Source organism: Streptomyces atratus (genome assembly GCF_014648655.1).
GTDB classification, from domain to species: Bacteria; Actinomycetota; Actinomycetes; order Streptomycetales; family Streptomycetaceae; genus Streptomyces; species Streptomyces atratus.
The window spans coordinates 230,687-343,182 of record NZ_BMRN01000001.1; the positions used below are offsets into that span (position 1 = coordinate 230,687).

At 69.9% G+C, this 112,496-nt stretch carries 104 protein-coding genes, 2 tRNA genes, 2 pseudogenes and 1 riboswitch (2 of these 109 running past the window's edge); of the genes and pseudogenes, 47 read left to right on the forward strand and 61 right to left on the reverse strand.

What is annotated here, in order from left to right; genetic code table 11:
• The 6 genes from IEZ15_RS00940 to IEZ15_RS00965 form a co-directional block, all read left to right on the forward strand.
• Positions 1-865, forward strand: the 3' portion of a protein-coding gene (locus IEZ15_RS00940) for an ABC transporter permease (protein WP_189273419.1). Its footprint begins 419 nt before the window's first position; 865 of the gene's 1,284 nt are visible here — the last part of the coding sequence; the start codon falls outside the window, past its left edge; the stop codon is at positions 863-865.
• Positions 862-1,485: a hypothetical protein gene (locus IEZ15_RS00945; RefSeq protein ID WP_189273423.1), complete on the forward strand. Its 624-nt coding sequence runs from the start codon at positions 862-864 to the stop codon at positions 1,483-1,485. The genes IEZ15_RS00940 and IEZ15_RS00945 overlap by 4 nt, the downstream gene beginning before the upstream one ends.
• Before the next feature lie 315 nt (positions 1,486-1,800).
• Entirely contained in the window at positions 1,801-2,493 is a 693-nt protein-coding gene (locus IEZ15_RS00950) for a spermidine synthase family protein (protein WP_189273425.1), read from the forward strand.
• Between the two features lie 223 nt (positions 2,494-2,716).
• A complete protein-coding gene (locus tag IEZ15_RS00955; protein WP_114246611.1) occupies positions 2,717-3,454 on the forward strand; it encodes a response regulator transcription factor in 738 nt (245 codons plus the stop codon).
• Positions 3,451-4,527: a HAMP domain-containing sensor histidine kinase gene (locus IEZ15_RS00960; RefSeq protein WP_114246610.1), complete on the forward strand. Its 1,077-nt coding sequence runs from the start codon at positions 3,451-3,453 to the stop codon at positions 4,525-4,527. Before IEZ15_RS00955 ends, IEZ15_RS00960 begins: the two co-directional genes overlap by 4 nt.
• Before the next feature lie 257 nt (positions 4,528-4,784).
• Positions 4,785-8,624 carry a multifunctional oxoglutarate decarboxylase/oxoglutarate dehydrogenase thiamine pyrophosphate-binding subunit/dihydrolipoyllysine-residue succinyltransferase subunit gene (locus IEZ15_RS00965; RefSeq protein ID WP_189273427.1) on the forward strand — a complete coding sequence of 1,280 codons (3,840 nt, stop codon included), beginning with the start codon at positions 4,785-4,787 and terminating at the stop codon, positions 8,622-8,624.
• Between the two features lie 102 nt (positions 8,625-8,726).
• On the opposite strand, the gene fxsT is transcribed toward IEZ15_RS00965, so the two are convergent.
• From fxsT to IEZ15_RS01005, 8 genes are all read right to left on the reverse strand, one after another.
• Positions 8,727-11,720 (reverse strand): FxSxx-COOH system tetratricopeptide repeat protein, encoded by a 2,994-nt coding sequence (gene fxsT, locus IEZ15_RS00970; protein WP_189273430.1) that lies wholly within the window; start codon positions 11,718-11,720, stop codon positions 8,727-8,729.
• 80 nt (positions 11,721-11,800) lie between these two features.
• Complete coding sequence (locus IEZ15_RS00975) at positions 11,801-13,204, reverse strand: aKG-HExxH-type peptide beta-hydroxylase (protein WP_189273432.1); 1,404 nt, start codon at positions 13,202-13,204, stop codon at positions 11,801-11,803.
• Positions 13,201-14,445, reverse strand: a complete 1,245-nt coding sequence (locus tag IEZ15_RS00980; RefSeq protein WP_189273434.1) for an FxsB family cyclophane-forming radical SAM/SPASM peptide maturase — start codon at positions 14,443-14,445, stop codon at positions 13,201-13,203. Before IEZ15_RS00980 ends, IEZ15_RS00975 begins: the two co-directional genes overlap by 4 nt.
• A 157-nt stretch (positions 14,446-14,602) precedes the next feature.
• Entirely contained in the window at positions 14,603-14,800 is a 198-nt protein-coding gene (gene fxsA / locus IEZ15_RS00985) for an FxSxx-COOH cyclophane-containing RiPP peptide (RefSeq protein WP_114246604.1), read from the reverse strand.
• Between the two features lie 304 nt (positions 14,801-15,104).
• Positions 15,105-18,677, reverse strand: a complete 3,573-nt coding sequence (locus IEZ15_RS00990; RefSeq protein WP_229845675.1) for an SAV_2336 N-terminal domain-related protein — start codon at positions 18,675-18,677, stop codon at positions 15,105-15,107.
• 7 nt (positions 18,678-18,684) lie between these two features.
• Complete coding sequence (locus IEZ15_RS00995) at positions 18,685-19,716, reverse strand: AAA family ATPase (protein WP_189273436.1); 1,032 nt, start codon at positions 19,714-19,716, stop codon at positions 18,685-18,687.
• Between the two features lie 94 nt (positions 19,717-19,810).
• A complete protein-coding gene (locus tag IEZ15_RS01000; protein ID WP_189273438.1) occupies positions 19,811-21,922 on the reverse strand; it encodes a VMAP-C domain-containing protein in 2,112 nt (703 codons plus the stop codon).
• Positions 21,919-22,536: a CU044_2847 family protein gene (locus tag IEZ15_RS01005; protein WP_189273440.1), complete on the reverse strand. Its 618-nt coding sequence runs from the start codon at positions 22,534-22,536 to the stop codon at positions 21,919-21,921. Before IEZ15_RS01005 ends, IEZ15_RS01000 begins: the two co-directional genes overlap by 4 nt.
• Positions 22,537-22,721: 185 nt before the next feature.
• On the opposite strand from IEZ15_RS01005, the gene IEZ15_RS01010 reads away from it, so the two are divergent.
• On the forward strand, positions 22,722-22,904 hold the full coding sequence (locus IEZ15_RS01010; protein WP_014176503.1) for a DUF6104 family protein: 183 nt from the start codon (positions 22,722-22,724) through the stop codon (positions 22,902-22,904).
• 11 nt (positions 22,905-22,915) lie between these two features.
• Here the strand turns inward: IEZ15_RS01010 and IEZ15_RS01015 are convergent.
• Positions 22,916-23,715 (reverse strand): annotated as a pseudogene (locus tag IEZ15_RS01015) (hypothetical protein); the annotation flags it as partial.
• Positions 23,716-23,878: 163 nt separating this feature from the next.
• On the opposite strand from IEZ15_RS01015, the gene IEZ15_RS01020 reads away from it, so the two are divergent.
• Both IEZ15_RS01020 and IEZ15_RS01025 read left to right on the forward strand, forming a co-directional pair.
• Positions 23,879-24,736, forward strand: a complete 858-nt coding sequence (locus IEZ15_RS01020) for a DUF4097 family beta strand repeat-containing protein (RefSeq protein ID WP_189273443.1) — start codon at positions 23,879-23,881, stop codon at positions 24,734-24,736.
• Between the two features lies 1 nt (position 24,737).
• On the forward strand, positions 24,738-25,724 hold the full coding sequence (locus IEZ15_RS01025; RefSeq protein ID WP_189273445.1) for a PadR family transcriptional regulator: 987 nt from the start codon (positions 24,738-24,740) through the stop codon (positions 25,722-25,724).
• A gap of 31 nt (positions 25,725-25,755) precedes the next feature.
• On the opposite strand, the gene IEZ15_RS01030 is transcribed toward IEZ15_RS01025, so the two are convergent.
• From IEZ15_RS01030 to IEZ15_RS01050, 5 genes are all read right to left on the reverse strand, one after another.
• Positions 25,756-26,328, reverse strand: a complete 573-nt coding sequence (locus tag IEZ15_RS01030; RefSeq protein WP_189273447.1) for a Clp protease N-terminal domain-containing protein — start codon at positions 26,326-26,328, stop codon at positions 25,756-25,758.
• Positions 26,328-26,537 carry a sigma factor-like helix-turn-helix DNA-binding protein gene (locus IEZ15_RS01035; RefSeq protein WP_114249297.1) on the reverse strand — a complete coding sequence of 70 codons (210 nt, stop codon included), beginning with the start codon at positions 26,535-26,537 and terminating at the stop codon, positions 26,328-26,330. Before IEZ15_RS01035 ends, IEZ15_RS01030 begins: the two co-directional genes overlap by 1 nt.
• A 130-nt stretch (positions 26,538-26,667) precedes the next feature.
• On the reverse strand, positions 26,668-28,110 hold the full coding sequence (locus tag IEZ15_RS01040) for a cellulase family glycosylhydrolase (protein ID WP_373302470.1): 1,443 nt from the start codon (positions 28,108-28,110) through the stop codon (positions 26,668-26,670).
• A 32-nt stretch (positions 28,111-28,142) separates the two neighbouring features.
• A complete protein-coding gene (locus IEZ15_RS01045) occupies positions 28,143-29,108 on the reverse strand; it encodes a zinc-binding dehydrogenase (protein ID WP_189273450.1) in 966 nt (321 codons plus the stop codon).
• 243 nt (positions 29,109-29,351) lie between these two features.
• Positions 29,352-30,563 (reverse strand): NAD(P)-dependent malic enzyme, encoded by a 1,212-nt coding sequence (locus tag IEZ15_RS01050; RefSeq protein ID WP_114246596.1) that lies wholly within the window; start codon positions 30,561-30,563, stop codon positions 29,352-29,354.
• A 523-nt stretch (positions 30,564-31,086) separates the two neighbouring features.
• Here IEZ15_RS01050 and IEZ15_RS01055 point away from each other — a divergent pair.
• Genes IEZ15_RS01055 through IEZ15_RS01065 form a run of 3 tightly spaced genes read left to right on the forward strand, consistent with a single transcriptional unit; the run spans position 31,087 to position 33,773 of the window.
• Positions 31,087-32,043 carry an ABC transporter substrate-binding protein gene (locus tag IEZ15_RS01055; protein WP_114246595.1) on the forward strand — a complete coding sequence of 319 codons (957 nt, stop codon included), beginning with the start codon at positions 31,087-31,089 and terminating at the stop codon, positions 32,041-32,043.
• 27 nt (positions 32,044-32,070) lie between these two features.
• Positions 32,071-33,009 (forward strand): amino acid ABC transporter permease, encoded by a 939-nt coding sequence (locus IEZ15_RS01060; RefSeq protein WP_189273452.1) that lies wholly within the window; start codon positions 32,071-32,073, stop codon positions 33,007-33,009.
• Positions 33,006-33,773: an amino acid ABC transporter ATP-binding protein gene (locus tag IEZ15_RS01065; protein ID WP_114246593.1), complete on the forward strand. Its 768-nt coding sequence runs from the start codon at positions 33,006-33,008 to the stop codon at positions 33,771-33,773. Before IEZ15_RS01060 ends, IEZ15_RS01065 begins: the two co-directional genes overlap by 4 nt.
• 87 nt (positions 33,774-33,860) lie before the next feature.
• Here the strand turns inward: IEZ15_RS01065 and IEZ15_RS01070 are convergent, their stop codons facing one another.
• The 3 genes from IEZ15_RS01070 to IEZ15_RS01080 form a co-directional block, all read right to left on the reverse strand.
• Complete coding sequence (locus IEZ15_RS01070) at positions 33,861-34,628, reverse strand: hypothetical protein (protein ID WP_189273454.1); 768 nt, start codon at positions 34,626-34,628, stop codon at positions 33,861-33,863.
• Complete coding sequence (locus IEZ15_RS01075; RefSeq protein WP_189273457.1) at positions 34,625-35,113, reverse strand: SigE family RNA polymerase sigma factor; 489 nt, start codon at positions 35,111-35,113, stop codon at positions 34,625-34,627. The genes IEZ15_RS01070 and IEZ15_RS01075 overlap by 4 nt, the downstream gene beginning before the upstream one ends.
• Before the next feature lie 147 nt (positions 35,114-35,260).
• Positions 35,261-36,022 (reverse strand): class I SAM-dependent methyltransferase, encoded by a 762-nt coding sequence (locus IEZ15_RS01080; RefSeq protein WP_229845676.1) that lies wholly within the window; start codon positions 36,020-36,022, stop codon positions 35,261-35,263.
• A 90-nt stretch (positions 36,023-36,112) separates the two neighbouring features.
• Between IEZ15_RS01080 and IEZ15_RS01085 the strand changes: the two genes are divergently transcribed.
• Positions 36,113-36,742, forward strand: a complete 630-nt coding sequence (locus IEZ15_RS01085; protein ID WP_114246589.1) for a CGNR zinc finger domain-containing protein — start codon at positions 36,113-36,115, stop codon at positions 36,740-36,742.
• On the opposite strand, the gene sodX is transcribed toward IEZ15_RS01085, so the two are convergent.
• A complete protein-coding gene (gene sodX / locus IEZ15_RS01090) occupies positions 36,646-37,104 on the reverse strand; it encodes a nickel-type superoxide dismutase maturation protease (protein ID WP_189273929.1) in 459 nt (152 codons plus the stop codon). The two genes, IEZ15_RS01085 and sodX, sit on opposite strands and share 97 nt — an antisense overlap.
• A gap of 180 nt (positions 37,105-37,284) precedes the next feature.
• Between sodX and sodN the strand changes: the two genes are divergently transcribed.
• Positions 37,285-37,680, forward strand: coding sequence for a superoxide dismutase, Ni (gene sodN, locus IEZ15_RS01095; RefSeq protein ID WP_093899557.1), 396 nt, complete (start codon positions 37,285-37,287; stop codon positions 37,678-37,680).
• A gap of 35 nt (positions 37,681-37,715) precedes the next feature.
• Here sodN and IEZ15_RS01100 read toward each other — a convergent pair whose 3' ends face one another.
• Positions 37,716-38,021, reverse strand: coding sequence for a hypothetical protein (locus IEZ15_RS01100; RefSeq protein ID WP_194535958.1), 306 nt, complete (start codon positions 38,019-38,021; stop codon positions 37,716-37,718).
• Positions 38,022-38,228: 207 nt separating this feature from the next.
• Here IEZ15_RS01100 and IEZ15_RS01105 point away from each other — a divergent pair, with 207 nt between their 5' ends.
• Positions 38,229-38,417, forward strand: coding sequence for a hypothetical protein (locus IEZ15_RS01105; RefSeq protein WP_189273463.1), 189 nt, complete (start codon positions 38,229-38,231; stop codon positions 38,415-38,417).
• Positions 38,418-38,598: 181 nt separating this feature from the next.
• On the opposite strand, the gene IEZ15_RS01110 is transcribed toward IEZ15_RS01105, so the two are convergent.
• The 4 genes from IEZ15_RS01110 to IEZ15_RS01125 all read right to left on the reverse strand — a co-directional run bounded on the left by IEZ15_RS01110 (position 38,599) and on the right by IEZ15_RS01125 (position 41,123).
• Positions 38,599-38,898 (reverse strand): hypothetical protein, encoded by a 300-nt coding sequence (locus IEZ15_RS01110; protein WP_189273465.1) that lies wholly within the window; start codon positions 38,896-38,898, stop codon positions 38,599-38,601.
• A gap of 267 nt (positions 38,899-39,165) precedes the next feature.
• Positions 39,166-39,636, reverse strand: coding sequence for an RICIN domain-containing protein (locus IEZ15_RS01115; RefSeq protein ID WP_506353031.1), 471 nt, complete (start codon positions 39,634-39,636; stop codon positions 39,166-39,168).
• On the reverse strand, positions 39,527-40,780 hold the full coding sequence (locus tag IEZ15_RS47775; protein WP_506353033.1) for an NsdA family TPR-like regulatory protein: 1,254 nt from the start codon (positions 40,778-40,780) through the stop codon (positions 39,527-39,529). Before IEZ15_RS47775 ends, IEZ15_RS01115 begins: the two co-directional genes overlap by 110 nt.
• A gap of 109 nt (positions 40,781-40,889) precedes the next feature.
• Entirely contained in the window at positions 40,890-41,123 is a 234-nt protein-coding gene (locus IEZ15_RS01125; protein ID WP_189273469.1) for a helix-turn-helix domain-containing protein, read from the reverse strand.
• Positions 41,124-42,074: 951 nt separating this feature from the next.
• On the opposite strand from IEZ15_RS01125, the gene IEZ15_RS01130 reads away from it, so the two are divergent.
• A complete protein-coding gene (locus IEZ15_RS01130; RefSeq protein ID WP_189273471.1) occupies positions 42,075-42,554 on the forward strand; it encodes a VOC family protein in 480 nt (159 codons plus the stop codon).
• A gap of 69 nt (positions 42,555-42,623) precedes the next feature.
• Here the strand turns inward: IEZ15_RS01130 and IEZ15_RS01135 are convergent, their stop codons facing one another.
• Entirely contained in the window at positions 42,624-44,096 is a 1,473-nt protein-coding gene (locus tag IEZ15_RS01135; RefSeq protein WP_189273472.1) for an MFS transporter, read from the reverse strand.
• A gap of 102 nt (positions 44,097-44,198) precedes the next feature.
• Between IEZ15_RS01135 and IEZ15_RS01140 the strand changes: the two genes are divergently transcribed.
• Positions 44,199-44,810 carry a TetR/AcrR family transcriptional regulator gene (locus IEZ15_RS01140; RefSeq protein WP_189273474.1) on the forward strand — a complete coding sequence of 204 codons (612 nt, stop codon included), beginning with the start codon at positions 44,199-44,201 and terminating at the stop codon, positions 44,808-44,810.
• A 39-nt stretch (positions 44,811-44,849) separates the two neighbouring features.
• Here IEZ15_RS01140 and IEZ15_RS01145 read toward each other — a convergent pair whose 3' ends face one another.
• The 5 genes from IEZ15_RS01145 to IEZ15_RS01165 all read right to left on the reverse strand — a co-directional run bounded on the left by IEZ15_RS01145 (position 44,850) and on the right by IEZ15_RS01165 (position 49,173).
• A complete protein-coding gene (locus tag IEZ15_RS01145; protein WP_189273476.1) occupies positions 44,850-45,473 on the reverse strand; it encodes a nucleotidyltransferase domain-containing protein in 624 nt (207 codons plus the stop codon).
• A gap of 44 nt (positions 45,474-45,517) precedes the next feature.
• Positions 45,518-46,435, reverse strand: a complete 918-nt coding sequence (locus tag IEZ15_RS01150) for an NAD(P)H-binding protein (protein WP_229845677.1) — start codon at positions 46,433-46,435, stop codon at positions 45,518-45,520.
• Positions 46,432-46,791: a DUF952 domain-containing protein gene (locus IEZ15_RS01155; protein ID WP_189273478.1), complete on the reverse strand. Its 360-nt coding sequence runs from the start codon at positions 46,789-46,791 to the stop codon at positions 46,432-46,434. The genes IEZ15_RS01150 and IEZ15_RS01155 overlap by 4 nt, the downstream gene beginning before the upstream one ends.
• Before the next feature lie 335 nt (positions 46,792-47,126).
• Positions 47,127-48,134 (reverse strand): NAD-dependent epimerase/dehydratase family protein, encoded by a 1,008-nt coding sequence (locus IEZ15_RS01160; RefSeq protein ID WP_189273933.1) that lies wholly within the window; start codon positions 48,132-48,134, stop codon positions 47,127-47,129.
• 85 nt (positions 48,135-48,219) lie between these two features.
• A complete protein-coding gene (locus tag IEZ15_RS01165; protein ID WP_114246581.1) occupies positions 48,220-49,173 on the reverse strand; it encodes a LysR family transcriptional regulator in 954 nt (317 codons plus the stop codon).
• A 246-nt stretch (positions 49,174-49,419) separates the two neighbouring features.
• Between IEZ15_RS01165 and snpA the strand changes: the two genes are divergently transcribed.
• Together snpA and IEZ15_RS01175 are read left to right on the forward strand one after the other, a co-directional pair.
• Complete coding sequence (gene snpA, locus IEZ15_RS01170) at positions 49,420-50,106, forward strand: snapalysin (protein WP_229845678.1); 687 nt, start codon at positions 49,420-49,422, stop codon at positions 50,104-50,106.
• Positions 50,107-50,297: 191 nt separating this feature from the next.
• The gene (locus tag IEZ15_RS01175; RefSeq protein ID WP_189273480.1) at positions 50,298-50,753 is read left to right on the forward strand and encodes a group II truncated hemoglobin; all 456 of its coding nucleotides are present in this window, start codon (positions 50,298-50,300) and stop codon (positions 50,751-50,753) included.
• A gap of 1 nt (position 50,754) precedes the next feature.
• Here the strand turns inward: IEZ15_RS01175 and IEZ15_RS01180 are convergent, their stop codons facing one another.
• From IEZ15_RS01180 to IEZ15_RS01200, 5 genes are all read right to left on the reverse strand, one after another.
• Positions 50,755-51,114, reverse strand: a complete 360-nt coding sequence (locus IEZ15_RS01180; protein WP_114246578.1) for a GntR family transcriptional regulator — start codon at positions 51,112-51,114, stop codon at positions 50,755-50,757.
• A gap of 2 nt (positions 51,115-51,116) precedes the next feature.
• A complete protein-coding gene (locus IEZ15_RS01185; protein ID WP_189273483.1) occupies positions 51,117-52,100 on the reverse strand; it encodes an SdpI family protein in 984 nt (327 codons plus the stop codon).
• Positions 52,101-52,287: 187 nt separating this feature from the next.
• A complete protein-coding gene (locus IEZ15_RS01190; protein WP_189273485.1) occupies positions 52,288-52,956 on the reverse strand; it encodes a DUF6304 family protein in 669 nt (222 codons plus the stop codon).
• Positions 52,957-53,144: 188 nt separating this feature from the next.
• Entirely contained in the window at positions 53,145-54,140 is a 996-nt protein-coding gene (locus IEZ15_RS01195) for a family 2 encapsulin nanocompartment cargo protein polyprenyl transferase (RefSeq protein WP_229845704.1), read from the reverse strand.
• 188 nt (positions 54,141-54,328) lie between these two features.
• The gene (locus IEZ15_RS01200) at positions 54,329-55,735 is read right to left on the reverse strand and encodes a family 2B encapsulin nanocompartment shell protein (protein ID WP_189273489.1); all 1,407 of its coding nucleotides are present in this window, start codon (positions 55,733-55,735) and stop codon (positions 54,329-54,331) included.
• A gap of 178 nt (positions 55,736-55,913) precedes the next feature.
• On the opposite strand from IEZ15_RS01200, the gene IEZ15_RS01205 reads away from it, so the two are divergent.
• The 4 genes and pseudogenes from IEZ15_RS01205 (at position 55,914) to IEZ15_RS01220 (ending at position 58,955) form a co-directional block, all read left to right on the forward strand.
• Positions 55,914-56,363 (forward strand): RrF2 family transcriptional regulator, encoded by a 450-nt coding sequence (locus IEZ15_RS01205; RefSeq protein ID WP_114249294.1) that lies wholly within the window; start codon positions 55,914-55,916, stop codon positions 56,361-56,363.
• 95 nt (positions 56,364-56,458) lie between these two features.
• A complete protein-coding gene (locus IEZ15_RS01210; RefSeq protein WP_189273490.1) occupies positions 56,459-57,655 on the forward strand; it encodes a globin domain-containing protein in 1,197 nt (398 codons plus the stop codon).
• Between the two features lie 40 nt (positions 57,656-57,695).
• A pseudogene (locus tag IEZ15_RS01215) lies at positions 57,696-58,018 on the forward strand (N-acetylmuramoyl-L-alanine amidase); the annotation flags it as partial.
• 43 nt (positions 58,019-58,061) lie between these two features.
• Positions 58,062-58,955 (forward strand): 1-aminocyclopropane-1-carboxylate deaminase/D-cysteine desulfhydrase, encoded by an 894-nt coding sequence (locus tag IEZ15_RS01220; protein ID WP_189273491.1) that lies wholly within the window; start codon positions 58,062-58,064, stop codon positions 58,953-58,955.
• Positions 58,956-58,972: 17 nt separating this feature from the next.
• Here IEZ15_RS01220 and IEZ15_RS01225 read toward each other — a convergent pair whose 3' ends face one another.
• A complete protein-coding gene (locus tag IEZ15_RS01225; RefSeq protein WP_189273492.1) occupies positions 58,973-60,577 on the reverse strand; it encodes a Na+/H+ antiporter in 1,605 nt (534 codons plus the stop codon).
• Positions 60,578-60,612: 35 nt separating this feature from the next.
• Between IEZ15_RS01225 and IEZ15_RS01230 the strand changes: the two genes are divergently transcribed.
• The 3 genes from IEZ15_RS01230 to IEZ15_RS01240 all read left to right on the forward strand — a co-directional run bounded on the left by IEZ15_RS01230 (position 60,613) and on the right by IEZ15_RS01240 (position 62,467).
• A complete protein-coding gene (locus tag IEZ15_RS01230; RefSeq protein WP_114246569.1) occupies positions 60,613-60,873 on the forward strand; it encodes a UBP-type zinc finger domain-containing protein in 261 nt (86 codons plus the stop codon).
• Between the two features lie 230 nt (positions 60,874-61,103).
• Complete coding sequence (locus IEZ15_RS01235; RefSeq protein WP_114246568.1) at positions 61,104-61,517, forward strand: ATP-binding protein; 414 nt, start codon at positions 61,104-61,106, stop codon at positions 61,515-61,517.
• Between the two features lie 23 nt (positions 61,518-61,540).
• Positions 61,541-62,467 carry an RNA polymerase sigma factor SigF gene (locus tag IEZ15_RS01240; RefSeq protein ID WP_114249293.1) on the forward strand — a complete coding sequence of 309 codons (927 nt, stop codon included), beginning with the start codon at positions 61,541-61,543 and terminating at the stop codon, positions 62,465-62,467.
• A gap of 150 nt (positions 62,468-62,617) precedes the next feature.
• On the opposite strand, the gene IEZ15_RS01245 is transcribed toward IEZ15_RS01240, so the two are convergent.
• The gene (locus IEZ15_RS01245; protein ID WP_114246567.1) at positions 62,618-62,995 is read right to left on the reverse strand and encodes a hypothetical protein; all 378 of its coding nucleotides are present in this window, start codon (positions 62,993-62,995) and stop codon (positions 62,618-62,620) included.
• Positions 62,996-63,236: 241 nt separating this feature from the next.
• On the opposite strand from IEZ15_RS01245, the gene IEZ15_RS01250 reads away from it, so the two are divergent.
• Together IEZ15_RS01250 and IEZ15_RS01255 are read left to right on the forward strand one after the other, a co-directional pair.
• A complete protein-coding gene (locus IEZ15_RS01250) occupies positions 63,237-64,205 on the forward strand; it encodes a diacylglycerol/lipid kinase family protein (protein ID WP_189273493.1) in 969 nt (322 codons plus the stop codon).
• A gap of 318 nt (positions 64,206-64,523) precedes the next feature.
• Complete coding sequence (locus IEZ15_RS01255) at positions 64,524-64,781, forward strand: WhiB family transcriptional regulator (RefSeq protein WP_003953983.1); 258 nt, start codon at positions 64,524-64,526, stop codon at positions 64,779-64,781.
• Positions 64,782-64,955: 174 nt separating this feature from the next.
• Here the strand turns inward: IEZ15_RS01255 and IEZ15_RS01260 are convergent, their stop codons facing one another.
• Together IEZ15_RS01260 and IEZ15_RS01265 are read right to left on the reverse strand one after the other, a co-directional pair.
• Entirely contained in the window at positions 64,956-66,422 is a 1,467-nt protein-coding gene (locus tag IEZ15_RS01260; protein WP_114246565.1) for a PAS domain-containing sensor histidine kinase, read from the reverse strand.
• 354 nt (positions 66,423-66,776) lie between these two features.
• Positions 66,777-67,847 carry an SIS domain-containing protein gene (locus tag IEZ15_RS01265; protein ID WP_189273494.1) on the reverse strand — a complete coding sequence of 357 codons (1,071 nt, stop codon included), beginning with the start codon at positions 67,845-67,847 and terminating at the stop codon, positions 66,777-66,779.
• Between the two features lie 196 nt (positions 67,848-68,043).
• Here IEZ15_RS01265 and nagB point away from each other — a divergent pair, with 196 nt between their 5' ends.
• Entirely contained in the window at positions 68,044-68,829 is a 786-nt protein-coding gene (gene nagB / locus IEZ15_RS01270; protein WP_189273495.1) for a glucosamine-6-phosphate deaminase, read from the forward strand.
• A 318-nt stretch (positions 68,830-69,147) separates the two neighbouring features.
• Here the strand turns inward: nagB and IEZ15_RS01275 are convergent, their stop codons facing one another.
• The 4 genes from IEZ15_RS01275 to IEZ15_RS01290 form a co-directional block, all read right to left on the reverse strand.
• Positions 69,148-70,689, reverse strand: coding sequence for a glycoside hydrolase family 3 protein (locus IEZ15_RS01275; protein ID WP_189273496.1), 1,542 nt, complete (start codon positions 70,687-70,689; stop codon positions 69,148-69,150).
• 9 nt (positions 70,690-70,698) lie between these two features.
• Positions 70,699-71,529 carry a carbohydrate ABC transporter permease gene (locus IEZ15_RS01280; RefSeq protein ID WP_093900521.1) on the reverse strand — a complete coding sequence of 277 codons (831 nt, stop codon included), beginning with the start codon at positions 71,527-71,529 and terminating at the stop codon, positions 70,699-70,701.
• Complete coding sequence (locus IEZ15_RS01285) at positions 71,526-72,518, reverse strand: carbohydrate ABC transporter permease (protein WP_189273497.1); 993 nt, start codon at positions 72,516-72,518, stop codon at positions 71,526-71,528. The genes IEZ15_RS01280 and IEZ15_RS01285 overlap by 4 nt, the downstream gene beginning before the upstream one ends.
• 99 nt (positions 72,519-72,617) lie before the next feature.
• Positions 72,618-73,898, reverse strand: a complete 1,281-nt coding sequence (locus tag IEZ15_RS01290; RefSeq protein WP_189273498.1) for an extracellular solute-binding protein — start codon at positions 73,896-73,898, stop codon at positions 72,618-72,620.
• A 279-nt stretch (positions 73,899-74,177) separates the two neighbouring features.
• Between IEZ15_RS01290 and IEZ15_RS01295 the strand changes: the two genes are divergently transcribed.
• From IEZ15_RS01295 to IEZ15_RS01315, 5 genes are all read left to right on the forward strand, one after another.
• Positions 74,178-74,942 carry a GntR family transcriptional regulator gene (locus tag IEZ15_RS01295; protein ID WP_189273937.1) on the forward strand — a complete coding sequence of 255 codons (765 nt, stop codon included), beginning with the start codon at positions 74,178-74,180 and terminating at the stop codon, positions 74,940-74,942.
• A 268-nt stretch (positions 74,943-75,210) separates the two neighbouring features.
• Positions 75,211-75,465, forward strand: a complete 255-nt coding sequence (locus IEZ15_RS01300; RefSeq protein WP_114246558.1) for a DUF3311 domain-containing protein — start codon at positions 75,211-75,213, stop codon at positions 75,463-75,465.
• Positions 75,462-77,099: a monocarboxylate uptake permease MctP gene (gene mctP / locus IEZ15_RS01305; protein WP_114246557.1), complete on the forward strand. Its 1,638-nt coding sequence runs from the start codon at positions 75,462-75,464 to the stop codon at positions 77,097-77,099. Before IEZ15_RS01300 ends, mctP begins: the two co-directional genes overlap by 4 nt.
• Positions 77,100-77,264: 165 nt before the next feature.
• Positions 77,265-77,392, forward strand: a riboswitch (cobalamin riboswitch).
• 138 nt (positions 77,393-77,530) lie between these two features.
• Positions 77,531-79,942, forward strand: a complete 2,412-nt coding sequence (locus IEZ15_RS01310; RefSeq protein ID WP_189273499.1) for a ribonucleoside-diphosphate reductase subunit alpha — start codon at positions 77,531-77,533, stop codon at positions 79,940-79,942.
• Positions 79,942-80,961: a ribonucleotide-diphosphate reductase subunit beta gene (locus tag IEZ15_RS01315; RefSeq protein ID WP_189273500.1), complete on the forward strand. Its 1,020-nt coding sequence runs from the start codon at positions 79,942-79,944 to the stop codon at positions 80,959-80,961. Before IEZ15_RS01310 ends, IEZ15_RS01315 begins: the two co-directional genes overlap by 1 nt.
• Here the strand turns inward: IEZ15_RS01315 and IEZ15_RS01320 are convergent.
• The gene (locus IEZ15_RS01320; protein WP_114246554.1) at positions 80,958-81,170 is read right to left on the reverse strand and encodes a hypothetical protein; all 213 of its coding nucleotides are present in this window, start codon (positions 81,168-81,170) and stop codon (positions 80,958-80,960) included. The genes IEZ15_RS01315 and IEZ15_RS01320 overlap by 4 nt on opposite strands.
• An 81-nt stretch (positions 81,171-81,251) precedes the next feature.
• Here IEZ15_RS01320 and IEZ15_RS01325 point away from each other — a divergent pair, with 81 nt between their 5' ends.
• Positions 81,252-82,226: a GlxA family transcriptional regulator gene (locus tag IEZ15_RS01325; protein ID WP_189273501.1), complete on the forward strand. Its 975-nt coding sequence runs from the start codon at positions 81,252-81,254 to the stop codon at positions 82,224-82,226.
• A gap of 222 nt (positions 82,227-82,448) precedes the next feature.
• Here the strand turns inward: IEZ15_RS01325 and IEZ15_RS01330 are convergent, their stop codons facing one another.
• The 9 genes from IEZ15_RS01330 to IEZ15_RS01370 form a co-directional block, all read right to left on the reverse strand.
• Positions 82,449-83,186 carry a D-Ala-D-Ala carboxypeptidase family metallohydrolase gene (locus IEZ15_RS01330; protein WP_189273502.1) on the reverse strand — a complete coding sequence of 246 codons (738 nt, stop codon included), beginning with the start codon at positions 83,184-83,186 and terminating at the stop codon, positions 82,449-82,451.
• A 172-nt stretch (positions 83,187-83,358) separates the two neighbouring features.
• The gene (def, locus tag IEZ15_RS01335) at positions 83,359-83,997 is read right to left on the reverse strand and encodes a peptide deformylase (protein WP_114246551.1); all 639 of its coding nucleotides are present in this window, start codon (positions 83,995-83,997) and stop codon (positions 83,359-83,361) included.
• Positions 83,998-84,102: 105 nt separating this feature from the next.
• Positions 84,103-85,095 carry a tetratricopeptide repeat protein gene (locus tag IEZ15_RS01340; RefSeq protein ID WP_114246550.1) on the reverse strand — a complete coding sequence of 331 codons (993 nt, stop codon included), beginning with the start codon at positions 85,093-85,095 and terminating at the stop codon, positions 84,103-84,105.
• 91 nt (positions 85,096-85,186) lie between these two features.
• Entirely contained in the window at positions 85,187-86,419 is a 1,233-nt protein-coding gene (locus IEZ15_RS01345) for an HD-GYP domain-containing protein (protein ID WP_189273939.1), read from the reverse strand.
• Between the two features lie 56 nt (positions 86,420-86,475).
• The gene (locus IEZ15_RS01350; RefSeq protein WP_189273503.1) at positions 86,476-87,882 is read right to left on the reverse strand and encodes an HD-GYP domain-containing protein; all 1,407 of its coding nucleotides are present in this window, start codon (positions 87,880-87,882) and stop codon (positions 86,476-86,478) included.
• 155 nt (positions 87,883-88,037) lie between these two features.
• On the reverse strand, positions 88,038-88,358 hold the full coding sequence (gene rsrA, locus IEZ15_RS01355) for a mycothiol system anti-sigma-R factor (RefSeq protein WP_114246548.1): 321 nt from the start codon (positions 88,356-88,358) through the stop codon (positions 88,038-88,040).
• A complete protein-coding gene (locus tag IEZ15_RS01360; RefSeq protein WP_189273941.1) occupies positions 88,355-89,011 on the reverse strand; it encodes a sigma-70 family RNA polymerase sigma factor in 657 nt (218 codons plus the stop codon). Before IEZ15_RS01360 ends, rsrA begins: the two co-directional genes overlap by 4 nt.
• 322 nt (positions 89,012-89,333) lie before the next feature.
• A complete protein-coding gene (locus IEZ15_RS01365) occupies positions 89,334-89,993 on the reverse strand; it encodes an alpha/beta hydrolase family protein (RefSeq protein WP_373302471.1) in 660 nt (219 codons plus the stop codon).
• 29 nt (positions 89,994-90,022) lie between these two features.
• Entirely contained in the window at positions 90,023-90,838 is an 816-nt protein-coding gene (locus IEZ15_RS01370; RefSeq protein ID WP_189273507.1) for an SOS response-associated peptidase, read from the reverse strand.
• 65 nt (positions 90,839-90,903) lie between these two features.
• Here IEZ15_RS01370 and IEZ15_RS01375 point away from each other — a divergent pair, with 65 nt between their 5' ends.
• The 4 genes from IEZ15_RS01375 to IEZ15_RS01390 all read left to right on the forward strand — a co-directional run bounded on the left by IEZ15_RS01375 (position 90,904) and on the right by IEZ15_RS01390 (position 94,472).
• Positions 90,904-91,617: a M50 family metallopeptidase gene (locus IEZ15_RS01375; protein ID WP_189273509.1), complete on the forward strand. Its 714-nt coding sequence runs from the start codon at positions 90,904-90,906 to the stop codon at positions 91,615-91,617.
• 103 nt (positions 91,618-91,720) lie between these two features.
• Entirely contained in the window at positions 91,721-93,037 is a 1,317-nt protein-coding gene (gene aroA / locus IEZ15_RS01380) for a 3-phosphoshikimate 1-carboxyvinyltransferase (RefSeq protein WP_189273511.1), read from the forward strand.
• A 3-nt stretch (positions 93,038-93,040) separates the two neighbouring features.
• Positions 93,041-94,057, forward strand: a complete 1,017-nt coding sequence (rsgA, locus tag IEZ15_RS01385; protein ID WP_189273513.1) for a ribosome small subunit-dependent GTPase A — start codon at positions 93,041-93,043, stop codon at positions 94,055-94,057.
• A 91-nt stretch (positions 94,058-94,148) separates the two neighbouring features.
• Positions 94,149-94,472, forward strand: coding sequence for a DMT family transporter (locus tag IEZ15_RS01390; protein WP_114246542.1), 324 nt, complete (start codon positions 94,149-94,151; stop codon positions 94,470-94,472).
• A 120-nt stretch (positions 94,473-94,592) separates the two neighbouring features.
• Here IEZ15_RS01390 and IEZ15_RS01395 read toward each other — a convergent pair whose 3' ends face one another.
• Positions 94,593-95,210 (reverse strand): TetR/AcrR family transcriptional regulator, encoded by a 618-nt coding sequence (locus tag IEZ15_RS01395; protein WP_114246541.1) that lies wholly within the window; start codon positions 95,208-95,210, stop codon positions 94,593-94,595.
• A gap of 118 nt (positions 95,211-95,328) precedes the next feature.
• Here IEZ15_RS01395 and hisN point away from each other — a divergent pair, with 118 nt between their 5' ends.
• Positions 95,329-96,129, forward strand: a complete 801-nt coding sequence (hisN, locus tag IEZ15_RS01400) for a histidinol-phosphatase (RefSeq protein WP_114246540.1) — start codon at positions 95,329-95,331, stop codon at positions 96,127-96,129.
• A 165-nt stretch (positions 96,130-96,294) separates the two neighbouring features.
• Positions 96,295-96,699, forward strand: a complete 405-nt coding sequence (locus tag IEZ15_RS01405) for a CBS domain-containing protein (protein WP_114246539.1) — start codon at positions 96,295-96,297, stop codon at positions 96,697-96,699.
• 74 nt (positions 96,700-96,773) lie between these two features.
• On the opposite strand, the gene IEZ15_RS01410 is transcribed toward IEZ15_RS01405, so the two are convergent.
• Positions 96,774-98,225, reverse strand: a complete 1,452-nt coding sequence (locus IEZ15_RS01410; protein WP_189273515.1) for a catalase — start codon at positions 98,223-98,225, stop codon at positions 96,774-96,776.
• 161 nt (positions 98,226-98,386) lie between these two features.
• Here IEZ15_RS01410 and IEZ15_RS01415 point away from each other — a divergent pair, with 161 nt between their 5' ends.
• The 4 genes from IEZ15_RS01415 (at position 98,387) to IEZ15_RS01430 (ending at position 101,855) form a co-directional block, all read left to right on the forward strand.
• Positions 98,387-98,806, forward strand: coding sequence for a Fur family transcriptional regulator (locus tag IEZ15_RS01415; protein WP_093900545.1), 420 nt, complete (start codon positions 98,387-98,389; stop codon positions 98,804-98,806).
• Positions 98,807-99,004: 198 nt separating this feature from the next.
• Complete coding sequence (locus IEZ15_RS01420; protein ID WP_114246537.1) at positions 99,005-99,814, forward strand: ABC transporter ATP-binding protein; 810 nt, start codon at positions 99,005-99,007, stop codon at positions 99,812-99,814.
• Positions 99,811-100,680 (forward strand): ABC transporter permease, encoded by an 870-nt coding sequence (locus IEZ15_RS01425; protein ID WP_189273517.1) that lies wholly within the window; start codon positions 99,811-99,813, stop codon positions 100,678-100,680. Before IEZ15_RS01420 ends, IEZ15_RS01425 begins: the two co-directional genes overlap by 4 nt.
• A gap of 32 nt (positions 100,681-100,712) precedes the next feature.
• Positions 100,713-101,855, forward strand: coding sequence for an ABC transporter substrate-binding protein (locus IEZ15_RS01430; protein ID WP_189273519.1), 1,143 nt, complete (start codon positions 100,713-100,715; stop codon positions 101,853-101,855).
• 62 nt (positions 101,856-101,917) lie between these two features.
• Here the strand turns inward: IEZ15_RS01430 and IEZ15_RS01435 are convergent.
• The 4 genes from IEZ15_RS01435 to IEZ15_RS01450 form a co-directional block, all read right to left on the reverse strand.
• Positions 101,918-101,991, reverse strand: a tRNA-Met gene (locus IEZ15_RS01435).
• Positions 101,992-102,071: 80 nt separating this feature from the next.
• Complete coding sequence (locus IEZ15_RS01440; RefSeq protein ID WP_189273521.1) at positions 102,072-104,204, reverse strand: tetratricopeptide repeat protein; 2,133 nt, start codon at positions 104,202-104,204, stop codon at positions 102,072-102,074.
• Between the two features lie 213 nt (positions 104,205-104,417).
• Positions 104,418-104,491 (reverse strand) — tRNA-Met (locus tag IEZ15_RS01445).
• A gap of 52 nt (positions 104,492-104,543) precedes the next feature.
• Positions 104,544-107,474 (reverse strand): UPF0182 family membrane protein, encoded by a 2,931-nt coding sequence (locus tag IEZ15_RS01450; RefSeq protein ID WP_189273944.1) that lies wholly within the window; start codon positions 107,472-107,474, stop codon positions 104,544-104,546.
• Positions 107,475-107,602: 128 nt separating this feature from the next.
• On the opposite strand from IEZ15_RS01450, the gene IEZ15_RS01455 reads away from it, so the two are divergent.
• A complete protein-coding gene (locus IEZ15_RS01455) occupies positions 107,603-108,172 on the forward strand; it encodes a PPA1309 family protein (RefSeq protein ID WP_229845679.1) in 570 nt (189 codons plus the stop codon).
• Between the two features lie 30 nt (positions 108,173-108,202).
• Here IEZ15_RS01455 and IEZ15_RS01460 read toward each other — a convergent pair whose 3' ends face one another.
• The 3 genes from IEZ15_RS01460 to IEZ15_RS01470 form a co-directional block, all read right to left on the reverse strand.
• The gene (locus IEZ15_RS01460; protein WP_189273523.1) at positions 108,203-109,291 is read right to left on the reverse strand and encodes a YlbL family protein; all 1,089 of its coding nucleotides are present in this window, start codon (positions 109,289-109,291) and stop codon (positions 108,203-108,205) included.
• Positions 109,292-109,734: 443 nt separating this feature from the next.
• A complete protein-coding gene (locus IEZ15_RS01465; protein ID WP_189273525.1) occupies positions 109,735-110,196 on the reverse strand; it encodes a molybdenum cofactor biosynthesis protein MoaE in 462 nt (153 codons plus the stop codon).
• 100 nt (positions 110,197-110,296) lie between these two features.
• Positions 110,297-111,439: an SDR family oxidoreductase gene (locus IEZ15_RS01470; RefSeq protein WP_114246531.1), complete on the reverse strand. Its 1,143-nt coding sequence runs from the start codon at positions 111,437-111,439 to the stop codon at positions 110,297-110,299.
• 192 nt (positions 111,440-111,631) lie between these two features.
• On the opposite strand from IEZ15_RS01470, the gene IEZ15_RS01475 reads away from it, so the two are divergent.
• Positions 111,632-112,496 carry the 5' portion of a zinc-dependent metalloprotease gene (locus IEZ15_RS01475; protein WP_189273527.1) on the forward strand. The gene runs 587 nt beyond the window's last position, so the window shows 865 of its 1,452 coding nt (coding positions 1-865); the start codon lies at positions 111,632-111,634; the stop codon falls past the right edge of the window.

Genomic DNA, 112,496 nt, shown 5'->3' on the forward strand with positions numbered 1-112,496 from the left:
CCTGCTGTCCGTCGGCTTCGTGGGGTTCGTCGTCGGCCGGTTGGTGCGGTGGCGGCTGATCGCCCCGGTGCTGGCGGTGTGCGCGTACGTCCTCCTGGGGTTCCCGGGCTATCTGAACTCGGAAGCCCGGTTCCTGAGCCCGGCCCAGGCGGTCGCGCTCGAAGTGTCCGTCCCGGTGTGGTGGTTCGCCCCGGTCCTGGTGGCATGGACGGGCGGCATCGCCGTCAGCGTGCTGCTCGCGTACGCGGCCCGGCGGCGCTACCTCGCGGTCGTGCCGCTGGTCCTGGCGATCGCGGCGGGAACGCTGGTCGTGCACACGGGCGCGGACCTGTTCCGGGACGACCCGGCCATGGCCCGCAGGGTCTGCTCCGAGGCCGGCCCCGGCACCCCGCAGATCTGCGTGAACGCATCCGACGCCCCGGTGCTGCCCCAGATGTCCCAGGCATTGGCGGGAATGTTCTCGCGGCTGGAGGGAGTCCCGGGCGCACCCACCAGATACGTGGACACGCAGTCCGGCCCGAAGGACGGCGAAGCCGGACTCGCATACGTGATGCGCGGCTGGGGCATCACACGGAACCGGCTGACCGATCCCCGCGGGTACGCCTCGGACACCGCCTTGACTCTGGTGAACCGCGACTGTCAGGCCGGCCCGCCCGGGAAGGACCGGAAGAAGGAGGCCGAACGCGTGGCACGCACGACCGACGCGGTCATCAGCTGGCTGACCGGCGAAGATTCGAAACGGTATGCGGATTCGCGCTATCTCGCCCACCTCAAGACCATGCCGGACGCCGACCGCAAGGTCTGGCTCGGCCGCTTCCTGGCCACCCCGCAGCGCTGCACGCCCGCGGAGGTCCCGGTCCTGTGAACCACCGGCCGACCTACACCGCACTCCCCCGCCTCTATATCCGCTCCCGCGCCCTCCCCCTCACCGTCGCCACCCTGACCTGCATCGCCCTCGTCGCCGCCTGGGCGGCCCACTGGCTGCAGGACCAGCCGTACTTCGACCACACCGCCCGTGTCCCGGTCATCGTGCTGGCCCCGCTGCTCGCCTCCGCCACGATCGGCACCAGCCTGCACGCGCACAGCGACGAGCTGGACCGAACCGCCGTACGCCGCTGGTGGCCGCGTCGGCTGCTGCATCTGCTGGTCCTGACCGTGCTGACGGCCGGAGCACTCGCGTCGGCGGTCCCGGGGCACCCGGAGGCGTTCGGCGCACCGGGCATGGTGCGCAATGTGCTCGGCGCGACCGGGGTGGCCACGGCCTCCGCCGCCCTGATCGGTGCCAGGCTGAGCTGGCTGCCGATGACGGTCTACGGCGGCGCCGTCTATCTGGCGGCGCCCCACAACCCGGGCGGCGCAGCGGCGGTGTGGGCCTGGCCGATGCAGCCGGGTCCGCAGAGTGCGGCGTGGGCGGTGGCCCTGACGGCATACGTGATCGGGGCGACCCTCCTCGCGGTGCGCGGCGCACGCCCGGAGAGCGCGTGACTCTCAACGGCGCACGCCCGGAGAGCGCGTGACTCTCGACGGCGCACGCCCGGAGAGCGCGTGACTCTCGACGGCGCACGCCCGGAGAACGTGTGACTCTCGACGGCGCAAGCCCGGAGAGCGCGTAGCCCTGGACGCTGCGCGCCCCCAGAGCGCGTAACTCTCGTCCGTCGCACGCCCCGGGTCGCGCAACGGTGGATGCTCCCCCGGACGGATCGAATGGATCGGGCGGATCCGGCAATCCGCTGGCCTTCGGCCGCGTCGAGCGGCCAGGATGGCGGTGACCGTGTCCGCCATCCACCGGAGACCCGCACCATGCCCGACATCCACGGCCCCGACACACTCGCCCCCGTCACACTCGACCGCCGCGAAGGGCCTTACGGCGAGGTCGTTCTGCGGGAGCGGGGGGACGACTTCGAGATCATCGCCAACGGGTGCTTTCTGATGGACACCTCCGACGGGCGTTCCGAGCGGCTGCTGATCGACGCGGCACTGGCCGCGCTGCCCGCCGACCGGGAGGCACCGGCGGTGCTCATCGGGGGTCTCGGGGTGGGGTTCTCGCTCGTCCGGGCCGCCGCCGAGCCGAGGTGGGGGCGGATCACCGTCGTCGAGCGGGAGCAGGCGATCGTGGACTGGCATCTGGAGGGGCCGCTGGCCGGGATCTCCGGTGCGTCGCTCGCCGATCCGCGGACCGCGATCCTGACGACGGATCTCGTCGCGTACCTGCGTACGACTACGGACCGTTACGACGCCCTGTGCCTGGACATCGACAACGGACCGGACTGGACCGTCACCGAGGACAACACGAGCCTGTACTCCCCTGCCGGTCTGGCGGACTGCCGGGAGCGGCTGACACCGGGTGGCGTTCTCGCGGTGTGGTCCGCACAACCGTCCGCGGAGTTCGAACAGGCTTTGCGGAATGCCGGATTCAGCGGGGTTAGGACGGAAGAGGTCAGTGTTGCCCGAGGTGTTCCCGACGTGGTGCATCTCGCACTTCGGACACGCTGAGAGCCCCCACCGGGTGTCCGTGACCCCGGACGCCCGGGGGCCAAGCGCCACAAGGCCGACACTCCGCCACCTCATCGCGCCAAAGCCGTTACACCCTGCGTAGCCGAGAGCAGTCCGCTGCCTTTACGCTGCTGACCGGTAACGGGGATCACCCACGAAATCCACAAGCGAAGACCGTGCGTCCGGGGGCATGGCCCCCGTGAGAGCGGGCAGGGGCGGGGCGATGGAACAGACACACACCACCCACAACGGTGTCGCGGCAACGCCGGGCGCGCAGCGCCGGGTGCTGGTGGTCGAGGATGACGCCACAATCGCCGATGCCATTTCCGCCCGGCTGCGGGCCGAGGGCTTTCTGGTGCAGACCGCACTCGACGGACCCGCGGCCGTGGACGCGGCCGAGGCATGGCAGCCCGATCTGATGGTGCTCGACATCATGCTCCCCGGCTTCGACGGCCTGGAGGTATGCCGCCGCGTGCAGGCCCAGCGGCCGGTGCCGGTGCTGATGCTGACCGCCAGGGACGACGAGACCGACATGCTGGTCGGCCTCGGGGTCGGCGCCGACGACTACATGACCAAGCCGTTCTCGATGCGCGAGCTGGCGGCCCGGGTGCATGTCCTGCTGCGCCGGGTCGAGCGTGCGGCACTGGCCGCGGTGACGCCGCGCAGCGGCATACTGCGCCTCGGCGAGCTGGAGATCGATCACGCGCAGCGCCGGGTCCGGGTGCGCGCCGATGACGTCCACCTCACGCCGACCGAGTTCGATCTGCTGGTCTGCCTGGCCAACACCCCGCGTGCGGTGCTCTCCCGGGAGCAGTTGCTGGCCGAGGTCTGGGACTGGGCGGACGCCTCCGGCACCCGTACCGTCGACAGTCACATCAAGGCGCTGCGCCGGAAGATCGGTGCGGAGCGGATCCGTACCGTGCACGGTGTCGGTTACGCCCTGGAGACCCCGGCGCCATGACCCGGCCCGGTTCCGGACTGCGCCCTTTCTCGGTCAAGGCCAAGCTGGGCACGCTCGTGGTGGTCTCGGTGTTCATCACCACCGGGCTGCTGATGGTGGCCGTGCGCACCAGGACCGAACTGCGCTTCATCACGGTGTTCTCGGTGATCGCGACCCTGCTGATCACCCAGTTCGTGGCGCACGGCCTGACTGCGCCGCTGGACGAGATGACGACCGTGGCCCGGTCGATATCGCACGGTGACTACACCAGACGGGTGAGCGGCGCCGACCGGCGTGACGAGCTCGGCGATCTGGCCCAGACGATCAACCGCATGGCGGACGATCTGGAGGCCGTGGACCGGCACCGGAAGGAGCTGGTGGCCAATGTGTCGCATGAGCTACGGACACCCATCGCAGCGCTGAGAGCCGTGCTGGAGAACGTCGTGGACGGGGTGTCCTCGGCCGATCCGGAGACGATGCGCACGGCCCTGAAGCAGACCGAGCGGCTCGGCAGGCTGGTGGAGACGCTGCTGGATCTGTCCCGCCTGGACAACGGGGTGGTCACGCTGAAGGCCCGCCGTTTCGAGGTGTGGCCGTATCTGTCGGGGGTACTGAAGGAGGCGAACCTCGCCGCCTCGCACCGCCGGCTGTCCTCCGGCTCCGGGAATCACACCCGCAAGGACGTACATCTGCATCTGGATGTGTCGCCGCCCGAGCTGACCGCGCACGCGGATACGGAACGGCTGCACCAGGTGGTGGCCAATCTGATCGACAACGCTGTCAAGCACAGCCCGCCGCACGGCCGGGTCACCGTACTGGCCCGGCGCGGGCCCGGACCGGAATCCCTGGCACTGGAGGTCCTGGACGAGGGCCCGGGCATTCCGGAGTCCGAGCGGCACCGGGTCTTCGAGCGTTTCAACCGCGGCGAGATGCCGTCCCCGCACGGTCCGGGCAGCGATGGCGGTACGGGCCTGGGCCTGGCGATCGCCCGCTGGGCGGTGGACCTGCACGGCGGACGAATCGGCGTGGCCGAATCCGCTCGCGGCTGCCGCATCCAGGTCACTCTTCCGGGGATTCGGCAACCGCGAGGTTGACATAAGGTTCGAACCGGAAGGGCACGTTCTACGTGTTCCGTTCAAGGGGTACGGTCCAGGGGGCCGTAGCCGCGGTCCCGCGTACCCGAAGTGAAGCGGAACCATGCTTGTTTCCCGCCATTTCCTGCGCCGAAACCCGCCTTCCGATGTGACTTGCACGACGAAGACCGGCCCGGCCTGCATGGAACGGCTGAGGAGGCGTAGCCTTGATTTCCGCTGTCCATCACCTTGTGAAGCGGAAGAGGGCGGTTGCCGCCGTGTCGTCTCAGTCCCCCAGTAACTCGAGCATCTCGACCGACCAAGCCAGCCCGGGTACGAACCCGGCTGCAGCTTTCGGCCCCAATGAGTGGCTCGTCGACGAGATCTACCAGCAGTACCTCCAGGATCCCAGTTCGGTCGATCGCGCCTGGTGGGACTTCTTCGCCGACTACAAGCCGGGTACGTCCGGCACGGCGGACAAGCCCGTTCCCGGCGCCGCAGCCGCGGGGGCTGCGGTGACCCCGGCCCAGGCCGCCACCGCACCGGCCGCCACACCTCAGGCCGCTCCGGCGCAGGCCCCGGCTCCGGCCGCGAAGGCCCCCGCGCCCGCGGCTCCGGCGCCCGTACAGGCCGCTCCCGCCGCCGCTGCCCCGGCAGCCCCGGCGAAGGCCGCGCCGGCTCCGGCCGCGAAGGCAGCCCCCGCTGCCCCGGCCAAGCCCGCCGCGGCTCCGGCCACCGAGGCACCGGCCGGCCCCGAGTACGTGACGCTGCGCGGCCCGTCGGCCGCCGTCGCGAAGAACATGAACGCCTCGCTGGAGCTGCCGACGGCCACGTCCGTCCGCGCCGTTCCGGTGAAGCTGCTCTTCGACAACCGCATCGTCATCAACAACCACCTCAAGCGCGCCCGGGGCGGGAAGATCTCCTTCACGCACCTCATCGGGTACGCGATGGTGCAGGCCCTCAAGGCCATGCCGGCGATGAACCACTCCTTCGCGCTGAAGGACGGCAAGCCGACCCTGGTCAAGCCGGAGCACGTCAACCTCGGTCTGGCCATCGACCTGGTGAAGCCGAACGGCGACCGCCAGCTGGTCGTCGCGGCCATCAAGAAGGCCGAGACGCTCAACTTCTTCGAGTTCTGGCAGGCCTACGAGGACATCGTCCGCCGCGCCCGCAACGGCAAGCTCGGCATGGACGACTTCACCGGAGTCACCGCCTCGCTGACCAACCCCGGCGGCATCGGCACCGTGCACTCGGTGCCCCGTCTGATGCCCGGACAGGGCCTCATCATGGGCGTCGGCGCGATGGACTACCCGGCAGAGTTCCAGGGCACCTCTCAGGACACCCTGAACAAGCTGGGCATCTCCAAGGTCATGACGCTGACCTCGACGTACGACCACCGGGTCATCCAGGGCGCCGCCTCCGGCGAGTTCCTGCGGATCGTCGCCCAGCTCCTCCTCGGCGAGAACGAGTTCTACGACGAGATCTTCAAGGCGCTGCGCATCCCGTACGAGCCGGTCCGCTGGCTCACGGACATCGACGCCTCGCACGACAACGACGTCACCAAGGCCGCGCGGGTCTTCGAGCTGATCCACTCCTACCGGGTCCGCGGTCATGTCATGGCCGACACCGACCCGCTGGAGTACCGCCAGCGCAAGCACCCCGACCTGGACATCACCGAGCACGGCCTCACCCTGTGGGACCTGGAGCGGGACTTCGCGGTCGGCGGTTTCGCCGGCAAGTCGATGATGAAGCTCCGCGACATCCTCGGTGTGCTGCGGGAGTCGTACTGCCGTACCACCGGCATCGAGTTCATGCACATCCAGGACCCGAAGCAGCGCAAGTGGATCCAGGACCGGGTGGAGCGCACGCGCACCCAGCAGCCCGAGCGCGAGGAGCAGCTGCGCATCCTGCGCCGGCTCAACGCCGCCGAGGCGTTCGAGACGTTCCTGCAGACCAAGTACGTCGGCCAGAAGCGGTTCTCGCTGGAGGGCGGCGAGTCCGTCATCCCGCTGCTCGACGCGGTCATCGACTCCGCCGCCGAGGCCCGCCTCGACGAGGTCGTCATCGGCATGGCCCACCGCGGCCGGCTGAACGTGCTGGCGAACATCGTCGGCAAGTCGTACGCGCAGATCTTCCGCGAGTTCGAGGGCAACCTCGACCCCAGGTCGATGCACGGCTCCGGCGACGTGAAGTACCACCTGGGCGCCGAGGGCACCTTCACCGGTCTGGACGGCGAGCAGATCAAGGTCTCGCTGGCCGCCAACCCCTCGCACCTGGAGGCGGTCGACCCGGTCCTGGAGGGCATCGCCCGCGCCAAGCAGGACATCATCAACAAGGGCGGCACGGACTTCACGGTCCTGCCCGTCGCACTCCACGGCGACGCGGCCTTCGCGGGCCAGGGCGTCGTCGCCGAGACGCTCAACATGTCGCAGCTGCGCGGCTACCGCACCGGCGGCACCGTGCACGTGGTGATCAACAACCAGGTCGGCTTCACCGCCGCCCCGGAGTCCTCGCGCTCCTCGATGTACGCCACGGACGTGGCGCGCATGATCGAGGCGCCGATCATCCACGTCAACGGTGACGACCCCGAGGCCGTCGTCCGTGTCGCGCGCCTGGCCTTCGAGTTCCGGCAGGCGTTCAACAAGGACGTCGTGATCGACCTCATCTGCTACCGCCGCCGCGGTCACAACGAGGGCGACAACCCGGAGTTCACCAACCCGCAGATGTACACCCTGATCGACAAGAAGCGCTCGGTGCGCAAGCTCTACACCGAGTCCCTCATCGGTCGCGGCGACATCACGCTGGAAGAGGCCGAGCAGGCGCTGCAGGACTTCCAGGGCCAGCTGGAGAAGGTCTTCGCGGAGGTCCGCGAGGCCACCTCGCTGCCGGCTCCGGCACACACCCCCGAGGTCCAGCCCGAGTTCCCGGTCGCCGTGACCACCGCGGTCTCCCAGGAGGTCGTGAAGGTCATCGCGGAGTCCCAGGTCAACATCCCCGACCGGATCACCGTCCACCCCCGTCTGATGCCGCAGATGCAGCGTCGCGCGGCCTCGGTGGAGAACGGCACGATCGACTGGGGCATGGGCGAGACCCTGGCCATCGGTTCGCTGCTGATGGAGGGCACCCCGGTCCGGCTCGCCGGCCAGGACACCCGCCGCGGCACCTTCGGTCAGCGGCACGCGGTCCTCGTCGACCAGGTGACCGGCGAGGACTACACCCCGCTGCTCTACCTCTCCGACGACCAGGCCCGTTACAACGTCTACGACTCGCTGCTCTCCGAGTACGCGGCGATGGGCTTCGAGTACGGCTACTCGCTGGCCCGTCCGGAGTCGCTGGTCATCTGGGAGGCCCAGTTCGGTGACTTCGTCAACGGCGCGCAGACCGTCGTCGACGAGTTCATCTCCTCGGCCGAGCAGAAGTGGGGCCAGACCTCCGGCGTCACGCTGCTGCTGCCGCACGGCTACGAGGGCCAGGGGCCGGACCACTCGTCCGCCCGCCCGGAGCGTTTCCTCCAGATGTGCGCGCAGGACAACATGACGGTCGCCATGCCGACCCTGCCGTCGAACTACTTCCACCTCCTGCGGTGGCAGGTGCACAACCCGCACCACAAGCCGCTGGTCGTCTTCACCCCGAAGTCGATGCTCCGCCTCAAGGCGGCCGCGTCGAAGGCGGAGGAGTTCACCACCGGCGGCTTCCGCCCGGTGATCGGCGACGACACGGTGAACGCGAACGACGTCCGCAAGGTCGTCTTCTGCGCCGGCAAGGTCTACTACGACCTGGAGGCCGAGCGCGAGAAGCGCGGCGTCACGGACACCGCGATCATCCGTCTGGAGCGCCTGTACCCGCTGCCGGGTGCCGAACTGCAGGCCGAGATCGCCAAGTACCCGAACGCCGAGAAGTACCTCTGGGCCCAGGAGGAGCCGGCCAACCAGGGCTCCTGGCCGTTCATCGCCCTGAACCTGATCGACCACCTGGACCTGGCCGTCGGCGCCGACGTCCCGCACGGTGAGCGCCTGCGCCGCATCTCGCGGCCGCACGGCTCGTCCCCGGCGGTCGGTTCGGCCAAGCGCCACCAGGCCGAGCAGGCGCAGCTGGTCGCCGAGGTCTTCGAGGCCTGACCGGTCGCTGTACGCATGACGAGGGGCCCGGTCCCGCGAGTTGATCGCGAGGCCGGGCCCTTCGGCATGTGCGCTCGGTGGGCTTCGGATCACCTGAACGCTTCAGATCATCTGCGGTTCGAAATCCCAGTACGGACGGTTGCGGGAGCGCGCCGAGACCGTGTGGACGTGCTGCTCGCCCAGGGTCGCCGCCAGGTCGCCCAGCGCCTCCGTCTCGACCTTGTCCGCACGCTGCAGATCCCGAAGACCGCGCAGGTCCGCGGCGTGCGCGATCCGGGCGGAGAGGGTCAGCGGATGGGTCCGGCCGAGGACCTCGACGGCCCGGGTGATGACCGAGTCCGTCAGTGCGGCGGCGGATTCCGGATCGCCCACCAGGTTGCGCAGCGCCGAGGCGTTGATCGAGCAGCCCAGCGTCCAGGGGTGGTTCTCGCCCACGGCCCGCGTCAAGTCGGCGAGCGCCTCCTCCAGGAGGGTGTGCGCGTGGTCCCGCTCGCCCACGTTGCGCAGGATCAGGGCATGGTTGGCCCGGGTCCCCGCCACATACGGGTGTTTCTCGCCGAGCATGTCCACATAGCCGGCGACGACCTTCTCGCTTATGTCCCTGGCCCGGTCGATGTCGGCGTGCTCACGGGCGAAGAAGCTCTGGCTGGCCGCGAACATCATCGTCAGGGGGTCGTCCTCGCCCAGCACACGCTCGGATCGTTCGAGGACCCGGGTAAACAGGGCCGCGGCCTTGGCTCGCTCCCCCGAGCGGTACTGGCACAGCGCGAGATTGTGCTCGGCGCGCAGGGTCTGCGGGTTGTCCGAGCCCATGACCAGCCGGTGCACCCTGGCGCTCTGGTTCTGGAGCGACAGGGCGTCGCCGTACCGGCCGAGCAGGCGCAGGTCCGTGGCGTAGTTGATCTCGGAATAGAGCGTCCAGCTGTGGCGCGGTCGCAGCAGTCGGCGCCGGGCCTCCAGGGTGCGTTGGTTGAGTTCGAGCGCCTCCTCGTACCGGCCCAGCAGACGCATCGAAGTGCCCAGGTTGTTCTGGGCGTTGAGCGTGCGTGAGTCCTGGTCGCCCAGCAGTTCGCGGTAGGCGCCGAGGATCCAGCTGGAGATGTTCAGCGCCTCGTCGTACCGGCCCAGGCCCCGCAGGTCCGCGGCAAGGCCGCTGGCGGCGCGCAGGTGTTCCAGGTCCTGCGGGCCGCGTTCGGCGCGCAGATGGTCGACGGCGGCCCGTTCGATGGCCTCCGTACCGGCGTAGTCGCCGACAGCCCGCAGCAGGTTGGCGTAGTGGTATCGGAGGTCCCAGACCCTGGAGTAGTCCTCGCCAAGGAGTTCCCGCCAGGCCTCCATGGCCCGAGCGCCCAGCTTGATGCCGGCCCGGTACTCCCCGGAGAGGTACATGTAGCGCAGGCAGTTGAGTACCAGGCCCTGCACTCCCGGGTCGGTGCTCCTGAGGACGTCGGCCCATTTCAGGTGCGGCGTGATCTCGGCGTAGGCGGGCCACAGACGGGTGTCGGTGGGCCGGCCGGGGTCCGCGGCCGCAAGGGCTCGGCGGACCACGTTGATGAACTCCTGACGGTCCCGCTCCGGCATGTCCTTGCCGATGATCTGGTGGACCATGCGGTGCATGTAGAGCGATTCACCGGACGACGCCTCGTCGACCACCGATTCGTGGGACTCCAGGCGGACCACGGAGTACTGGCGGAGCTGGCCGATCGCCCTGTTCCACAGCAGCGGGTCGTTCATCAGGCCGGAGAGCTGTTCCGGCAGTTCACCGGGGGGCATTTCCTTCAGCAGCCGCACGGGGATGGAGCCGGGTGCGAAGAAGCTGCACAGGCGCAGCAGGTCGACGGACTCGGGGACGGTGTCCTTGAGCTTGTTCAGCAGTATCGACCAGGCGGTCTGGAAGGCGAGCGGGAAGTCCGCGGAGACCTTGACGACGTCCTGGTCGATGCCGCCTTCGAGGAGCTCGATGTACTCCTGGACCGACATGTCGGAGTCGTTGAGCCAGCCGGCGGTCTGGTCGAGGAGCAGCGGGAGGTCTTCGAGTGCGTCGGCGAGCTGGTCGGCCTCGGCCGGGGTCAGGCGCGGGGCCCGGCGGCGGATGAAGGCGACCGACTCCTCGCGGTCGTAGACCGGGACCTCGACCAGGTTGCTGTTGTGCTCGCTCCACTCCGGGTTGCGGGAGGTGATCAGGACGTGTCCGGGGCCGGTCGGCACCAGGTCCCAGATGTGTTCGGGTTCGTCGGCGCCGTCGAGGACGAGGAGCCAGTGGGAGTGCGGTTCGCCGCGGCGCAGTGCGTCGCGTACCGCGCGCAGCCGCTCGCCGTACTCGGCGCCGGTGGACAGGCCCAGTTCGGGGGCGAGTTCGGCGAGTTTCTGGCGGTAGAGGGCGCGGCGGTCGGCGGGCACCCACCACACGACGTCGTACTCGGAGCCGAAGCGGTAGACGTACTCGGCGGCCAGCTGGGTCTTGCCTACGCCGGACATGCCGTGCAGGGTCACGACGCCGGCTCCGGGTCCGGCGTCCTGGAGGGCCCGGTACGCCTTGCTGAGCAGTTCCTCACGGCCGGTGAACCGGGTGTTGCGGCGTGGCACCCCGCCCCACACCTCGGGGGTGTCGGCCGGATACCGGATCCCCGGCCTGGCATCGACGGGCTCGGGGAGCGGGTCGATGGGCAGGCCCAGGCGTACGAGGAGGCGCCGTTCGGCCTCGTCGGCGCCGACGTTGGTCAGGTCGGCGGCGGCGAGGACCGAGGTGGCGCCGGGCAGCGCGGAGGTGGTGACACAGACGGCGGCGAAGCGGTCGGGGTCGGCGGCGACGACCTCGCGCAGGGCCCTGTTCCACTCCTCGTGGCTGCGCGGTCCGAGCTGGAAGTACCAGTCGCTGAGGATCACCAGGACACGGCCGCGCGACAGTGTCAGATCCCGCAGCGACTCCTCCAGCGGAACCTCCACCGGGGGGTCCCAGCGCTGCTGGACGACCGTCACCCCACGCCGCTCCAGACGGTCTGCGGTCCACGCCGCCCAGGCGCGGTTGAAACCGGCGAAACTGATGGTGACGGTCTGCGCCCCGGTTGCTCCAACTTGCTTACGCGTTCCGGGCATTCAACCATCTCCCTGCCTAGATACGAGCCTTGTCAAGATACACCGGAGCATGGTCGCTCCGATCGATATCACGCGGTCGGTCACTGCCTTCGCGAGCCGTTCCTCTGCTGCCATATCACCTTGGCGGTGGCCACGTACGCCTCCGCGCGCGCGAGATGACCCGTGGGGGGCGGACAATCGTCCAGACGGTGGTAGAGCGTGATCATCTCGTCGACCAGCACGCGGCCTTCGCGGGTCAGTGCCGCCGATCCGGCCAGCACGGGCAGTACGGCCCCGACCTGTTCGCGGCAGCGGGCGTGCTCGGCCCAGGCGAGGTCTCGGTGGGTGACGCGCTGCGCGCCGAGCGCGAACCGCTGCCAGTAGTCGGCCAGCGCGATGTGCGAGTAGGCGCCCTGGAGCAGGCCGTCGAAGGGTCTGGGGTCGGAGCGCCAGGGGGCGAAGTGGCGTGGTGTCGCGTCCTCGTGGTGCAGCGGTACGAGGGAGCCGAGCGCGGCCAGTTTGGTGTGCTGGAGTTCGTGGACGAGGGTCGAGGCGAAGTAGGCGGCAGTGGGGGGTTTGCTGCTGAGGACGGCGCCGAACGCCTCGCGCCTGGTGCCACTGCAGTGCGCCACACCGTCGCCGAGGGGCCCGGAGCCGGGTGGCGGTCCGAGCGGCACCAGGCAGCGCAGCAGGGCGGACGCTTCGGTGAGGCGGTGTTCGCCGCCGATGCGGAGCAGGGGCTCCATTCCGGCCCAGGACTCGGCCCAGGCCTTGCGTTCGTGATCGTCGATGTGGGTTGCGGTGCTCAGTCCGTGGCGCCGGAGTCCGCCGCCCTCGGTGCGGTACGGGTCGACGTCGTCCATGGGTACGGGTCCGGTGCCCGGCAGTACGGCGGGCAGTGCGAGCACGGGCAGCCAGCGCGGGTCGGCGGAGCAGGCCGTGCCGTCCTGTTGCGTATGTACGGTGATCAGCGGTCGGCCGTCGGTCTCGAATACCGTCAATTCCCCTTCGGCGAACACGATGTCGACCGGGCCCGAGGCTGTACGGAGGGCGCCCAGGGTGGGCAGTGACAGAAGTCCGTCGTGTGCGGTGAGCCGGGTCGTGAACGCGACTTTGGCGCGGATCGCGGCCGCGGCGGCGAGAGCGCTCAAGTGGCCCATATCGGCGCTGAGTTCGACGCCGGGGGTACTGCCGGAGAGGCCGCGCAGGCAGCGTTGCGCCCAGGGGCCCGTGAAGGGGTGGAGCAGGACGGTGCGCACGGCCGCCCGGTCGGCACGCTCGGACGATTCCAGCAGTGCCCAGTCCTGGTGCAGCCGGTCGAGTGCCTGAGGGGGGCAGACGGTCGTGGGGGCGGCCTCGGCCGCATCGAGCAGGGCGCGCAAAAGAAGAAGCCGGCGGGTGTCCTGGTCGCGCACGAGGACGCGGAGGGTGTCGGAGTCGCCCTCCGTGCGGCCGAGTTGGCGCAGCATGCGGTCCGGGAGCAGGGGGTTCGGTGGGGGGATCATCGGTGTGCTCCTGCGGTTGCGTCGGACAGCCGGTCCGCGATGTGGCGCACCAGCCGTTCGAGATCGGCGCAGTAGACGGACGGGTTGGTGAAGCCGTTGTCTGCGCGGTAGCGGTGTGCGTAGTGGCCGCCGCCGCAGACGGTCAGCAGCGGGCAGGCGCGGCAGGCGGCGGCAAGCGCGTCGGCGCCTGCCTGGCGGGCGGCGACGCCGGGGTGGCCCAGGGCGTCGTCGAAGGTGTGGCGGAAGACGTCGAGCCCGGTGGCGGCGGCCGTGTCGTAGGCGGACTTGAGGGAGTCCACCTGCTCGATCGAGCCGTCGGTCTCGACCACGATCGCGTTGACGGGGTCGAGACCGAGGGACTCGGTGGCGGCGGGCAGGCCCAGCAGCAGGGCGATGCACTCCTCGAAGAGCCGCACCCGGGTCTCCCGGTGTGCGGCCGGCCACCAGCGGTCGAAGACGGTTATGAGCCAGTCGCCGTACGGGGTCGGGCGGCCCGAGCCCGGCCCCGCGGGGGCCGTTCCCGTACCGGGGAGGCCCGGCGGGGGATTCGTCCAGTTGCCGTGCGGCAGCAGCAGGTCCAGGGCCGGTGGGCACAGGGCGAGCAGCGACTCGTACATCTCTACCGGGTCGGTCCGCGGGTCGACGACGGTGAGGATGCCCGCGTACGCGTCGGGGTGCCGGTCGGCGAGGAGCCGGGCGCCGCGTGAGGCGGCGGGCCAGGAGGGTCGTCCCGCGTGGTCGGTGCGCCGGGTGTTGTGGGAGGCCAGACCGCCGTCGAGGCTGATGCCTATGCGTATGCCGTGCAGGGCGAGGGCGGCGATGCGGGCGTCGGTGAGCAGGGTGGCGTTGGTCTGCACGGTGGTGTGGACGGTGCAGTCCGCGGGCACCAGGTCGCGTACCCGGTCGGCGAGGGCGGCCAGCCGGTCCACGCCCGCGAGGAGGGGTTCGCCACCGTGCAGGACGAGGGCTACGTCGCGCAGTCCGTGGGCCGCGGCGTGTTCGGCGATCCGGTCCGCGGTGCGCTCCAGGACGGCGGGTGCGGCGGCGGCCGGGCGGGCGCGCCAGGTGTGGTCGGGGCCCTCGTAGAGGTAGCAGTAGCGGCAGGCCAGATTGCACCGGCCGTGCACCTTGACGATGAACTGACCGAAGGGGACCGGGAGTCGGCCGGCGGCACCGGTGTCCACGCGCCGGGGTGAACGCGGCGTCGCCTGTCGAGACACTCCGGCACCCCCGTGCTGCATGTCTGCCGGGACGGCCCCCGTCGCCGGCCCGAGGCGAGTATCCCAGGCCTGCCGTGCGGGCAAACCCGTCCCGGGCCAGGATGTCCTGTTCAACCGGGCCCCGGACCGAAATCTTCCGGCTCCGGCCCCGTCCTGAGGAACCGCGGGGCTCCTCGTCTCAGAAGGCGCTGTTGAATCCCCACAGCATTTCCCGCGGCTGCTCGGCCCGGCCGCACAGATCCGCGACCACCTCGCTGAGCACCGGGTGGTCCAGTGTCCGCAGCGCCTCCAGATCGAGTTCCAGCAGATCCGGCAGCGCGTCCGGCCCGCCGGACGACCCACCGCCCGGCCCGCCATTGCCTGTCGACTCGCTCATCACGCCTCCCCGTAACGCGTACTGCCGCATCGGGCACGCGGTCACTCGCTCGCCGTTGAGCGCGTCCCGCCGAGCCCGTGTCCCTGACACACGTACATCCACTCGCGTTGCGATGACACCCGTGCTGTCTCACCCGCACCGGTCACCTCTGTACCGATGCCCCGCACAGTCCGACATACGCCTGTGTGAGCATGCCGTCGGCCGGTGTCGGTCGTACGCCGGTCGTACTTGACGCACATCTCCCGGAAGGCATCACACCGGGGTCGCCGTCCGGACGGACCGCCCGAACGCTCCCGCCCGGCACTCAGCGCTCCAGCTCGGCCAGCCGCTCGGCGGTCGCCTCGCCCGCCGCGCCGCCGCCGTCCGGCAGTTTGCGCCATTCCCGGCGGGCCGCCCGGTACGCCTCGCGTGCGGCCCGGGGACGTCCCGCCCTCTCGTATGTCATACCCCGCCAGTGGTTGGCTGTAGCACCCGACTCGACCGCCTGTCGGACCTGTTGTGGACTGTCCAGCTCCGCTTCTGCCGTGCCGGCCGCATCGGCCGCGCCCCGGAACGCCTCGGCCGCCTCGTCGAGCCGGGCCGGACGGTTCAGCACCCGGGAAGCGTCGAGGTGGGACAGGCCCAGTTCCAGCCAGCAGCGCGCCGCGGTCAGCGGGTCGGTCGCCTCCTGGGCCGCGAGCCCGAAGAGATGCTCGGCCTCCCGCAGATCGACCCGGTCCTCGGTGGCCCGGTGCCGCAGCATCAGCGCCCGCCCCAGCATCAGCAGCCGATCGGCCTGACGCGCGCTGCCCGCCGCCGTCTCCGTACGGCAGTCGCGCAGCACCCGTACCGCGGCGCCGATGTGCGCCCGGCCGTCGGACAGTTGGGCGCGGCGCAGCAGGGTGCCGCCCCATTCGGCGAGCAGATCGGCGTGGCCCTGCGAGTCGCGCGGGACGCCGCGCGCGGCGCGGGCGAACCACTCGGCCGCGTCGACGAGTTCGTCCGGGTTCCCGGTGTGTTCGTAACGGGCGACACGGACTCGGGCGGCCCGGGTCTGGAGCAGGGCGCGCAGCCGCTGTTCCCGTACGGTCGCCAGGGCCTGCTCGATCAGGGTCGCCGCCTCGTCCGGCTCCTCGCCCGAGGCGAGCAGGGCGTCCACCAGGTCCAGCAGGATGCGCACCTCGGTGCCCATGGTGTGCCGGCCGCCGCCCTGCTCGAACGCCGTGCGCAAGGAACGCGCCGCCTGACCGGCGTACACCCGGGACTGTTCGGTGTCGACGGTGGCCCCGGCAAGTCTCAGCAGGGTCCGGCCGTGCGCCAGCGGCAGGGTGGCGGGCCGGTTCTCCTGGTCGGGCCAGACGTCGGCGAACGCCTCCAGCATGCCGTAAGCGGCCTGCAGCAGGGCGGTGTCGCCGTCGAGCCGCCACTGCGCCTCCAGGGCCCGGACCCGCTCCAGCGTCAGCCGGAGCGCCTCGGCGGGATCCAGGCCGGGGGCCGAGCAGGCGGCCGTGTACTCGCGGTCGGCGCGCCGCAGCAGTTCCAGTGCGCCGCGCCGGTCGCCACGCCGCCGCCGGTCGTCGGCCGCGGCGTGCAACACCTTCGCCAGTACGGCCCGTTCGCGTGCCGCCCCGGGGTGCGCGGCGGCCCGTTCGGCGGCGTACTCGGCCTCGCGGAGCAGCTCGGCGTCGCCCTGGACCTCCCACAGCCGCAGAACGCAGCGCGAGTACTCCGCCCACAGTTCGGGGTCGGCGCCCGGCCGCTCCTCGCGCTCCGTGGCCCCCCGCAGCAGCTGCACGGCGTCGATCAGGTACTGCACCATGCTGTCCGATTCGAAGTGCCGCACGAGGACGCGGGCGCTCTCCACCGCCGCGTTCGGCGTCTGGACGGGGCTCCGGTAGCCGTCCCGGTCGGTCTGGATGACGAACTGCTCGGGCAGGGGCATGAAACGCTCCAGTACGCGGACCGCGACCTCGGCGAAGGGATGGGGGACGCGCGACCCGCCGCTTGCGCCGCTCTCCCCGTTCTCGTCACCCTCTTCGATCTCCCCGTCGGGCGCGCTGTTCTCCATGATGTCCGTGGTGTGGGTGGACCACGACGATCCGTCCCTGCCCTCTCCGAGCTGGGCGAAGGCGAGGGCAGGGAAGTTCGGCCCGCCCTTCCCGAATCGCTGCTCGATGTACTGCGAGCAGTGCTTGAGTACGAGCAGCGCCTCGTCCCGGCCCAGCGGGCCGAGAAGCGCTTCCCGGACTCCGGGCGCGAACTCGTACCACTGGCCGCCGTCCTCGCGCCCGTCCTCGGCCCTGCTCCGCGTCAGCAGTCCGCTCAGCAGCACCTCGGCGAGTTCGGACGGGCCGGAGTGGGGCAGCATCGTGCGCTGCACCAGCTGCATCACGGGCAGATACAGCGGGGCCGCCGCGAGGTAGACGGCCAGCTGTCCGGCGACCGGAGAGGCCGCGGAACGGAAGCGACTGACCAGTTGGAGCGAGGACAGCCCGTCGCCGGGGCGCTGCGCGGCCGCCGCGGGCTGGTCGGCCCGCACCCAGCCGACGGCTCCGGAGATCCGCCCCGCGCCGGTGCCGGAGAGCAGCCTCGCCCAGGCCGCCAACGCACCCTCCACCGGCGGGAGTACGGGAATCGCGAGAGCACCCGGGTGCACGGCGGGCCCCGTTCCGGCGTGCTCCGTGACCTTCAGTACGGCGGCGCCGCCGGGCCCGTCACCCCGGGACAGCGAACCGTAGGTGACCGGCAGCCTGGTGCGGTTCCACATCCGCTGCGGCAGGGGCTGGAGCACGGCGGCCGGGGCCTGCCCGGCCAGCTGGTGCAGCAGCCGGTGGGCCCGGCCGCTGTGCCAGAGCGGACCGGCGCAGTCGCTGACGAGGACGGTGACACGACGGCCGGTCGGATCGCTCAGCCGGTCCGCGGAGTTCAGCGGTGCGGCGGTCGGATCGGGGCTGCGGCTCACCGCGGCCGCACCGTCGGGCCCCTGATGCAGATAGCGCACCTGGACATCCCGAAAGGCACCCAACTGGCCGAAGATTTCCTGTAGTTCGCCGAACATCCGGTCCCACACCAGCATCGAGGACGAGGCGTCCATGACGCACTGCAGCAGCGCCTCGCCCCGGGAAGCACCGCGGAACACCGGCATGATCATCCCGCCGGCCCGGGCGCTGAGCTCCGCGGTCGCCGTCTCGTCGAGGGTGCGGCGCAGCGGGGGCGCGGCCGGGCGGTAGCGCTGCAACGGGCGGAGGGCTCGCTGGAGTTCGAGCGGCGCCGGGAGGGCGGGAGCGGCGGGTACGCCGACGGTGAGCGCTCTCGCCCGGCCGCCCCGGGCGGCGCTCCGTCCGCGCCCGGCCGGGCCGTCCGGGCGGGGGCCGCCGGGTGACGCGGTGCGGGGTACGGGGTAGAGGGCGATCCGCCGGTCGGCGTCGCCGAGGTCCCGCTGCTCCGCGGGCTCGTCGTCGTCCGGGGCGGGGTCCGGGGCTTCGTCCCCGGTCACCTGCGGGGCCGGCCGCCCGGCCGGACGGCCCGCCTCGGCGGGGCCGGCGGACAGCAGCGGCGTGGCCGCGTCGTCCTCGTCGTCCGGCGCGTCGGGGTGACGGGTCCAGCGGGCCAGCCAGAGGGCGTCGCAGAGCTGCTCGGCGTCGGGGTCCAGCCCGGCTTCGCGTAACCTGGCGACGAATGCGGGCAGCAGGCCTCCGCCGTGCGGCTCGGAGTCCGGCTGCGGCTCACGACCGGGCTCCGGCACCGGCCCGACAGCTCCGGGAGCTTCGGGAGCTTCGGGCTCAGTGCCCATAGCCTCACCCAGGACATGGGTGTCATAAGGCGCCACGACGTCACCCGGACCACCGTCCGGACCGCGCCCCTCGTCCGGTCCGTGCCGCGCCTTGCCGTCGGCCATCAGCGCATCACCTCGGCCTGTCGAGTCGCTGGATGAGCAGATCGGCGAGGCGGTCGCGGCCGGCCGGGGCGGCGGCATCGGTGAGATAGATCGCGTTCAACAGCTGGTCGGTGGCGAGAAGTTCGCTGCGGGACCGCTCCAGGAAGTGGGCGATGAGGTCGTCCCCGGAGCGTGCCGCCTCGTCGCCGAGGTGGGCGCGTACGAAGGTCGCGAGCCGCTGGTGGTCGGGGCGTCCGAGTTCCAGGTGGATGCAGCGGCGCATCAGGGGCGCCGGGAAGTCCCGCTCGCCGTTGCTGGTGAGCACCACGAACGGGAAGGACCGGCACTGCACCCGGCCGCCCCTCACCTTCACCTTGTTGCCGTCGTCGTCGAGGACCTCCGCCTCGCCGTCGGGCAGCCGGTCGGCGATCCGCTCCAGCTCGGGGATGGCGAACTCGCCCTCCTCCAGCACATTGAGCAGGTCGTTCGGCAGATCGATGTCGCTCTTGTCGAGCTCGTCGATGAGCAGTACACGCGGCCGGTCCGAGGGCAGCAGCGCGGTGCCGAGCGGCCCGAGCCGGATGTAGCTGCCGACGCTCTGTGCCGATTCGGCACCGGGTGCCCCGGCCGCCGCACTGTGCGCGGCGATCTGTACATCCTGGAGCCGGGCGATCGCGTCGTAGTGGTAGAGGCCGTCCTGGAGGGCCGAGCGGCTGACAATCGGCCAGCGCAGGACCCGGCCGAGCCCGAGCTCATGGGCGACGGAGTGGGCCAGCGTGCTCTTTCCGGCGCCGGGGCTGCCGGTGACCAGCAGCGGACGCCGCAGATAGAGCGCGGCATTGATCATTTCGAGCTCTTCGGCGCCCGGCCGGTGGAGTTCGGCGATGTGCCGGTAGCCGCCGAGGCGGCGGTCGGCGGATCCGTCCCCGTCCCGCTCGTCGGGGGCTGGGGCACCGCGGCCCCCGAAGTCCCGCCAGGGCGGCGGGGGCGGCAGCTGCTCGATGCCCTCGTGCGGTTCGCCGGCCCCTCGGTAGATGAGCCACTCGCTGGGTTCACTCATAACGCGTTCCTCGTCGTCACTCGTCCGCCAGGGGCAGCAGTCGAACGTGCATCACGGTAGCGATCCGGCGTACACGCCGTAAGGGTCCGGCCGTTCACGGCGCCTCAAGGAACTGCCCGGAGCCCGGCAGCGGATGATGTGGATCTTCGTAGTACAGGGCGACACCGTTCGACCAGTACGTCTCCGCACGGCCCGCATGCACCCCCTGTCTCAACTCATGGATTTTTTCCGGGAGGTGAGCGGCGATGCGGGCCTCGGCGACCGCGTCGGCGGCGCGCCGGTGAAAGTCCGTGCACACCGCGGTCGGCTCGGCCGCCCGGCGCTGCCACAGGGCCACGCCGAAGCCTCCGTCGAGCACCCGCCCGAGACCGGCCGCGGTCTCCGGGTGGGTCCGTTCGCCGTAGCGGCAGAGCACCGGGACGGTCTCGTACGGCAGTTGGCGCAGCTCCTCCACCACGGGTACGGGTACCCGCCTTCCGTCCTCGCAGTCGACGACGGCCGCCCGCATCGCGGCGGTCCTGGTCCGGTTCCAGCGCGCCTCGCGCTCGTCGATCCCGTCATCGGCCAGGAGCGGACTGTGGTCCAGGCGGCGGATGACCACGGGGCGCAGCACTCCGAGCGGCCTCCCGTCGGGCGGCACCCGCCATCCGTCGACCTCCAGGTCCATGAGGGCCTGATCCACCGCTACCTGGAGCACCGCGGGGTCGTCGGGTTCGTCGCACCGCCGGAACGCCTCAGCCAGCGGGCCCGCGAGCCGGGCCGGGAGGGCCTTTGATGCGGTGCCCCGGCTGTCCTCGGCGACGGGCAGGACGTCCCCGCCGTGCTGGGCGACGCCGATCCGCCAGTCGTAGCGGTCCCGTTCCCAGCCGCGCGGCTCCAGCGCCAGCAGGACGAACGGGGCGCTGCGCGTCCTGGCGGGTTCGAGCGTCGGCGCCGGGGTACGCAGGTGTTCGAGGCCCGGGGCGTGCCGGCCGTTGTGCCGGAGCCCGGCAAGCTCATGACGGAACTTGCGGGAGAGCCGGTCCTCGGCCATCCGCTTCACCCATTCCCACAGGGATGCCTCGGCGAGCTGGGTGGACGGCAGGACGTAAGGGCGTTCGGCGGAGATGGCGCTCATGCAGTAGCGCAGGATCAGTTCCAGTGCGCCGTCGCCGCCGGGGGCGTCGTACAGCGTCCCCAGTCCGTCGCGCCAGCCGCGCGGGGCCGCGTGGTGCTCGGCCGGGTGGGTGTCCGGCAGCCGGTCCAGGAGGTCGAGGAGGCTGCGGGTGCTGAGCGGGGGCGGGAGTTCGGCGAGCCGGCCGAGCAGGTCGACGCGCTGCTGGGGGCTGAGGGCGAGCCCCGCCCCGGCACCCAGTTCGCGCTGGAGATCGGCCCAGGTCCGATCGGTGCCGACCGGGCTGGTGTGCCGGTCGGCGTGGTAGCGGTCGTGGGCGTGGAACACCGCCTGGTACGGGTCGTCGGACTCGGCGGCGACCGCCCCGGGGGGCACGGGCAGCGTACGCAGCCGCTCGACGCCGATCGAGGTCCCGCCGGTCGTGCCGTCGGAGCGCGACTTGAGTACGCCGACGACCTCGCCGCGGGCCAGGTCCACCACGGGTCCGCCGGACAGACCCGGGTACATCCGGTCGCCGTCGAGCCGCATCTGTTCGTCGTCCTCGGCCCAGTCGCCGAAGGTACCCATCACCTGGCACCGCCCGCTGAACCGGGTCAGCTGCCCCGACCCGCCGTCGGTCCAGCCCGTGTAGAGGACCGAGCCGCCGCCGAACATGCCCGCCGGACGCTCGGTGACGTACACGCAGGGGTGCTCGACGGGCCGCAGCAGCCGGATGAGCGCGAGGTCGGGGGCGGGCCAGCCACCCGAAGGCTCCGGAACCCGTACGCCGCCGGGCCCGGCCGTGGCGTGGCGCCTCTCGGGCAGGGCGGCGACCACGGCGCCCTCGACCGCGGTCTCGGCGCTGCCCGGGTCCGGTTTGAAGACCACGTTCACGTGACGCCCCTCCCCCTCCATCGCCACGTGCGCGCACGTGAGGACCCAGCTCGGGGCGATGAAGAAGCCGCTCCCCAGGAAGCCTCTGTCGGATCCGTCAGGGGCATACCCGGGCTCCGGGCGATGGATGCGTACGGTCGCCGCCATCACGAGGCCCGCCAGCGCACGGTACGTACTCTCCGAGCCGCCCCATGCGCCCCTGCCCTGCGGCTGGGTCATGACCGGCTTCCGGCGTCCGGCCCGGGCCCGTCCGGATGCGCCGGTGCGCCGGTGGATGCCCCGGCGTCCGGATTTCCCGCGGATGCGCCCGGGACCGCCGCCGGTGGCGCCGTGGGCGCGGGCGGATGCCCGGGCGGCGAGGAGGGCGGGGGCGGCATGGGCGGGGCGGCCTGCGTGGCCGGGGACGCGGCTGCCTGCGGCGGCGTCTGCCCAGCCACACGCGCCCCCGTCTGCGCCGGGATGGTCGGATCGGCGGGCGGACCGCCACCGCTCCACGTCAGCGTGACCTTGATGCCGCCCTTGGCCTCGCCGTCCGCGAGCAGGCCGACGACCTTGCCCGCCTTCGCGGTGAGCTCGATGCCGAATTCGACGCTGACCTCGTCGGGCCGCACCGCCCGCAACGGCTCGGCGAGCGAACGTGCGACGCTGGTCACGACGGCCTGGAGGCTCTCGACCCGGGCCTGCACCTGCTCGGCGAAGTCCCCATAGCCGATGTCCGTGAACGCCGGCCCCCGGGCGGGCTTCGTCAGCTCCTCCGCCCCTGAGATCCGCGCCCAGACCGGTGTGCCGTCCGGCATCTCGATACGCGTGATACGGGCCCCGCCGTCAGCCATGAAACCCCCCGTTCCCCCAACTACCCGCAGGCTAACGGCAGTACGCCGCCGATGCGAGAGACATGGACCATGACGCCGGGGCGCGGCGGGCCGGTTCTCGACCGGCCCGCGCGGCTGCCGCGGACCGCGCCCGAGGACGTACTCCCGCCCTTCGCGGGGCTGTCACCAGGCATTAGGCTTGCCGCATGTACTTCACCGACCGCGGTATCGAGGAACTGGAGAAGCGGCGAGGCGAGGAAGAGATCACTTTCGAGTGGCTCGCCGAGCAGCTGCGTACGTTCGTCGATCTCAATCCCGATTTCGAGGTGCCGGTCGAGCGCCTCGCCACCTGGCTGGCCCGTCTCGACGACGAGGACGAGGACGAGTAGTCAGGCCGGCCCGACGCATCGGCCCCGTCGGCCCTGAACCGGTCGTAGGCGAGTCCGAGTGCTCCGTGCGACATCAGCAGCATCCCCGCCAGGACCCAGCCACCACTGCGGCGGCTCATCCCCCAGAGGGTGAGCGGCAGCCCGGCCGCCATTTGGGCGCCGCCCAGTACGCGGGCTCCGGGGCCGCGCATCCAGGGGCCGGGGCGGCCGCTCTCGGCCGCGTCGAGTTCGGCCTTCACCGCCTCACGCCGGCCGGTCCGGGCGATCGGTTCCGCTTCGGGCCGGTCGTCGGCCGCCGCGTACAGGCGGTCGCCGGGCGTGTCCGGGTCCGGACCGGGCGGTAGGGCCAGGCCGATACGGCTGAGGACGGCGAGCAGCCCGCGCAGCCGGATGCGGGCATCGGCGTCCGGGTCCGGGCGGGTCAGCCCTTCGAGTGCCTGGACATCCAGTACGGGGTCGAGGCCCAGCCGCTCGGCGAACGTACACATGGCCTCGTCCTCACCGACCGGCGTGCCGTCCGCGAGCCGGACTTGGCCGATCGGGCGTCGGAATCCGGACGCGAGCACATGACCGGCCCGGTCGCCGTCCCACCACAGGGCGAGGACGGGCCAGGCCGAGCCGACCGCGAGCGCCGTGGCCCAGCCGGCTCCACGTCCGTACCCCCGCCATCGTTCTGCCAGGGCTTTCCCTCGGGTACGAGGACGGACCACCCGTCTCCGGCGGGCGCGAGCAGCAGATGGGCCACCGGCCGTACGTTCTCGGGTCCGGCACGGCACAGCAGCAGCGCCCCCTCGGGGGATGTCGCGTTCACGCCCCACGCGGTGGGTCAATTGCCCATATTTGGCACCCTTTGATCGACCAATGACATCGCGACGCCCCTCGACTTCCCTTGACTTCCCCGATCCGCGATATATCGTGTTCTGCAAGAGACGCGATATGTTGCGTCATTCCGCGCTCCCCGGGAGGTCAGATCCATGCCTGTGTCGACATGGGCCATCACCGAGCCCCAGAAGCTGACCTTCGAGGACCCCGTGACGTCGCTCAATGTGCGCATCGTCGGGGGCACCGTCAATGTCGTCGGCACCGAGGAGCCGACCGCCCGGCTGGAGGTCTCCGCGATCGAGGGCCCGCCACTGATCGTGACCCAGGAGGGCGGCGCCCTCACGGTCGCGTACGAGGGCCTGCCGTGGAACGACTTTCTCAAGTGGTTCGACCGCAAGGGCTGGCACCGCAGCGCGGTCGTCTCGCTCGCCGTGCCGGCCGGGTCGGCGGTGGAGGTGGGCGTGGTCGGCGCCGGGGCCGTCGTATCCGGAATCCGTGGACGTACGGACATACGGGGCGTCAGTGGCGACACCACGCTCGTCGGGCTCGCAGGTCCGGTCCGGGCCGAGACGGTCTCCGGCAGCGTGGAGGCCCAGTCGGTCACCGGCGATCTGCGCTTCCAGACGGTCGCGGGCGATCTGACGGTCGTCGAGGGCGCCGGGGCCTCGGTCCGGGCGGACTCGGTCAGCGGCAACATGGTGCTGGACCTGGACCCGACCGGGAAGCCCACGGACATCCGGCTGGCCACGGTCTCCGGCGAGGTCGCCATCCGGCTGCCGCACCCGGCGGACGCGACGGTCGAGGCGAACACCGCGAGCGGCGCCGTCTCCAACGGCTTCGAGGATCTGCGGGTCAGCGGCCAGTGGGGGGCGAAGAAGATCACCGGCACGCTCGGCGCCGGGACCGGGAAGCTGAGGGCGACGACCGTCTCGGGATCGATCGCCCTGCTGCGCCGCCCACCGGTCGAGGTCGATCCGTACGATGCCGAGCCGACCGGAAAGGTGCTCTGACATGCCCCCCGTATTCGCCCACGGCCGCCTCCGCCTCTACCTGCTGAAACTGCTCGACGAGGCCCCTCGCCATGGCTACGAGGTGATCCGGCTCCTGGAGGAGCGCTTCCAGGGGCTGTACGCACCCTCGGCGGGCACGGTCTATCCGCGCCTCGCCAAGCTGGAGGCCGAGGGTCTCGTCACCCATGCCACCGAGGGCGGCCGCAAGGTCTACTCGATCACCGACGCGGGCCGCGCCGAACTGGCCGGCCGCACGGGCGAACTCGCCGATCTGGAACTGGAGATCAGGGACTCCGTCTCCGAACTCGCCTCAGAGATCCGGGACGATGTGCGCGGCGCCGCCGGCAAGCTGCGCAGCGAGATGCGGGCTGCGGCGGACGAGACCAGGCACACCTCCGCCGGCCCCACCGGCCGAAAGAGCGACTGGGAGTCCGCCTTCGGCGACCTCGGCGACTTCGGCGACAAGGAGACATGGCGCGCCGCGAAGGAGGAGCTGCGCAAGGCCAAACAGGAGTGGAAGGAGCAGGCCCGCCGGGCGAAGGACGAGTCCCGCCGCGCCCGCGAGGACGCCCAGCAGGCCCGCCGCCAGGCCAAGGAGGCCCAGGACAGGGCGCGCGAGCAGATGCAGAACGCCGCCCGCCAGGTCCAGGAGCACTTCGCGCGGGGCGACTGGCCCTCGGGCGTACGGGAGGGGCTGGCCGAGATCACCGGTCAGCTGGGCGGCTTCGCCAGGACGGGCAGCTGGCCCCCCTACGTCAAGCCGGAACCGGCCGGAGCCGACGACGACTGGGGCAAGGACACCCCCCGCACCGGCGACCCGGCCCGCGACCTGGACCGGCTGCTCGACCGCTTCCGCGACGACATCCGCGACACGGCCCGGGACAGCGGCGTCACTCAGGAGCAGCTCACAGAGGCCCGCCGCCACCTGTCGACGGCGGCGGCCCGCATCGGGGCACTGCTGAGGAAGGGCGACAACGGGCAGAAGTGACGGGGCGGGAGGGCGGTTAGAGGACCCGGGTTCAGCCCGCCTCCTTGAACCGCCCCGCCTCACCCTCCCCGCCCCCGTACAGCGCGCGGGTCACCGTCGCGTACGTCGCGCCATGTGCGGCGAGCACGTCGGCGGCCACTCCGGGGCAGGCGGTGAGCGCCAGCAGGAGGTGCTCGTCGCCGATGAAGCGGTCCCCGCGCCCCGCCGCGATCCGCAGCGACCGCGTCAGGACGCTTTTCGCCCCACGGGTGAACGGGCGACGCCCCGCACCACGCCGCCGGGCCCGGTCCAGCGCACCCTCCCCATGGGCCTCCTCGACGCGGGCGACGATCTCGGTCACGTCGATGCCGAGACCGGCGAGCGCGTCCGTGTCCGCCCGGGTCAGTCCGCCGTGGCGGCGGGCCGTGGCCAGCTCGGCCTCGACGGCCGCGCGGCGGTCCACGAGACCCAGCGAGGCGACGGCGAAGGCGGCCCGCCCCTCCTGCCGGTCCAGCAGAGCGAGCAGCAGATGCTCCTCGGTGACCGATGCCGCGTCGGTCCGTTCGGCATGGGTCACGGCACCGGTCACGGCCCTCCGGGCGTCCTTGGTGAATCGTTCGAACATCACTGCCTCCCGTACTTCTTGTGCACGGCCTGCCTGCTGACGCCCAGTTCGGCCGCGATCTCCTGCCACGACCAGCCCTGCACGCGGGCGCTCCTGACCTGTACGGCTTCGAGCTGCTCCAGCAGCCGGCGCAGCGCGGCGACCGCCCGCAGCCCCACCCGGGGGTCACGGTCACCGGCGCGCGCGGCGAGATCCGTCGCTTCAGTCATGATGTCAACGTAGGTTGACACACCCCTGCCTGTCAACCGTGATTGACAGGCAGGGGTGTGCGGGCGCGGTGTGCGGCGCGTGATGCGGCAGGCGTGGCGTACGGGGCGCGTGGCGCGGTGTACGGGCCGCTCAGCCGCGCTCCGTCCCGGCCCCGGTCCCGGTCACCGTCACCGTGATGCGCGCCCCCTTGCGGGCCTGGACGCGGACCTCTCCGTCGTGCCGACGGACCTCTGCGCGGCCTTCGACCGAGACCCGCCACCGCCCAGCGGTCGGCGGCAGCGAGATCTCCGTGGTGCCATGACGGCCCGCCGTATAGGTGAGCCGGTAGACGCGTGCACTGTCGTCGTACGTGTCGGAGTGGACGGTTCCGGCGACGGCGGGTGCGTACGGTGTGGCGGTCCGCTCCTTGTTGGCGGCGAAGGCGCCGTTCTCGTCCAGGGCGCAGTAGCCACCGCCGTAGCACCACACCCAGCCCGCCCAGCCCGAGCTGTAGCGGCTCAGGGAGGCCATCGCGTCCCGGTAGAAGCGGCCCATCTGCGGGAGCCTGTTGTTCAGCGGGCCCCATTCGCCGACGACGACCGGGATCTTCTGCTGTTTCGGGTACGCGGTGACGGCGGCCTCGTACGACTCGATCCAGCCGGCCGCCGGGTCGTAGTCGGCGCCGGCCTCCATCGCGGTGTTGTAGAAGTGCGGGGCGTAGACGGTGCGGTGGTCCTTGATCGCGCCCAGTCCGGTGGGCACGCCCTCGCCGACGATGGGGGTCGGTTCGACGAACAGCCAGTTGTCGCGGTCGACCGAACGGACCGCGCGGGCGAGCCGGTTGTACATCGGGGTGATCTGCTGGGCCTCGATGCGGCGGGCGGCCGTCGGCAGGTCCTCGCCCTCGCCGAGCTCCCCCATCGGCTCGTTGATCAGGTCGTAGCCGAGGACGGCGGGGTGGTGCCCGAAGCGGCCGGCGACGACCTGCCACATCCGTGCCTGGGCGCGCTGGAGGTCGGCGTCCTCGTAGAGGTGGGTGAAGGCGCGCTGCACGGCGGGCTCGAAGTACTCCGAGAACCAGTCGTCGGGGTGCGGGGTGAAGGGCAGACCGTCGGTGCGGGTCGCCCAGGCCGGGATGCCTCGGGCGTTGAACGCCGGGCCGAACACGTCCTGGTGGGCGTCGAGCAGCACCTGGATGTCGTACTTCTGCGCCCAGTCCAGGACCCGGTCGATCCGGCGCAGATACTCGGCGCTGTAGTGGCCCCGGCTCGGCTCCAGGTCGTCCCAGAAGAAGAGCAGCCGGGCGAAGTTGAAGCCCTTGGCCCGCAGATCGCGGAAGTGCTTCTCGGTGATGGCGTTCAGCGCCTGGTCACCGCTGTTCGCCTTGTCCGCGACGCTCCATCCGCGCAGGGTGAGCGTGCGGCCCTGGTCGTCGGTGAGGCTGGGTATGCCGGCCCGTTCCGATGGTGCCGGGTGTGCTGGGCGCGCCGGGTGTGCGTCGGCGGCGGGGGCGAGGGCCCCCGCCGCGAGCACGAACGAAGTGACGATCGAGGTGAGTACGCTGCCTGTCCGTATCCGCGTCCGCATTCGCATGGCGCAGATGAGAACAGCTCACCCCGAACACCTCAAGAGCAGGTGAGCACAATCTTTCCGAACTGGTCGCCCGCGGCCAGCCGTTCGAATCCCTCGCGGGCCCGGTCCAGCGGCAGCACCTCGTCGATGACGGGCCGCACGCCGGTCGTCGCGCAGAACGCCAGCAGATCCTCCAGCTCGTCCTTGGAGCCCATGGTCGAGCCGACGACCTTCAGCTCCAGGAAGAAGATCCGGGTCAGCTCGGCGTGCGAGGGCCGGTCGCCGCTGGTCGCACCGGAGATGACGAGCGTGCCGCCGGGGCGCAGCGACTTCACCGAGTGGGACCAGGTGGCGGCGCCGACCGTTTCGATGACCGCGTCGACGCGCTGCGGCAGCCGCGCGCCCGGTTCGTACGCCTCGATCGCACCGAGTTCGACGGCACGCTTGCGCTTGGCCTCGTCGCGGCTGGTGGCGTAGATCCGCAGCCCGGCCGCTCGGCCGAGCACGATCGCGGCGGTGGCGACGCCGCCGCCCGCACCCTGGACGAGGACCGAATCGCCGGGACGCACCCCGGCGTTGGTGAAGAGCATCCGGTACGCGGTGAGCCAGGCGGTCGGCAGACAGGCGGCCTGCTCGAAGGTGAGCTCCTTCGGCTTGGGCAGCACATTCCAGCTGGGGACGGTGACCTGCTCGGCGAAGGTGCCCTGATAGCGCTCGGTGAGAATGGAACGGGGTTCCTTCGGGCCGACGCCGTGCCCGGTCTGCCCGATGACGGAGTGCAGGACGACCTCGTTGCCGTCCTCGTCGATCCCTGCGGCGTCGCAGCCGAGAATCATCGGCAGCTTGTCCTCGGCGAGACCGACGCCGCGCAGGGACCAGAGATCGTGATGGTTGAGGGAAGCGGCCCGGACGCTGACGGTCGTCCAGCCCGGACGCGCCTCGGGGGCGGGGCGTTCGCCCAGCTCAAGGCCGTTGAGGGGGTGGTCGCGGTCGATGCGGGATGCGTAGGCGGCGAACATGGCCTTGACGATAGGCCGGGCGCGGGCCGGGCGTAACCGGCCACGGGTGTGACGCGCACCGCGCGGGGTGGGCGGGCACGCCGCGCATCCCAGCCCCTCCGGCGATTGAGGAGCGGGGGTCCGGGGGCGGAGCCCTCGGTTACGGGAAGGGGCGGGGTGGGGGACAAGCCCGCCGCAGGCGCACCCCGCACCCCGCACCCCGCACCCGGGAACTCGTACCCCGCCCCGCCCCGCCCCACCGGCTCAGCGTCGGGCCACACCCTCCGCCCGCGCGGCGGCCGCCACAGCGGCCGTGACGGCAGGAGCCACCCGCTCGTCGAACGGCGACGGAATCACGTAGTCCGCCGCGAGCTCGTCGCCCACGACATCCGCCAGCGCATTCGCCGCAGCGATCTTCATGCCCTCGGTGATCCGGGAGGCCCGGACCTGCAGGGCACCCGCGAAGATGCCGGGGAAGGCCAGCACGTTGTTGATCTGGTTCGGGTAGTCGGAGCGCCCGGTCGCCACGACGGCCGCGTACTTGTGCGCGATGTCGGGGTGGACCTCGGGGTTCGGATTCGCCATCGCGAAGACGAACGCACCCGGCGCCATCGAGGCGACGGCCGCCTCGGGCACCGTACCGCCGGAAACCCCGATGAAGACGTCCGCGCCGGCCAGCGCGCTCTCCAGCGGACCGGAGATCCCGGCCCGGTTCGTGAGCTCGGCCAGCTCGCGCTTGACGTCCGTCAGATCCTCGCGGTCCCGGCTGACAATGCCCTTGCGGTCGGCCACGGCGACATCACCGAGCCCCGCCTCCAGCAGGAACTTGGCGATGGCCACCCCGGCCGCACCGGCGCCGGAGATGACGCCGCGCAGCTCGCCGAGGCTCCGGCCGGACAGCTTCGCGGCGTTGCGCAGGGCCGCGAGCGTCACCACGGCGGTGCCGTGCTGGTCGTCGTGGAAAACCGGGATGTCGAGCCGCTCCTGCAGCTTGCGCTCGATCTCGAAGCAGCGCGGCGCCGAGATGTCCTCCAGGTTCACGCCACCGAAGGACGGCGCGAGCCGGACGACCGTCTCGACGATCTCGTCCGCGTCGGTGGTCGCGAGCGCGATCGGGACCGCGTCGACGCCGCCGAACTGCTTGAACAGAATCGCCTTGCCCTCCATCACGGGGAGGGACGCCTCGGGACCGATGTCGCCGAGGCCGAGGACCGCGGTGCCGTCCGTCACGACGGCGACGACCTGCGACTTCCAGGTGTAGTCGTGGACCAGCTCGGGATTCTCGGCGATGGCGCTGCACACTTTGGCGACGCCGGGCGTGTACGCGAGGGACAGGTCGTCCTTGTTGCGGACGGGAACGGTGGCCTGCACGGCCATCTTGCCGCCGCGGTGAAGCGCGAAGGCCGGATCGAACGGCTCTTCGGTGTCGCTGTCGGTGGTGCTGTCGCTGCGAGGATTGACGATCTCCGCTGCCATGGTGTTGACCCCTTAAGTCTTCAACGTTTGAGGGTGGCCACTCCTGATTGAGGAGGGGTGGGCGGGCACCGCGTACGCTCCCTGCGCCCGGCGGTTGGCCCGCCCCGGCAGGGGGTGATACATACGCGCGGGCGCGCCGCACACGCGCCCTGAGCCCCGGATGAGGGGTGTAAAGGTCTTTCTTACCGGACGGACCACGTTACGGACGAGTCCATATCGACGCGGTGATGTGACTCATAGTCGAATATCTGGACAAGTCAGCCAACTGGGGAAATGACGTGCACCAGCCGAGACGCGCCGAAAATCCTCCGGCGTCAGGAAGAAAACCTCACAGATGGTCCGGCCTTGATGTACCGGCCCCTTGAGGTTCGGGGATCGCCCGTTACCCGATTTTGACATGACTGGCCCCCTGTTTGGGCAAATTCGAATGGCAAGATGCCGTAATCGCACAGGGCGGCGACATCCGACATCGCATGTCATACCGCCTGGCACCACCACCCTCACCTGCCGGAGGAACCCGATCATGACCGCAAGCACCACACGTCGTACGGCCGCGAAGTCCCGGATTGCAGCGGTCGGCGCCATCGCGGTCGCCGGCACCATGCTGCTGACCGCCTGTGGCGACCAGACGAACTCGGACACCCCGAAGAAGGCGGGCGGCAGCGAGAACAGCGCACCGCTCTTCGCCAAGCTGCCGACGGACATCCAGAAGGCCGGCGTCATCAAGGTCGGCACCGACGCCACATACGCCCCGATGGAGATCAAGCAGGGCGAGAAGATCGTCGGTGTCGACCCGGACATCGCCGCGGCCCTGGGCAAGCAGCTCGGTGTGAGGTTCGAGTTCACCTCCGGCACCTTCGACACCCTGCTCGGTGCACTGCCCACCGGCCGCTACGACGCGGTCATGTCCTCCATGAGCGACACCAAGGCCCGCCAGGAGGGGCTGGACAGCAAGGGCAAGAAGACCGGCACGGGTGTCGACTTCGTCGACTACTTCACCGCCAGCACCGGCATCCTGGTGAAGAAGGGCAACCCGGAAGGCATCACGTCCGTCGACGACCTGTGCGGCAAGAAGCTCGCCGTCCAGCGCGGTACGACGTACGAGACCGCCGCCAAGAACCTGTCGGCCAAGTGCGCGACGGACGGCAGGGCGAAGATCTCCATCGAGGCGTTCTCGACCGACGCCGAGGCCCAGACCCGGGTCAAGTCGGGCGGCGCCGTCGCCGACCTGAACGACTCCCCGGTCGCCGCGTACATCGCCAAGTCCGCGGGCGGCGGCAACGACTTCGAGGCCATCGCCGACAAGGGGGACGCCGGCCCGTTCGGTATCGCGGTCGACAAGAAGAACACGCAGCTGCGTGACGCGCTCCGAGACGCCCTGGACGCGATCATTGCCGACGGCACCTACAAGGCCGCTCTCGACAAGTGGGGCGCCGGTGACGGTGCGGTCACCAAAGCAGTCGTCAACGGCGGCTCCTGACCCGCGCACCACTGAAGGGCAGTCGTTGTGAACAACAAGATCAAGAAGATTCCGTCCGGGGTGATACCCGCGCCGGACGGGATCCCGCCCCAGGCCATCAAGGCCATCCCGGTACGCCACTACGGGCGCTGGATCAGCGCCGTAGTCGTGCTCGCGTTGCTCGTCGGGCTTGTGTACGCCTTCTCGCAGGGCAACGTGCGCTGGGCGACCGTGCCGGACAAGCTGTTCGACGCCAGCATTTTGACCGGCCTCCGGAACACGGTCTACATCAGCGTGGCCTCCATGGCCCTGGGCCTGGTGCTCGGCGTGCTGTTCGCCGTGATGCGCTTGTCCAAGAACCCGGTGACCAGCACGATCGCCTGGCTGTACATCTGGTTCTTCCGGGGCACCCCGGTCTATGTGCAGCTGCTCATCTGGTTCAACCTCGCCCTGATCTTCCCGATCCTCGACATCGGGTTCTACCGGGACGAGATGACCGATGTCATGACTCCGTTCCTGGCCGCCCTGCTGGGCCTCGGCCTCAATGAGGGCGCGTACATGGCGGAGATCGTCCGGTCCGGCATCCAGTCGGTGGACGAGGGCCAGACCGAGGCATCCCACGCGCTGGGCATGACCCAGGCGAAGACCATGCGGCGTGTGGTGCTGCCGCAGTCGATGCGGGTGATCATCCCGCCGACGGGCAACGAATTCATCAACATGCTCAAGACGTCGTCGCTGGTCGTCGCCGTCCAGTACCAGGATCTGCTGCGCAGCGCCCAGGACATCGCGGCCACCTCGTTCGCGGTGATGGAGATGCTGTTCGTCGCCTCGATCTGGTACCTGGCCCTGACGAGTGTGTTCAGCGTCGGCCAGTACTACCTGGAGCGCCGCTACGCCCGAGGGTCGCTGCGGGCCCTGCCGCCCACTCCGCTGCAGCGCCTGCGGGCCAACCTGAACCTGTTCCGTCGTTCGGAGGTGGCCCGATGAACACGCACCCGATGGTGAAGGCCCAGGGCGTCCACAAGTCCTTCGGTGCCGCGCACATCCTCAAGGGCATCGACCTGGAGGTCGCCCCGCGCGAGGTCTTCTGTCTGATCGGCCCGTCCGGTTCCGGCAAGTCGACCTTCCTGCGGTGCATCAACCACCTGGAACAGATCAACGCCGGCCGGCTGTACGTCGACGGCGAGCTGGTGGGCTACCGCCAGAAGGGCGACAAGCTCTACGAGCTCAAGGCCGGCGAAGTCGCTCTGAAGCGCCGGGACATCGGCATGGTCTTCCAGCGCTTCAACCTCTTCCCTCATATGACGGCGATCGAGAACGTCATGGAGGCTCCGGTCCAGGTCAAGGGCGAGGCGAAGGCAGTGGCCAGGGCCCGGGCGGAGCGGCTGCTGGACCGGGTGGGCCTGGCCGGCAAGGCCAAGAACTACCCCTCCCAGCTCTCCGGCGGCCAGCAGCAGCGGGTGGCCATCGCCCGCGCCCTGGCGATGGAGCCGAAGCTGATGCTCTTCGACGAGCCGACGTCGGCGCTCGACCCGGAGCTGGTGGGCGATGTCCTGGACGTCATGCGCGGTCTCGCGGAGGACGGCATGACGATGATCGTCGTGACCCATGAGATGGGCTTCGCCCGTGAGGTCGGCGATGCGCTGGTCTTCATGGACGACGGCGTGGTGGTCGAGTCGGGCCACCCGCGCGACGTACTGACCAACCCGCAGCACGACCGGACGAAGTCGTTCCTGTCGAAGGTGCTCTAGGAGCGCGCGAGGAGGGCGGTACGGACCGGTCCAGGCCCGTACCGCCCTCCTCTTCGTATCCCTGCTCCTGTTCCGTCCGTCTGCTCCCTACTTCTTCGGCAGCAGTTCGGGGCTGAGCATCAGGGTCCGCATCTGGGCGCGGGTGAGTGGCGGGGTCTTGAGGAGCGGGCCCTGTGCCTGCTCGCTCACGAGACCGGTGCTGCTGCGGACGGCCAGCAGCCCGCCGTCCTTCAGGACGAGCCGGCCGACGAGCTCGGGCCCCCACAGGGGTGTGCCCCCGTACTTCATCGGGTCGCTCCAGGTGGTCAGCACCCGACCGTCCGGGAGCTCTTCCCGTACGCAGTCCGCCGGACGATGCTCCCCGTTGGTGGGCTTGCACAGGTCCGCGGCCGGATCGAGTCCGCCGAACTTCTTCACGACGGACTCGGCATCCCTGAGGTCGACGGTGAGATAGCCGACGCCGCCGTCCCTGCGGACGGCGTACTGCCCGTCCAGCGGTCCCACCGGGTCTTCCTTGGCCTGCTCGGGGGTGGCGTTCTTGATGACGACGGCCAGCGAGACCTGTTCGACGCTCCCCACGTCCTTGGGCAGCAACTTGACCAACTGCTCGGCCCTGCCGGTGTTTTCCGCGAGCTCGGCCGGGGCGGCGACCGACGACTCCTTCGGCTTCGTCCCCGAGGCGAGGCCCGGTACCGCGACCACTCCGGCGGCGACCACGGCGAGTGCGGCCGCCGATACGGTGACCCGGCGCCGCAGTCGCACCCGGGCGGCTCCGGCGTACACCGCCTGGGTGGAGATGACCGGCTGTCCCGCGTCCGCGGCGACCCGCCCCAGCAGCTCATGCACGTCGTTCATACGAATTCCTCTGCCATCTCGGCGCGCAGCGCCGCCAACCCCCGAGCCGCATGGCTCTTGACCGTGTTCTCCCGCATCCCGAGCAGTTCGGCCGTGGCCTCGACGCTCAGGTCCTCCCAGTAGCGCAGCACCAGTACGGCTCGCTGCTTGGCCGTGAGCCGGGCGAGGGCCGCCCGCACCGCGAGGCCGGTGTCCGTGTCGGGCGCATGGCCCGCGCGGTCGGGCAGTTCGCCGTACGACTGTTCGCTCCGCCAGAACCGGCGGCGGGCCGCGATGTAGGTGTTGACCAGGGTCTTGCGTGCGTACGCCTCGATGTTGTCGAGCCGCCCGTGCCGCCGTCCGCCGAGCACCACTTTGACCAGCGTCGCCTGGACCAGGTCCTCGGCCTCGTGCCGGTCGCCGCACAGCAGGTACGCGCTGCGGAACAGCGCGGTACGTCTGCCCTCGACGAAGGCGTGCAGCGCGGCATCGTCATCGATCCGCATCGTCGGCGCCCCTCTCCGGGCCCGCGGGTGCGGACCGTCTCACCCTTCCAGTGCGGTGGGACGCACAGCGGGTTGCAGCAGAGGACAGAAAATAGAAGAGGCGGTACGGGCCGCTGCCCGTACCGCCCGATTCTGTGCATGCTGCCGCTACTTCACCGCGAGCACCAGGGTGTCCGACGGCGACGCCCAGACGGCCCGTGCCTCGCCGAACCCCGCCTCGCGCAGGGTGTCGGCGTGCCACCGCACGGACGGCATGTCGCCGTCCGCGTGCTCGCCGTAGATCTTGTACCGCTCCGCGGTCGGTCCGGCGAGGACCGGGTCCTTGGCGGCGAGGGCCCACCAGTCCGCCCAGTCGAGAGCGCCCTCGGCCTTGGCGCGGTCCATGGTTGCGTGGCGGTGGGCGCGTTCGGCCGCGTTGATACGGGGGGTCTCGGTGTCGATCATGTGGTCGGCGTTCATGAACACCCCACCCTCCCTGACGAGTCCGCCGATCCGCCGGTAGAGCGCGGTCAGCGGTTCGGTGTGCAGCCAGTGCAGGGCGGTGGCGGTGAGAACGGCGTCGTACGAGTCGTACGGCAACTGCCCTGCCCAGTCCGGGTCCTTGAGGTCGGCGGTGACGAAGCTGACGCGCTCGTCGCCGTCGAAGTAGCCGCGGGCGATGGCCAGGAGCGCCGGGTCGAGGTCGACGCCCGTGCTGGTGGCCTCGGGGAACCGCTTGAGCAGCCGGTCCGTAATACTTCCCGTACCGCATGCGAGGTCGAGCACTCTCGGCCGGGGCCCCACAATGGCCTCGACCATGTCCAGCATCACCCGGAACCGTTCCTCGCGGTCGGGCATGTACCACTCCTGCTGCCGGTCCCAGCTCGCCTGCCAGGCCGTCCAGTCAGTACCTGTCGTTGTCTCCGCCACGAGGAACCTCCCATGTAATACCCTGGACCCGTAAAAGCCCATTACATCGTTCGCTGCATCGACTTTAGACCGACGCCGTAAGGACTACAAGTGGAACTGGCCTATTACTCGGACTATGCCGTGCGCCTGGTCAACACCGAGGAGCCGGCCCGCAACAAGGACTCCCTCACCTCCGTCGAGGCGGTCCGCGAGCTGTTCGGCGTCAACCAACAGGCGGCCCGGCGGGCGACCGACGCGGATGTGACCCGCTTCCGGTCCGTACGGGCACGGCTGCGCGCGGTCTTCGAAGCGGCCGACGGCGGTGACGAGACACTCGCCGTCGACCTGCTCAACTCGCTGCTGCTGGAGTTCCCGGTCAGCCCGCAGATCTCCGGGCACGATCTCCGCGACGAGGACGGCAAGCCGGACTGGCACATGCACCTGGCCGACCACCCGTCGAACGCGACGGCCGGGTACGCCGCCATCGCGGCGATGGGCCTCGCCTTCCATCTCACCTCGTACGATGTGGGCCGGCTCGGTCTGTGCGAGGCGGCGCCGTGCCGCAACGCCTACCTCGACACCTCGACCAACCGCTCCCGCCGCTACTGCTCGGACCGCTGCGCGACCCGCGCCAACGTGGCCGCCTACCGGGCCCGCAAGCGCCTGGAGACGGAACGGGCCGCCGCCACCGGCCGCAGCGCGGAGACCGCCCAGGTCACCACACCCCACAGCGACCGCTGATCCTTCTTCAGCGGCCGGTAGCGCGCCCGGACCCTGGCCAGCACGAGCTCCTCGGGCACCGTCCCGTAATCCGTGCTGTCACCGCCCGCGAAGGTGTTGTCGGCCAGCACCCACCAGCCACCCCGGCGGCGCTCGGCGGCCCGCTTGACGATCAGCAGATCCTGCTGGAACGGATGGCGCAGAATCACCACGTCCCCGGGGCGCACCGTCGCCCCGTACTGCACGAGCAGCCAGTCCCCGTGATGGAGCGTGGGCACCATCGACGGCCCCGTCACCTCCACCACCTGGAACGGCACACGCGCAGCCGGCCCCCGCCCGGGCTGCTCCTGCGCCGGCTCAGGCAACTCCGGCACCTCCCGCATCTCTCCGGCACCTCCCCGGTCCATCCAGTACACCGTCCCGTACAGCGTTCCGTACATTCGGCCACTGGGCCCATCCTCACCCTGGACTTTTGGCCTAAGCCCATGGGGGCACCCACTGAATCCCGTCTCTCACGGAGTAATGTCCCACCTGAGAAGACGATCACGAGGAAGGACAGCTCAATGCTTTCCCGCCTGTTTGCCCCCAAGGTGAAGGTCAGCGCCCACTGCGACCTGCCCTGCGGCGTGTACGACCCGGCCCAGGCCCGCATCGAGGCGGAGTCCGTCAAGGCCGTCCAGGAGAAGTACCAGGCCAACGAGGACCCGCACTTCCGGGCCCGCGCGGTGGTCATCAAGGAGCAGCGCGCCGAGCTCGCCAAGCACCACGTCTCGGTCCTGTGGAGCGACTACTTCAAGCCCCCGCACTTCGAGAAGTACCCGGAGCTGCACCAGCTGGTCAACGACGCCCTGAAGGCGCTGTCGGCCGCGAAGGCCTCCACGGACCCGGCGACGGGCCAGAAGGCGCTGGACTACATCGCCCAGATCGACAAGATCTTCTGGGAGACCAAAAAGGCTTGATCGGCCCGCCGTTCAGCCCCAGGTTGGACCGCAGGTCAGAGCAGGAATTCGAAAGGCCCGACCGCTTCGAGCGGTCGGGCCTTTCCGCCTTTCGTAGATCGTTTGGGAGCCCGCCACCCTGCCGCCTCATCCACCCTGTCGGCCAACGACTTCTCCCACGCCTCCTGCAGGCCCCGAGCGATGCCGAGTTCCGGCGACGTATGCGAGTACGTCCCCTCAACACCCTGCAGCTTGTGGCCCATCCGCTCCTCGACCGCAACCCGCGGATGCCCCTGCTCGTCCAGCCACACCTTGTGTCCATGACGCAGACCGTGCGGCACCATCTCCGCAATGCCTCCCACGGCCGGCAGCCCGCGGCTTGAGCGCGGCGCCCCTTCCTGGAGGGCTCCTCTTCCTGCCCTTCGACGCTCGGGTGCCAGAACCGGCCGTAGAACTGATCGTCAACCCTGAGCGGCTTGCCTCGCTGGGACGGGAACACGAGGACCTCGTGGGCATTCGCCGCGAGCAGCTCGGACAGCAGCTCACCGAGGAACGGCGGCAGGATCAGCGTGCGGTACGAGCTGTACTTCGGCGGCAGCAGCGTGAACCCCTTCGCCAGCTTCAACTTTTGGCCGGCGCGCAGCAAGGGCACCCCGTCCGGCCGCGCCGAGCACGGCGCCGACTACTACCTCGCCCACATCCTCGACAAAGTCCGCAAGCTCAATGCGGCCGTCGCCGCTCTGAAGAAGGAGAACTGACCCATGCCCGGTCTTACTTTGCCGCCGCAGGTGGACACCGTCCTGTAGTCGAGAAGACCTACGCCCGCGACCTCACCGAGCGGGTGCTGGCCGCGTTCCTCCAGGCGTTCGTCGGATCCCGGGGCGCATCGAGGGCGACCCGTGCTCAGGCCCCGCCGTTCTAGCTAGGCCTGGCTCGCCCTTACCTGTAGCTCCAGGCAATGTAGATCACTTCCTCGTTGTGCTCGCGGCGGCGGGACTGAAGAGCTTCGGCCGCGTATGCCGCTACAGCGTTCCCCGCCCCGTCCATAACCGTGAGCCCCGCCGGGATGTGCTTCCCGCCGTTGGCGATCAGCACCGGCTGACCGTCCCGGTACTCGACCGACAGCGTGGCAATGTCTTCGGGCTTGACCTCGGATGCCGGGATGAGCACGGGTTCGGTTGCTTCGGTCGGCAACTGAACCTTGGCCGGACCCTTTGAGTTGGGCGTGGTCTCGGGCATGTCATCTCCTCACTGGTCGACACATTGCCGACCAGGCCAGAGCGTTTCAGTACGCATAGTAACCGAGCAACAACTCTCGGCGAAACGGACGGTAATCGACATTGTGGCGCAAAGGTGCGATACCCAACTCGGACGCCTACGGCCCACGCCGTGTCCGTCCGGCGGACCGCCGCCGCTCATGAACCACCGCCCCCTGCCCGGCTTCGGTCGGGCAGGGGGCTTTCGTCATGCTGCTTCGTACCGGTGGGCCCGGCCGCCCTGAAGAGGTCAGCGGACGTCGAACGAGTGGGTGTTGTGGTAGTTGACGGTGCTGCAGGCGGTAACTCGGGCATAGATGGGGGCGCCAGTAGAGCCGGGGTTCAAGCACAGGTTGTGGGCCTGGTTCTTGAGCTGATACCGGTTGACCTTGGTGGATGCCTGCATGCTGAAGATCTGCTCGTCCCAGCGGGGGTCACACGGACGCTGCTGAAGGGCTTCGGTGTTGCCTCCGCCCACAGCGGTGACACACATGTCACTGTTGAGATTGCGCAGCAGGAAGGTGCTGCTGGTGACCGGATCGATGGCCCACTTCTGGGCCAGGTCGTCGGTGTCGACCTGGTACTGGACCTCGGCGCCGCCGACCGTCGAGTTACCGGCGACACCGAGGACGAAGCCGGTCTGCCAGTTGCGGACCTTGGTGCCGCTCAACGGCCCGGTCGCGTCGGCGGTGCCCACCGCGAGTGCGGTCGCACTCAGCACTACGGCGATCACGGCGCAGGCAGATCGAATGCGCATGAAGGACTCCTCCACTTTGGTTAGATCGCGCTTCGCATCCGATTGAATACGCAGCGTTACGTAACGTACTGCACCGACTCATGGGTCCATCGCCAACGCACCGCAACGATGGAGTGACTCGACTCCCCCGACCAGGCGGCCAACCGTCACCACCACGCCCCCTGTTCCGGCTACGGCCGGCCGGGCAGGGGCGGTTTCGTGCGTCTGGGGTCAGCCGTCGTCGTCTGTGGCGGGGTGCCGGGGCGATCTCCACCGCCTGATCCGGCTCCCGCGCAGCCGCCGCAGCTGTCGCCTGCCGAGCCATGTACACGCCGCGGTCGCGGCGGGCAGTCTCCGGAACGATGGCGAGGACCTGCGACCACAGGGCGCCGGCCTCCGCGCCGAGACCGAGTCGCCCGTAGCAGGTGGCCCGCTGAACTTCGAGGTACCCGGGGGTCCGGCGGCAGGCGTTACCCCAGGGCAGATCGTCGTCTACGCGGGGAAGCAGTACGTCGGCCCGGTCGATGAGGTGGTCGACGAGGTCGCGGTCACCGGTGAGGCTGGCGCCATGGGCCTGCTGCTGCATGGCCATGATCCTGACTTTCGGAACGAGCTGGTCGGCGTCATCGAGTGCGGCTTCGCAGAGGCCGACAACTGCGTGTCCGTCGCCGAGATCTGTCCTGACCTGGGCCTGGTTGACGAGCGAGTACCCGATGAGGTGCGGGTCACGGGACCGCATCGCGATCTCTTGGGTGACGCCGCGCCAGAAGGCTGCGCCGTCCATGTCTCCGGCGTCCTGGTACAGCCACCCGACGAGCGCCGCGTAGGCCGCACCGACCCGCAGGAGACCGCGGCGGGTCTCGCCCTTCGCGGAGCGGACCAGTTTGTCGATGAGCTGGTACTGCGCGGACACGGTGCCGATCAGGTCGTGTGGGCCGAGGAACATGTCGGCCCGGTAGTGGCCCTCCAGCTGCTGCTGGAAGTAGTCGATCAGGGCGGGGTCAACGTGCTGCGGCGCGACCGATCCCCGAGCGGTGAGATCACCCGCACGAACTGTCGACGCTGCGGCAAAGAGGTGCACGGCATCGACGGCCGCTATTCGTGCCCGCTGTGTGGCTGGGTGAACCATTGGAGCGAGGGCCACACGACCCTGCCCACAGGACGCGACGACAACCACTAGTAGCCACGCACTCAAGACCGCCCCGGCCGGCCGCCCCCCCCCGTCGGCCGGCCGGGGCTCACTCGCGTACGAGGTCGGCGAGCGATATGTGAAGTGCGGCAGCGATACGAACGAGCGCACTGCAAGACGGATCGCTGGTGCCCCGTTCGATGCGCTGGAGTGTGCGCCGGTTGATATTGGTCATCTCCGCGAAAGCCTCCTGCGTGAGGTTGGCCTGTATGCGGAGGTCCCGTACGCGGTCCCCGAACCGTCGGAGCTGTTCGGAGTTCAGGTCGGGTTCGTCTCGGGGCACGCGACAAAACTGTGACCTGCGTGATCTCGCGTCAGCGACTCATGTGTCGCTTTTTGTGATCACGATCCACGACGGCCGTCCGTTCGCCGAGCACCCCCGGCGAGCGGGCGGCTTTTCCCATGCACGGGGCGGGCTGGGAGACGTGGGAGAGAAATTGGGAGATGATCAAGAGGAGTCGTTGCATTGGTCTGCGAGATACTGCTAGATGCTGCGAGATAGGCAGAGCAGGTAACCGCAGGTCAGCGCCATATTCGCAGGTCGGCACCACACCCGACTAGCGTCCCGCCGGATCGACAAGATCTTCTGGGAGACCAAGAAGGCTTGATCGCCCCGCCCCACCCCGGCGACCGCGGCTCCGCCGCGGGCCGGACGGACAGCCGGAAGGGCCCGACCGCTTCGACGGTCGGGCCCTTCTGCGTGCCCGGAACGCCCTGGAGACGTACGGGAGATGCGGTGAGCCGGTCGGCTGCGGCGCCGGCGGGATTCGAACCCGCGGACGGGGAGGGCAGGTCCGCCCGAACCCCCTCAGCCGGCATGAGGGGGACCTCCCGCACGCCGATCGCAATGGGCCGCTCCGCCACGGCTCCGCAACCTGCGGGCCTGCGCAGTCCCGTTCCGGGGAGCGTAAGATCAACACCCGGCAGGAGCAAGCCGTTTGTCCGGCGGGGCGGTCGCGCCCGCCCGGCGTGATCTCCACCATCGCCGTGACTTTACGGGCGCTCGTCCAGTCCGGGGCCGTGTGGAGCCGAACGGCGCCGATACCCCTCTTCATACCTGGCGGACGGGAATGGTCCCGGCCCGGACCGGACACCAGCTGAGCCGCGACTGTCCGCTGTGGGCCGGGGCACCACCGATCCCCCATGTGCGACCGATGAGTTTCCGGGGCGGGATCAGTCGGTATGGGTGGACATCCGCACACGACTGGACAGGCGCTCACGACAGGAGACAGCGATGACCACCGAGGGCTTCACCACATGTCTGTGGTTCGACGGGCAGGCCGAAGAGGCGGCGGAGTACTACCTCTCGGTCTTCAAGAACTCCCGCCTCGGCAGGATCGGCCGCTACACCGAAGCAGGGCCCGGGCCCGCCGGATCGGCGATGGCGGTCGAGTTCGAGATCAACGGCCAGAAGTTCGTGGGGCTGAACGGCGGGCCGCAGTTCACCTTCAACGAATCCATCTCGTTCCAGATCCACTGCTCGGACCAGAACGAGGTGGACTACTACTGGAGCAGCCTCACCGACGGGGGCGAAGAGGGGCCCTGCGGCTGGCTGAAGGACAGATACGGCGTCTCCTGGCAGGTCGTCCCCGAGGCGCTCATCGATCTGATCGGCGACCAGGACGCCGAGAAGGCCGCGCGGACCACCGCTGCGATGATGACCATGAAGAAGCTGGACATCGCCGCGTTGCGGACAGTGCACGACGAGGGCTGACAGGGCACAGATGCCGGACGGGGGTCGATCCGTCCGGCATCTCCGCGTCATCGACGGGCGGGCCGTTGCTCACCGACGCGCGCCACCACCTGCTGGACGCGGACCGAGGAAGGCGCCGGCGAGCAGGGCGCCGGCCAGGACCAGTGCCGAGTCGACCAGGATCGCGACCGAGACTCCCGACAGGACACCCTCGGGTCCGGTGTCACCGAGGGCGGACATCCGGGCGGTGACGACGGCGCTCATCACCGGGATGCCCATGGTGATGCCGACCTGCTGGGTCATGGTGGCGAGGCCGGTGGCCAGGCCCTGTTCCTCGTCGGGGAGACCGGAGGTCGCGGTGACCATGAAGCCGACGATCACCAGCATGTTGCCGATGCCGCCGATGAAGGTGGCCACCAGCAGAAGCCAGATCCAGGCCCCCGACGTCCCGAGCGCCACCAGACAGAGCGTGGCGACGGCCTGGATGACGCCGCCGGTGACGATGGTCATGCGGCTGCCGTACCGGCCGACCGCACGGCCGCCGAACGCACCGCCGATCACGGTGCCGATGCCCAGGACGCCGAAGGCGAGACCGGTGGCGAGCGGTGAGTAGCCCAGGACCTCCTGCAGATAGAGGGTGAGCAGGAAGACCAGTGAGGTCTCGGTGACGAAGGCGATCAGGCCGACGGTATTGCCCCAGATGACGCTGCGCCGCTTCAGGATGCGTACGGGGACCAGGGGCGAGGTGGCCCTCTTCTCGATGGACCAGAAGCCGAGGAGGAGCGCGAGACCTGCGAGAAGTGCGACCAGGGTGGTGGGCGTGGTCCAGCCGGACTCACCGGCCTGGGTCAGCCCGTAGACGAGCAGAAGCAGTCCGCCGGTGACGGTCACGGCTCCGGGAACATCGAGCCGGGGGCGTCGTGCGGGACGCGAGTCGGTGATGACGGCCGGGGCGAGGAAGACCACCAGGGCGGCCACGGGCACGTTGACGAAGAAGGCCCAGCGCCAGGAGAGCAGATCGGTGAGCAGGCCGCCGAGGATGGCTCCGGCGGTGAATCCGGTGGACATCAGCGCGCCATTGAGGCCCAGCGCGCGTTCCCGCAGCGGGCCTTCCTTGAAGGCCGTGGTCAGCAGCGCGAGTCCGGCCGGGGTGACCGCCGCCGTGGCGAGACCCTGCAACACCCGTGCGGTGAGCAGAACTTCGGGCGAGGTGGCGAGACCACCCAGGGCGGAGGAGAGACCGAGGACGACCATGCCGCCAAGGAACAGCCGTTTGCGGCCCACGAGATCGGCTACGCGGCCGAACAGCAGCGTGAAACCGGCGGCGGCGAGCGCGAACGCGGTGGCGATCCACTGCAGGTGGGAGAGGGAGAAGCCGAGGCCCTCGCCGACGACCGGCAGTGCGACGTTCAGGATCGAGAAGTCCACGGCGATCATGAACTGTGCGCCGAGGAGAAGAGCGAGGACCAGTTTCTGCCGTCCGGTCATGCGGATTTCCGGGGACGGCACGGCGGGAGTGGCGTCGGTGATGTCGGGAGACTGGGCCCGGCTGGGTGCGGACATGACTGCCCTTCCTCAGAGAGAGGTTTTAATGGGACTATGGTTCCGTTAATTCGGGAGCCACCGTAACAGAGGAAGCTTTACTAATGGAACTGGAGACCCGTTATGACTTCTGAGGGTGTGGAGCCCGGCACCGTCCGGCCCGGTGGCCGTACCGCCCGGGTCCGTGAATCGGTCCTGCGGGCCGCGGGCGACGCCCTGGCCGAGCACGGCTTCGACCGCCTGGACCTCGCCGATGTCGCGCGTCGCGCGGAAGTCGGCAAGACGACCGTCTACCGGCGCTGGTCCACCCCCACCGGCCTGATCGCCGACCTGCTCGACGACATGGCCGAGCAGTCCTCACCCCGTACGGACACGGGTTCCCTGACCGAGGACCTCCGGGCCAATGCCCGGCTGGTGGTCACCACCCTCACCGATCCGCGGCAGGGCGCCCTCTTCAAGTCCGTGATCGCCGCTGCGACCTGCGACCCGCGCACGGCCGAGGCCCTGCACCGCTTCTACGCGATCCGCATCAAGGAGTGGTCCGGCTGCGTCACCGAGGCCGTCGAACGCGGGGAACTGCCCGCGGGCACGGACGCGGACGAGGTGATCCGCGCCGTATCGGCCCCCCTCTACTACCGGCTGCTGGCGAGCGGCGACCCGCTCGACGAGGCGGCGGCGGACCGTGCCGCCGCAGCCGCGGCCGCGGCGGCGCGGGCGGGCGCGTATGTGCGGTGAGGGGTGGTCAGCCGTCCCCGTCCCGCGCTCTTCGCCGCGTCAGCCGACCGGGTGGGCACGCAGACGTGCCGCCCACGGGTGGTCGGCGCCCTGGGCCAATGTGATCGTCTCGGTCAGCCAGGCGCGCTGGTCCGCGGTGAGGGTCGGCAGCGCCGTCGCGAAGTCCTGTTCGTCCTTGGGCCGCGGGGACTTGGCCTTGTACAGCAGCTGTACCTCAGGGGAGAGGTACGGGACGCCGTCCTTCGAGACCCGGCCGAGCCGGTCGAGCGGGAGCCGGATGCGGGGATCGCGGCGGAACAGCCAGTCGGTGCCCTCCGCGTCGTCGAGCATGAGCTGGATGCGCCAGGGCTCGGCGGGCCCGGGACGGCACCAGATGTCGTGGACGTGACGCGGCAGGACCTCGCCGGGGAGCCAGGGGCGCAGGGTGCCGGGAGGATCGGCGGCCCACCACTCCCAGCCCGCCAGGATCTGCTGGGCGGTGAGCTGGTCGCGGCGGAGCAGGAGTACGTCGATGTCGCCGTGGTCCCGGAAGGTGTGGCCCACGGCGAGTTCGACCGCGTATCCGCCCGCGATCCACCAGGGGGCGCGCAACGGGGCGAAGAGGCGGGCAGCCTCTTCGAGCGGGGCCGGATCCCATGGACCCCAGGGGGTTTCCGTACGCATGGGCTGTCGGCCCCTCTCCTCTTCCGATGCCGCCCGCCGTGGCGTCAGTCCGTTTTCAGCAGATGCCGATAGCTGTCCGGATGCTCCCTCAGATAGGTGGCCAGGCTCATCGCCGGATGCCCGGTGAGGTTCGGTACGGCATCCGAGACCGTGGACATCTCGCCGGTGGCGATGGCCTCGTACGACGTCACCCAGCCGGCCACCTCCCAGTCCTCGGCACCGTACTGCGCCCGTGAGGCATAGGCCTCCTCGCGGGTCTCCGGTACGTAGATGATGGTCCGGCCGGTGACCCGGCTCATTTCCTCGGCCGCTTCGGCGAGAGTGAACGCCTCGGGGCCCGTGAGGTCGTACGTGAGCCCGTCGTGGCGGGTGTCGGTGCTCTCGGTGTCGGCCGGCAGCACGGCGGTCGCGGCGTCCGCGATGTCCTCGTGCGCCACCGCCGACACCCGGCCGTCGCCGCCGGGACCACGCAGCACCCCGTCGGCTCCGGTCATCGCCGGGAGCCCGGCGAGGTACAGGCTGTCGCGCAGGAAGGTGTAGCGGACATCGGCGGCCCGGATGTGGGCCTCGGTGTGCCAGTGGTCCCGGGCGAAGGTGAACGTGGCGTCCGGCGCCGCGCCGAGGAACGAGACGTACACGATGCGTTCGACGCCCACGGCGACCGCCGCGTCCACGGCCGTCGTGTGCTGGCGCACCCGGTCGGGGCTCTCGTGCGCCGAGACGAGGAACAGCGTGTGCGCCCCGGCGAGGGCGTGGCGCATGGCCTCCCCGTCACCGTAGGGCGCGGGCGGTGCGGCGACGGCGCCGGGCAGTTCCGGCAGCCGGGACGGGTCGCGGCCGAGGAGCCGCACGGGCACACCGGCGCGCACCAGGCGCTGTGCGACACGGCCGCCGACCGCACCGCTCGCGCCGGTGACGGCGACGATGGGGGCGCCCGGGTCCATGGGGGGTGGGGGGTTCATGCGGGGTCGCCCTCCATTCGCAGCCAGGGGCGCACCTCCACGACCGCGTCCACCGGGACGGGTCCGTAGATGTGCGGGAACTCCTCGCCGCCGGGCGCGACGGACTCGTACCGTACGGGTGCCGGGAGACGGGCGGGATCGATGACGAGGACCACCAGATCCTGGTCGCCGGCCCCGGCCCGGCTCCCGGTGCCGTACAGCATCTCGGCCACGCCTGCGAGCTGGTGCGGCAGCGAGCAGTGGATGAAGCCCTCTTCGTGCAGGGTGCGGCCGCGGGTGGACATCTCGTACGTCCCGATCCCGCGGGCCGCCTCCCACAAGGGGCCTTCGGTGAGGTGCAGCAGCAGTTCGGCCATGGGCCAAAGCTAGCTGCGCCGACGCGTCCTGCGGGCCATCAGCGTGGCCGCCGATCCGGCAGCGAGCAGAACTGCCGCGATGCCGCCAGGAATCCATTCACCACCGTGGGAACCCGTGTTCGGGAGCGAGCCGCCGTGGCGTCGGCGTCGTCCGGCCGGTTGTGGTCGGGTTCGTGCGGCCGGGAGTGGTGGGGGTGGGCTTCGGTGCGGGGGCCGACTCCGCAGGCGCCGGGGGATTCCGGCTCCGAGGGGGCGGGGTGGGCCGCCCGTTTCCGATGCCCCCGGATACCCCGATGCGTAGGGCCATCGGGGCACGCCGTGCGCGCGAGCGCGCGTCAGGCCGTATCCACCAGCAGTTCGGCCTCCACCCGCGGGTCCAGACCGACCGCGGCCCGGTCCGGCCGTTGCGGGGCCGCGCCATCCAGTCCGACCAGCCACTTCCAGGTATCGGCGACCGTCTCCTCGACCGGCCGGCAGCGCAGACCGGCCGCGTACGCCTTGCTGACGTCGCCCCGGTGCATGGTGTCGTACAGCTCGCCCGGCGGCAGCCAGACCGGCAGGTCGCTCCAGGGCTCCACACCTGCCGCGAGGATGGTCCGAGCGGGTGTCCAGCGGAGTTCCGCGTCTGAGCCGGTGGCACGTACACAGGCATCCAGCAGTTGCCCCATGGTGGCGTGGCCGGGGCGGCTGACCAGGTTGTACGGCCCGTGCAGACCACCGCGCCCCGCGTCCAGGAGCCAATCGGCGAGGTCGCGGGCGTCGATGTACTGGAGCATCAGGTCCGGTGTCCCCGGAGCCAGTACGGGCCCGCCGCGGGCGATCCGCAGCAGCCACCAGGGGAGTCTGCCGATGTTCTCCCAGGGGCCCAGGATCAGTCCCGCGCGGGCCAGCAGGGCGCGGTCCCCGAAGGCGTCGAGTGCGGCCAGTTCGCCGCCGCGTTTGGCAAGGGGGTACGAGACGTCCCCACCGGCGTCGGGCGAGGCACCGGACACCAGCGGGCCGTCCTCGGGCAGACCGGCCGGGGCCGGGTAGTCGTACACGGAACGGCTGGAAACGTACGCGTAGCGGGCGGCCCGGTCGGCCAGCAGACGGGCCGCGTCCCGTACGGCCGAGGGGGCGCCGCTCCAGGTGTCGACGACCAGGTCCCACTCGGGCGTGCCCCCGTGGTGGCCGGCGGCTGCGGTCAGCGCGGCGAGGCCGTCGCCGGTGGTGCGGTCACCGAGGAGTTCCGTCACGCCCTGCGGGGGTGCGTGACGGCCGCGGTGGAACACCGTGACCTCCCAGCCGCGCGCGAGCGCAGCCTCGGTGACGGCGCGACCGACGAATTCCGTACCACCCAGCATCAGAAGCCTCATGGGACCGACTCTGCCCGCCGGACGGCCGGGTTGGAACAGGTCCTCGCTCTCGGCGGAATCGGACAGCGGTCCTTCACTGTGTGCGGGCGAGCGGGCTGCGGTTGCGCAGCAGCCACTGGTGGTACCCGGCCGCCCGCTGGGCCGCCTCCCGGTAGGCCGCCTCCAACTCCCCGTACACCGTCGCCATGTCGGCGCCCGGCCGGGACACCAGCAGCAGCCTTACGGCCAGGGGGTCGTCGCGCAGCGGACGGATCGCCATGTCGTCGCGCGGCCCGGAGGTGGGCTGGCAGGGTGCGACCGCCTCGCCGAGCACGACGAGGGACGCGGCGGTGAGGTAGTCGCCGTGCAGAACGGTCGGCGCGAGGCCCGCCTCGCCGAACACCCGGCGCAGCGCGTCCCATTCGCCGTCCACCGTGGGGTCGACCATCCACCGGTCGGCGGCCAGGTCCCCGAGGTCGACCACGGGCCGGGCGGCGGCCGGATGGTCCCGGGCCATGGAGATGAACTGCGGTTCGCGGTCGAGGAGTACGCGCTGCTCCAGGCCCTCCGGGATGGCCAGCGGACAGCCCTCGACCTCGTGCACGAAGGCGACATCGAGCCCGCCCGCATCGACCGTATGCAGCAGGGCGCTGGCCGATACGTCGACCCGCAGCGAGATGTCCGTGCCGGGCAGCCGGAGCCGCAGCCTGCGCAGCCAGCCGCCGATGACCCGGCTCGCGGTGCAGCCGATGCGCAGCCGCGGGCCCGAGGCGCGGACCACGTCGGCCTCCGCCTTCGCCTCGCTGACCAGGGCGGTCATTCCGTCGACCAGGGGGCGGGCCCGGCTGAGGACGGCACGGCCGAGCAACGTCGGCCGGCAGCCGGTCCGTTCGCGGCTGAACAACTCGGCGCCCAGGGTGTTCTCGATCCGCCGCAGCTGGGTGGTCAGGGAGGGCTGACTCACACCCAGCCTGCGGGCCGCTCGGTGCAGGCTGCCCGTGTCGGCGATGGCGCACAGCGCCCTGAGGTGTCTCACCTCAAGCTCCATACGGTCGAGCGTAGGACGGCGTGCCACGGTCGCACCAGACGCCCCAATCCGATCAAAGTCCGTTAATTCACCGGGAGTTGGTCAAGACTTCGACAACGGCACCAAGGGTGGCGATAGGCCGGTGCTATCGCCGGTTGACATCATCCGCCACGGCTTCCGCTCCCCGACACTCTCTGCGTACCGCACCCCGTCCGCGTCCGATGACCGGACGGGTTCATCGGACAGGCAATCGGTAGGAGACCCCCCATGAGACACCCCAGGACCGTCATGTCGGCCGTAGTCGGCCTCGGCTTCGGACTCGCGGCCGCGCTGGGCACCGCACCCGCCATCGCCTCCTCTCCCGCACCCGCCGCACCCCCCGCACCCCCCGCCGCCGCCTCAAAGGCCCACGCGGGCTACACCTCCGGCTCCGGGTCGCACGAGAGCGCCGCCGCGAACAAGGCGTTCTTCGAAGCGGTCGCCAAGTCCGTCGCCAAGAAGCGGGCGGCGAACCCCGGCGCCCAGGCGGTCACCATCGTCTACAGCACCGCCAACGCGCCGAGCTTCCGCACCCAGATATCCAGCAGTGCGCAGATCTGGAACAGCTCGGTCTCCAACGTCCGGCTCCAGGAAGGCTCGAACGCCGACTTCGCCTACTACGAGGGCAACGACCCGAGCGGCTCGTACGCCAGCACCGACGGGCACGGCAACGGGTACATCTTCCTCGACTACGCACAGAACCAGCAGTACAACTCGACCCGCGTCACCGCGCACGAGACCGGTCATGTGCTCGGCCTGCCGGATCACTACTCCGGTCCGTGCAGCGAGCTGATGTCGGGCGGCGGCCCCGGCACGTCCTGCACGAATCCCTACCCCAACGCGAACGAGCGCAGCCGGGTGAACTACCTGTGGCAGAACGGCTTCGCGGCCGCACTCGCCCGCAGCGGCTCCTGACCACTGTCGGGCCGCTCAGCGGCACCGGGGGCCACCTCGTAGGACGGGGTGGCCCCTTGAGCGTCCGACGGACAGGTGAATGCTCGCCCCCCACTTGATCCGCCCGCAGCGAACGGGCCGGGCGCGCCACTCGTTCCGGGGGATGCTGGAAACGGCCACCACAGGCGGGCCGCCCCCATGGAGGTACGAGCGTGAGCGAGCGTCCCGATTCCCTGTACGAAGCCGTCGGCGGCATGGACCCACTGCGCCGGCTGAGCAACACCTTCTACGACAACGTGCTGGTGGATCCGCTGCTCGCACCCGTCTTCGCGGATTTCACCCCGACCCATATCGAGCATGTCGCCGTCTGGCTGGCCGAGATATTCGACGGCCCCGCCGACTTCACCGGGCAACACGGCGGCCACCAGGCCCTGCTGCGCGTCCACCTCGGGCTGTCCATCACCGAGCAGCAGCGGCTGCGCTGGATGGAACTGATGACGGACGCCGTCGAGAAGGAGCTCCCGGACGACGCGCTGCTGCGCCGCCGGGTCCTGGAGTACTTCCACTGGGGCACGGGCGTCGCCCGCGATGTGTCGGCGTCCCCGGTCGGCGAGGACCTCGGCGTTCCCGGCCCGACGCCGCGCTGGGGCTGGGACGGCCTGCGCTGACCTACGGGTTGTCGAGTGCGGTACGGACCAGGGTCAGCAACTCGTCCTCCGTCATCCCCAGCTCGCGCGCGTCCGCGACCACTTCGCGTACGCGTTCCAGCAGCCGGGCCCGGTGCGGGGATGCGCCGCCGGTGACGACCGCACCGCGCCCCCGGCGCAGTTCGATCAGCCCCTCCTCCCGGAGCTGCTGATAACCCCGCAGCACCGTATGGACATTGACCCCCAGGGAATCGGCGAGCACCCGGGCGGCGGGCAGACGCTCGCCCGGCACCACCGCCCCCTCGGCAACGGCGCGACGCACGGACGCCGCGATCTGATCACCGAGCGGCACGGTGGAGGTGGGATCGACCCGGAAGAGCATGGTCAGTGCTCCGCTCGGCGCTGGTCGATGAGGGTGTTGAGGAGCGCGGCGCCGGTCGCCGAATCGTCGACGGTCACCGCGAAGTCCCGGCCGCCGGCCAGTGTCGCCACGATTCCCTCACCGGAGCGGATCATGACACCGCTCCGTCCCGGACGGATGCGATAGCCCCAGCCCCCGTACTCCGCAAGGGGGTTGATGTCCCTGCTGGTCGCGGCCTCGATCCGGTCGAGCGGCACCCTCAGGCGCGGCCAGGGCAGCATTCCCGAGATGGTGATGCCGCGCCGGTCCACCACCACATACGGCCGGGCGAAGGCGGCCAGCAGCACACCGAGGAGCAGCAGCGGAATCGCGGCCGCCCAGCCCGAGACGAACAGCAGCACCACCCCGCCGGCCACGAGCGCGAGCGCGATCAGCGGCAGCCACCAACTCCCGGCGCTGCGCGCCCATCCGGCGACCTCCCCATCGGCGAGCGCAATCCGCGCACCCTCCCCGGCCCGTCCGGTCGCGGCCGGCTGCTTCGGTACGGGACCGAGCGCGGCCAGCACCATCCCGAGCCCTCCGGCGAGCACGGCGACCCCCAGGGCGACGGCGAGCTGCCACATCGGGAACGACACGCCTTGCGCCTCTCCCTGCGCATTCTCACCGGCATCCACGTTGGCGAGCAGCACGGCCGCCATCACCCAGCCGAGGAATCCGGCGAAGGCGTATCCACCGGCGACCAGCCAGCGGTAGGCCCACCCGTAGAACTTCCCCCGCACCACGGTGAGAGTCCACAGAGCACCGGTCACGGCAAACAGCAGAGCGTTGGCCACGGCGTGCCACACCTGCCCCACGTAGCCGTCCGCCCGGCCATCGGCCCGGAAGTGACTGGCCAGTTGTCCGGGAAGCCGGTCGCGGAAGACGGCGAGCAGCACCAGATCGGTGACGAGCGCGAGCAGGAACGGCAGGGCGACGAGAGTCGCCCGGCCCAGATTCTTACGCTTCATGAAAACCTTCATTGTTCGCATGTTAGTAGAACAATGAAGGTGTGGCAAAGCGTCGACGGCATGCCGTCAAGATGGCATGCCGTCGGGATGGCGAGATGGCGAGATGAGGTACGGACCGCCCTCGTCGTGGTCGGGAACAGTCCGACGAGCAACTGGAGGGCGGCAACAACCGGTCAGGCAGAGAAGGTCAAGCCAGCTCCAGCGGGAACGCACCCCGGTGCCCGGTGCCGGCGCCTCGCTCCGGGCGGGGCTCGTACTCGCGGCAGCTCCAGACCTCCTGGACGAATCCGGTCCGCCGGTCCCACAGATCCAGGACATCGCCCTCACCGGCCGCCCCGCGGTAGGCGTCCTTGGCGCCCCGGAAGCATGCGAGGCCACCGGAAAGGCCGCGGCCGGGGGACGGGAAGTAGTCCGAGAAGGCGCAGGCGATGCAGGTCTGCAGGCGCACGCCGGGCGGCAGGGTGCGCTGGATCGTGGCGAGGGCGGACGCGAAGTCGCTCTCCGCACGATGGGATCCGTAGGCCGCCCCGCCGAACTGCAGCTCCAGGTAGAGATACGGATCGGGACGACGCAGCGACAACAGGCAGCTGAGCGTGGCCTGATGGACGGCTCCGTCCCAGAGGACCGGGAGCGGCAGGTCCCATTCCAGGACACAGTCGCCCAACGCACCGTCCACCAGGGCGAACAGGTCGTCGGCCGGTGGTGTGCCGGCCACCGGGGTGAGGCCGTCGAAGCTTTCGCCCTCGAAGTCGATGCCCCTGGTCCGGAGGCGGAGTTGCTGTCCGTCGGTGGTGAGGATGACGGCGTCGGAACCCTGTCGGTCCCGGTACCACCCTGCCCATGACTCATCTGTCATGGGCACGGACTGTAGCCCGTGCCCATGACAGTCGCCCGGTCGCCCTCCTTTTCGCCTCACGGGCCTTGTGACCTCGGCACCTTGCTCCGTTCCCCTTCCTCCGCCCCCTTCACCGGTCTCAACTCTCCGCTCCTTGTCTCCGCGCCCCCTCCGATCCCGCTCCGCGTACCGCTCCCTCCTTTCCGCACTCAGTGCGTCCGGCGGGTGACGAACTCCGCCAGGGTCAGGAGATCGCCCGCCGGGGCCAGGTCGGGGACCGCCCGGGACAGGTGGTGGACCGCGCGTGCCATCCGGTCGGCCGCGCAGATCTGCGCCCAGTCCCGGCCACCGGCCCGGTCGATGGCATCGGCGGCGTGGCTCACCTCACCGGGTGTATTCATCGGTCCCCGGTAGAGCGCGGCCAGTTCGGCCGCTGCCGGCGTGCCGGAGGTCAGCGCGGCGACCACGGGCAGGGACTTCTTGTGGGCGACAAGATCCGCCCCGACCGGCTTTCCGGTCTGCGCCGGATCCCCCCAGATGCCGATCAGATCGTCGATGAGCTGGAAGGCGAGGCCCGCCTCCCTGCCGAATCCGTCCATCGCGCCGACCGCCCGCTCCCCCGCGCCGGCATACAGAGCACCCAGTGCGCAGGCACAGCCGAGCAGGGCTCCCGTCTTGGCGGTGGCCATGGTCAGGCACTCGTCCAGCGAGACTTCGTCCGGACCGCGTTCCTCGAAGGCGCAGTCGGCCTGCTGGCCTGCGCACAGCTCGATGACACAGGTCGAGAGCCTTGCCGAAGCGCGGGCCGAGGCCGGGCCGGTGTCCTCGGCGAGCAGCCGTTGAGCGAGGGCGAGCATGGCGTCACCGGCGATGACCGCGTCCGGAATGCCGAAGACCGCCCAGGCCGTGGGCCGGTGCCGACGGGTCCGGTCCTCGTCGATGACATCGTCGTGCAGCAGAGTGAAGTTGTGGGCCAGCTCCACGGCGACGGCTGCCCGTACCGCCCGTTGCGGGTCGCCGCCCAGAGCCCGGGCGGCGGCGAGGACGAGCGCGGGCCTGATCGCCTTGCCCGCCCGCGCCGATGACGGGGTGCCGTCGGCCTGCTGCCAGCCGAAGTGGTACATCGCTACGCGGCGGATCGATCCGGGCAAGGAGTCGACGGCGGCGTGCAGTTGGGGATCGACGAGGGTGCGGGTCTGTTCCAGGAGGGCTGTGGCCTCAAGGCCCTGCGTTGCGAGGGCGGCCGGGTCGTTGTCACCCGGGGCCCGGGGTGTGGGTGGCTGGAGTGCGTGGTGGGTCTTCACTGGGGCGTCCTCCCGAGACCGCCCCGGGCGCGGCTGCCCGGTGGCGGAGGTTGACGGGGCCCGGACATCGCCGTCCGGGCCCCCGATGGCTACCGCCAGCGGCTGACCTCTACGTTTTCCAGTACGCCGAGGGCGTCCGGTACGAGGATGGCTGCGGAGTAGTAGGCCGTCACCAGGTAGGAGATGATCGCCTGCTCGTCGATGCCCATGAACCGGACCGACAGGCTGGGCTCGATCTCGTCGGGGATGCCGGTCTGCTGGAGCCCGATGACGCCCTGCTCGGCCTCACCCGTCCTCATGCAGATGATCGACGTGGTCCGGGCATCGGTGACCGGGATCTTGTTGGACGGGAAGATCGGTACGCCCCGCCAGGCCGGCACATGGTGTCCGCCGACCTCCACGCTCTCCGGCACCAGACCGCGCTTGTTGCATTCACGGCCGAATGCGGCGATGGCCCGCGGGTGCGCGAGGAAGAGCTTCGAGCCGCGGCGGCGCGAGAGCAGTTCGTCCATGTCGTCGGGGCTGGGCGCCCCGTCGTGCGGCTGGATGCGCTGCCCGTAGTCGCAGTTGTTGAGCAGTCCGAACTCGCGGTTGTTGATCAGCTCGTGCTCCTGGCGCTCGCGCAGCGCCTCGACCGTGAGCCGCAACTGCTGCTCGGTCTGGTTCATCGGCTGGTTGTAGAGGTCGGCGACCCGGCTGTGGACCTTCAGCACGGTCTGGGCGACGCTCAGTTCGTACTCACGCGGCGCCGATTCATAGTCCACGTACGTGTGCGGGACGACGGCTTCGCCGACATGGCCGGCGGAGAGATCGATCTCCGCCTCGCCGTACTTGTTGGTGCGCTGCTGCGGAATGCTGAGCAGTCCGGCGAGATGGGTGCGGAGCGAATCCGCGCGCTCGGCAAGATTCAGCACATCGGCCCGCCTCAGCGTCAGCACCGTGCAGGCGGTGACGGCACGGGCCGTGTACTCCCAGACGGCGTCGCCGTCGATCAGGGCGTGGTCGCCGAAGTAGGCCCCGTCGGCGTGGATCCCGAGCACCGTCTCGTCCCCGTACGGGCCGGAGCCGACCTTCTCGACCTTGCCGTGCGCCAGCAGGAAGACACGGTCCGCCGCGTCCCCGGCGCCGGCCAGTACCTGGCCGGCGGCGATTTCACGCTGCTCGCACCGCCGGGCCAGCTCGCCGAGCACCTCCTCGTCGTCGAACTCCCGCAGGGCGGGCAGCTCTCCGAGCTCCGCGGGGATGACCGTGACCCGGTCACCGGTCTGCACGAAGGTCACCCGGCCGTCCCCGACCGAGTAGCTCAGCCTGCGGTTCACCCGGTAGGTGCCACCTTGCACCTGCACCCATGGCAGCATCTTCAGCAGCCACCGTGAGGTGATCTCCTGCATCTGCGGAGCGGACTTGGTGGTCGTCGCGAGGTTCCGCGCCGCCGCCGTGCCCAGACTCTGCTGCGGCGGCACCGGCGCGTTCTGAACCTCTTCACCAACGGACATCTGACGTCCTCTCGATCATCGGCTGACCTGCACGAAGAAGCCTTTCAGCACGGAGAGTCGGCACGCCATTACACAAAAGAGTGTGACTATTCGGCCTTTGGGCTGGGCACGACGCTCAGCGATGTCCACGGGTCCCATTAATTTGCATCCTTGATGCAACTTATCTACCGTGTCCGTCATGCGGCTGACGAGATTCACCGACGTGGCGCTGCGCGTACTGATGCGCCTCGCCGTCGTGGAGAACGAGGACCCGCCGACCACCCGGGAGGTGGCGGCGACCATGCAGGTGCCGTACACCCACACCGCGAAGGTCGTCGCCAAGCTCCAGCACCTCGGCCTCATCGAGGCGCGCCGGGGCCGCGGCGGCGGGCTCAGCCTCACCGGAGCGGGCCGGGCCGCCTCGATCGGCGGACTCGTCCGGGAGCTGGAGGGACCCGGCGACGTCGTCGAGTGCGAGGGCACCACCCCCTGCCCCCTGCGCTCGGCCTGCCGGCTGCGCGGCGCCCTGCGCAAGGCGGAAGACGCCTTCTACGCCTCGCTCGATCCGATCACCGTCACCGAACTCGTCACCTCCCCCACCGGACCGCTGCTCATCGGCATCAGCCGCGGCCGCCCGGCCGCCGACTGAGCCACCGCACACCACACCACGGGCGCCAGCGCCCGGTTTCACACTGCCCAAAAATACGAATCTCAGATACCAATTCAAGAACCCAGGAGTCACCGATGCTCTCCGAGACGTCGACCGCCACCGTCCGTGCCACCCTCCCCGCCGTGGGAGCGGCCATCGGAGACATCGCCGATCTCTTCTACCGCAAGCTCTTCGACGCCCATCCCGAGCTGCTGCGTGACCTCTTCAACCGCGGCAACCAGGCGTCCGGCGCCCAGCGCCAGGCTCTCGCGGGCTCCATCGCCGCCTTCGCGACCCAGCTGGTCGAGCACCCGGACACCCGCCCCGACGTAATGCTCAGCCGGATCGCGCACAAGCACGCCTCGCTCGGAGTGACCGCCCCGCAGTACGACATCGTGCACACTCATCTGTTCGCCGCCATCGCCGAGGTGCTCGGCGACGCGGTCACCCCGGAGGTCGCCGCCGCCTGGGACGAGGTCTACTGGCTGATGGCGGGCGCCCTGATCTCGATCGAGGAGCGGCTGTACGCGCAGCAGGGCGTCGTCGCCGGTGACGTGTGGCGCGAGTGGGAGGTGGCCACCCGGATCGAGGAGACGGCGGATGTCGCCACCTTCCAGCTCCGCCCGGCAGACGGCGCACCCGCCCCCGCCTTCCGCCCCGGCCAGTACGTCTCCGTACAGGTGGAACTCCCCGACGGGGCCCGCCAGATCCGCCAGTACAGCCTCTCCAGCGCCCCCGGCTCCCCGCTCCGCTCGATCACCGTCAAGCGGGTGCACGGCGGCGGCTCGCCCGACGGCGAGGTCTCCCGTCATCTGCACGCCGAGGTCGGGGCGGGCGACCGGCTGCGCGTCTCCGCCCCGTACGGCGATCTCGTACTCGACTCCGCCGACGCCCCGCTCCTGCTCGCCTCCGCGGGCATCGGCTGCACCCCGATGCTGTCGATGCTGGAACACCTCGCGGCGACCGGACACCGCGCCCCGGTCACCGTCGTGCACGGCGACCGCTCCCCCGCCGACCACGCGATGCGCGCCGACCACGCCCTGCTCACCGGCAAACTCCCCGACGCCACCTCGCACTTCTGGTACGAGACCCCGGAGCCCGGCCACCCCACCGACCGCACCGGCCGGGTCGACCTGAGCGGCCTCGCGGTCGCCCCCGGCACCCACGCCTACCTCTGCGGACCACTGCCCTTCATGCGCGCCGTACGCACCCAGTTGCTGGCCAAGGGCGTCCCGGCGGCGGACATCCACTACGAGGTGTTCGGCCCCGACCTGTGGCTCGCCCAGGGCTGAACCCGGCTCACCGCTCGCGGAATTGACCGGATCGGCTCGCCGCGCCAACCACGCCGGACTCGGCGACGACGACGTACTGCGCGCCGTCGTCGCCGAGAAGCGCCTCCCGTCCGACAACGAGGCCAACGCCGACGAGAACAGGCACTTCTGCGGCTTCGAGTGCGAGAACCTCGGCACCGGCGAGGACCCCTGGCCCGGCGAACAGCTCGAAGCGATCAAGAAGGCCGCCGCGCGGTCTGCCGTCACCACGGCTGGACGTCCCGCTCGGTGATCGGCCACAAGGAGTGGCAGCCCGGCAAGATCGATCCCCGCGGCTTCTCGATGGACTCCGTGCGGGACCGGATCCACGACCCCGTGAAATGACCCGCACCCACCCGCCGCGGCATGGCACGGCGACAATTGCGGCATGCCCTCCGAAGCACTCGACCTCTCGCGCCTGCAGCCGGTGCTCCCCTCGCCCCTGCAACCGGTCGAGGACCTGCGCTTCGCGCGCCACGGCGTACGGCTGCTGCTCAAACGCGACGATCTGATCCACCCCGATCTCCCGGGCAACAAATGGCGCAAACTCTCCCCCAACCTGCGGGCCGCCGCCGGGCGCACCGTGCTGACCTTCGGCGGCGCGTACTCCAACCATCTGCGGGCCACCGCCGCCGCCGGGCGGCTGCTCGGCTTCCCCACCATCGGGGTCGTACGCGGTGACGAACTGGCCGGACGTCCCCTCAACCCCTCGCTCGCCCGCTGCGCCGCCGATGGGATGACCCTGCATTTCGTGGACCGTACGACGTACCGCGCGAAGGCCGATCCAGAGGTCCTGGCGGGGCTGCTGAGCGCCTTCGGAGAGTGCTGTGTCATCCCGGAGGGCGGCAGCAATGCCCTGGCCGCACAGGGCTGTACGGAGCTGGGCCGCGAGCTGCACGGCCGAGTCGATGTGGTCGCGGTCGCCTGCGGCACCGGCGGCACCCTCGCCGGACTGGCCGCCGGCCTCGCACCGGGGCAGCGCGCCCTCGGCGTCCCGGTGCTGCGCGGCGGCTTCCTCGGCGACGCGGTACGGGAACTGCAGCAGGAGGCGTTCGGCGGGCCCGCCGGGTCGTGGTCCCTGGACGAGCGCTTCCACTTCGGTGGCTACGCCCGTGCGACCCCGCAGCTGCACGCCTTCGCGGACGACTTCGAGCAGCGGCACGGGCTGCCCGTCGAGCGCCTCTATGTCGCCAAGCTGCTGTACGCACTCACCGCGCTGGCCGAGGAGGGCGCATTCCCCCCGGGAACCACGGTCGCGGCCGTCGTCACGGGCCGGCCGTAGGCGCATCCCACCGGACCCTAAGGCGCTTCCGACTCCTCCCGGTAGGCCGCCGCCTCCTCCAGGTCGAGCCGTCTGAGCAGCGTGCGGAGCATCTCGTCGTCGATCTGCCGCTCGTCCCGCAGCCGCACGAAGACCTCGCGCTCGGCTTCGATCATTTCCCCGGCCAGGCGCCGGTACGTGTCGTCCGCCGACTCCCCGGTCACCGGATTGGCCGCACCCAGCCGCTCCCACACCGCGTTGCGGCGGCGCTCAAGGACGGTGCGCAGCCGGTCGGTGAGCGGCCCCGGCAGCCAGTTGCGCCGGTCGGTGAGCAGCTCCTCCAGGCGCTCCTCGGCGGCCGTGGACGCCTCGCTCTGCGCCTGCGCCTCGGCCAGGGTCTCCGCCGTCACATCGCGCCCCGGAAGCTTCAGGACGCGCACCAGCAGCGGCAGGCTGAGCCCCTGGACGACGAGGGTGCCGATGACGGTGGTGAAGGTCAGGAACAGCACCAGATTGCGGGCCGGGAAGGCATGCCCGTCGGTCGTGAGCACGGGGATGGAGAACGCGATGGCGAGCGAGACGACCCCGCGCATCCCGGCCCAGCCGACGATCAGCGGGGCCGTCCAGTTGGTCTCGGGCTCGCGCTCCCTGATCCGTTTCGACAGCCACCTGGGCAGATACGTCGCCGGGTAGACCCAGATGAAGCGGACCACGACGACGGCGAGGAACACGGCCACCGCGTACCAGAGGGCTTCTGCCACCGCGTACGTTCCGAGCCCCTTGAGCACGAAGGGCAGCTGGAGCCCGATCAGCGCGAAGACCGCGGACTCCAGGATGAACGCGACCATCTTCCAGACGGCCGCCTCCTGGAGCCGGGTCGCGAAGTCGACCTGCCAGGAGCGGTGGCCCAGATAGAGCGCGACGACGACCACGGCGAGCACTCCGGAGGCGTGTACGCGTTCGGCCGCCGCGTACGCCACGAAGGGGATCAGCAGCGACAGCGTGTTCTGCAGCAGGGCTTCCTTCAGGTGCGTACGGAGCCAGTGCAGCGGCACCATCAGCGCCAGGCCGACCACGACGCCGCCGACCGCGGCGAGGAGGAATTCGCCGATCCCGGCACCCCAGCTCATGCCCTCGCCGACGGCGGCGGCGAGCGCCACCTTGTAGGCGGTGATCGCGGTGGCATCGTTCACCAGGGACTCGCCCTGCAGGATCGTCGTGACCCGGCCGGGCAGCCCGACCCGGCGGGCGATCGCGGCGGCTGTGACAGCGTCCGGCGGGGCGACGACCGCGCCGAGCACCAGCGCGGCAGTGAGTGGCAGGTCCGGCACGAGGCGGTACGCCAGCCAGCCGACCGCGACGGTCGCGAACAGGACGTAACCGACGGAGAGCAGCGCGACCGGCCGGAGATTGGCCCTCAGGTCGAGGTACGAGCTGTCGACGGCCGCCGTATAGAGCAACGGCGGCAGCAGCAGCGGCAGCACGATGTGCGCGTCCAGGGTGTACGTCGGCACCCCGGGCAGATACGAGGCGATCAGCCCCGCCGTGACCAGCAGCAGGGGGGCCGGCACCGGGGTGCGGCGGGCGGCCCCCGCCACGGCCGCACTGGCCGCGACCAATGCCACCAGCGGCAATGCGTCCATTTCACGGTCCTCGCATCCGTCGTAACCTGACAATCATGAGTGATTGCGCGCATGTCTCCGAACTGCCGCACCCCGAGCCGGTCCCGCGCAGCGAGACCTGCCTCGGGTGCCTCGAGGCGGGCACCCACCCGGTGCAGCTACGGCTCTGTCTGCTCTGTGGTCATGTCGGCTGCTGCGATTCGTCGCCGCTGCAGCACGCCACCGCGCACTTCAAGGAGACCGGTCATCCGGTGATGCGGAGCTTCGAGTCGGGCGAAAGCTGGCGCTGGTGCTTCGAGGACGGTTCGATCGTCTGACGCCTGGGTACGTCAAACCGGCGCCGGTTGTTCGTAATTGACCGCCGCAGACCTCTACCCACCGTGTGTACTCATGGGCTTACCATGAGTGACAGCCATGGGCTGGGGCCCGGCGACACGGCATCATGGATCGCGATAGCGTCGCCGGACCAGAACCGAAGACGTACCGCATGGCTCCGGGGCACCCTTCCCGGATCCTCGAAAGAGTTTGTGCCACCTTGGAGGTGAGGGTGTCCCAGATCGCAGGCGAGCCCGGGAATCAGGACTTCGTAGAGGTCCGGCTGCCCGCTGCGGGTGCCTACCTGTCGGTGCTGCGTACGGCAACGGCCGGTCTCGCAGCGCGCTTGGACTTCACTCTCGACGAGATCGAGGATCTTCGCATCGCGGTCGACGAGGCCTGCGCGATCCTGCTTCAGCAGGCCGTGCCGGGCTCCGTCCTCAGCTGCGTCTTCCGACTCATCGAGGATTCTCTCGAGGTGACGGTGTCCGCCCCGACGACGGACGGCCGGGCGCCGGAGCGAGACACTTTCGCATGGACGGTGCTCTCCGCACTGGCCGGAAAAGTCGACTCCTCGGTCGCCGACGACCGTACTGTCACCATCAGCCTCTACAAACAGCGCGGCGCGGGACCCGGGCCGGCGTGAGCAACGGGAACGGGGACGGTCCTGTGCGGGACGAGACGATCCGACCAGGGGTGGTGCGCGCAGCAGGCATCCCGGAACAGCAGGCCCTGCCCCATCCGGTGGACGGGGCGGACGGGACTGCGGGCCGTACGGTCGCGGTGGAGCAGTCGCAGGCGGAGCAGGCAGGCCAGATGAGCGAGCACGGGCACCACGATCCACACGACCGCAGCGGGGCGCGGGCGCTGTTCATCGAACTGCGCAAGCTTCCCGACGGGTCGGCCGAGAAGGCGGAGCTGCGCAATCAGCTGGTGCGGATGCATCTGCCGCTCGTGGAGCATCTGGCCCGCCGGTTCCGCAATCGCGGCGAGCCGCTGGATGATCTGACCCAGGTCGCCACGATCGGCCTGATCAAGTCGGTGGACCGGTTCGACCCGGACCGCGGCGTCGAGTTCTCGACGTACGCGACCCCCACGGTCGTCGGCGAGATCAAGCGCCACTTCCGTGACAAGGGCTGGGCGGTCCGGGTGCCGCGTCGGCTCCAGGAGCTGCGGCTCTCGCTCACCACGGCCACTGCCGAACTCTCCCAGCAGCACGGCCGCTCGCCGACGGTGCATGAGCTGGCGGAGCGACTGGGCATCTCCGAGGAAGAGGTCCTGGAGGGCCTGGAATCGGCCAATGCGTACAGCACGCTCTCGCTGGACGTGCCGGACACGGACGACGAGTCCCCGGCGGTCGCGGACACGCTGGGCTCCGAGGACGAGGCGCTGGAGGGCGTCGAGTACCGGGAGTCGCTCAAGCCTCTGCTGGAGGACCTGCCGCCGCGCGAGAAGCGGATTCTGCTGCTGCGCTTCTTCGGCAACATGACCCAGTCGCAGATCGCGCAGGAGGTCGGCATCTCGCAGATGCATGTCTCGCGGCTGCTGGCCCGCACGCTGGCGCAGCTGCGCGAGCGGCTGCTCGTCGAGGAGTAGCACGAAGGGCCGGTTCGGGCGCGGGGGCCGGCAGAAACGGCCGTGCCCGCGCGGGGCAGCGGCGGTCGGCTCGTGCGTGCAGCACCTGCGCCCGGGGAGTCGCCGTCACCCGAAGGCCGCCTCACCCCGCCCGGACACCGGGCAGCCGGCTCAGGCGTCCGGCGTGGTGCCCGGTCGGCGAATGCCGAGTGCCTCGACCGTCGTCGGCCTGACCAGCTGGTAGAGCGCGGTCAGAACCACCGCGGCAAGGATGATCCCGACCGGGATCAGTGCGCCGTGGGACCTCAGCAACGTCCAGGCCACCGGAAGCGCGATGATCTGCGTGATCAGCGCGGGTCCGCGGCTCCAGCTGCGCCGCCGCAGCAGACCACGCGCGGCGAACAGCGGGATCAGGCCGAGCGCGATCAGCGTGAGGCCGCCCATCTCCGCCTGCTGCGGGCTCTCGGGGCTCCCGAGCAGCCCCATCACCAGCATGTAGATCCCGCCGCCGACGAGCGCCGCCCCTTCCAGGGCGGTGAGTCCGGCCACGAGAGTGATCCTGCTCGGCTTCGCCGGTCCGACCGACGGCGAAGGCGACGAGGAGGGCGTGTTCTGCTGAGTACTCACTCTTGCAGGTTGACATCCCGGCCCTGCGAAAGCGAAGCCGGGGTCGGGAAAGGTGCAGAAAACGGACGGCCACCCCCGTCCGGCAGCACCCGGCCGTCACCGAGCGTGAAGGTCATGGGGCAGGACTTCAGAGCAATACCACGCGGTAGGTAGTCTGGCCGTCATGCGCGCACTCCTTGTGGTCAATCCAGCTGCTACCACCACCAGTGCGCGGACGCGCGATGTGCTCATCCATGCGCTGGCCAGCGAGATGAAACTGGAGGCCGTGACCACGGAGTACCGGGGCCACGCCCGGGACCTGGGGCGGCAGGCCGCGGACTCCGGGGAGATCGACCTGGTGGTCGCCCTGGGCGGCGACGGCACAGTCAACGAGGTCGTCAACGGCCTGCTCCACAATGGCCCCGACCTGGACAACCTGCCGAGTCTCGCGGTGGTTCCCGGTGGCTCCACCAATGTCTTCGCGCGCGCCCTGGGCCTGCCCAACGATGCGGTGGAGGCGACCGGCGCGATCCTGGACGCACTCGCCAACCACACCGAACGCACGGTCGGCCTCGGGCTGGCGGCCGGCACCCCCGGCACCGAGGACGAGTCGGTCCCGGAGCGCTGGTTCACCTTCTGCGCCGGGCTCGGATTCGACGCGGGCGTGGTCGGCCGGGTCGAACAGCAACGCGAACGCGGCAAGCGCTCGACGCATGCACTGTATGTACGCCAGGTGGTCCGGCAATTCCTGGAGGAGCCGCACCGGCGGCACGGGATGATCACACTGGAGACGCCCGGACAGGAACCGGTCACCGACCTCGCGCTGTCCATAATTTCCAACACGGCTCCGTGGACGTACCTGGGGAATCGCCCCATGTACGCGTCCCCGAAGGCCACCTTCGACACCGGCCTGGACGTGCTCGGACTGAAGCGGCTCTCCACCCCGGCGGTCGCCCGCTACGGCACCCAGCTGCTCACTTCGAGCCCGGAGAAGGGCCCGTCCGGCAAGCACGCCGTTTCACTTCATGACCTCACGGACTTCACCTTGCATTCAAAGGTGCCGCTCCCCTTCCAGATGGACGGCGACCACCTGGGAGTGCGTACCAGTGTGACGTTCACAGGCGTACGCCGTGCACTGCGTGTGATTGTGTGAGTGGAAGGGACCAAAGTCCTTTAACTCGAACGTTTGGGCTGGGCTCCACCCCATAGAAGTACGGCTGTGACCTAGTCGACACCGAGGAATCAAAAAAAAGTTTCCAGAAGGGGTTGTATCCGCAGCTGAGGTTTGCGAATCTCTACATGGCGATCGGGACGGCCCGCAACAACGGCCTCCACTGAGAGCCAGAACCCCTCCTCACTTCACAGGACCACAACCAGTTCATCTGGGCGTCGGCCCGTCACCTGCGGGGGGATTCGTGAAAGCGTTCACATTCACAAGCACAGTATGTAATACCAAGGAGAGGTAGCAGCCATGGACTGGCGTCACAACGCCGTTTGTCGTGAGGAAGACCCCGAGCTGTTCTTCCCCATCGGCAACACCGGTCCTGCGCTGCTGCAGATCGAGGAAGCCAAGGCCGTCTGCCGTCGCTGCCCCGTCATGGAGCAGTGCCTGCAGTGGGCGCTCGAGTCCGGCCAGGACTCCGGCGTCTGGGGTGGCCTCAGCGAGGACGAGCGCCGCGCAATGAAGCGCCGTGCCGCTCGCAACCGGGCGCGTAACGCCAGCGCCTGATCCGACGCCACCGCTACGAGCCTCAGCCAGGCGGCGCGTACAGAGCGTACGCACAACCCCGCCCCCCGAGTCGCAGCGCGCAGTACCCCCGAAGCGCATGCATGATCAGTGAGCCCGGACCGTGATCAACGGTCCGGGCTCACTGCTGTGTCCGTACCTTGCCGGCCGCCGGGGCTACTTCTCGGCGCGAACCGGGATGTCGAGGACGACCTGGGTGCCGCGGTCCGGGGCCGGGACCATGCCGAAGGTGCCGCTCAGCTCGCCCTCCACCAGCGTCCTCACGATCTGCAGCCCCAGGTTGCCGGCGCGCTGCGGGTCGAAACCCTCGGGCAGTCCGCAGCCGTCGTCCCGGACCGTGATCAGCAGCCGCTTCCCGGCGGAGGAGCCGCCGCGCACCGCCGACACCTCCACCGTGCCGGACTCGGCGAGGGTGAAGGCGTGCTCCAGGGCGTTCTGCAGGACCTCGGTGAGCACCATCGCCAGCGGTGTGGCCACTTCGGCGTCGAGAATGCCGAAGCGTCCCGTGCGGCGACAGGTAACCTTGCCCGGGGAGATCTCGGCGACCATCGCGATGACCCGGTCGGCGATCTCGTCGAACTCCACCCGCTCGTCCAGATTCTGGGACAGCGTCTCATGGACGATGGCGATCGAACCGACGCGCCGCACCGCCTCGTTGAGCGCCTCGCGCCCCTGGGCGGAGTCCATCCGGCGGGCCTGGAGCCGCAACAGGGCAGCGACGGTCTGGAGGTTGTTCTTCACCCGGTGGTGGATCTCCCGGATGGTGGCGTCCTTGGTGATCAACTCCCGCTCGCGGCGGCGCAGTTCGGTGACGTCCCGGAGGAGGACCAGGGAACCGATCCTGACCCCCTTGGGCTTGAGCGGGATCGCCCGGAGCTGGATCACCCCGCCCGCGCATTCGACCTCGAACTCACGGGGCGCGTATCCGCTGGCGAGTTTGACCAGGGCCTCGTCAACCGGGCCGCGGGAGGGGGCGAGTTCGGCGGTGATCCCGCCCAGGTGCTGGCCGACCAGGTCGGAGGCGAGGCCGAGGCGGTGGTACGCGGAGAGACCGTTGGGGCTGGCGTACTGGACGACTCCGTCGGCGTCGAGCCTGATCAGCCCGTCGCCGACGCGCGGCGATGCGTCCATGTCGACCTGCTGGCCGGGGAACGGGAAGGCCCCGGCGGCGATCATCTGGGCCAGGTCGGAGGCCGACTGGAGGTAGGTGAGCTCCAGCCGGGACGGTGTACGGACGGTCAGGAGGTTGGTGTTGCGGGCGATGACTCCGAGGACCCGGCCCTCACGGCGTACGGGGATCGACTCGACCCGTACCGGGACCTCCTCGCGCCACTCCGGGTCGCCCTCGCGCACGATCCGGCCCTCGTCCAGCGCCGCGTCGAGCAGCGGGCGGCGGCCGCGCGGCACCAAGTGGCCGACCATGTCGTCCTGGTAGGAGGTGGGACCGGTGTTGGGCCGCATCTGGGCCACGGACACATAGCGGGTGCCGTCGCGGGTGGGAACCCACAGCACGAGGTCGGCGAAGGACAGATCGGAGAGCAGCTGCCACTCCGAGACCAGCAGATGCAGCCACTCCAGGTCGGTGTCACTGAGGGCTGTGTGCTGGCGGACGAGGTCGTTCATGGAGGGCACGTGTGCGAGCGTACCCGCGGATGGGCAACGGTTCCGAACCGAACGACCCGGCCGTACGTGTAAGGGTGGGGGGCCCGGAAAATTGCGGTCGTCCGATGGATGGACACGGGCGAATGGTCTAGTCCACAATGCTCAAGACAGAGCTTCCGCTCTCCCCGCACAGGAGGGTGGATCGAGGTACCCGCGCTCTCTGCCCTGACTGCGCAGGCACCTCTCCCCGGCCGGGGGCACCGCACACCGCCGGCCGCGCAACTCCGGGCTGCGGTGCCGGACGGGCCGAGGGTCCCGTCCCGGCGCCGCGGCCCGTGGGTTTTCCACGGGCGCCGCCCGTGCCCCGCCCCGTGATCAGCGGGTCTCGGTGACCTTGGCCAGCGCGCGCGGTGCGTCCGGGTCCTGGCCGCGGGCGATCGTCACCTCGTATGCCAGCATCTGCAGCGGCAGGATCTCCAGGATCGGCTGGACCTCTTCGGCGACCCCCGCCGTCGGCAGCACGAAGCCCGCGGACGCCGCCTCCACCTGGGCCTTCGGGCCGACCACGAACAGGTCCGCGCCACGGCAGCGCAGCCGGTCCAGGACCGGCTGGAGGGCCTGGCCGCCCCGGCCGTCCGTGACGACGGCGATCACCGGGGAGATGTTGTCGACCATGGCGAGCGGGCCGTGCAGCAGATCGGCGCCGGAGTACGAGAGGGCCGGGATGTAGCTGGTCTCCATCAGCTTCAGGGCGGCTTCCTTGGCCGTTGGGTAGCCGTAGCCGCGCGAGGTGATGACCATGCGCTCGGCGAAGCGGTAGCGCGAAGCCAGGGTCCTGACCTCGTCCCTGCGGGCCAGGATCGCCTCGGCCAGCTCCGGCAGGATCGCGGCGGCCGCCCCGTCGCCGCCGCTCAGCCCCTCCACGAAGAGGTAGAGGGACAGCAGCGAGGCGGTGTACGTCTTGGTGGCCGGGAGGGCCTTCTCCGGGCCCGCCAGGATGTCGATGTGGTGCTCGGATACGGCGGCGAGCGGCGAGTCCGGGTTGTTGGTGACGGCCAGGGTGATCGCGCCGGCCTCACGGGCCGCTCCGGTGGAGGCCACCAGATCGGGCGAGCCGCCGGACTGGCTGACGGTGACGACGAGGACGTCCTTGAGGTCCGGCTTGGCGCCGTACGCGGTGGTGGTGGACATCGAGGCGAGACCACAGGGCAGGCCGAGCCGGATCTCCAGCAGGTACTTGGCGTAGAGCGCGGCATTGTCCGACGTGCCGCGGGCGGCGAGGAGGACGAAGCGCGGCTTCTTCGCCGCGATCTCGGCGGCCACCTCGCGGATCCTGGGGGCGCCCCGGTCGAGGATGCGCCGCAACACTCCCGGCTGCTCGGCCATCTCGCCGGACATGATCCGGCCCGGCCGCTCGCTCTCCCCTGCCGAAATCGTGGCGGACATGTCGAGTGCCTCCCAGGAGTGTCCCGGTGCGTCAGGAACACCGTTCGACCCAGTCGACCACGGCGAACCGGACACCCGCCAGCGGGCCGCGGCCGGGACGGGCACAGCTGTCGTGTCCGCGTTACCGGCTTCTGCTAGATTGGACCCTGATTGGTCTATACCACATGATTCAACTCTTCAGATCGGCAGGCCCCGCGTGGAAGTTGTCATCGTCCCGGACGCCAAGGCAGGCGGCGAACTCATCGCGGAGGCCATCGCCGCCCTGCTGAGCCGCAAGCCCGACGCCCTTCTCGGCGTTGCCACCGGCTCTACCCCGCTGCCCATCTACCAGGCGCTGGCGGCCAAGGTCCGCTCCGGCGCCGTGGACGCCTCGCGCGCCCGCATCTGCCAGCTCGACGAGTACGTCGGGCTGCCGGCGGGCCACCCCGAGTCCTACCGCTCCGTGGTGCTGCGCGAGGTCGTCGAACCGCTCGGCCTGTCCGAGGCCTCCTTCATGGGCCCCGACGGCTCCGCCGAGGACGTCCTGGCCGCCTGCCAGGCATACGACAAGGCGCTCGCCGAGGCCGGCGGGGTTGACCTGCAGCTCCTCGGCATCGGCACCGACGGGCACATCGGCTTCAACGAACCGTGCTCCTCGCTCGCCTCCCGCACCCGGATCAAGACGCTCACCGAGCAGACCCGGGTCGACAACGCGCGCTTCTTCGACAACGACATCACACAGGTGCCGCACCACGTGATCACCCAGGGCATCGGCACCATCCTGGAGTCCCGCCACCCGATCCTGCTCGCCACCGGCGAGGGCAAGGCGGACGCCGTGGCACAGACGGTGGAGGGGCCGGTGGCCTCGATCGTGCCGGCGTCGGCGCTGCAGTTGCATCCGCATGCGACGGTGGTGGTGGACGAGGCTGCCGCGTCGAAGCTGAAGCTGGCGGACTACTTCCGCGCCACGTATGCGGCGAAGCCGCTGTGGCAGGGCCTTTAGTCGTCCCGGACGCGGGGAGAGGGCCGGGGCACCCTTGGTGGGTGCCCCGGCCCTCTCGTATGCCGTTACGCGTCCTGCGGACGTGCTGTCCTCAATCGCCGGACGGGCTCGATCCGACCCTCGCGCCGTGGGGAGGCGTGTCCGGGTGGACAGGTGCCCTCAAACGCCGGGAGGGCCGGAGTTGCCGGACCGGCTTGAATTGCCCGGTCGGCTCGGGGTTCATACGGCCGGCAACGCCCGTCCATCTGGACGGGCGTCGGGCCGGCCCGGGCCGGGACAGCCGTGATGCGGCCCCTCGTGCTGCATCACGCCCTGTTTTCAGGCCCGGGAGCGGTCCGTACCCCTGGCGATGATCTCCGCGGCCGCGAGGCCGCAGACACGGGCCGCGCCGTGGGTGGCGATGTGCAGGGCGCCCCTGGGGGCCGCCTGCGGGACGCCCATTTCGACCACGACCGTGTCGGGGCGCTCCGCCACCAGGGCGTCGAGGGCCTCGGCCATCCAGGCATGGCGATGGGCGTCGCGGACGACCACGACGATGCGCCGCTCCCCCGCGGCCCGCAGCACGGCGGCGACGGGCGCCTCGGTCTCGCTGCTGTACGTGTCGGTCTCCGTGCCCGGCAGCAGCCGGCCCAGCTCCGCGGCGACGCCCCACGGGGTCTCGTCGCCGACCGCGATGTTCGACGCGGAGGTGAACGCGGCGACGTAGGCGGGGTCGGTCAGCGGCTCGGCGGAGCCGGTCACCTTCACCGCGCGGCGGGCGGCGACCAGGCCGATGTCGGAACCGATCCCGGTGCCGGGCGCGGTCCCCTCCCGCACTGCCGCACCCGGCTGCGAACCGGCTCCCTCGGCCCCCCGTGTCCAGGACGCGAGGGCACGTACCCGTGCGGCCGCGTCCGCGAGCCGCTCCTCGGCGAGTTCACCGCTGCGCACCGCCGCGACCAGCGCGTCGCGCAGCCGTTGCACCGTGCCGTCGTCCTGCAGACCGCCACCGACGCACAGGGCGTCGGCCCCCGCGGCGATCGCCAGGACGGAGCCGCGCTCGATGCCGTACGTCCCGGCGATGGCCTGCATCTCCACGGCGTCGGTGACGATCAGGCCGTCGTACCCCAGCTCCTCGCGCAGCAGACCGGTGAGGATCTGCGGGCTCACCGTCGCGGGGCGGTCCGGGTCGAGGGCGGGCAGCAGGATGTGCGCGCTCATCACGCACTTGGAACCCGCGGCGATGGCCGCCCGGAAGGGCACCAGTTCACGGGCGTGCAGCGTTTCCAGGTCCACGTCGATGCGCGGCATCGCGTGGTGCGAGTCGATCGCGGTGTCGCCGTGCCCGGGGAAGTGCTTGGTGCAGGCGGCGACTCCGGCGGCCTGGAGGCCCTCGATGTAGGCGGCGGTGTGCCGGGCCACGAGCTCGGTGTCGACGCCGAAGGACCGCACACCGATGATCGGGTTACCCGGGTTGGAGTTGACGTCCGCGGACGGCGCCCAGTTGAGGTTGACGCCGCACTCGGCGAGCCGGCGGCCCAGCTCCTGGGCGACCGCGCGGGTCAGCGCCACGTCGTCGACGTGGCCGAGCGCGAGGTTGCCGGGGAAGGAGGAGCCGGTACGCACCTCGAGGCGGGTGACGTCACCGCCCTCCTCGTCGATCGCGACGAGGAGGTCGTCGCGCTCGGCCCTGAGCTGGGCGGTGAGCGAGGCAACCTGCTCGGGCGTCTGGATGTTGCGGCCGAACAGGGCGACGGAGGCGAGGCCTTCGTCGACCCGGCGCAGCACCCAGTCCGGGGCGGTGGTGCCGGTGAATCCGGGCTGCAGGACGGCGAGAGCGTCGCGCGTGATGGTGTCCGTGGTGGCTATCAGCGTGGTCATGGAGCGGTGTTATCCCTTCACGGCGCCGTCGGTGAGGCCGCTGACGGCCTTGCGCTGCAGGAAGACGAAGAGGATGAGGATCGGAATGGCGAAGATCGAGGCCGCCGCCATGGTGGCACCCCAGTCGTCGCCGAACTGGCTCTGGAACTGGGAGAGCCACAGCGGAAGTGTCTTGGCCTCGGGGTCCTTGTTGAGGATCAGAACCAGCGGGAATTCGTTCCACGCCGTGATGAAGCCGAAGAGCGAGGTGGCCATCAGGCCGGGGGCGAGCAGCGGCAGGATCACCTTGATGAAGGCCTGCGGGCGGGTGCAGCCGTCGACCATGGCCGACTCCTCCAACTCCTTGGGCACCGCCGCAACATAGCCGCGCAGCGTCAGGATCGTGAAGGGAAGCACCATCACCATGTAGAAGAGCGTCAGCGGGACCAGGCTGTTGAGCATGTCGGCATCGCGGACCAGCATGTAGATCGCGATGACCATGACTTCCCAAGGGGCCATCTGCGCGATCATGAAGACCAGGATCATGCTCTTGCGGCCCTTGAACCGCATCCGGGCCAGCGCGAACGACGCGAAGAGCGCGATGATCAGCGAGAAGACCACGGCGAGCAGCGTGACCGTGAGCGAGTTCCTGACCAGGGTCAGGAAGTTCGGTGCGTGGTACGCCGTCTTGAAATGCTCGAAGGTGACGTCGGTGGGGAACCAGACCGGCGTCTCGGTGATGATGTCGCCGGTCGGCTTGAACGCCGTACTGAACATCCAGTAGACGGGGAAGACCAGTGCGGCAAAGAGGACGATCGCCGTTGCGTTGGGCCAGATGCGGCCGAGCAGTGAGCGCTTCACAGCTCGTCCTCCTCTTGCTTGAGAACGATGCGGAGGTAGTACGAGGTCAGCCCCAGCATGATCAGGATGGTCAGCAGGGAGATCGCCGCGCCCATGCCGTAGTGCTGATTGCCGACACCCTCGACGAAGGCGTAGATCGGCAGTGTCTCGGTGAGGCGGTTGGGGCCGCCCTCACTGATGGTGAAGATCTGCGGGAAGGCCTTGAAGACCCAGATGACCTCGAGGAAAGTCGTGGCGTAGAGGAAGGGCCGCAGGAACGGGAACGTCACCGATGTGAAGCTCTTCCAGACGCCGGCGCCGTCGAGTGAGGCGGCTTCGTACAGTTCCTTGGCGATGGTGGTGGTCGCCGCGTACAGGTTGATCGCCACGAACGGGATCGACTGCCAGACGATCATCAGGGTGACCACGAAGAAGGTGGAGAACTGCGAGCCGGTCCAGTTGAAGTCGGCCATCGAGTGCCAGCCGAGCTTGTCCAGCGCGTAGTTGACGACGCCGAAGCGTGAGGCGAACAGCCACTGGAACACGGTGGACGCGGCCACGACCGGCATCGCCCAGGCGAGCACCAGGCCGACCATCAGGGTGAGGCGCATCTTCTTGCCGAGACGGGCGAGCAGCAGTCCGACCAGCGTGCCGATGATCATAATCAGAACGACGTTGACGCCGGTGAACACGATCGTGCGGAGCGTGACTTTCCAGAAGTCCTCACCGGTGAGGATCTCCTGGTAGTTCTCGAAGCCGTTCCACTCGGTGACATGCTGGATCAGCTGTCCCATATTGAGGTTCTGGAACGACAGCATGGCGTTCTTGACCAAGGGATATCCGAGGAAGATCGCCGTCACCGCAAGCGCGGGAACCATCAACAGGTACGGCGCTGTGCCGATACCCACCTTCCGCTTGCTTCCCCCGTGCTGCCCGACGGGTGTTTTCCCGTCCTGCCCGCGGACTGCGACCGTCTTGGCCACATCCGAGGGGTCGGTTTGCACTGCCATGCTCGCCATCTCTTCCAACAAAGCCCTACACGGAACGGTGCGTACAACCGGGGCGGCGGGTCGAGACCCGCCGCCCCGGCGCGGGACGCGCTACTGCGATTACTGCTGCTGGCTGAGGCGCTTGTTGAGCTCGCCCTCGACCTGCTTGGCGGCGTCGGCGGGCGACTTACCCTGCAGGACCAGCGTCATGTAGGTCTTGATGGGGTTCGGCGGGTTCTCGACCGGCGCCCACTCCGGGATCAGCGGGGTGGTGCCACCGGACTTGGCGGCGGCCGGGCCGGCCGCCTCGGCGGCGGGCTGGCCGACGGTGTACTGCTGCATGGCGTCGTTCTTCGGAGACCAGCCGGCCTCCTTGATGAGCGCGCCGTCGTTCTTCTCGGAGAGCGCGATCTTCAGGAACTCCTTGGCCAGCTCCTGCTTCTTGCTGCCCGCGGCAACGGCGAGGTTGGAGCCGCCGAGGAAGACGCCCTCGGGCTTGTCCGCCGTCTCACCGGGGATGGTGAAGAAGCCGATGTCGTCCTTGAGCTTCGGGTTGGCCTTGATGGCGGTGCCGGCCTCGTAGCCCATGGCGATGACGGCGCCGGTCTTGCCCTTGGCGAAGACCTCGGCCTGCTGCGGGGTGGCCTCGTCCTTGTCCTTGGGGGCCTTGGAGTAGGACTGGTACTGCTTGTACACGTCCATGGCCTCGGCGACCTTCGGGTCCGCCAGGTTGGAGACGTACTTGTCGCCCTCCTTCTTGACCGGCGAGACGTCCTTGCCGACGAGCAGACCGTCGAAGAAGTACCAGTTCTGGCCGGGCAGGTAGATGGGCTCGGCGTCGCCCTTCTCCTTGATGGCGTCGAACGCCTTGAAGAGGTCGGCACGGGTCTTCGGCGTCTCGGTGATACCGGCGTCCTTGAAGACCTTCTTGTTGTACATGACGACGCGGTTGCCCACGTACCACGGCAGGGCGTACTGCTTGCCGTCGTATATGGAGGGCTGGTTGACGCCGTCGGCCCAGGCGGAGCCGATCTCCTTCTTCAGGTCACCGAGGTCGGCGAGGCCACCGGTCTTGGCGTACGCCGGGGTCTGGGTGTTGCCGATCTCCAGGACGTCCGGCGGGTTGGACTCGGAGAGGGCCGTGGTGACCTTCTGCTGAATACCGTTCCAGTCCTGGACCTCGATCTTCAGCTTGGCCTTGGTCTTCTTCTCGAACTCATCGGTGACCGTCTTGGTCCACCCGGGCGGGTTCGATCCGGACATCGTCCAGACGGTGAGCGTCTCGCCCTTGTAACTGTCCGGGCCGGTCTTCTTACCGCTGTCGCCGTCGTCGGACCCACACGCCGCGAGGCCGATCATCATGCCCGCGACGCCGACCGCCGCGATGAGCTTGCGCTTCACGCCAAACCCTCCTCAGGGAAACTGCAACCCCGCCCACCGCGAAGACATTCGACGAGTACTGCTGGGGCTGGACCTGGTCTTTAATGGTTTAGACCAGCACCGGGAGCTTGGCCTAGACCTTTAGGGGTGTCAAGGGTGTATAAGAAGTGCACTCGCGTCCGTTATAGGACCGACACCTAAGGGAGGGCGACGAGCCGTGACCGGACCGTGCCACCATGTGAGCCGCGACAGACGGAGGAGCCGGTGACGGCAGCAACGCAGCAGTCGGGAAGGCGGGCCATGGGTGCCGACGGGGGCAGTACGGAGAACGAGACGGGCGCGACCACGCGGACGGCGCGCGTCCCGAAGTACTACCGGCTGAAGCGACATCTCCTCGACATGACGGACACCATGCCGCCAGGCACCCCCGTGCCACCGGAACGGACCCTGGCCGCCGAGTTCGACACCTCGCGCACGACCGTGCGCCAGGCGCTCCAGGAACTGGTCGTCGAGGGCCGACTGGAGCGCATCCAGGGCAAGGGCACCTTCGTCGCCAAGCCGAAGGTCTCACAGGCCCTGCAGCTCACCTCGTACACCGAGGACATGCGCGCCCAAGGACTCGAACCGACGTCCCAGTTGCTGGACATCGGCTATGTCACGGCGGACGACACGCTCGCCGGGCTGCTCGACATCACGACCGGTGGGCGAGTGCTGCGGATCGAGCGGTTGCGGCTCGCCAGCGGGGAGCCGATGGCGATCGAGACCACACACCTTTCGGCCAAACGCTTTCCGGCGCTGCGCCGTTCACTGGTGAAGTACACCTCGCTCTACACCGCACTGGCGGAGGTGTACGACGTCCGGCTGGCCGAGGCCGAGGAGACCATCGAGACCTCGCTCGCCACCCCGCGCGAGGCCGGACTGCTCGGTACGGATGTGGGCCTGCCGATGCTGATGCTGTCCCGGCACTCGCTCGACGGGCAGGGCGAGCCGGTGGAGTGGGTGCGCTCGGTCTACCGGGGCGACCGGTACAAGTTCGTGGCGCGCCTGAAGCGGCCGACGGACTGAGGTCCGGGTACGTCGGCCGACTGATTCCGGCCACGCACCCCTGGGCGCAACCGTCTCGGCCCCCGTGGAATCCACGACTCCACGGGGGCCGTCGGCGCGCCTTGGTACAGACCGAGTGTCGTACGTTTGGCAACATTCCGAACATTCGCGCCCGCACAGGGGACCGTTGCCGGACCGCAATGCGGACAGGGGGTGACGGTGACCGGAAGCCTCCCCTAGATTTCCTGCGCATTACACCAGGTGATCAGCGAGGGGACGGAGTCGCCGCATGCCAGCAGACCCAGAAGGAAAACCGCCCACAGTCACACCCGTGCGGGTGGTCATCGCCCTCTGTCTCATCGCGCCGTTCGTGGCGATGCTCTGGGTGAGTTCGTATGCGAAGGTGGACCCCACCTTCATCGGTATTCCGTTCTTCTACTGGTACCAGATGCTCTGGGTGCTGATCTCCACCGCACTCACGGTGATCGCGTACAAGCTGTGGCAGCGTGACCAGCGCGCCCGCAAGGGGGGTGCGTCGGCATGAAGGACGGCGTGAACGGCGTCGCGCTCGGCGTCTTCATCTTCTTCTTCCTGGCCGTCACGGTCATGGGCTTCCTGGCGGCGCGCTGGCGGAAGGCCGAGAACGACGCCAGCCTCGACGAATGGGGCCTGGGCGGACGTTCGTTCGGCACCTGGGTCACCTGGTTCCTGCTCGGCGGCGACCTGTACACCGCGTACACCTTCGTCGCCGTTCCCGCGGCGATCTACGCGGCGGGCGCGGCAGGCTTCTTCGCCGTGCCGTACACGATCCTCGTGTACCCGCTGATCTTCACCTTCCTGCCGCGGCTGTGGTCGGTCTCGCACAAGCACGGGTACGTGACCACCTCGGACTTCGTCCGCGGGCGCTTCGGTTCGAAGGGGCTCTCGCTGGCGGTCGCCGTCACGGGCATCCTCGCCACGATGCCGTACATCGCGCTCCAGCTCGTCGGCATCCAGGCCGTGCTGGACGTGATGGGCGTGGGCGGTGGAGAGAACACCCACTGGTTCATCAAGGACCTGCCGCTGCTGATCGCGTTCGCGGTGCTCGCCGCGTACACCTACTCGTCCGGCCTGCGGGCGCCGGCGCTGATCGCGTTCGTCAAGGACGGACTGATCTACCTGGTCATCGCGGTGGCGATCATCTACATCCCGATCAAGCTCGGCGGCTTCGACGACATCTTCGCCAAGGCGGGCGAGGCGTTCTCCCAGACCAACCCGGCCACCGGCAAACCGCGCGGCGCGCTCGCGCCGGGCGAGGCGGGCCAATGGGGTTACGCCACCCTGGCGTTGGGCTCGGCGCTGGCGCTGTTCATGTATCCGCACTCGATCACGGCGACGCTCTCCAGCCGCAGCCGCAATGTGATCCGGCGCAACACCACGATCCTGCCGCTGTACTCGCTGATGCTGGGCCTGCTGGCGCTGCTCGGCTTCATGGCCATCGCCGCCGGGATCAAGGTGGACAACGGGCAGTTGGCCATCCCCCAGCTGTTCGAGAACATGTTCCCCGACTGGTTCGCGGGGGTCGCGTTCGCCGCCATCGGTATCGGCGCTCTGGTACCCGCCGCGATCATGTCGATCGCCGCGGCGAACCTCTTCACCCGCAACATCTACAAGGACTTCCTGAAGCCGGACGCGACCCCCGAACAGGAGACCAAGGTCTCCAAGCTGGTGTCGCTGCTGGTGAAGGTCGGCGCGCTCGCCTTCGTCCTCACCATGGACAAGACGGTCGCGATCAACTTCCAGCTGCTCGGCGGGATCTGGATCCTCCAGACGATGCCGGCCCTGGTCGGCGGCCTGTTCACCCGCTGGTTCCACCGCTGGGCACTGCTCGCGGGCTGGGCGGTCGGCATGGCGTACGGGACGGTGGCCGCGTACGGGGTCGCCAGCCCGACCCAGGCGCACTTCGGCGGCTCGTCCAAGGAGATCCCCGGCATCGGCGAGATCGGCTACATCGGCCTCACCGCGTTCGTGCTGAACGTGGTGGTGACGGTGGTGCTCACCTTCGTCCTGAACGCCGTGAAGGCACCCGTCGGGATCGACGAGACCTCCCCGGCCGACTACACGGCCGACGCGGGCGACCCGGGCGTCCGGGCGGAGCTCCCGCCGGCCACGGCGGGGGCCCCGGGCGGCGGCCACTGACCATCGCTCCCACGGCCGGATGACGGCCCGTCGTGCCCCCTTCAGCGGGGCGTGGCGGGCCGTCCGTCTGCTCCGACAGGGGATCTCACGACTTGTCCCGTCGGCTCGACTTCTGTTGCGCGACACAACATGTGGGGGCCGTCCCATCCAGTGGCCCCCACATGTATGCTCGTGCTCGCTGTCGCCGCAGGGAAATCCGGTGCGAATCCGGAACTGTCCCGCAACGGTGTATTCGGTGTGCTTTTGCGCACCCTCAAGTAAGTCCGAGGACCTGCCGACAGCGCATCCGGCTCGACCGAACCGGATGCCAGACGTCCGGGCCTCGCGGATGGGCCGGTGGACGCCGTAATGAGTGCTGCCCGACGCGGGCCCAGCTCTGCCCGGCTGCCCCGCTCCCCGCCGGCCCCGAGCCGAGCGAGGGAGAGCACCACGTGACCATCGCGCCAGCCGATCCGGCTTCAGTCGCCGTGTCCGAAGCGGCCGAGTCCGAGGGAACCGCACACGACGGACCGGGGACCGCACTGCTGCGGACCCTGACCGACCTCACCGTCGATCTGCCCGACACCGACCCCGGTCGCGTCGCCGCCGCCGCGCTGCGCGGCCGTAACGCCCGGTCGGACGAGGCGGAGTTGCGCTCGCTGGCCACGGAGGCCGCCGCGGGGCTGATCTCCGAGGACCCCGCCTACTCCCGGCTCGCGGCCAGGCTGCTGACCCGCACCATCGCGGACGAGGCGGCGGACCAGGGCGCGGTGTCCTTCTCCGCCTCGGTGGCCGTCGGGCACCGAGAGGGCCTGATCGCGGACCGTACCGCCGAGTTCGTCGCACTGCACGCGGCCGCGCTCGACGCGCTGGTGGAGGGTTCGCTGACCGACGGCGCCGACGACCGCTTCGGTTACTTCGGGCTGCGGACCCTGTACAGCCGCTATCTGCTGCGTCACCCGCACACCCGCCAGGTCACCGAGACGCCGCAGCACTTCATGCTGCGCGTCGCGGCCGGACTCGCCGAGGACGACTCCAAGCGCGCCCTGGACGAAGTCGCTGCCCTGTACGGGCTGATGAGCCGGCTCGACTACCTGCCGTCCTCGCCGACCCTGTTCAACTCCGGCACCCGGCATCCGCAGATGTCCTCCTGCTACCTGCTGGACTCCCCGCTCGACGAGCTCGACTCGATCTATGACCGCTACCACCAGGTGGCGCGGCTCTCCAAGCACGCGGGCGGCATCGGCCTCTCGTACTCCCGCATCCGCGCCCGCGGTTCACTGATCCGCGGCACCAACGGGCACTCCAACGGCATCGTGCCGTTCCTGAAGACGCTCGACGCCTCCGTCGCCGCGGTCAACCAGGGCGGTCGCCGCAAGGGCGCCGCCGCCGTCTACCTGGAGACCTGGCACGCGGACATCGAGGAGTTCCTGGAGCTGCGCGACAACACGGGTGAGGACCAGCGGCGTACGCACAACCTCAACCTGGCGCACTGGATCCCGGACGAGTTCATGCGCCGGGTCGACACGGACGGCGACTGGTCGCTGTTCTCACCCGCCGATGTGCCCGAACTGGTCGACCTGTGGGGCGACGAGTTCGACGCCGCGTACCGGGCAGCCGAGGCCAAGGGGCTGGCCCGCAAGTCGATGCCGGCCCGTGAGCTGTACGGCCGGATGATGCGTACCCTCGCGCAGACCGGCCAGGGCTGGATGACGTTCAAGGACGCCTCCAACCGGACCGCGAACCAGACCGCCGAGCCGGGCCGCGTCGTCCATTCGTCGAATCTGTGCACCGAGATCCTCGAAGTCACCGATGACGGCGAGACGGCCGTCTGCAACCTGGGTTCGGTCAACCTCGGTGCGTTCGTCGCCGACGGTGACATCGACTGGGAGCGGCTGGACGCGACTGTCCGCACCGCCGTGACCTTCCTGGACCGGGTCGTCGACATCAACTTCTACCCGACCGAGCAGGCCGGCCGGTCCAATGCGAAGTGGCGCCCCGTCGGCCTGGGTGCGATGGGTCTGCAGGACGTCTTCTTCCAGCTGCGGCTGCCGTTCGACTCCCCCGAGGCCCGTGCGCTCTCCACGAAGATCTCCGAGCGGATCATGCTCGCCGCCTACGAGGCGTCCTGCGAGCTCGCCGAGCGGTCCGGACCGCTGCCCGCCTGGTCGCAGACGCGTGCCGCACGCGGTGTGCTGCACCCCGATCACTACGACACCGAGCTGAACTGGCCGGAGCGCTGGGACGCGCTGCGCGCGCGGGTCGCGAAGACCGGGATGCGCAACTCGCTGCTGCTCGCCATCGCGCCGACGGCGACGATCGCCTCGATCGCAGGTGTGTACGAGTGCATCGAGCCGCAGGTCTCCAACCTTTTCAAGCGCGAGACGCTCAGCGGTGAGTTCCTCCAGGTCAACGCATATCTGGTGGATGAGCTGAAGCAGCTCGGCGTATGGGACGCGCGGACCCGTGAGGCACTTCGCGAGGCGAGCGGTTCCGTGCAGGGCTTCGCCTGGATCCCGGCGGATGTGCGGGCGCTCTACCGCACGGCGTGGGAGATCCCGCAGCGCGGTCTGATCGACATGGCAGCGGCCCGTACGCCGTTCCTCGACCAGAGCCAGTCGCTGAACCTGTTCATGGAGACGCCGACGATCGGCAAGCTCTCCTCGATGTACGCGTACGCCTGGAAGCAGGGGCTGAAGACGACGTACTACCTGCGCTCGCGCCCTGCGACCCGGATCGCCCGTGCGGCCTCCGGCCAGGCCTCGGCCGCCGCCCCCATTCCCGTGCAGCAGGCCCAGGCTCCCGACGCGGACGCGATCGCCTGCTCCCTCGAAAACCCCGAGTCCTGCGAGGCCTGCCAGTAATGAGCTCCACCGACTCCGAGAAGAACCTGCTCGACCCGGGCTTCGAACTGACTCTGCGGCCCATGCGCTACCCGGACTTCTACGAGCGCTACCGCGACGCGATCAAGAACACCTGGACGGTGGAGGAGGTCGACCTCCACTCCGACGTCGCCGACCTCGCCAAGCTCTCCCCCGGCGAGCAGCACATGATCGGCCGGCTCGTCGCGTTCTTCGCGACGGGCGACTCGATCGTCTCCAACAATCTCGTGCTGACGCTGTACAAGCACATCAACTCCCCCGAGGCGCGGCTGTATCTGTCGCGGCAACTCTTCGAGGAAGCCGTGCACGTCCAGTTCTATCTGACGCTGCTCGACACGTATCTGCCCAATCCGGACGACCGTGCCGCCGCGTTCGACGCGGTCGAGGAGATTCCCTCGATCCGTGAGAAGGCGCAGTTCTGCTTCAAGTGGATGGATTCGGTCGAGAAGATCGAGCGGCTGGAGACGAAGGCCGACCGCCGTCGCTTCCTGCTGAACCTGATCTGCTTCGCGGCGTGCATCGAGGGGCTGTTCTTCTACGGCGCGTTCGCGTACGTCTACTGGTTCCGCTCGCGGGGTCTGCTGCACGGTCTCGCCACGGGCACCAACTGGGTGTTCCGTGACGAGACGATGCACATGAACTTCGCGTTCGAGGTCGTGGACACCGTTCGCAAGGAGGAGCCGGACCTCTTCGACGACGAGCTCCAGCAGCAGGTCACCGACATGCTGAAGGAGGCTGTCGACGCGGAGCTGCAGTTCGGCCGGGATCTGTGCGGCGACGGGCTGCCGGGCATGAACACCGAGTCCATGCGCCAGTACCTGGAGTGCGTGGCCGACCAGCGGCTCACCCGGCTGGGCTTCCCGACCGTCTACGGCTCCGAGAACCCGTTCTCGTTCATGGAGCTGCAGGGCGTGCAGGAGCTGACGAACTTCTTCGAGCGCCGGCCGTCCGCCTACCAGGTGGCGGTGGAGGGCTCGGTCGCCTTCGACGACGACTTCTAGATCCTGGCCCAGCTTCTGAGGTAGGGGCGCCGCGCATCCGTCACCGGCTGCGCGGCGCCCGCCGTTTCCGGGGGCGCGTCCCCCCGTTCCCGTTCCGCTTCCCGCAGCTCGCGGTCGATGCGGCGCTCCCGGGCGAGCCCGGCGAGAGTGGGCAGCAGAAAGAGGGCGATAAGTGCGGCTATGCCCAGGAAGTTCAGGAATGTGTTCATGCCTCTACTCTCGTCCGCACGGACGGATTGCGGCAGTGGCAGGACTGTCATAGAGCATCGAATTACTGCCACACTTGCTCCATGCTGAACAATGTCGCCGCCCTGCTGCTCGACGAGGTCCACCCCTTCGAACTGGGTGTGCTGTGCGAGGTCTTCGGCCTCGACCGCAGCGACGAGGGCCTGCCGGTCCACGATTTCGCCGTGGTCTCCGCCGAGGGCCCGGTGCTGCGGACCCATGCCGGGTTCACCATCAGTACGCCGCACGGACTCGACCGCCTGGACGAGGCCGACCTCATCGCCGTGCCGGCCGGCAGCCACTTCCTCCGACGGGACTACCCCGAAGAGGTCCTCGACGCCCTGCGCCGGGCGGTGGACCGGGGCGCACGCGTGCTGAGCGTCTGCTCCGGCGCGTATGTGCTCGGCGCGGCCGGACTGCTGGACGGGCGCCGCTGCACCACTCACTGGCGCCACGCCTCGGAACTGGCCCGCCGCTTCCCGCGGGCCGTCGTCGAACCCGATGTGCTGTACGTGGACGAGGGCCCGGTCATCACATCGGCGGGCACGGCGGCCGGGATCGACGCCTGTCTGCATCTGGTCCGGCAGGCGTACGGCCCCGATGTCGCCAACGCGATCGCCCGCCGCATGGTGGTGCCGCCGCACCGGGACGGCGGGCAGGCGCAGTACATCAAGCGGCCGCTGCCCCGCACCCGATGCGACACGGTCGGCGAGACGCTGGTCTGGATGGAGCGCCACCTCGATCAGGAGATGACCGTCGAACAGCTCGCCGTACAGGCACACATGTCGCCGCGCACCTTCGCCCGTCGTTTCCAGCAGGAGACGGGCACCACTCCGTACCGCTGGCTGCTCCGCCAGCGGGTGCTGCTGGCACAGCATCTGCTGGAGACATCCGATGAAACGGTGGACACGATCGCCGGTCGCACCGGCTTCGGAACTGCCGCCGCGCTGCGCCATCAGTTCGTACGATCGTTGGGCACGACGCCGAATGCATACCGTCGCACCTTCCGCGGCCCGAGCGCGATGACCGAAGTAGCCTGATCGATAACGGATCCGAGGTCCGATCATTCGTTCAACCATTACCGTTGTGCACACCTGTCCATGGACCACGGCTCCCGCGACGCGGAAGGGTCGAGGGCATGAGCATGCGGATGCCAGGACGAACGACCGGGGCCGTGGTGGCCGCGCTCGCCGCCGCACCACCGCCCCGGGAAAGGCCCCGTACGCCGGTTCGGACGGACCGGCGTACGGGGCCCTCGTGTGTCAGATGCCGCAGTTCGGCGCCGACCAGAAGTGGCTGGGGCCCTGGTTGACGTGGACGTGGTCGCCGTGGTCCGGGTAGCCCGGGCCGAGGATCCCGTTGAAGCCGTGGTTGCGGGCCTCCTTGGCGAGGGTGCACAGGGCGTGCGGTCCGGCGCCGAGGTCGGCCGCGTCCCCGTACAGATGACGGCTGTTGGACGCGCCGCCGACCGCACTGTTGCAGGAGGTGGAGCGGAAGCCGCTGGTGATCCGGATCGACTGGTCACCGAGCGCGTGCCGCAGCGCCTCCAGCTTCCACATGGTGCTCAGGGCATTGGCCTTCGCCGTGCCCGCCGCGACGGCACCACCCGCCCAGGTGGTGTTGCACTGGTTGTGCTCGGCGTACGTGAAGTGGATCGGGGTGCAGTCGTTGTCCTGGAGCTCATAGATCTTGGCCTGGGTGGCCGGGCCCGCGATGCCGTCGGCGGCGAGGCCGTAGGCGGCCTGGAAGCGCTTGACGGCGGCAGTGGTGGCCGGTCCGTAGGAGCCGTCGACGGCGAGCACGGAGTTGTAGCCGGGGTAGCCGGCCACGCGTATCTGGAGCTGGACGACGTCATTGCCGGTGGCGCCGGGGGACAGTGTGCGGGTCCAGGTGTAGCAGCCGTCGGCCTGTGCGGTGCCGGCGGTCACCACGGCCCCGCTCAAGGCGAAAGCCATGGTCATGACAAGACCTAGCAGAAGTCGTGCGGTATGTCTGAGCATGAGGGGGCTCCCTACCACGACGGAGATGTGGTGAGAGAGCTTGTCGGACGAGTTGACGCGCGTCAACTGCACATGGACAAACGACAGTTGACGATCCACCCAGGGACAGAAACGCCGGGCCCGGCCGCCCTCGCAAGGGAGACCGGGCCCGCCCGGTGGGAACCGGATGCGCTCAGTCGTTCGGCACGGTCTCATAGCGCGGCGTGTTCTCCGCCATCTGCCGCAGCGCGTCCTTGCGGTCCCGCTTCGAGAGCCGGTCGATGTACAGGTAGCCGTACAGGTGGTCCGTCTCGTGCTGGAGGCAACGGGCGAAGTAGCCGTTGCCGCGGATCTTGACCGGGTTGCCCTTGGCGTCCTGCCCGCGGACCACCGCGTAGTCCGGGCGGGCCAGCGAGGCGTAAGCCGTCGGGACGGACAGGCAGCCCTCGTTGGAGTCGTCCAGGACCCGGTCCTCGGGCGCCAGCTCCTCCAGCACCGGGTTGCAGACGGCGCCCACGTGCCGCACACCGTCGTCGTCCGGGCAGTCGTAGACGAAGACCTTCAGGTCGACGCCGATCTGGTTGGCGGCAAGGCCCACGCCCTCCGCCGTCCGCTGGCTCGCGAACATGTCGTCGATCAGCCGGCCCAGCTCGTCGTCGAACTCGGTGACGTCCTTGCACTCCTTGTGCAGTACCGGGTTGCCCACGACCGTGATCGGACGGGAGGTGCCGCGCTCACGATGTGCTGCCTCGCGCGCCTCACAGTCCTCGGTGTCCACGACGAATCCTTCGTCGTCGACGCTGATCTGCTCGTCCGTCTCCTGCTGCGCCATGTCCGCCGTACGCCTTCCTCAAAACCTGAAACCCGGACACCCGATGGACCGGGGCCCGGGCACCCGAGCACCGCGATCGGTGCCCGTACAGCCTACGGGCACCGGTCAGCAGACTTCTTCGAGATCCCGCCACTCACGGCTTTCCGGGCTGTCCGCCACCCAGCCGTCCAGCAGTCCGCGCACCAGTCCGGCCGGTGCCGCTATTCCGCACTCGCGCTCGGGCACCCACAGCTCACCGGCGGTGCGGTGCCCCAGCGGACCCGGATGCCCCGGCTCGCTGTGGTCGTGCGGGTCCAGGTGCTCGCCGTCGCCCTCGTCGCTCTCCATCCGGCTCTCCGAGCAGGCCCGGCAGAGCAGCCGCACGGAGGACGACCAGTCCTCGGCGGCGAACCCGGCGTCGGACGCCAGCTGCTCCAGGGCGTCCCGGTCCGCCTCGGTGGCCGCTTCGAGCAGCACGACCCAGGTGGGTACGGGGGACGGCGCCCACAGCTCGATCTCGTCGAAGACGGGGTACGAGGGTCCGGCCGCGGTGACCCGCTCTCCGTGCGGCACGCCGTCGTGCAGGACGACCTCGCCCCAGCGGCGGCCGGACGACGGCAGCGGGATGGAGAGCACTTCCATCCGGGCCGGATCGAGCCTGCGGCCCCAGACGACCTCGGCCTCGCCCTCCGGCGACAGCCGTACCGCGGCGCTGCCCAGCTCCATGCCGACCGGCTCGCTGTTGGCCGCCGAGGTGTACTGGCCCGCGCCCGGCACCTTGAGGCCGTACGCCTGCCAGGCCCGGCGCGCCAGCGGCCAGTCCTGCAGCGCGGTGGCGGCGATCCCGACGTTCCACCAGTCGGGAGCACCGGATTCCTTGTCGAGCAGCGCGACGGCCCTCAGGCCGGCGGCTCTCGCCTGTTCCCAGTCATGCCGGAATTTGTGCAGCAGCGCCAGGTTGAACCATGACTCGGAGAGCCAGGGTTCCAGGTCCGCCGCACGTGTCAGCAGCGCGCCCGCATCCTCGTACCGGCCGTCGCCGATCAGCGTGAACGCGCGGTCCGTGGCCTGCCGCCAAGAGGCGGAGGGCCGATGCCGTACCTTCCCGAAGATCCTCACGATTCCCGCCTGTCCCGACTGGACACCCTCGTTTTCCGCTCCTCTTCGCATCCAACCATGCCGGGCCGGACACCCGCTCATTACCCATGGGTTACCCGGGCAGGACGGGGGTCGGACCGCCCCGGGCCAGGACCCTGGCCAGTGATTCCACGACCTCGGGCTGATAGTCGTGGCCAGTACCGAGCCTGAGTTGTTCCAGCGCACCCAGCGGCCCGATGAGACTTTCCCCGGAGAGGTCGTCGTATGCGTTGACGGCCCTGACGATCCTGGCGGACAACGGCTGCTCGCGATAGGGGTCGGCCTGCCGTTCCACCACGACGGCGACCTCGGTGTCCACCCCGGTCTGCCGGACCACGGCCCCTCCGAGCAGCGCGATGCGCCGCTGCTCGGCGGCGGACAGGGTGGCCGTCGCCCCCTCCGGGACCGGGTCGACGAGGGAGAGCTGGCCGATGTCGTGCATCAGCGCCGCGTACTCCAGCACGGTCAGCTCGCTCCCGGAGAGCCCCAGCTCACGTCCGACGGCCGTGCAGAGCACCGCGACCCTGCGGGCATGCCCGTGCGGGGTGTATCCGGCGATCTCGGTGGACCGGGCGAGCGAGGTGATCGTCTGCCGGCAGGTGGTACGCACGGCGACGAACCGGCGGAACGAGACCTGGGTCAGCAGCAGCGGCACACACAGGACGGGCAGCGCCCACAGCCCCGCGACGGCGACCCCGAGGGCCATCACGACCCCGGTCGCGCAGACCGCCGACCCGATGCCGATCAGGGCGCGCAGCTCGTCGCGGAGCAGCGGCCCGTACGGGAGGGGGGTACCTCCCATGCTCTTGAAGTTCTGGGGGACGGTGCGCGAGCGCAGCAGCAGGGCGGCGAGCACGGCGTCGCACAGGGCGGTCAGGACGAGGAACAGGAGCATGAAGAGCACGTAGTGCGGGCCCTCGTCGAACCAGTCCGCGACACGGCCGGAGTTGCACAGCGGCTGGAAGCACACGGCGGCGAAGGCGACGGTCAGGATACGGCGGGCCACCCGGTCGGGCGCGGGTCCGCTGCCGCGTGCCACATGGGGCACACAGGCGACGAGCTGTGCCGCGACGAGTACGGCTACCACCTGGAGGACGCCGTGGGTGGTGGGGCCGCCGCCGCTGCGGCCGAGGAGTGCGTACGCGAGTGCTCCGGCGGCTCCGAGCGGCGCGGGCTCGCGCTCGCCGGGAGGCGCACCCCAGCGGGCCAGTTCACCGACGGTGATGAGCACCCCGAAGGCGAGGGCGTGTCCGGGTTCGTGGACACCGTCCCAGAGGGTGTGGCCGAGCCCGGCGACGGCGAGCATCGCGGCTGCGCCGCGGACGGCGAGGACGACGGGGGGCAGCCGCGCCCCGACCCGGGTCACCGGCGACGGTCCGCGGACGTCTGCAGACCTGGGGTGCCGGAGCCGTCCGGCGGCCCCGGGCGACCCCGGACGGCTCCGGGCCGCCGAATCGCCTCGTCCGCCGTCACCACCACCGTCGCCGCCGACCACCCGTGCCGGTCCACCGCCCGCACCAGCGCCCGCACCATCTGCGGATCGAACTGCGTACCCGCACACCGCTCCAGCTCTTCCAGCGCCGCGGGCACCGGTCTCCCCCGCCGGTACGACCGGGTCGACGTCATCGCGTCGAAGGCGTCCGCCACCGCGACGACCCGTGCGAACTCGGGGATCTCCCGCCCGCTGAGCCCGTACGGGTAGCCGCTGCCGTCGAGCCGTTCGTGGTGGTGCAGAATCGCGGCCCGCGCCTCGCCGAGGAAGCCGATGCCGCGGACGATCTCGTGCCCGTACTCCGGATGCAGTTCGATCACCCGCCGCTCCTGAGGGGTGAGCGGTCCGTCCTTGCGCAGCACCCGCGTGGGAACACCGAGTTTGCCCACGTCGTGCAGGGTGCCGGCAAACCGGAGGACCTCCAGCCGGCCCTGGTCCATGCCCAGTTCGCGGGCGATGAGGACGGAGGCCTGCCCGACCCGTTCGCTGTGACCGCGGGTGTACGTGTCCTTGATGTCGACGGCCTGCACCAGTGCCCTGATGGTGGCGCGGTGGGCGGCGTGCTCGCGGTGGTACTGGGCGAAGACCCAGCAGGAGATGTACATCGGCAGCAGGACGATGAGCGCGGACAGCGGCCCGTACGGACCGCGCCACAGGACGGCCATCATCAGCCCGGCGAGGCCGTGCACCAGATGCGGTCCCAGCGAGCGGGACAGCAGTCCGCTCCAGGCACGCCGGACGGGCAGCCGTTCGGCCGCGACCAGGATGGAGCCGTCCAGAGCGGTCAGGACGAGACTGAAGACCAGGGCGGCGGCGCAGGCGGGCAGCAGGGCGTACGGGAGGTCGGGGAGCCGGTCGGGGCCGGTACCGGTGCCGCCGAGCGTGGCGGCGCCGCCGAGCAGACCGTGTACGGACGAGGCCGCCCAGACGGTGACGGCGAGCTGCGCGGTCCGCCAGACCCGCCGTGCGGTGGCGCGCGGGGCCTCCACCGGGCCGACGAGTGATCCAGGGATCGCGACCAGGGCGGCCGCGGCCGGCGGCAGCAGAAAGGCGGCGGCGAGCAGCAGCGGAAAGAACGATCCGGCGCCGATCGGCACGGAGCTCCCGAAGAAGGAGCAGCGCCCGGGGAGTTCACAGACCAGATAGAGCCCGGTGAGCAGTCCGACGGTGGCCCACGGGGTCCCGGCGCCCGTTCCCAGCGCGGGGAGCACACATGACAGGGCGACGACCGCGGCCGTCAGAATGTACGCGCGCGCCGCCCCGCGTGTGGCTCTCACCCGCCCCGCCCGCCCCCCAACATGGTCAATGAAGGCGCCAGGCTAGCGAGTTGTGTGTCCCGTCGAGCATCGATGAGCCCGATTAGCACATTCGGGTGATGTGCGCGGGACGCGGGCGGTACGGGGGCACGGCTACGCGTGACGGCCGCCCGGCGTCACTCCTTGGCGACGGTCGGCTGACCGGTCTCCGACGCCGTCACGTCCTGCTCGGGCACCGCCTGCCCCGAGCGGATCAGGTCGATCCGGCCCATCACCTTGGAGCGCAGATCGGTCGGCACGTCGTCCTGGCCGCAGCAGCGCTTCACCAGCTTCTTCACGGCCTGTTCCAGGCCGTACTTCTCCAGGCACGGGGAGCACTCCTCGAAGTGCACCTCGAACTTGGAGCAGTCGCTGTCGGGCATCTCGTGGTCGAGAAACTCGTAGAGATGATCGAGGACCTCTGAGCAGTCCGTCTCGTGCGGCTCTCCGCAGCTCATGAGCCCGAGCCTTTCCGATCGTCCGACTCTCCGGCACCGGCCGGGACGAGCCCGCGCTCACGGGCGTAGTCCTCCAGCATGCCGCGCAGCTGTCGGCGGCCCCGGTGCAGTCGGGACATCACCGTACCGATGGGAGTCCCCATGATGTCCGCGATCTCCTTGTAGGCAAAGCCCTCTACATCGGCGAGATACACGGCGATGCGGAACTCTTCGGGGATCGCCTGCAGAGCAGACTTCACATCCGAGTCGGGCAGGTGGTCGAGAGCCTGCGACTCCGCGGAGCGCAGACCGGTCGACATGTGCGACTCGGCGCGTGCCAGCTGCCAGTCCTCGATCTCCTCGGCGGCGCTGCGCTGAGGTTCGCGCTGCTTCTTGCGGTACGAGTTGATGAACGTATTGGTGAGGATGCGGTACATCCACGCCTTGAGGTTGGTGCCCTCACGGAACTGGTGGAAGGATCCGTACGCCTTGGCATACGTCTCCTGGACCAGGTCCTCGGCGTCCGCGGGGTTGCGCGTCATGCGCAGCGCGGCCGAGTACATCTGGTCGAGGAAACCGAGAGCGTCCCGCTCGAAGCGCGCATTGCGCTCGGCAGTCGTCTCCTGTGCGCGGCCGTCGTCGGTCCCTGTGTCGGTCCCAGTGACCGGACCCACCTCCTCCAACGCTGTGGCGGAGCCGAAACCGGACCCGCTCGAATCGGAGAATAGTCGACCTTGCTTCGAGACGGGCTGTCGATCCGATCCGCTCAGTGCCCGCTCGGGAGTGGTCTTGGCCGCATGCAGGACCGTCCACTCCAGGTCAGCGGCGTTCGAGCGGCGCGGGCAGATGGTCGAACCCATGCGACGGACTCCCTCTCCACATACGACGTTGATGTACCGATGTCACCCACAACAGTGGCCCCTCGCTCAACATTCCCGGGGGTGTGCCCGGGCTTCCGCAGTGGCTGTGAGCGACTTCACCCGCAGGGTGCGTACGTCAGGCGAGGGTGGACAGCCACGCGGTCACGGCGGCGGTGAGGATCTCCATCGCCTGATCCTCGGTCAAGCCGGACCTCTTCGGTACGGCGAACCCGTGGTCGCCGTACGGCACCTCGGTGATCTCGTACTTCCCCGGAGGGAATTCGGCGGGCCGCCCGAACGGGTCGTTGCCGCCCTGCACGACGAGCGTGGGTACTCCGGATCCGAGGAGCTCGTCCTTGCGGGACTTCTCCGGCTTCCCCGGAGGATGCAGCGGAAAGCTGAGCGCGAGTACGGCATGGGCACCGAGCTCCGCCGCCGTACGGCAGGCCACCCGTGCCCCGGCGCTGCGCCCTCCCGCGACGACGGGCAGCCCCGCGGCGGTGAGCGCGGGCCACAGGCCCCGCCATCCGGCGTCCAGGGTCTTCGGGGCGGGCGCGAGTTTCTTGCCGGCGACCCGCCACGGCTGCTCCACCAGGGCGACGGTCACCCCATGCGCGGGCAGCGCGGCGGCCAGGGCACGCAGGTCGCGGGTCTCGATGCCGCCACCCGCACCATGGCTGACCGCGAGCACCAGGCGGGCGTTCTTCGCGTTCTCGGCGGGCAGCCAGGTGATCCTGGCCGGCCCGGCTTCCGTGTCGACCGTCTCGGCCCTGCGGCCTGTCTCTGCAGTACTCACACACCCCATCCTGCCCGCTCGGAAGAGCCTCAGAAGAGCGTGCTCGCTTCCGGCGCGGCCAGCTCCTCCAGCAGCTCGGGACCGTTGTTGCGGACGTTGCTGACGGCCGTGGCCACCGGATAGGCCCGCATCAGCCCGCCCGGCGGCGGTGTGAGCAGCCCCTTCAGCTCCTCGATGTCTGTGCGCGACGGGTCGAGCCAGGCGTCCCACCGGTCCGGGGTCAGCATCAGCGGCATCCGGGGGTGGATGTCGGCGAGCGCGGCCGGGCCCTCGGCGGGGGCGACGGCGAGCGGGGTGGTCTCCGCCTCAGTCGTGATCACCGAGCAGGTCACCCACCAGGCCATCGGATGATCGTCCGGCAGGGTCCGGTCGCGCCAGAACTCGTACAGTCCGGCCATCGCGAAGACCGATCCGTCGGCGGGTGTCACGAAGTAGGGCTGCTTGCGCGGCCGCTTCTTCTTCCCCTTCTCCTCCAGCTGCCGCTCATCCGCACCGGTGACCCACTCGTAGTAGCCGTCGGCGGGCAGGATGCAGCGCCGCGAGACGAAGGGGCGGCGGAAGGACGGCTTCTCGTGGACGGTCTCCGCACGGGCGTTGATCATGCGTGCGGCGCCCTCGGGAGACTTCGCCCAGGACGGTACGAGCCCCCATTTCAGGGCGCGCAACTGGCGAACCGGACGCTGATCATCTGCGTCTTTCACAGGACGTTCCAGTACGGCGTAGACCTCCTTGGTCGGCGCCACATTCCAATCGGGCGCCAAGGTCTCCGCCGGTTCCCACTTCTCGACCCGGAAGAGTCCGGTCAGATCCTCGGGCCGCCGACTCGCTGCATACCGTCCGCACATAAGTGCCAGACTGCCACGACCGTCACGACGACAAGACGCCGATACCGCAAGGAGCCGCCCACGCCATGGACAGCACCGATCTGGGCAATCTGTGGGACCGCGTCTTCGGCACCCAGCCCGCGCCCGAGCAGTGGCTGGTGGTGGTGACCGGAACGCTCGCACTGATCGCCGTCGTACCGAACCCGATATGGCGGCTGAGCCGCAACGCGATCACCATCGCGCACGAGGGCGGGCACGGGCTGATCGCACTGCTCACCGGACGGCAGCTGTCCGGCATCCGGCTCCACTCGGACACCAGCGGGCTGACGGTCAGCCGCGGCAGGCCGACCGGCATCGGGATGATCCTGACCGCGGCTGCGGGCTACACCGCCCCGCCCCTGCTGGGCCTGGGCGGGGCGTGGCTGCTGGTCGACGGCAGGATCACACTGTTGCTGTGGGTGGCCACCGCACTGCTCGCGGTGATGCTGGTGATGATCCGCAATGTGTACGGGGCACTGACGGTGATCCTCACCGGGTCGGCCTTCCTGCTGGTGTCCTGGCTCGCCTCGCCCGCCGTGCAGTCGCTGTTCGCATACACCGTGGTCTGGTTCCTGCTGCTCGGCGGTGTACGCCCGGCCTTCGAGCTCCAGTCGAAGCGGCGGCACGGCGGTGCTCCGGACTCGGACGCGGACCAGCTGTCGCGGCTGACGGATGTGCCGGCCGCGCTCTGGCTGTTCCTCTTCCACGCGGTGTCGCTCTGCTCACTGATCGGCGGCGGACGCTGGCTGCTCGGCATGTGAGGGCCGGTGCCGCCCGGAGACACCTACCACGCTCGCGTTGCGTACCGCTTTCGTCTTATTTGATCGAGATTCGGGTTTGCGGTGAGCCACTAAAGTGAGGTTCATGACCGAAAGTGCCGTGCACCCCGCCCTCTGGCCCGCCCCCCGAGCGAGCGACGCCGTCGACGCGACCGTCACCGTGCCCGGATCGAAATCGGTCACCAATCGCGCCCTCGTCCTCGCCGCTCTCGCCGCCGAGCCCGGCTGGCTGCGCCGCCCGCTGCGCTCCCGCGACACCCTGCTGATGGCCGAGGCGCTGCGCGCGATGGGCGTCGGCATCGAGGAGGGCGTCGGCCCGGACGGCTCCGGCGAGGCCTGGCGGGTCATCCCGGCCGGACTGCACGGCCCCACCACGATCGATGTCGGCAATGCCGGGACGGTCATGCGCTTCCTGCCGCCGGTCGCGGCCCTCGCCGACGGCCCGATCCGCTTCGACGGCGACCCCCGTTCGTACGAGCGCCCGCTGAACGGCGTGATCGACGCGCTGCGGGTACTGGGCGCCCGGATCGACGACGACGGGCGCGGCTCGCTGCCGATGACCGTGCACGGCGGCGGTGCGCTGGACGGCGGACCGGTGTCGATCGACGCCTCCTCGTCCTCCCAGTTCGTCTCGGCACTGCTGCTGTCGGCCCCGCGCTACAACCAGGGGGTGGAGGTGCGCCACACCGGCGCGAGACTCCCCTCCATGCCGCACATCCGGATGACCGTCGACATGCTGCGGGCCGTCGGCGCCCAGGTCGACGAGCCGGAGACGGGCGGCGAGCCGAACGTCTGGCGGGTCTCCCCCTCCGCCATGCTCGGCCGCGATCTGACCGTCGAGCCCGACCTCTCCAACGCCCAGCCGTTCCTCGCCGCCGCGCTGGTCACCGGCGGCCGGGTCACCATCCCCGACTGGCCCGAGCGCACCACCCAGCCCGGTGACGCCCTGCGGGAGATCTTCACCGCGATGGGCGGCAGCTGCGAGCTGACCGAGCGCGGCCTCACGTTCACCGGTTCGGGCCGTATCCACGGCATCGACGTCGACCTCGGCGAGGTCGGCGAGCTCACCCCGGGCATCGCGGCGGTCGCGGCCCTGGCCGACGGCCCGTCCACCCTGAGCGGTGTCGCTCATCTGCGGCTGCACGAGACGGACCGGCTGGCCGCGCTCACCAAGGAGATCAACGAGCTCGGCGGCGACGTCACCGAGACCGCCGACGGGCTCCACATCCGGCCCCGGCCGCTGCACGGCGGTACCTTCCATACGTATGACGACCACCGGATGGCAACCGCGGGGTCGATCATCGGCCTTGCCGTCCCCGGAGTGGAGATCGAGAACGTGGCGACAACCGCCAAGACCCTGCCGGACTTCCCGCAGATGTGGACCGGAATGCTCGGGGCCTGAGACATGCGCCGCTACGGCAAGAACCCCGACGAGGACGACATCCGGTTCCGCCCCAACCCGAAGGGCAACCGGCCTCGCACTCATACCCGCCCGAAGCACGAGGACGCCGAGGAGGGCATGGTCCTCACCGTCGACCGCGGCCGCCTCACCTGTCTCGTCGACGGCCGTACGGTCATGGCGATGAAGGCCCGTGAGCTGGGCCGGAAGGCCGCCGTGGTGGGTGACACCGTCTCCATCGTCGGCGATCTGTCCGGCGACAAGGACACCCTCGCCCGCATCGTCCGCATCGGTGAGCGCCGCTCGGTGCTGCGCCGGACCGCGGACGACGACGATCCGTACGAGCGAGTGGTCGTCGCCAACGCCGACCAGCTGGCGATCGTCACCGCACTGGCCGATCCGGAACCCCGCCCGCGGATGATCGACCGCTGTCTGGTCGCCGCGTACGACGGCGGGCTCTCCCCGCTCCTGGTGCTGACCAAGTCCGACCTGGCCTCCCCGGACAAGCTGCTGGAGGCGTACACCCCGCTGGGCGTCCCGTTCATCGTCACCAGCCGCGAGGAGCTGGAGAACGGCGACGCGGCGGAGCGGGTCCGCGAGCAGCTGCACGACCGGGTCACCGCGTTCGTCGGGCACTCCGGTGTCGGAAAGACGACGCTGGTCAACGCACTCGTGCCGAAGGACCGGCGGCGTACCACCGGGGTCGTCAACGCGGTCACCGGCCGCGGTCGGCACACCACCACATCGGCGCTGGCGCTCCCCCTGCCCGACTACCGCGGCTGGGTGATCGACACCCCCGGTGTGCGCTCCTTCGGGCTCAACCACATCGACCCGTCCCGGGTGATCCACGCGTTCTCGGACCTGGAGCCGGGCACCGAGGACTGCCCGCGCGGCTGCACCCACGACAGCGATCAACCGGAATGCGCCCTGGATGCCTGGGTGGCGGACGGCCACGCAGATCCGGCGCGGCTGGAATCGCTGCGGCGGCTGATGTCCACCCGGGAGCGACGCGAAGGCGACTGACCCCCGGCACGTTTGCGATCTGCTGCCGCAGGTAAGTGCATAATCACGCCCAGCGGGGCAAGGCGGTCACCGACGTGGGAGGGCACTGACGATGGCGTGGCTGCTGGTCGTGGTCGCAGGACTTCTGGAGACCGGCTTCGCCGTCTGTCTGAAACTCTCGCACGGTTTCACCCGGCTCTGGCCGACCGTCGCGTTCTGCGTCTTCGCCCTCGGCAGCTTCGGTCTGCTGACGCTGTCGCTGAAGAAACTCGACGTGGGGCCCGCCTACGCCGTATGGACGGGCATCGGCGCGGCAGGCACCGCGATCTACGGCATGGTCTTCCTCGACGACGTGGTCTCCACGCTCAAGCTGGTCTCGATCTCGCTGGTGATCGTCGGAGTGATCGGACTGCAGCTCTCGGGCTCGTCCCACTGACCGCGCGTCGCGCTCACACCTCGGCAACCGTTCGCGGGAAGTGGTACGCGACGGTGTGACCGGCGTCCGCGCCGGCGTCACCCGGCCCGCGACCGCTGCTCCGCCTCGCGCACCGAGCGGTCACCCGGTCGGCCGCCACTCCGCCACCTCGCGCACCAGCGGTGCCACCTCCCCCTCCGTCCCCGATGGAGTCGGCACCAGCGCGTAACTCAGTGCGAGCCTCAGCGCGATCTCGCAGGTCGCGGCCAGTACCTCCGGGTCGTGCGGTGGCCGTCCCTCGTCGAGGGCGGCCACCGCTCGCGCTCCGACCTGGCCGAGCAGCTCGGCTGGCGTCGGCGTCCCGGCATCGGCGCGCCGCTGGGCGGGCACGAGCGATGCGGTCGGCGCCGCGGGGTGTACTGGACGGGGTAACCGCTCACCCCAGCAGCCCGTGAGCAATCCCCTGACCAGGGCATTCGCTCGAACGGCGCGGACGGTCCAGGCAGCGGTGGCCGCCAGCCTGTCCCCCGTACCGCCTGCTGATCCCAGCGCCCGGTCGACACCGGCCAGATAGCCGTCGGCGGCGCTCCGGACCAGGGCGCGGGCGAGGCCGTCCTTGCTGCCGAACTCGTTGTAGAGGGTCTGCCGGGAGACTCCGGCAGCGGACGCGACATCGACCATGCGCACCGCCGACCAGGGCAGACCGGCCAGCGCCGAGAGGGCGGCGTCCAGCAATGCGTCTCGCGCCGTGGGCATCATCGCCTCCCGCGCCAAGGGCTCTGCGTCCCAGAGTTGACGCGCTTGCGGGGACTGTCAATGGTCCGAGCGGCCGCGGGGTCCTGTAGCTCTGTTCACCTGCGGTCGATACTGTGACGACATGCCCGATTACCACGATGATCTGCGCCTCGCCCATGTGCTGGCGGACGCCGCCGACGCGGCGACGATGGACCGGTTCAAGGCTCTGGATCTCAAGGTCGAGACCAAACCGGACATGACGCCGGTGAGCGAGGCCGACAAGGCCGCCGAGGAACTGATCCGCGGCCACCTCCATCGGGCACGCCCGCGCGATGCGATTCTGGGCGAGGAGTACGGCATCGAGGGCACCGGCCCGCGGCGCTGGGTCGTCGACCCGATCGACGGCACCAAGAACTATGTACGCGGCGTGCCGGTCTGGGCGACGCTGATCTCCCTGATGGAGGCCGGCGAAGAGGGCTTCCAGCCGGTGGTCGGCGTGGTGTCGGCCCCCGCACTGAACCGGCGCTGGTGGGCGGCGAAGGGGGCGGGGGCGTTCTCCGGCCGCAGTCTGACGTCCGCGACCCGGCTGCATGTGTCGAAGGTGGAGCGGATCGCGGACGCCTCGTTCGCGTACGCGTCGCTGAGCGGCTGGGAGGAGCAGGGCCGGCTCGACGGGTTCATGGATCTGACGAGGGCCTGCTGGCGTACTCGCGGGTACGGGGATTTCTGGCCGTACATGATGGTCGCCGAGGGATCGGTCGACATCTGCGCGGAGCCGGAGCTCTCGCTCTGGGACATGGCCGCGAACGCGATCATCGTCCAGGAGGCGGGCGGGAAGTTCACCAGCCTGGACGGAGTGTCCGGCCCCGGCGGCGGCAACGCGGCGGCCTCGAACGGACTGCTCCACCACGAACTCCTGGGCTATCTGAATCAGCGCTACTGATCCGGGTCACGCCCCCCGAGGGGCGTCGCGCACCACCGCACGCCCCTCGGACGATCTCGTCCCCCCTTGTTCCGGTCACGCATCGGTGCAACTCTGAGAGTCCCCCCGCTTGTGAACTTGTGAACCGGCTCACGCAGTCGCTTCACGAAGGAGGTGGCTCTCTTCATGCTCGTCCGTGACGCCATGAGCACGCTGGTCCTCACCATCGGACCCACCCATACACTCCGCCAGGCCGCCCGGCTGATGTCGGTCCGCCGCATCGGAGCCGCAGTCGTCCTCGACCGGGACACCAGCGGGCTCGGCATTCTCACCGAGCGCGACATCCTCAACGCGGTCGGCTCCGGCCAGAACCCCGATGTCGAGACCGCCGCCACCCACACCACCACCGATGTGGTCTTCGCCGCGCCCACCTGGACCCTGGAAGAGGCCGCGGAGGCCATGACGCACGGCGGTTTCCGCCATCTGATCGTGCTGGACGACCACGGGCCCGTCGGCATCGTCTCGGTCCGCGACATCCTGCGCTGCTGGGCGCCCGCCAGGCGCCGCCACCGCGCGGAACTCGTCGGCTGAGCCCCCATGAACGTCCGGTGGGCCGGACCCCTCCGAAGAGGGAACCGGCCCACCGTCGACGACAGGCGTCCTTGTCAGCCGCGCAGGGCCTGGACCGCGGCCTCCAGACGCTTGCCGAAGTCGCCGTCCGCCTGGCGGAAGTTGTTGATCGCACGCTCGGCGATGTCATCGCGCGACACCTTGGCGATGAACCCGGCGAGGTTGTCGATCAGCCGGGCCTTCTCGTCCTCGGAGTAGAGCCGGTAGAGGTTTCCGGCCTGCACGAAGTCGTTGTCATCGGCGTGGCTCGGGGCCTCGTGCGTGCCGATCTCACCCGTGACCGAGGTGGGCTCCCACAGGGGCCGGTCCGTCTGGACCGGACCGCCGAAGCTGTTGGGCTCGTAGTTCTTCGCACCCTTGTGGCGACCGTCGTACAGGTAGCCGTCACGGCTGTTCGTCCGTGCCTCGGTGGCATGCGGACGGTTCACCGGCAGGTGGTCGGCGTTGATGCCGACGCGGTACCGGTGGGCGTCGCCGTACGCGAAGAGGCGGCCCTGGAGCATCTTGTCCGGGGACGGGCCGATGCCCGGCACGAAGTGCGCGGGGCTGAAGATCGACTGCTCGGTCTCCGCGAAGATGTTCTCCGGGTTGCGGTTGAGCTCCAGCTTCCCGATCTCGATCGGCGGGTAGTCCGCGTGCGGCCACACCTTGGTGAGGTCGAACGGGTTGAAGCGGTACGTGGCCGCCTCGGACGCGGGCATGATCTGGACCTGCACGGTCCAGGACGGGAAGTCGCCGCGCTCGATCGCCTCACGGAGATCGCGCTGGTGACTGTCCGGGTCCTCACCGGCGAGCTTGTTCGCCTCGGCCTGGGTGAGGTTCTTGATGCCCTGGTCGGTCTTGAAGTGGTACTTGACCCAGAAGACCTCGCCGGCCTCGTTGTTCCACTGGAACGTGTGCGAGCCGTACCCGTTCATGTGACGCAGCGTTGCCGGGATGCCGCGGTCGCCGAAGAGCCAGGTCACCTGGTGGGTGGACTCGGGCGACAGACCCCAGAAGTCCCAGACGTTGTCCGCCTCCTGCGAGCCGGTGTACGGGTCGCGCTTCTGGGTGTGGATGAAGTCCGGGAACTTGATGGCGTCCTTGATGAAGAACACCGGGGTGTTGTTGCCGACGAGGTCGTAGTTGCCCTCTTCGGTGTAGAACTTCAGCGCGAAGCCGCGGGGGTCGCGCACCGCGTCGGCGGAGCCGAGGTTGCCCGCGACGGTGGAGAAGCGCAGGAACGTCTCGGTCTGCTTGCCGACCTCGGAGAGGAACTTCGCCCGCGTCCACTGCGAGACGTCGCGGGTCAGGGTGAACGTGCCGTATGCACCGGCGCCGCGGGCGTGCACGATGCGCTCCGGAATGCGCTCGCGGTTGAAGTGCGCGAGCTTCTCCAGCAGCGACTGGTCCTGCACCAGGACCGGACCGCCGACGCCCGCGGTCTGGCTGTTCTGGTTGTCGGCGACCGGCGCGCCGGCCTCCGTGGTGAGCGGTCCCTGCGTCACGTGCGCCTCCTGCGTCGTTCCTGCACATTCGTCATGTCCTGCACAGCCTGTCCCTTGGCGTATGCCGATCCCGATCCTACAATGGACATAGTCCAAGTCAAGTGAACATCCAAAGTCACACCCGTTCGGGACCTGGTCCCCCCACTGTTAGGCTTGTTCCCATGAGTGACCTGTTGGAACGACTTCGCGGACGCGGCTGGCGCATGACTGCGCAACGGCGCGTCGTGGCCGAGGTCCTCGACGGGGACCATGTGCACCTGACGGCTGACGAGGTCCACGCGCGGGCCGTCGCCAAGCTGCCCGAGATCTCCCGCGCCACCGTCTACAACACCCTGGGCGAGATGGTGACGCTCGGCGAGGTCATCGAGGTCTCCACGGATCGCCGGGCCAAGCGGTACGACCCGAACGCGCACCGCCCCCACCACCACCTCGTCTGCGCGAGCTGCGGCACCATCCGCGACGTACACCCGGCGGGCGACCCACTGGCGGATCTGCCGAGCGACGAGCGGTTCGGTTTCACGGTCTCCAATGTCGAGGTGACCTACCGCGGCATCTGCCCGAACTGCGCCGCGACGACCTGAGTCCCGCCACGAAAGGCCCCGGTGCGAGCATCACGCGCACCGGGGCCTTCCGCATGAACACCCGCAGCGGCTGACACACATCCCCTGCCCCAGCCTGCGCGCACCCCCTTCCCGAATCTGACGGGTAGTCATATCGTCTGCGGCGATCACGTCCGCCCCGCGGCGGATCCGCACCTCGATACGCGCGAGGAGAGACCCGTGGGAGATCCGCACCCGACCCCACCCACAACCGCAGCCACCAGCCCCAAACTCCGCGCCGACGCGCTCACCCGCTCGTTCGGGCGCGGCGGCAAGGCACTGTCCGCCCTCGGCCCGCTCGATCTCTCCGTCGCACCGGGCGAGTTCACCTGCATCGTCGGCCCGTCCGGCTGCGGCAAGTCCACGCTGCTCAGGATCGCCGCCGGACTGCTCCGCCCCAGCTCCGGCGAGCTGTCCATCCGCACGACCTCACCCCGTCCGGCGGCGATGATCTTCCAGGACTACGGGATCTACGACTGGAAGACCGTGCTCGCCAATGTCCGGTTCGGTCTCGACATCCAGCGCATACCACGCAAGGAGGCCGACGCCAGGGCACGCGACTGGCTGGCCCGGATGGGGCTCTGCGACTTCGCGGGGGCGTATCCGGCCGCCCTCTCCGGCGGAATGCGGCAGCGGGTCGCGATCGCCCGCGCCCTGGCCGTCGAACCCGAGATGCTGCTGATGGACGAGCCGTTCGCGGCGCTCGACGCCCAGCTGCGCACGATCCTCCAGGACGAGCTGCTCGACCTCACCCAGACCACCCGTACCACCACCCTCTTCATCACCCACAGCCTCGAAGAGGCGATCGTGCTCGGGGACAGGGTGCTGGTGATGTCCGCCAGACCGGGGCGGATCATCGCCGAGCGCCGCCCGCCGTTCGGTCGGCCTCGCGCCGGCGGGGTCCGGTCGGCTCCCGAATTCACCGCACTGAAGAGCGAGTTGTGGGAACTTCTGCGCGGCGAGGTACGCAAGGAGGCGGTCCCGGCATGACCACCACCGTGAACGCCACGAAGCCCGACGACGGCGTCCTGATCCGCAGACCGGGCCCGCAGGAGCTGCATCCGGTACGCACCCACCGCAGACGCCGCGCCCTGGAACTCACGCTCGCCGTCGCCGTACCACTGCTCCTCGTGCTGCTCTGGCAACTGGCCGCTGCACAGTCCTGGATCGACGATCGGGTCTACCCCGCGCCCTCCACCATCCTGGCGGACGGCTGGGACCGGGCGGGCGCCGGTGAACTGTGGCCGGATGTGTGGGCCACGCTCAAGCGGGTCCTCGGCGGCTATGCGATCGGCACCGTCGCGGGATACGCGCTCGGCCTGCTGATGGGCTCGCTCTCACTCGTACGGGCGGCGCTGGAGCCGTTGCTCGATGCCCTGTACGTCGTGCCGAAGCTGGCCCTGCTGCCGGTCTTCCTCAATATGTTCGGCCTCGGTGAAGGGCCGCAGATCGCCCTGGTCGCCGCGACCGTCTTCTTCTTCGTCTGGATCTCCACCATGGCGGCCGTGCTCGCCGTCCCGGTCGGCCACCGTGATGCCGGTCAGGTCTTCGGCGCTTCGCCCTGGCAGATGTTCCGCCATGTGCTGCTGCCCGCGTCGCTGCCCGCGGTCCTGGTCGGGGCACGGATCGCGGCAGGGGTGGCCGTGCTCGTCATCGTCGCCTCCGAACAGATCGCCGCGGCCGACGGTCTCGGCCATCTGATCTTCGACTCCCGGGCGCTGTTCCAGAACGACGTGATGTTCGTCGGCATCGTGTGTGTGGCGGTCCTCGGTGTCGTCTTCTCCGAAGTGGTGCGGATCGCCGGGCGGCTGCTCACACCGTGGGCCCCGCGCGACCACGGCCGCAGCCAGTCCTGAACGGCTCCCCACGTTCTTCGTACGGAGGCACTGTGCGTACACACACCCCCTTCACCTGCACCGTCGTGCTCGTCACGGCATCCCTGCTCGGCGCGGCAGGCTGCGCCGGAACCGACTCCGGCGGCGACAGCGCCGCCGCCGCGCCGCGCACCGTCAAGCCCGTCGCAGGCTGTGGCGCCGGCAGCTGGACCGACCCGGCCGACCTCGCCCCCGACCGGAAACCGGCCCGCTGCGACAAGGGCGCCCCGGCGGCCCAGCTCCTGGCGAAGAAGCGGAAGATCACCGTCGCCACCGGCACCCTGAGCGCGGAGTACGTCGCTCCGCTCCAGGTCGCGGTGGCGAAGGGCGAGTTCGCGAAAGAGGGGCTGGATGTCGAACTGAAGGTGCTGCCTACCCCGGACGCGCTGCCACTGCTCGCCAAGGGCGATGTGGACGCCCAGTGGGCGGCTCCCGAGGCAGCCGTGATGAACGGCATCAACGGCGGCTTCGACATCAAGTGGGTGGCAGGGAACTTCTCCCCCGACCCCACCTCCAAGAGCGGCCTGTGGGTGCGTCTCAAGGACGGCGAGAGCGCCGATCACGTCGAGATGGCGGGCCGGAAGATGGGCACGATGATCGGCAAGGGCTCGGTCATCGCGTACCCGATGGACACCTCCCTGAAGAAGCACGGCGGCGGCCTCGACAAGATCAGCTTCCAGCAGCTCGGTTCCGCGGATGTGCTGACCGCGCTGCAGAACGGCGGCGTGGACTCGGCCTGGCTGCTCGACCCGATCTGGCGCAAGGTGGACGGCGACAAGAAGTACGCGTTCCTGGGCGGCCAGCCCGTCGGTGAACCGCTCGGCGGCCTGCTCTTCGGCCCGACGCTGCTGGACAAGGACCCGGACGCGGGCGTCGCCTTTCTCCGTGCCTACGTCCGGACGGTGAACACCTATTTCGCCGGCGATTACAAGTCCGATCCCGCCTTCGTCGCCGAGCTCGCGAAGCTGATGAAGACCGACGAGGCCACGCTGCGGTCGACCCCGTCGATGCGGATGGACTGGGAGATACGGAAGGGCACGACGGACCGGCTGCAGAAGGCGTACGCCGATTCGGGTGTCTCGAAGGGCGCCCCGGTGCCGGAGGCGAAGGCCGTCGACCGGGCGATGTACTCGGAGGCGGTGGGCCACAAGCCCTGACTCGCGCGAAGGGACAGCGCAGAAGGCCGGACCCTCTAAAGGATCCGGCCTTCTGCGTTCAGTAGCGGGGACAGGATTTGAACCTGCGACCTCTGGGTTATGAGCCCAGCGAGCTACCGAGCTGCTCCACCCCGCGTCGTTGAAACCAACAGTACGTGACGCCCTGGACCAGCGCAAATCCGTTTCTGCGGGCCGTGCGGGGCCGGCCGCACACCGCTACGCGGTCAGCTCCTGATGCAGCGCCTCGCGCAGCCGGGCAGCCCGCTCGGCGACCTCCGCCGGGCCCAGCTCGACCGCCCGTGCGCACCAGCGCTGCCCCTCGGCGAGCTCCCCGCGGCGGGCGGCCAGCAGGGCGAGGCGCAGGGCGGCCCGACCGTGCCCGTCGTTGGCGGCACGGCTCCACCACAGCGCAGCCTCGCGCTCGCTGCCCTCGCGGGCCAGCAGCAGCCCGAGGTTGAAGGCGCCGTTGCGGCTGCCCGACTCGGCGGCCTCGCGGTACCAACGGGCCGCGCTGTCCACGTCGCCACGGGCCGCCGCGAGCATCCCGACCCGCACCTGGGCGCGGCGATGCCCCTGCTCGGCGGCCCGCTCGTACCACTCCTCGCACTCGGTCTTCTCCGGCATCGGCTCGCCGAGCGCGGGAGGTCCGGGCGGCGGCTGCCGCGAGTCCAGCACCCCGGCCAGCCGGAAGGCGGCCTCGGCGCTGCCGCCGCCCGCCGCGCAGCGCAGATGGCGCTCGGCCGCCTGCTCCTCGCCGTGGTGCAGCAGGGCCATGCCGACCTGGAGCGCCGCCTCGGTGTGGCCTGCCGCGGCGGCGCGCTCGTACCAGACCAGAGCCGTCCGGTCCTCGTCGCGTCCGGCGTACAGGATGCCGAGGTTGAAGGCCGCATCGACGCTGCCCGCCTCAGCCGCCTTGGAGAACCAGGGCTCGGCACCGGTCGCGTCGCCCGCCTGGAGCAGGAGTACGGCCAGTGCGTTGGCGGCCTCGCGGTGGCCCGCGTACGCGGCACGGCGGTACCACTGCTCGGCCTGCGGCGTACGGTCCTGGGCCGCGCAGAGCAGCCCCAGGTTGTAGGCCCCGTTGACGTCGCCCGCGTCCATGGCGGCGCGGTACCAGCGCTCGGCGGTCTGCTGCTCGCCACGGGCGGCGTGCAGGGCACCGAGGGCGTTGGCGGCGTTTCCGTCACCGTCCTGGGCGGCGCGCAGCCACCACACGGCGGCGCTCTCCTCGTCGCCCGCGTCACGCAGCAGGAATCCGAGCGCGCAGGCGGCCCGCGCCTCACCGGCCTTCGCAGAGATGAGGTACCAGCGGCCGGCCTCCTTGGGCTCGCCGCGCTGTTCGAGGATGGCGCCGAGGTGCAGGGCGGCACGCCGGTGGCCACGCGCGGCAGCCTGCCGGTACCACTGCTCGGCCTCGCCCACGCGCCCGGTCGCCGGACCGGCCATGGGGCCGTCGCCCGAGCGCACCGCGGAACGGGCGGCGGCACCCGGACGACCGGCGGCGCCCGCGCCGGGGCCGGGACCCAGGCCCGGGCGGCCGAAGGCGTCGTGCGGGTCGTCGGTGGTGTTGCGGTCCAGCATGCGCGCGAGGCGGTACGCGGCCTCCCGGTGCCCCTGCTCGGCGGCGGCGCGCAGCCAGCGTTCGGCGCCGACGTCGCTGCGGTGTTCCAGCAGGTCGGCGAGGGCGTATGCACCCAGGGCATGGCCCTGCTCGGCGGACTGCCGCAGCCAGTACTCGGCGCCGGGCTCGTCGCCCCGCTCGCGGTAGTGGCGGCCGAGGGCGTGTGCGGCGGCGGCGGAACCCGCGACGGCTGCGATACGCCACCAGCCGGCCGCGTCGTCGGTGTATCCGCGCTGGTGGAGGAGGACGCCCAAGTTGTTGGCCGCGGCCCGGTCGCCGTCGGCGGTGGCCGCACGCAGGTAGGGCTCGGCACCGTCCAGATCGCCGCGGCGCAGCAGCAGGGCACCGAGGACGCTCATCGACGTGGTGTCCCCGGCGTCGGCGGCGCGACGGTGGCGCGCCTCGCTCTCGGCGCTCTCCGGGCTCTCCCGGGTCTCGGGGCTCTCCGGCGTCTCGGGATTCTCTGCGGCCTCAATGGCCCCGGCACTCCCGGCGACCCCCGTGCTCTCCGCACTCTCTGTGCTCTCGACGGTCGCGGCACACCCCACAGTCTCGGCGGTCTCGGTCGCCCCTATGATCTCAGCGGTTTCAGTGGCTTCAGTGGTCTCGCTGCTCTCCGCGGCGGCAACACCAAAAGCCGCATTCATCACGCTATCCGACCGATGAACGCGACGCTGCACAAACCGCCCTGTCTCCAACAGAGTTGCCCTGTCCCCCATAAATACCATCGTCGCACCACCTACAACCCGCGTACACCTGGTATATCGCGGCCAGTGAGGTCACTTCAGCGTTTTGTCGACATGCCCACAGAGAGATAAGTCAAACACGTTCGGGCTCAACTCGTGCCCCGCGAACCGCACTTCACACCCATCACACAAGAAAGTCGTCATGACACGACGAAGGCCCGGATCCTCGAAAGGATCCGGGCCTTCGTCCATCAGTAGCGGGGACAGGATTTGAACCTGCGACCTCTGGGTTATGAGCCCAGCGAGCTACCGAGCTGCTCCACCCCGCGTCGTTGTGTTCAAACCGTACCACGACGCGGGGGTGAGTCTTTACCGAGTTACTCAGCCACCACTGCCGGCATCGGACGCTTTATCCGCACTATCCGAATTGCCCGCAGTATTCGCACTGCCTGACTTGGGCTGGGCGGCCGCCGCACGCTGCAACGCGTCCTGCAGATCCGCCTGGGCCTTGCCGTAGGCGCTCCAGTCCTGCTTCTTCAGGGCTGCTTCGCCTTCCGCATAGGCCTTCTGCGCATCCGCGATCGCCTTCTTCAGCGCCGCGTCACCGGTGGCCGGTGGCTGCGTGGTGCCTGGTGGCCGGGTGGTCTCCGCAGGCGGCTCGGTGGTGCCTGAGCCCGTCACCCCGAAGACCGCATTGAGCGCCTCCCCGAGGCTGTTCTCGAAGACGGTCTTCGACCCGTAGGAGGCGGCGACCTTGCGCAGCAGCGGATAGTTCTGCGTGCCACCGCGCGTATAGACCGGCTCGATGTAGAGGAAGCCTCCTTCGAGCGGCACGGTCAGCAGGTTGCCGTACTCGATGTCGGAGTCGGTCCCCTTGAGGTTTCTCACGAACTCGGCGACATCGTCGTTGCCGTTGAGTTCACTCTGTACCTGACCGGGGCCCTTCACCGTGGTGGTGACTCTCAACAGCCTTATCGTGCCGTAGTCCTTGCTGGCCGCATCCGCGTCCACCGCCATGAACGCCCCGAGGTCGGGCCGCCCCTTCGGGGTGAACGTCGTCGTCAGCGAGAACTTCTGGGCCGTCTGGTCCGGCATCTTTATGCTCAGGTAGTACGGCGGGACGGCACCGGACTCCTTGTTGGTCGGGTCGTCCGGGACCTGCCAGGCGTCACTGCCGCTGTAGAACTGGGCGGGGTTGGTGACGTGGTAACGGGTGAGCAGCTCGCGCTGCACCTTGAACAGGTCCTGCGGGTACCGCAGGTGATCCCTGAGCTCCTGCGGGATGTCCGCCTTGGGCTCCACGGTCCCCGGGAACGCCTTGCGCCAGGTCTTGAGGACCGGGTCCTCGGTGTCCCACTCGTAGAGCTTGACCTTGCCGTCGTACGCGTCGACGGTGGCCTTCACCGAGTTGCGAATGTAGTTGACCTGATTCTGCTGGGCGACGACCGCACGCTGGTTGGTGGTCAGCGAGTCGGCCGTGGTGTCACCGAGCGTCGTACGGGAGGCGTACGGGTAGCCGTTGGTGGTGGTGTACGCGTCGACGACCCACTGGATGCGACCGTTCACCACGGCCGGGTAGGCGTCGCCGTCGATGGTCAGCCACGGGGCGACCGCCTCGACGCGCTCCTTGGGCGTGCGGTTGTAGAGAATCCGCGAGCCCTCGCCGATGGCCCCCGAGTAGAGGATCTGCGGCTCACTGAACGCCACGGCGTACGCGGCGCGGTTGAAGGCGTTGGAGAGACTGACCCCGCTGTTGCCCTGGTAGCTGGTGGTCTTCTCGCCGTCCTCCTCGTAGTCGAGCTCCTTCTGGGGCCCGCCGACGATGGAGTACTGCTCGGTCTTCTCGCCGTAGTAGATCCGCTGCTCGTACGTGGGGAACTCGCCGCTCGTCGGCAGACCGGACTCCGTGAAGTCCGGGGAACCCTTCGGGTTCTTGCCGGTCGTCGTGCCCCGGGCCGCGATGGCGCCGTAGCCGTGGGTGTAGGTGAAGTGGTCGTTGATCCAGTTGCGCTTGGGGATGCCGTCGAGGTTGAGCTCGCGCAGACCGATGACCGTGTCCTGGTCCTTGCCGGCGGCGTCCTTGTAGCGGTCGACGTCCAGCGTCTTGGGGAACTGGTAATAGTTCCTCTTCTGCTGGAGCTGCTGGAAGGCCGGGGAGACGACATTGGGGTCCATCACGCGGTAACTGGCGGCGTCGTCCGCACTCGCGCGCAGCTTGGCGTCGTCGTTCGTCGTGCTCTTGCCCGAGTAGTCGTCGACCTGCGCGTCGTCGATGTCGTACGCGTCACGCGTCGCTTCGATGTTCTTCCGGATGAACGGCGCTTCCTTGGCCTGCTCGTTCGGCTGGACCTGGAACTTCTGCACGATTGCCGGGTACAGCCCACCGATCAGGATCGCCGAGAGCACCATCAGACCGAGGCCGATCATCGGGAGCTGCCAGGTGCGGCGCCAGAGCGTGGCGAAGAAGAGCACGGCGCAGATCGCGGCGATGCAGAACAGGATGGTCTTCGCCGGAAGGTAGGCGTTGGCGTCGACGTACCGCAGGCCCGTCCAGTTGTCCGTGGCCTTGAAGTCGCTGGACTTCACAGCCAGGCCGTACCGGTCGAGCCAGTAGGCCACGGCCTTCAGCGCGACGAAGACACCGAGCAGCACCGACAGATGGCCGGTGGCCGCGCCGGTCGCCCGCGCGCCGGGGCTGGTGATGCGGAGGCCGCCGTACAGATAGTGGGTCAGCGCGGCAGCGATCAGCGAGAGCACCGTGGCCGCGAAGCCGAAGCCCAGCAGGAAGCGGTACCAGGGCAGGTCGAAGGCGTAGAAGGACACATCCAGATGGAACTGAGGGTCCTTCTGGCCGAATGCCACGCCGTTCACATACATCAGCCAGGTACGCCACTGACCGGAGGCGGAAGCTCCGGCGATCAGTCCGACGAGCGCGGTGATCGCGAGCAGCACCCACTTCTTGTACGGGGCGAGGCTCATCCGGTAGCGGTCCAGGCTCTGCTGTTCCAGCGACATCGCGCTCAGCGGCGGCCGGAGCCGGTGCGCGAGCCAGATGTTCAGGCCGACGGCGATCGCCATCAGCAGTCCGAAGACGAGGAACAGCCCGATCTTGGTCCACAGGGTGGTGGTGAAGACGGACGAATAATCGACCGACCGGTACCAGAGCCAGTCCGTCCAGAACCCGGCGAACATGACGAACGCCATGGCGAGAACCGCCAGGACGCCCAGTGTCATGAGCAGGGTACGGGCACGCCGGGACGGGCGGCCGACTCTGATCCGTGGCCCGGTCGGGCCTCCGCCGCGGTCCGGCATCTGGAAAGCCAACGTGCGCACCTCGAAGTTCGCGGGTCGTGTGAAGCGGGCCCAGCGATCGTAGAGCCCACCTATGCAACTTACTGAGGCTTTACCTAGTTCCCGTTCCCGGGGCAGAAGGAGGCAGGATGTTGGCCATGCCCAACGTTTCCCCCTCAGGCCCCCCGATGGCCGCGAGCCCCCTCACCGTCGCCGTGCTCGAAATCGACGAGTACATCTCCGGCCTCGGCTGGGACCAGCCGGCCCGGCTCTTCGCTCTCGTCGACACCGCCCGGCTGCGGACCCAGGAGCCGGGCCTCGCCACCCAGCTCGGTCTCGACAGCTCCGACACCCCGACCGCCTCACTCACCCCCATCGAGCAGGAGGAGCTTCCGCCGGGCACCGCCCTGGACGAGTTCCTCGCCACGATCGCCTGGCCCGACGCAGTGATCGGATGCGCGATGACGGTGGAGCGGCTGATGCTGCCGCCGTCCGCCGAGGCCTCCGTGCCGAAGGGGCTCAGCGATGCCCAGCTGACCAAGTGGGTCGCCAAGCACCCGGAGCGCCAGGAGGTGCGGATGACGGTGGCCGTCCTTCGGGACGGTACGCGCGAGTCGGCCGTACGGCTCCGCGAGAAGGACTCCCCGAGCGAGGTGCGGACCGGCGCCGGCCTGGTGCCCGGGCTGGCCGACGCCCTGGCCGCGACCTTCGAGGCCTGACCCCGCCGCGTCCCCGCCGAGGGGGCGCGGTCAGCCTGCCGAGCAGCTCGGCAGGTCGGCCGTGTCCCCCGCCCGGATCTTCTCCAGCGACTTCTTCGCGTCGTCGATTGTCTTCACCTTCACCAGCGTGAGTCCGCTCGGGATGTCCGAGGCTGCGGCCCTGCAGTTGTCGTTCGGCGTCAGGAAGTACCGGGCGCCCGCGTTGCGCGCGCCGACCAGCTTCATGTTGATGCCGCCGATCGGGCCGACCTTGCCCTTGTCGTCGATCGTGCCGGTGCCCGCGATGAACTTGCCGCCGGTCAGCTGCCCGGGCGTGAGCTTGTCGACGATGCCCAGGGAGAACATCAGACCGGCGCTCGGGCCGCCGACATCGGCGAGCTTGATGTCGATCCGGAACGGGAACGTGTGGTCCGTCCCGGCCTGGATGCCGACGATCGCGCGGTTCTCCTTGGGAGCCTTGGCGGTGGTGATGACGACCTTCCGGCTGCCCTCGGGCTCCTTGCCTGCCTTCTCGGCCGCCTGCGCCGTCTTCGCCGGGATGATCGTGAACGTGACGTCCTCGCCGGGCTTGTGGCGGGTGACGAGCTTCGCAACGTCCTCGGGCTGCTTCACCGCGTTGCCGTCGACCTGCTTGATCACATCGCCGGCGTGCAGTTTGCCCTGGGCGGGGCTGCCCTTGATGACCGTGGAGACCACGACGCGCGACGACACCGGGATGCCCAGCTCGGTCAGGGCGGCAACCTTGGCGCTCTCCTGGGACTGGCTGAACTCCTCGGCGTTCTCCTGCGTCGACTGCTGCTCGGTCTTGCCGCCGGGGTAGAGCGTGTCGTGCGGTACGACCACGCTGTCGTGGGCCAGCCAGCCGTAGACGGCCTCGACGAGGTTCATGTTGTAGTCGGCGCCGGTGACCCTGACCGTCGTCATATTGAGGTTGCCGGACGTCGGGTACGTCTTGTGTCCGGAAATCTGCAGGACCGGTTCGCCTTCGACCTTGCCGAGGGTGTTCACCGTCGGGCCCGGAGACATCTCCGAATACGGCACGGGAATCAGCACGCCTGCGCAGAGCAGCGCAATGAGGATCAGCGTGGAGGCGAGCATCGTCGCGGTGCGGCGTGGCATGGAACGACAGTACGGGAAGGGTCTGTCAGTGCACCGTCGGGGCCGGTCCGGACGGGGCGTGGAGCCGGGCATGGCGCTGTGCCGGAGGGCATCGGCAGCGGGCACCGCTGTGCGGATTGGCGACTGCGTACGTTCGACGGAGGATCAGACGACATCGGAACCGGAGTGCGGTTTCTCCATCGCCTCACGGAACCGGGCATACCCGGCGAGTTCTGAGACATCACCGGCCGTGTGATTACGGGTGGCCCAGCTTCCCCATATCGCAGCACCGAGTGCAGCGAAAAGCGGAATCAGCAACCAAGCGAGTGCTGCCATTACGACCTCCCTACCCCATGAGTGACCGCAACTGACCGATCAGCAGATTAACCATCTGCAGGATCAACGCTCACGGCAGGGGTGCGGTTACGCAAATCGGGCCGGCCTACCACCCGATCGGCTTGCGCTCAGCAGGCGCCTACCCACTCCTCGGTGCCGTCCGAAAAGCGCTGGTGCTTCCAGATCGGAACCTCGCGCTTGAGGTCGTCGATCAACTTGCGGCACGCCTCGAACGCCTCGGCGCGGTGGGGGCAGGAGACCGCGACGACCACAGCGAGGTCGCCCACTCGGAGGTCGCCCACCCGGTGGACGGCGGCCAGCGCCCGGACCGGGAATTCCGCGACGACCTTCTCGGCCACCCTGCGCAATTCGTCCTGAGCCGAGGGGTGGCAGGAGTACCCGAGCGCACCGACGTCCTGACCGCCGTCGTGGTTGCGCACCGTACCGACGAAGAGCGCCGTGCCGCCCGCGGCGTCGTCCCCGACCGCCCGGAAGATCTCGTCGACCGACAACGGCGTGTCGCGCATCGCCAGCAGCCGGATGGGGTCGCTTGCCGCCTGCTCGCCGGGGTGGTCGTGGGTGGAAGCCATGGGACCCATGGTGCCGTACCGCGCCGACATCGTGGAATAGCGTTTTCCACCGGCGGACCGCCCCTGACCTTGGAGCCTTCTACAGACGGGCCGCAGCCGCCTAGATCCGGCGGCGGGCCTTGCGGGCACGGCGGACCAGGGCGGCGGTGCCGAGCAGCGCCACAGTCGCACCGGCGGCACCTGCCGCGGTGGCGTCCTTGCGGCCGAGTCGGCGTCCGGCGACGGTGTGCCGGCCCTCGACCTCTTCGAGGAGCGCGGCGAGCACCTCCTCGTTGGTCCAGCTCGGGCGCCAGCCCGCGTCGTGCAGTCGGCTCACGCTGACCACCCAGGGGTGCATCGTGTACGCCAGGTCGCCCGCCGGGGACGGGGTGAGGCCGATCCGGTGCAGCCGGGCGGCGGCGCCGAGTGCCACGGCGGAGGGCAGTTCCATCCGGCGGACGCCGCTGAGCTCCTCGACCTCCTCCTGTTCGAGCCAGCCGTCGCAGCCGACCGCGAACTCGCCGTCGATCTTTTCCAGCGCGGCGTACTCCAGGGCCGTGACCAGGTCGTCGACGTGGCAGAACTGCCAGGCGGGGCGTGATCCGGCGACGACCAGGAGGCGCGGCGACTCGAAGTAGCGGGTCAGCGCGGTGTCCGTACCGCCGACCAGGACGGTGGGGCGGACCACGGTGACATTGAGGCCGGGGTGCGCGCGGGGTGCGCGACGCCCGAGCCGTTCGATCTCCAGGAGGTCGCCGACGCCGGTGGCCTCCGCCGTGGCACGCAGTTCGGCGTCCTCGGCGAGAGGGATGTCGTTGTCTGGCAGCGCCCCGTAGACCATCGCCGAGGTGCACAGCACGACCCGGTGGACCCCGACGGCCGCGGCGGCCGTCAGCACGGTCTGGGTGCCGCGCACGTTGTAGGCGGTGCGGGCGGCGGGGTCGGTCTCCAGGTCGAGATCGAGTGCCAGATGCACGACGACATCTGCGCCACGCAGCTTCTCCGCGATGGCGGGATCCCGTACGTCGAGGATGTGCCAGGTCGCCTCGGAGACTTCTCCTCGGCGTTCATCGATGGCGATGACCTGCTTGATGTCCTCGGACGCCGCGAGGCGTGCGGTGAGCAGCTCACCGACGCCCCCGGCGGCTCCGGTGACCGCGACGACGGGGCCACGGTTCCTGGAGCGGCTCTTTACGGGCTTGTTCTCGGTCGAGGGGTCGGACAGGTTTCGCGCTGCGCGAACCTGAGGATCTGGGGAACTCACCGGGCGTCTCCAGCGGTTGTCTTCAGTACGTACCCGAATGACGCGTACGTACCAGGTGGCGTCCATCCTGCCGCAGGCCGGGAGCCGGCGGAGCACTGAGGCCCCAAGCGGACTTTTGGTGTCTACGCTGGATGGTGATGTCGGGCAGTCGCCGTCGGTTCGAGCCGACGGCCCTACGAGCCGAGGAAACCCGTGAGTGACACCCCATTCGGATTCGGCCTTCCGCCGGAGGAGCCGGAGAACGGCGACAAGGGCAAGAAGAAGGACCCCACCGGAGGTGGGCAGGGTTCCGGCGGGCCGGCGAACCCGTTCGGCTTCGGGCCCGGCGCGGGCGGGGACAACCCGTTCGCGGCGATGTTCGGCACGATGAACCCCAACGACCTGGGTGCGGCCTTCCAGCAACTCGGCCAGATGCTGAGCTACGAGGGCGGTCCCGTGAACTGGGACATGGCCAAGCAGATCGCCCGCCAGACGGTCTCGCAGGGCACGCCGGACGGTACCAAGGACGCGAGCGTCAGCCAGTCCGAGCGGTCCGCGGTCGACGAGGCGCTGCGGCTTGCCGACCTCTGGCTGGACGGCGTGACGTCGCTGCCCTCCGGTTCGGTCTCCACCGTGGCATGGAGCCGTGCGGAGTGGGTCGAGGCATCTCTCCCTGCCTGGCAGAAGCTGGTCGACCCGGTGGCCGAACGCGTCGGTCTGGCCATGGGCGATGTGCTGCCCGAGGAGATGCAGGCGATGGCGGGCCCGCTGATCGGCATGATGCGGTCCATGGGCGGCGCGATGTTCGGCCAGCAGATCGGGCAGGCCGTCGGTGTGCTGGCGGGCGAGGTGGTCGGTTCGACCGACATCGGGCTGCCGCTGGGCCCGGCGGGCAAGGCCGCGCTCCTTCCGCTGAATGTGGAGAGGTTCGGTAAGGACCTCAGCGTGCCGCAGGACGAGGTGCGGCTGTATCTGGCCCTGCGCGAGGCCGCCCACCAGCGGCTTTTCGCCCATGTTCCGTGGCTGCGCTCGCATCTGTTCGGCGCCGTCGAGGGGTACGCGCGCGGCATCAAGGTCG

Coding starts and splice junctions, on each gene's coding strand:
- IEZ15_RS01155 (WP_189273478.1), bottom strand. CDS start 46,791: ATGGCCGAACTGCTGCTGCACCTCACCGAAGGCCCCTTGTGGGAGGCG.
- IEZ15_RS01450 (WP_189273944.1), bottom strand. CDS start 107,474: ATGCCGGACCGCGGCGGAGGCCCGACCGGGCCACGGATCAGAGTCGGC.
- IEZ15_RS00990 (WP_229845675.1), bottom strand. CDS start 18,677: ATGGCCGACGGCAAGGCGCGGCACGGACCGGACGAGGGGCGCGGTCCG.
- IEZ15_RS01050 (WP_114246596.1), bottom strand. CDS start 30,563: ATGGCAGCGGAGATCGTCAATCCTCGCAGCGACAGCACCACCGACAGC.
- IEZ15_RS01345 (WP_189273939.1), bottom strand. CDS start 86,419: ATGCTCGCCGTCGCCGGGCTCGGCCACACCCTCTGGGACGGTGTCCAC.
- IEZ15_RS00955 (WP_114246611.1), top strand. CDS start 2,717: ATGGAACAGACACACACCACCCACAACGGTGTCGCGGCAACGCCGGGC.
- aroA (WP_189273511.1), top strand. CDS start 91,721: ATGACCGAAAGTGCCGTGCACCCCGCCCTCTGGCCCGCCCCCCGAGCG.
- IEZ15_RS01010 (WP_014176503.1), top strand. CDS start 22,722: ATGTACTTCACCGACCGCGGTATCGAGGAACTGGAGAAGCGGCGAGGC.
- IEZ15_RS01110 (WP_189273465.1), bottom strand. CDS start 38,898: ATGCCCGAGACCACGCCCAACTCAAAGGGTCCGGCCAAGGTTCAGTTG.
- def (WP_114246551.1), bottom strand. CDS start 83,997: ATGGCGCAGCAGGAGACGGACGAGCAGATCAGCGTCGACGACGAAGGA.
- snpA (WP_229845678.1), top strand. CDS start 49,420: ATGAGACACCCCAGGACCGTCATGTCGGCCGTAGTCGGCCTCGGCTTC.
- IEZ15_RS01165 (WP_114246581.1), bottom strand. CDS start 49,173: ATGGAGCTTGAGGTGAGACACCTCAGGGCGCTGTGCGCCATCGCCGAC.
- IEZ15_RS01140 (WP_189273474.1), top strand. CDS start 44,199: ATGACTTCTGAGGGTGTGGAGCCCGGCACCGTCCGGCCCGGTGGCCGT.
- IEZ15_RS01005 (WP_189273440.1), bottom strand. CDS start 22,536: ATGGCTGACGGCGGGGCCCGTATCACGCGTATCGAGATGCCGGACGGC.
- IEZ15_RS01185 (WP_189273483.1), bottom strand. CDS start 52,100: ATGAAGCGTAAGAATCTGGGCCGGGCGACTCTCGTCGCCCTGCCGTTC.
- IEZ15_RS01440 (WP_189273521.1), bottom strand. CDS start 104,204: ATGGTATTTATGGGGGACAGGGCAACTCTGTTGGAGACAGGGCGGTTT.
- IEZ15_RS01225 (WP_189273492.1), bottom strand. CDS start 60,577: ATGGACGCATTGCCGCTGGTGGCATTGGTCGCGGCCAGTGCGGCCGTG.
- IEZ15_RS01150 (WP_229845677.1), bottom strand. CDS start 46,435: ATGAACCCCCCACCCCCCATGGACCCGGGCGCCCCCATCGTCGCCGTC.
- fxsT (WP_189273430.1), bottom strand. CDS start 11,720: ATGCCCGGAACGCGTAAGCAAGTTGGAGCAACCGGGGCGCAGACCGTC.
- IEZ15_RS01315 (WP_189273500.1), top strand. CDS start 79,942: ATGAGCTCCACCGACTCCGAGAAGAACCTGCTCGACCCGGGCTTCGAA.
- IEZ15_RS01425 (WP_189273517.1), top strand. CDS start 99,811: ATGACCACCACCGTGAACGCCACGAAGCCCGACGACGGCGTCCTGATC.
- IEZ15_RS01045 (WP_189273450.1), bottom strand. CDS start 29,108: ATGTTCGCCGCCTACGCATCCCGCATCGACCGCGACCACCCCCTCAAC.
- sodN (WP_093899557.1), top strand. CDS start 37,285: ATGCTTTCCCGCCTGTTTGCCCCCAAGGTGAAGGTCAGCGCCCACTGC.
- IEZ15_RS01055 (WP_114246595.1), top strand. CDS start 31,087: ATGACCGCAAGCACCACACGTCGTACGGCCGCGAAGTCCCGGATTGCA.
- IEZ15_RS00950 (WP_189273425.1), top strand. CDS start 1,801: ATGCCCGACATCCACGGCCCCGACACACTCGCCCCCGTCACACTCGAC.
- rsrA (WP_114246548.1), bottom strand. CDS start 88,358: ATGAGCTGCGGAGAGCCGCACGAGACGGACTGCTCAGAGGTCCTCGAT.
- IEZ15_RS01075 (WP_189273457.1), bottom strand. CDS start 35,113: ATGCGGATCGATGACGATGCCGCGCTGCACGCCTTCGTCGAGGGCAGA.
- IEZ15_RS01255 (WP_003953983.1), top strand. CDS start 64,524: ATGGACTGGCGTCACAACGCCGTTTGTCGTGAGGAAGACCCCGAGCTG.
- IEZ15_RS47775 (WP_506353033.1), bottom strand. CDS start 40,780: ATGGTTCACCCAGCCACACAGCGGGCACGAATAGCGGCCGTCGATGCC.
- IEZ15_RS00995 (WP_189273436.1), bottom strand. CDS start 19,716: ATGAGTGAACCCAGCGAGTGGCTCATCTACCGAGGGGCCGGCGAACCG.
- hisN (WP_114246540.1), top strand. CDS start 95,329: ATGCCCGATTACCACGATGATCTGCGCCTCGCCCATGTGCTGGCGGAC.
- fxsA (WP_114246604.1), bottom strand. CDS start 14,800: ATGAGCGAGTCGACAGGCAATGGCGGGCCGGGCGGTGGGTCGTCCGGC.
- IEZ15_RS01145 (WP_189273476.1), bottom strand. CDS start 45,473: ATGCGTACGGAAACCCCCTGGGGTCCATGGGATCCGGCCCCGCTCGAA.
- IEZ15_RS01200 (WP_189273489.1), bottom strand. CDS start 55,735: ATGTCCGTTGGTGAAGAGGTTCAGAACGCGCCGGTGCCGCCGCAGCAG.
- IEZ15_RS01395 (WP_114246541.1), bottom strand. CDS start 95,210: ATGATGCCCACGGCGCGAGACGCATTGCTGGACGCCGCCCTCTCGGCG.
- IEZ15_RS01020 (WP_189273443.1), top strand. CDS start 23,879: ATGCCTGTGTCGACATGGGCCATCACCGAGCCCCAGAAGCTGACCTTC.
- IEZ15_RS01325 (WP_189273501.1), top strand. CDS start 81,252: ATGCTGAACAATGTCGCCGCCCTGCTGCTCGACGAGGTCCACCCCTTC.
- IEZ15_RS01415 (WP_093900545.1), top strand. CDS start 98,387: ATGAGTGACCTGTTGGAACGACTTCGCGGACGCGGCTGGCGCATGACT.
- IEZ15_RS01040 (WP_373302470.1), bottom strand. CDS start 28,110: ATGCGAATGCGGACGCGGATACGGACAGGCAGCGTACTCACCTCGATC.
- IEZ15_RS01160 (WP_189273933.1), bottom strand. CDS start 48,134: ATGCTGGGTGGTACGGAATTCGTCGGTCGCGCCGTCACCGAGGCTGCG.
- IEZ15_RS01295 (WP_189273937.1), top strand. CDS start 74,178: ATGGGTGCCGACGGGGGCAGTACGGAGAACGAGACGGGCGCGACCACG.
- IEZ15_RS01260 (WP_114246565.1), bottom strand. CDS start 66,422: ATGAACGACCTCGTCCGCCAGCACACAGCCCTCAGTGACACCGACCTG.
- IEZ15_RS00960 (WP_114246610.1), top strand. CDS start 3,451: ATGACCCGGCCCGGTTCCGGACTGCGCCCTTTCTCGGTCAAGGCCAAG.
- IEZ15_RS01285 (WP_189273497.1), bottom strand. CDS start 72,518: ATGGCAGTGCAAACCGACCCCTCGGATGTGGCCAAGACGGTCGCAGTC.
- rsgA (WP_189273513.1), top strand. CDS start 93,041: ATGCGCCGCTACGGCAAGAACCCCGACGAGGACGACATCCGGTTCCGC.
- mctP (WP_114246557.1), top strand. CDS start 75,462: ATGAAGGACGGCGTGAACGGCGTCGCGCTCGGCGTCTTCATCTTCTTC.
- IEZ15_RS01000 (WP_189273438.1), bottom strand. CDS start 21,922: ATGACCCAGCCGCAGGGCAGGGGCGCATGGGGCGGCTCGGAGAGTACG.
- sodX (WP_189273929.1), bottom strand. CDS start 37,104: ATGCGGGAGGTGCCGGAGTTGCCTGAGCCGGCGCAGGAGCAGCCCGGG.
- IEZ15_RS01070 (WP_189273454.1), bottom strand. CDS start 34,628: ATGAACGACGTGCATGAGCTGCTGGGGCGGGTCGCCGCGGACGCGGGA.
- IEZ15_RS01250 (WP_189273493.1), top strand. CDS start 63,237: ATGCGCGCACTCCTTGTGGTCAATCCAGCTGCTACCACCACCAGTGCG.
- IEZ15_RS01390 (WP_114246542.1), top strand. CDS start 94,149: ATGGCGTGGCTGCTGGTCGTGGTCGCAGGACTTCTGGAGACCGGCTTC.
- IEZ15_RS01320 (WP_114246554.1), bottom strand. CDS start 81,170: ATGAACACATTCCTGAACTTCCTGGGCATAGCCGCACTTATCGCCCTC.
- IEZ15_RS01205 (WP_114249294.1), top strand. CDS start 55,914: ATGCGGCTGACGAGATTCACCGACGTGGCGCTGCGCGTACTGATGCGC.
- IEZ15_RS01330 (WP_189273502.1), bottom strand. CDS start 83,186: ATGCTCAGACATACCGCACGACTTCTGCTAGGTCTTGTCATGACCATG.
- IEZ15_RS01300 (WP_114246558.1), top strand. CDS start 75,211: ATGCCAGCAGACCCAGAAGGAAAACCGCCCACAGTCACACCCGTGCGG.
- IEZ15_RS01465 (WP_189273525.1), bottom strand. CDS start 110,196: ATGGCTTCCACCCACGACCACCCCGGCGAGCAGGCGGCAAGCGACCCC.
- IEZ15_RS01265 (WP_189273494.1), bottom strand. CDS start 67,847: ATGTCCGCCACGATTTCGGCAGGGGAGAGCGAGCGGCCGGGCCGGATC.
- IEZ15_RS01460 (WP_189273523.1), bottom strand. CDS start 109,291: ATGCCACGCCGCACCGCGACGATGCTCGCCTCCACGCTGATCCTCATT.
- IEZ15_RS01230 (WP_114246569.1), top strand. CDS start 60,613: ATGAGTGATTGCGCGCATGTCTCCGAACTGCCGCACCCCGAGCCGGTC.
- IEZ15_RS01135 (WP_189273472.1), bottom strand. CDS start 44,096: ATGTCCGCACCCAGCCGGGCCCAGTCTCCCGACATCACCGACGCCACT.
- IEZ15_RS01190 (WP_189273485.1), bottom strand. CDS start 52,956: ATGACAGATGAGTCATGGGCAGGGTGGTACCGGGACCGACAGGGTTCC.
- IEZ15_RS01180 (WP_114246578.1), bottom strand. CDS start 51,114: ATGCTCTTCCGGGTCGATCCCACCTCCACCGTGCCGCTCGGTGATCAG.
- IEZ15_RS01030 (WP_189273447.1), bottom strand. CDS start 26,328: ATGTTCGAACGATTCACCAAGGACGCCCGGAGGGCCGTGACCGGTGCC.
- IEZ15_RS01220 (WP_189273491.1), top strand. CDS start 58,062: ATGCCCTCCGAAGCACTCGACCTCTCGCGCCTGCAGCCGGTGCTCCCC.
- IEZ15_RS01455 (WP_229845679.1), top strand. CDS start 107,603: ATGTTGGCCATGCCCAACGTTTCCCCCTCAGGCCCCCCGATGGCCGCG.
- IEZ15_RS01275 (WP_189273496.1), bottom strand. CDS start 70,689: ATGACCACGCTGATAGCCACCACGGACACCATCACGCGCGACGCTCTC.
- IEZ15_RS00980 (WP_189273434.1), bottom strand. CDS start 14,445: ATGCAGCACGGGGGTGCCGGAGTGTCTCGACAGGCGACGCCGCGTTCA.
- IEZ15_RS01375 (WP_189273509.1), top strand. CDS start 90,904: ATGGACAGCACCGATCTGGGCAATCTGTGGGACCGCGTCTTCGGCACC.
- IEZ15_RS01370 (WP_189273507.1), bottom strand. CDS start 90,838: ATGTGCGGACGGTATGCAGCGAGTCGGCGGCCCGAGGATCTGACCGGA.
- IEZ15_RS01035 (WP_114249297.1), bottom strand. CDS start 26,537: ATGACTGAAGCGACGGATCTCGCCGCGCGCGCCGGTGACCGTGACCCC.
- IEZ15_RS01065 (WP_114246593.1), top strand. CDS start 33,006: ATGAACACGCACCCGATGGTGAAGGCCCAGGGCGTCCACAAGTCCTTC.
- IEZ15_RS00975 (WP_189273432.1), bottom strand. CDS start 13,204: ATGATCCCCCCACCGAACCCCCTGCTCCCGGACCGCATGCTGCGCCAA.
- IEZ15_RS01210 (WP_189273490.1), top strand. CDS start 56,459: ATGCTCTCCGAGACGTCGACCGCCACCGTCCGTGCCACCCTCCCCGCC.
- IEZ15_RS01405 (WP_114246539.1), top strand. CDS start 96,295: ATGCTCGTCCGTGACGCCATGAGCACGCTGGTCCTCACCATCGGACCC.
- IEZ15_RS01130 (WP_189273471.1), top strand. CDS start 42,075: ATGACCACCGAGGGCTTCACCACATGTCTGTGGTTCGACGGGCAGGCC.
- IEZ15_RS01025 (WP_189273445.1), top strand. CDS start 24,738: ATGCCCCCCGTATTCGCCCACGGCCGCCTCCGCCTCTACCTGCTGAAA.